Source organism: Ruegeria sp. TM1040 (assembly GCF_000014065.1).
Lineage (GTDB): Bacteria > Pseudomonadota > Alphaproteobacteria > Rhodobacterales > Rhodobacteraceae > Epibacterium.
Genome location: NC_008044.1, coordinates 601781 through 715026 on the forward strand (window position 1 = coordinate 601781; position 113246 = coordinate 715026).

Consider the following 113246-nt stretch of genomic DNA (forward strand, 5'->3'; position numbering starts at 1 on the left):
GTCCCGCGCATCCGCATCATTATGGTCATAGTTCTGCCCGGCGGGGGATTTGGTCACAGCGGTGAAGACCTGCAAGGTGACATTGCCCTCGATCAGCCGGGGGATGTCCACATGGCCGCGCGCGTTGCGCTTGGTCAGGTCACGTTTCCACAGCAGCGGGTCTGCGTGCAGATCGCCGATGATGAGGCTTTGGTGCAGGTCACGTGCTGCGTCGCTGATCGGATAAGAGTCATGCTCTGCAACGGGGTTGCGCTGGCGGTCGAGAGCCGCCGGAGCGAAGATAAAAAACGCCATAATCGCACATATGGCGAGACCCACGAGGCGTTTGATCCATCTTGCAAAGGCTGGCATGGAGGAGATCCTGACATTTGGTTTGTAGGCAGGCTACGGTGCAACAGCACAAACGCAACCCTCTTGTCTCGCGCCTCGCGCCACGGCATCGAGATGTTTGCGGTGGTGACATTCTCTAGCTAGTGTGAGCGCAAACATTCGCGCCGAGGTCAGGGGAGATTGGCACATGACACAACCTATTCGTTGGGGCATTCTGGGAGCCGCGAAATTCGCGCGCGAGCATATGGGGCCAGCCATTCACGCTGCAAACGGTGCTGAACTTGCCGCTCTGGCCACCTCAAGCGCGGACAAAGCTGCGCCATTTCAATCCTTTGCACCCGGAATAGCAGTGCATGAAAGCTATGAGGCGTTGCTCGCCGACCCGTTGATCGATGCGGTTTACATCCCGCTTCCAAACCATCTCCATGTGGAGTGGGCGCTGAAGGCAATGCAGGCGGGCAAACATGTGCTGGTCGAAAAACCCGCGACGCTACGCGAGGAGGAGTTCGACCAGTTGATTGCGGCGCGGGATGCGGCGGGTGTTCTTGCAGCCGAAGCCTATATGATCGTGCACCACCCGCAATGGCAGCGCGCGCGCGAACTTGTGCATACCGGTGCGCTGGGGCAGGTGAAGCATGTCTCGGGGAAGTTCTCTTTTGACAATCGCAGAGACGTCGACAACATCCGCAATCGTCCGGAAACAGGGGGCGGCGCCCTGCGCGACATTGGAGTCTATGTCTTGGGATCGGCACGCTTTGTCACCGGTGAGGAGCCGCAGGACATCAGTGCGCAGATTGAATGGGAAAACGGGGTGGATGTGCTCTCTAATGTGCAGGCGCGGTTCCCGAGCTTTCTTTATACGGCCTATGTCAGCACCCGTTTGCAGCCCTTTCAGGAGATGGTGTTTCACGGCGACAAAGGTGTATTGCGCCTCACAGCGCCCTTTAATCCGCGGGTCTTTGGGGAGGCACGGCTGGAGTTGCACCAGGCCTCCCATGCGGCGGGATCGGGACGCGTCATCGAGGAACGCTTCCCCATTGCCGATCACTATAAGCTGCAGGTTGAGGCCTTCGGAAAGAGTGTGCGCGATGGCACGCCCTATGCCTGCCCGCTAGAGTTCTCGCGCGGGACGCAACGCGCGCTGGATCAGATTTTTGCCTGCGCCACCACGCTCTGAAGGTCGATAGCGGGGGGCAGGGGCATCAGGCCGTGCGCCTTGACGGCATGGGGTCGAAAGCGAGCGCGCTTGCAACCCTGCCCATGGCGGGCGTAGCATCTTCCTTCGAGCTGAGTGTGACAGGAGCAATGCATGGCTGGGGGATGGGCAAAAGACGGCGCGGTAAGCGAACAGATCGAGGCTTCGATCTCGGACGAACTGGCACGTATGAATGCACGCCGTGCGCCAGCGGGTGAAAGCCTGACCCATTGTGCTGATTGCGAAGAGGAAATCCCCGAGGCACGGCGCTTGGCCATCCCCGGTGTGAAACTCTGTATCGACTGCCAAGAGGAGCGCGACGGTGTGCAGCGTCAGCGCGGCGGCATCAATCGTCGCGGCAGCAAAGACAGCCAGCTCAAGTGAGCCTCAGTCAAAGAGCGGCAAGCGCATCACATGTTGCGGCCCAGCGATCCCGCCGTCGTGGATGTCGCCGGTGTCCCTGAAGCCGCAGTTCAGGTAGGTGCGCAGCGCTGCGTGGTTGCGCATGTTCACCGTCAAGACCAGCGCCTGAGCCTTTGGGTAGGTTCGGCGCAACAGCGATGGCAGCACGCGCAAGGCTCCGCTGCCGATGCCACTGCCTTGCACGCGATGATCGATCATAAAGGCCCTGAGACCGAGATCGCCCTGGCGCGCGAAATTGTAGGTTCGGGGGTATTTCACGTCGATCTTGAAAAAGCCGACAAATCGTCCTGCCTGCTGGATGGCATAGAAATCCACGCCAGCCTCATCAGAGGCGAAGGCCATGGCGATTGTGCCACAATAGACCACTTGTTCGGGCGCGACGGCAATATCTCGGACCAGATCATGGTCCGAACGCGAAAGCGGCAGGAGCGATGGTGAAGCCGTGTTTTGCGGACGGGGAGAGGTCATTCAGCCAAATGTCAGGACGTCCCACAGCGCGTCGAGGCTGAGGTCATGTCTCGCGTCATCATTCAGCACGACCCGAAGCGTCTCGACATTCGAGTCTGAGTCGATTGTGTTTATCCGAAAGCCAGAGCGCGTCAGTTTCAGACTATCGGTGTCAAAGGCGTAACTCCCGTCTGTGTCGAGTCGGATGTGATCTCCCTCAGAGATGTCAAAGTCGCGGATCTTGCTTCCAGAGCCGCTGAGATTGAACACGAAGAGGTCCGAACCCGCTCCGCCGATGAGGCGGTCCCGCCCGTCATCTGCGATGAGCGTGTCCTGCCCGGCGCGGCCGACGAGGCGATCCCGCCCTGCGCCACCAACAAGAAGATCTGCGCCCGCGTCCCCGCGCAGAAAGTCGTTGCCTTCGTCGCCATGAAGTCTGTCTTTGCCTCGGCCACCCGTGATCCTGTCATCCCCCCATCCTCCAGAGAGGGTGTCGCGCCCCCCGAACCCGTTGATCTGATCGGCGCGACCAGCTGCTCTGATGTGATCACCGCTGTTGGAACCAATATAGCGATCGACGAAGGGGTTGCCGTCAATGATCTCAAAGCCAGTGATATTCACCGAAGTTGAGTCGGTGATGATCTGGCCTGTCTTTAAGTTCACGACAAACGAGTCGGGCACGCCGAAGTCATCAAGATGGAGCGTGTCCTGACCCGCGCCGCCGTCAATTGTGCGTGTCCCGTCAGTTTTGGGGCGCGCGAGATGGAATTCGTCGTTTCCTCCCTGCAGGTCGATGAAGCTCAAATACTGCAACATGCCTCTGTCAGAGATGTCTTGGTTGCGATTGCCAAATTCAAGAACGTCCAAAGCCTCTGCCAGCAGGGTCTCGAATTGTGTGCTTGACGTATTGTCTCCGGAGATCCGTGCGAAAATGATGTCCGTGAAATCGGATGCATTGATGCTGATCTGCTCAATGCGTGCGATCTCGCCCCGATTAGAAGAGCGAAACTCCATCGCGGTGATCGTGCCTGACGCACGCCCAGACGAGTCGACACTGAGATTGTCCCCAAATATCCGAACAGTTGGGTTTATGTTGTAATAGCCGGTCGAGCCGCGCGTTTGGTCAAGCGTGTAGGAAATGTAGCTGTCAGTCACATCATATCTGTAGACAGGCGTTGGGAAAATGTATCCACCGGAAATGAAGGTGCTTGGAAATAAGATCGCGTCAATTGAGTCGCTTGAAGTTAAAATCGCCATGAGAAAATCGTTCCTGATGTAAAAATGGCTCCCAAATGGGAGCCATTTCAAATTACCGAGAAGCCTAACTCCGGATCAAGCTTCCATTGCCTCAAGCTCGTCAATCAGGCCAGAGATCATCGACAGGCCTTTGTCCCAGAACTTGGGGTCAGAGGCATCAAGACCAAATGGTGCCAAAAGCTCTTTGTGATGTTTGGACCCGCCAGCCTTGAGCATGTCGAAATACTTGTCCTCAAATCCCTCGGCCCCTTCGGCATAGACCGAGTAAAGCGCGTTCACGAGGCCATCGCCAAATGCATAGGCATAGACGTAGAAGGGCGAGTGGACGAAGTGCGGAATATAGGCCCAGAAGGTCTCATACCCTTCCATGAAGTCAAAGGACTCGCCCAGGGACTCCGCTTGCACACTCATCCAGAGGGCGTTGATGTCTTCGGGCGTAAGCTCACCTTCGGCGCGTGCGGCGTGTAGTTTGCACTCAAAGTCATAAAAGGCGATCTGGCGCACGACCGTGTTGATCATGTCCTCGACCTTGCCTGCCAAGAGCACCTTGCGCTCTTCTTTGGTCTGGGCCTTTTCGAGCATCTTGCGGAAAGTGAGCATCTCGCCAAAGACCGATGCGGTTTCCGCAAGGGTCAGGGGTGTCGAAGAGAGCATCTCGCCCTGATCTGCGGCAAGAACCTGATGAACACCGTGGCCAAGTTCATGCGCCAGCGTCATCACGTCACGCGGTTTGCCCAGGTAGTTCAGCATCACATACGGATGGACATTGGTCACTGTTGGATGAGCAAATGCACCGGGGGCTTTGCCGGGTTTGACGCCTGCGTCGATCCAGCCCTTGTCGAAAAACGGCTGCGCCAGCTCGCCCATGCGTGGATCAAAGGCCTCATAGGCCTCCATCACGGTTGCGCGGGCCTCCTCCCAGTCCACCACGCGGGTGGTTTCCATCGGCAGAGGCGCGTTGCGATCCCAGACCTGCATGCGATCGAGACCGAGCCATTTGCGTTTGAGCTCATAGTAGCGGTGCGAAAGCTTGGGGTAGGCGGCCACTACGGCCTCGCGCAGAGCTTCGACCACTTCGGGCTCGACATCGTTCGAGAGGTGCCGGCCCATCTGCGGGCTCGGCATGCCGCGCCAGCGGTCAATGATCTCTTTCTCTTTGGCCTGCGTGTTGTGAACGCGGGCAAAGATCTTGATGTTGTCGGCAAAGACGCGGGCAAGTTCGCGCGCTGCGGCTTCGCGCTTGCTGCGGTCCTGCTCGGTCAGGAAGTTGAGCGTCGCCTCGATGCCGAGCTCTTCGCCCTCGATCTCAAAGGTCAGCCCTGCGATGGTCTCGTCAAAGAGCTTTTCCCAGGCATCGCCCACAATCCCGAGGTCGTGCATAAAACGCTCCAGCTCATCCGAGAGCTGATAGGGCTTCATCGCGCGGATCCGGTCAAAAACGGGTTTGTAGCGCGCCAGATCGGCGTTTGCCTCAAAGAGCGCGTCGAGTTTGGCATCCTCGATGCGGTTGATTTCCAGCGTGAAGAACACCAGCGGCGTGGTGAAGACCGTGACTTTCTCCTGCACGTCAGAGAGGAATTTGGCGCGGTCCGCGTCGGTTGTCAGCTGGTAATAGCGCAGGCCCGCATAGGACATGATGCGCCCGGCGATATTGTTGATTTTTTCGTTGCGATGGACGCAGGTCAGAAGCCCCTCGGCGTCGAGCTCTGCAAGCTTGCCCTCGTAGTCGGCGGCAAAGGCAGCGCATTCACCCTGCAGCCAGTCCAGATCGCGGGAAAGTTCCGCAGCGTCTTCGCCTGCGTAGAGATCGCTCAGATCCCACTCCGGCAATTTGCCAAGATCACCGGCTCCGGAAGAGGCATTGGCATCGCGCACAGGGAAAGGGAGTTGGAACATGTGACCTCCGTCTGATGTCTGAATTTGGGCGCAGGCGCGCAGCAAAAAGCGGCGCGCGCTCCCGTGGATCTGTTCTTCAAACACTTAGGTCGGGCAAGCGCGAGGCACAAGCACAGAGCCAGCGACGAGCGGAGAAACATCGTGCGACCAAGCTGCGGCCAGCCCGCGCGGATCTCTGTGATTGTACCGGGCCTAGACGTGTTTTTTGAAGTGCGCCGTCAGGATGGCGCAGGTCTGCCTGCGTGTCTGAGGGATTTCCATCAGGATTTCGTGCTGGGCGTCCGGGATCATCTCGAGCTTGCCTGATGGCCAGCGTGCCATGCGATCATGAATGGCCTCTGTGGCGACGATCTGTTCGTTTTCCCCCAGAAAGGTCACGCAAGGCACATCGGGTGAGGGGCGCGCGCGCAGATCTGCGCACTCCAGCATGGCCTGAGACAACCATTGTACCGTCGGCCCCCCGAGGGCCAATTCGGGGTGCTGGGTCATCTGCATCTGCAAGAAAGCGTACATTTCCGGGTCATTTGTCAGCGTGTTGCCCTCAAAGGGTGTGACCTGGACGTATTGTTCGATGGTGGTTGTGGGCACCAGCTTCTCGCTCACACCCAGCGCCGTCCCAAACCGCGCCAAAAGCCGGGCAGCCGGTCGCAGCGCAAAGGGAATGCGGATCGCCCACATCGGGGCAGTGAAGGCGCAGGCCGCAACTGGCAGACCCTCGTGGAGAGCCCGCAGGCCGATGGCGCCGCCCATGGAATGTCCCAGCAGATACCACGGGCGTGGCAAGTTGAGGGCCTCGGCATGCGCCACCAGCGCCGCCACGTCGAGCTGGAACGCGCCAAATTCTGCAACATGCCCGAGGCGGCCATCGCTCAGGCTGCGATCCGCAAGCCCCTGTCCGCGCCAGTCCACGGTCAGGACGTCAAAACCCCGATCCGTCAGGTCAATGGCCAGTGGGCCATATTTCTCGATGTATTCTGTGCGACCGGGAAACAGCAGGATTGTGCCCGCAGAAGGACCGTGGCTACGCCAGAGGCCTGCGCGGATACGCTGACCATCCTGAGTGGTCAGCCAATGGGCCTCGACCTGATCCGGGCCGCGCGCAATCTCGCTGAAATAGGGCGCGGGGGCGGTTTCTGCCATTGGCTGATCCTTCATTGTCGTCAGGCCAGTGCCTGCGCCAGCTGCATTGCAACGCCCATATCGCCGTCGATGGTGAGTTTGCCGCCCATGAAAGCTGCGGTCGGGTTCAACTCGCCCGACAGGATTTCTTCAAAGGTTTCGGCGTCGGCGGTCATGGTCACATCTGCGTCCTCGTCGCCCACGCGTGCGCCATTGGCATCCAGAATGATGGCGCCCATGCCGGTGATCTCGAACTTGGCGGAGCTGTCAAAGCCACCATCCATTTTTTCGTTCAGCTTGGCGGCTGCCTGTTCCAGTGTGTCGCTCATTGTCGTCTTTCCTTGGTGGTGTTTCATGCCTTCGCACAAAACTGTGAAGCCGTTTGTTCTGGCACTGGTAATTCCGCCCCGTGCCGCTACCCTTTGGACTATGGGCAAAACGCGGACGAATCTCAAAGCTATCGTGGCGGCAATCTCTCTTGGCGTCATCCCTTGTTTGCCTTCAATTTCGATGGCGCAGGAAGACGCGCATCGCATACCACAAACCGAGGCCGACCTGTTGGAGCGTTTGCGCGCCGCGGACCCGGCAGACGCCGCACGGATAGCCCGCGAGTTGCAGGCCGAGTGGAGCAAGAGCGGCTCGGCGGCGATGGACCTTCTGTTGCGCCGGGGGCGTGAGGCCATGGCGCGGCAGGATTGGCAAGCCGCCATCGAGCATTTCACAGCCCTCACCGACCATGCGCCGGAGTTTGCCGAGGGCTGGTCAGAGCGGGCGCGCGCCTTCTTTAACGCGGAACTCTTTGGTCCCGCTGTTGCTGATCTCGAGCGGGCCTTGGCCTTGAACCCCAATGACTTCAACGCCATCTTCGGCCTCGGGCAGGTGTTTGAGTTCTTTGGCGATCCGGAGCGCGCCTATGCCGCCTATGAGCGAGCCGAGGCTATACATCCGCATCACGAGGAAGTAACCAAGGCTCTGGATCGGCTTTCCACTAAGGTGGAGGGGCAGGCTCTCTAAGACAGCCCGCCATGACAACGATCCCTGAATTTATGTCCGGATCGGTCCCCTGGTGGACAGATCAATGCGCGTGGAGACTGATGCAATGACGACTGCATCCCGGGTTGTGGCCGTCCTCGGCCCAACCAACACAGGCAAGACCCACTACGCGATTGATCGTATGCTCGGCTATCGAACCGGGGTCATGGGGTTTCCGCTGCGTCTGCTTGCGCGTGAGGTCTATGACAAGATCGTCAAGCTGCGCGGCCCGTCGGTGGTTGCGCTGGTCACCGGCGAAGAGCGTATTGTCCCGCCCCGGGCGCAGTATTGGATCTGCACCGTTGAAGCCATGCCAGAAGGTATGGGCTGCGATTTCCTTGCGATCGACGAAATCCAGCTCTGTGCCGACCCGGAACGCGGTCATGTGTTTACGGACCGCCTGTTGCGGTCGCGTGGGATGAAAGAGACGCTGTTTCTGGGGGCTGATACCATGCGCGGGCCAATCGCCGCGCTGGTGCCGGGCGTTGAATTTGTCCGTCGCGAGCGAATGTCAGAACTGGTCTATGCCGGTTCCAAGAAGATCTCCCGCATGCCGCCACGCACCGCCATCGTGGGCTTCAGCGTCGACAGCGTCTATGCCATTGCAGAGCTGATCCGCCGTCAAAAAGGCGGTGCTGCGGTGGTAATGGGAGCCCTGTCGCCAAGAACTCGCAACGCGCAGGTCGCGCTCTACCAAAATGGCGAGGTGGATTATCTCGTGGCCACGGACGCGATTGGCATGGGGCTCAATCTCGACGTCGATCACGTCGCCTTCTCGGCGACCTCCAAATTCGACGGCCGCCGGATGCGCCCGCTAGCCCCCAATGAGCTGGCACAGATCGCCGGACGCGCGGGGCGCGGGATGAGCCATGGCAGCTTTGGTGTCACTGGCGATGCACGCCCGCTCGAGGAGGGCGTGGCGCAGGCGATCATGGACCACCGCTTTACGCCGCTGCAAAAGCTGAACTGGCGCTCTGCCGATCTACGTTTTGGCTCGATCGACGCCCTGATCCATTCGCTTGAGGCCAGCCCGAACCATGAGGTTCTGCTGAAGGCGCGCGAGGCCGATGATCTGATGGTGCTGAAATCGCTGGCCCAGGACGGCGCCATTCGGGATCGCGCCACGGATGCGGCGTCTGTGCGCCTGTTGTGGGATGTCTGCCGAATTCCGGACTTTCGGGGCATCAGCCATGCCGAGCACGCTTCGCTCCTGAGTGGCATATACGGCTACCTGCACCAAGGTGGTGTGGTCCCGGATGATTGGTTTGCGCGGCAAATTCGTCGTATTGATCGAACCGAAGGCGATATTGACACATTGTCGAAACGCTTGGCGTTTATTCGCACATGGACCTATGTTGCGCAGCGAAACGGCTGGTTGCGTGACGAAAGTCATTGGCGGGAAGAGACCCGCACTGTAGAAGACAGGTTGTCCGACGCTTTGCACGCGCGTCTGACGCAACGATTTGTGGACCGGCGCACATCCGTTTTGTTGCGGCGGCTCAAACAGAAGGAGGCCCTTTTGGCCGAAGTAAATGACAAGGGTGAAGTGACCGTCGAAGGCGAATTCGTCGGTAAGCTTGAAGGCTTCCGGTTCTCACCGGACAAAACCGCGCAAGGCGCTGAAGCAAAGGCACTGAAGTCTGCGTCCTTGCAAGCGCTGGCGCCGCAGTACCACCTGCGCGCGGACCGGTTCTACAACGCCCCCGATACTGAAATTGATTTCACCGATCAGGGTGGCCTGATGTGGGGTGAGCATGCGGTTGGCAAACTGGTTGCCGGTGCCGATGCGCTGTCCCCGCAGATCGAGGTTTTTGTCGATGAGACCGCAGGCCCGGATGTGGCCCAGAAGGTCGAGCGCCGCCTGCAGCATTTCATCTCGCGCAAGGTTCAGGCCCTTTTTGAGCCCCTTATCGCCCTGCAAAAGGACGAAGCCCTCACCGGGCTTGCCCGTGGGTTTGCGTTCCGCATGGTCGAAGCGCTGGGCATTCTTCCGCGCGCGGGCGTGGCGCAGGAAGTCAAGGACCTGGATCAGGATGCGCGTGGCGCGCTGCGCAAACATGGCATCCGCTTTGGCCAGTTCACGATCTTTATGCCCGCCCTGCTGAAGCCCGCTCCGACGCGTCTGCGTCTGTTGTTGTGGTCGCTGGCGAACGGCCTGCAGGAATTCCCCGAGGCACCGCCTCCGGGACTGGTGACTGTGCCGTCCATGCCCGAAGCGCCTGAGGGCTATGACACGATGGCCGGCTATCGTGCGGCGGGTCAACGGATGATTCGCATCGATATGCTGGAACGCCTGGCCGATCTGCTGCGAAATGAGGACAGCCGCGGAGGCTTTGAAGCCAAACCCGACATGCTGTCGATCACCGGCATGACGCTTGAGCAGTTCGCCGACCTGATGCAGGGCCTCGGCTATCGTGCAGAGAAAGGCGAACGCGCCAAGGTCAAGGCGGTCGACGCAGTTGTGACCGAAGGCGGAACGCCTGCAGCGGATCAGCCTGTGATGGATGCAGCTGCCGACGCTGAGAACACCCCGGCCGCAGCACCTGCTGAGACCACGCCCGATGAGGCAGCCGCGGATGTGCTCGCAGGCACCTCGGAGATCGTGGACGAGGGTGTCGCGCCAGTGGCAGCCGGGCCCGCCGAGAGCTCTGCGGACGAGCCGATTGCAGAGACTGCTGAGGCGGAGACCGCTGTCGGTGCTGCAGCGGACGCAACCGTTGAAGAGCCCGAGATCGAGGTGTTCTACACCTTCACATGGGGCCGCAACACGCGTCAGGGCAACGCAGGCCGTGGCCAGCGTCGCGGCGAAGGCCGGGGGCCCAAGGCCGATGGTGCCGGACGTGGCAAGCCGCGCGGTGGCAAGCCTCAGGGCAAGCCCGGTGGTAAAAAGGGCGGCCGCCCGGATCGCGGCGGCGACAAGGGGAGCAAGACCTACTCTGCGCGTCCTCCGAAGAAAGAAAAGCAGATCGACCCCGACAATCCCTTTGCCGCAGCTCTCATGGGGCTGAAGCAGGGCGATTGAACCTGACATGAGCGATCACGCGGACAAGATGCGGGTCGACAAATGGCTGTGGCACGCGCGGTTTTTCAAAACCCGCTCTCTCGCGGCCAAGCAAGTCGGCGCAGGTCATGTCCGCGTGAATGGCTCCAAGGCTGCAAAGCCCTCTCAGAACGTCTCCATTGGGGACGTTTTGACCTTTCCGCAGGGGCATCAGGTGCGCGTTGTGCGCATCACCTCCCTTTCGGAGCGGCGTGGACCAGCAACCGAGGCTCAAACGCTGTACTTTGATATGACGGAGAAGCAGGACAAACCGCCTGCCAATCCCAAATACGAAGGAAAAGGTCGCCCGGATAAGAAAGAGCGCAGGGCGCTTGGTCTTACTCGCGTCTGGGACGGGCATTGACGGCTTGAAGCCGCTGCCCATGTAGATTAGCTACTCCCCAGACACTTGAAACGGGATCCAAGCCAAGATGACCTACGTCGTTACGGACAATTGTATTGCCTGCAAGTACACCGATTGCGTCGAGGTGTGCCCGGTTGACTGTTTCTACGAGGGTGAGAACACCTTGGTGATCCATCCCGATGAATGCATCGATTGCGGCGTATGTGAGCCGGAATGCCCTGCCGACGCGATTCGTCCGGACACAGAGCCGGATATGGACCAGTGGGTGGAATTCAACCGTAAGTACGCCGAGCTGTGGCCGGTTATCGTCTCCAAGAAAGACCCGATGCCGGGTCATGAGGAGCGCGATGGCGAAGAGGGCAAGCTCGAGAAATACTTCTCCGAAGCACCCGGAGAAGGTGGTTAAGACGCCGCTGTGAGCGCGAAATTCGCGTGAAACGCGGCCTGTGACGTCAGATTGACGTGCGCTCCGTCTTTCGGAGGGCACGTTTTTGTGCTATATTCTTAGGATGTAATGCAACACGTAGAATACCGCCTGCCGTGATGATCCTGAAAAAACGGGTCTCTTGGTGGGTTTTCTGCGCCAAACCGACAGCCGGCGCGCATACTCCGTATGCCGCATGGGCCCTCTTTGGCGTGGCCTAAACGGCATGATTGCCGTGTCATCGCGAGGAAAGACCTGTATGACCAAATCGAAGAAGCTCGAATTCCGCCCCAATGATTTCATTGTATACCCAGCCCATGGCGTTGGGCAGATCATTTCGATCGAGGAGCAGGAAGTGGCCGGCTACAAGCTGGAGCTTTTCGTAATCACCTTTGAAAAAGACAAGATGACCCTGCGCGTGCCGACGCATAAGGCCATCGACATCGGCATGCGTTCGCTGTCTTCCCCTGATGTGATCAATCAGGCGATGAAGACGCTGAAAGGCAAGGCCAAGGTCAAGCGCGCCATGTGGTCGCGTCGGGCACAGGAATACGAACAGAAGATCAATTCCGGCGATCTGATCTCCATTGCCGAAGTGGTGCGCGACCTGCACCGTACCGATGATCAGCGCGAGCAGAGCTATTCCGAGCGTCAGTTGTATGAAGCCGCGCTCGAGCGTCTGACCCGCGAAGTTGCGGCCGTGTCCGGTGGCGACGAAATCGCGGCGGCCAAGCAGGTTGATGAGGTCCTGACCTCCCGCGCTGCCTGATCTTTCCGGATCCCAATATCAAAGGCCGCCCGATTGGGCGGCCTTTTTTGATGCGAGAGGGGCCTTTCAGAGAAGCGCGAGCAATGTGAGACCAAGTGCGATTTCGCTGAGTTGCTGCGTGGCGCCCAGAACGTCTCCGGTCTGCCCGCCGATTTTTGTCATTGCAAGCTGACGCAAGCCGAGCAGCAAGGGCCCCAGAACCAGTGCCGCCCAGATCACGCTGCCGCCGGTACTGAGGAACCCCACAACCAGCGCGATCAGGAGCCCCACAAGGGTCGCTGGCCAGGCTGGACGGCCAACTGACTGCGACAGGCCTCGCCCGCGCGCGTTGGGCATGCTGGCCATCATCACGGGCATCGCTGCGCGGCTCAGTGATGCAAGCGCCATCAGGCACCAGATGTCCCCCGCCTCAAAGAGTGCGGCCAGAATGCTCCAGCGCAGTCCCAATCCAAAGAGCAGTGCCAACACACCATAGGTGCCAATATGGCTGTCCTTCATGATCTCCAGACGCCGCTTGGGGTCAAAGCCGCCCCAGAACCCATCCGCCATATCTGCGAGACCGTCTTCATGCATGGCGCCGCTCACAAGAACCTGTGTCGCAAGCGCAATTCCGGCGGCCACGAAGGGCGGACACCAGATCAACGCCACGGCGCCTGCAAAAATTGACACCACCCCCACGACGGCCCCAACCAGGGGGAAGGCCCAGACTGCAGCCGCTTGGCGTGCAAAAACCTCTTTGGAGAGATGCGGCAGCGGCAGGCGGGTCAGCAAGACCAGCGCGAGCAGCAAATCAATGGGCTTGAAGTCGTTTTTTCGCATGTCGATGCCTCTGGTGGGGCTTCTCGGCAGGGGGCGAGAGCGGTAAACAGTCCTGACATCGCTTTACCTTTGCGGTGCAGTAGGACGCAACGAGGCTTTTTATGCTGCCAGACCTGACGACGCTTTCTGATTTCCGTAATGCTCTGGCGCAAGCGCCCGGCGCCGATGCTGACGCGCGCGCGGCCTGCGAGGACCGGAACGGGCAATTGACCAAACCGCCTGGGGCGCTGGGGCAGCTTGAAGAGATCGCGATCTGGTACGGCAGTTGGCGTGGAACGGCGCGTCCCGAAGTGCGCGCGCCGCAAGTCATTGTCTTTGCCGGAAACCATGGCGTCACCGCGCGTGGGGTCTCGGCCTTTCCGGCCGAGGTCACGGTGCAGATGGTTGCCAATTTCAAGGCAGGCGGCGCGGCGATCAACCAGTTGGCCCAGCTCGCTGATGCGCGCATGGATGTCCATGCGCTGGAGCTGGATCGCCCGACGGCTGATTTCACGCAGGGCCCCGCGATGAGCGAGGAAGACCTGCTGGCCGCGCTGCGCACTGGCTGGAATGCGGTCGATCCGGCGAGCGATGTGCTCGTGGTGGGCGAAATGGGGATCGGGAACACGACCTCTGCGGCTGCGATCTGCCATGCGCTTTATGGCGGTGAGCCGGGTGATTGGACGGGCAGGGGCACCGGCGTTGACGACGAGGGCCTTGCCCTGAAGACGGCTGTTATCGCCGAGGCGGTCGCGCTGCACGGCAGCCGCGACGGGTTGGAGGTTCTGCGTTGCCTTGGCGGGCGTGAGATCGCAGCAATGGCCGGGGCGATCGCTGCGGCGCGAGTGCTGCGCATTCCGGTTATTCTGGATGGGTTCATCTGCTGTGCCGCTGCGGCCTCTCTGGCGCGCCTGCACGATCAGGCGTTGGATCACGCTGTCGCAGGCCATCAAAGCGCCGAGGGCGGTCATCAGGCATTGCTGGCGAGACTGGGCAAGGCACCGCTGCTGTCGCTGGGGCTGCGCCTTGGAGAGGGCTCTGGGGCGGCACTTGCAATCCAAGTGCTCAAAGGTGCGCTGGCCTGTCATAGTGGCATGGCCACCTTTGCCGAAGCCGGAGTATCGGACGGCTGACCCCGCACAGGGGATCAGCCTCGCGCTCAGGCGCGGTGTTTGATGTGGTCTTCAGCTAGCGACAGCAGCGCCGTTTCCAGGTCTTTTTCCAGCTCTCTCGCGCGTTTGATATAGGCCGGGTTCTCGCTTGCGGGAGTGCCCGGAATCCAATGCCCTGCGAGCTCTCGGATGGTGTGGCGATCATGCGCGTAAAAGGTCTGTTCGGCCTGTGCCGCCTCATACTCGCTTAGTCCGATATTCTCGAGCACATAGCGACCGGCCCGCAGCGAGCTGTCGAACATTTCGCGCACGATATCATTGGCCCCCGCTTTATAAAGCTCAAACACATGGTTGCGATCATAGGCGCGGGCGACAATATGGATGTCTGGATAGTTCCGCCGGGCGTAAGTCACGAGTTTTGTGGCGCTTTCCTGATCGTCGAGCGCGACAACCAGCACTTTTGCCTTGCTGATGCCAGCCGCTTTCAGCAGCTCTGGACGGGTTGGATCCCCGAGGAAACTCTTGACCCCAAAGCGGCGCATCAGCTGTACCGCCTTCATGTCGCTGTCCAAAAGAACGGTCTTGAAGCCACTCGCATTCACAAGGCGATGCACGATCTGACCAAAACGCCCGATCCCGGCGATGATCACTGTGCCTTCTTCGTCAATCTCGTCGGGCGTATGTTCGACTTGGGCGTCCTTCATCCGCTTGGATAGGATTTCGTAGAGGATGAACAAAAGCGGCGTGATCAACATCGTCAGCGCGATGACCAGCAGCAGTTTCTCCGACAGATCGGCCGTAACCACATTCAGCTGAAGCGAGAACGCCAGCAGCACAAAGCCAAATTCACCGGCCTGCGCCAGCCCGAGGGTGAAGAGCCAATGATTGCGCCCTCTCAGTCCGAAGGCCCTGCCGACGAAATACAAAACCGCGCCCTTTGCGAAAATCACGAGCAAGGCGAGACCGATCACATCCCCGGGCTCGGCTAGGAACAAGCGATAGTTGATACCTGCTCCGACGGTGATGAAGAATAGCCCCAACAGGAGCCCTTTGAAGGGTTCGAGGTCGCTCTCCAGCTCGTGGCGGAACTCGCTGTTCGCGAGCACAACACCGGCGAGAAAGGCGCCCAACGCCGGGGACAACCCGACCAAGGTCATCAGGAAGGAAATTCCAACAACGATCAGAAGGGCCAGTGCCGTATACATCTCGCGCAGGTTGGAGGCGTGAATGAAGCGAAACACCGGACGGGTCAGATAGACGCCCGCCAGAATCACGAAGGCGATGGCGCCGATTGTCGTCAGGGTGACGGCCCAGCCAGGCAGCCCTTCTACGAGCGAGAGCGAGTGGTGTCCCGCGCCATGCGCTTCTTCTGCGCGCACGATGGAGCCATCCTCGGACAGGGATAGTGCATGTTGTGTCGCCAACAGCGGCAGCAGAGCCAGGATCGGAATGACTGCAATGTCCTGGGTGAGCAAGACAGAGAAGGTCGCTCTGCCCCCTCCAGTGCGCGTCAGCCCTTTTTCCGAAAGCGTTTGCAGCACGATGGCTGTTGATGACAGCGAGAGCGCCAGCCCGACGGCAAGGCCCACTTGCCAGCTGTGGCCAAAAAAGATCGCAGCCCCCGCAAGGAGTGCGGTTGAAGCGGTGATTTGTAACCCACCGAGTCCGATCAAGTGGTGTCGCATCGCCCAGAGCGCGCGCGGGTCGAGCTCGAGGCCGATCAGAAACAGCATCATCACGACGCCAAACTCGGCAAAATGCTGGAGTTCCTCGGCTTCCGCCCCGACAAGACCCAAGATCGGACCGATGATGATGCCCGCGGCGAGGTATCCGAGCACCGACCCCAAACCCAACCGGGCGGCGATGGGTACGGCGATCACGGCGGCGGCGAGGTAGATTGAGGCCTGAGAGAGAAAACTATCCATAAGAGAATATTGCCAACTTTTTACGAGATGGCAAAGAGATAGGCTGACTCGGGCCCCTCTGTCACGATCAGGTTAAAAAAAGCGGCAGCTCGAGAGAGCCGCCGCATTTGCGGTATCTGTGGGCCTGCGGGGAGCGCTGACCGATTTTGGGCATGAGTTACTCGCCCTCGAGCGAGCGAATTTCCTCTCCGAGTTTTGCGATATGTTCCAACCGTTCCGAAATGCGTTCCTGAAAGGCACCAAGCTGATCGATAATGTCAGAAAGGGTTTCGCCAGAGGAGGGCAGGCGCGCACTCTCGATTTTACAGAGGACGCGTGTGGAGCTCAGGCCCAGAAAGTGACGATGCATGACCTGGCACGCATTGATGATCCGCACGGCTTCGATGTCTACCTCCGCCATGCCTTTCTGGGCGTGTCCGGCCTGTTGTTTGACCAGATCCGCAAGGCGGCGGCGCTCTTCTTCCATGTCGACATCGCCCAGATCACGCCGTTCCTTTTGCAGCTGGGTGTCGCATTCCATCAGGATTCGGGTCATGCCCGCAATAAAGAGGCTGGAGTTCACGGAGTGCTTTACGGTGGCAAAGTTGGTGTTTTCGCCCATCACGTTGCGCTCAAACCAATCCGACATTTCGCGCGACATAGCGCCATAGTTCTGGGACAGCACCGTCACCGGACCGCCCGAAGGCTCAATCCGGGAGGCGATGACACGCAGGTTATGCGGAATCGTGTGCATGGCTTCGAAGTCTTTCACAAGACCATGGGTTTCATCGAGAAGCTTTTCCGCATTGCGCAGCATTTCACGCAGTTCCGAAATCTGCGGATCCACCTTGCGACCCAGGCCCAAATCGCGCGAAATGAGTTCCTCGGCGAGGGCATGCGATGCAAAATGCTGATAGTCGTCAAAGCCCTTTTCGTGAACCCAGTCGAGCATGATCTGAGCGCTTTCCTCGGCGGATAGATCACCCTCTTGTTCGGCTTTGACAATCTTGGCGTAGAGCGTCTGGATCTCGGCAAAAAGCTTGCTGCTTGGCTTTATACGTGCGGACAGATAGCCGTCGCCACAGGGAACAACAGTTGCAAAAACCCAGTAGTGCAGCCCATCCTTGGACTTGTTCTTTACATATGCACCAACGGTTTTTCCGGATTTCAGCATTTCCCAGAAGAGGTAGAATAACCCTTTGGGCGTGTCGGCATGGCGCACCAGTTTGTGGGGCGCTCCGATAATCTCTTCCCATTCGTAATGTGCAACCCGTTGGAAGACGTAGTTGCAGGACAGAATGACTCCACGCTCATCGGTACGCGAGAAAAAGACCTCGTTTAGTTCGAAAGGGGCTGCGCCGCTGCTCGGGCGGGTTTCAATGCGGCGATCGACAAAGGACACGAAAGCGATTCCATCTGATGATTTGTTTCAAGCCAACCTACCTGTCCAGTGGTTCACACATCCTTAAACGGGTAGGGGACTATCACCTTTTAACTGTGCCATTACGATCTGACTGTGGACCCGTCCAACTGCCGGATGCGGAAGAATAATCTCGTGAAGCAGCGTATTTAATTCTTGTAGATCATGACAGTAAACGCGCAGCAGGTAGTCGGCCTCTCCGGTCATCGTCCAGGCGGAAGTGATTTCCGGACGATTTGAAACCAATCGCGCAAAGCTTGCAGCATTATCGGGGCCGTGACTGTGCAGATGCACCTGAACAAAACACTGCACAGCAAGCCCGAGCTTTGAAGGATCAAGGCGCGCGACGTAGTTTTGGATGAAGCCATCTTCTTCCAGGCGTTGGCGCCTGCGTCCGGCCTGGCTGGCAGAGAGATTGAGCACATCTCCGAGCTCCTGTGCGGTGGCCTGAGCGTTCTTCTGAAGTTGTGCGAGCAGTTTGATGTCTGTTGCGTCAAGCATGCGTGAATCCCCCGTCATTTGGGGAAACTATGCGTCAAATATGTATGATTGGAAAGAATGGACGGTGATGTTGCGCAGAATAAGCACATTATGTGCGGTACACTCGGTCAAACGCAGCAAGCAACGCAGGAGATACGCATGGGACCTTTCCCTCATGATGCCCCCAAATCGGTGATCAGCGCTGAGAACCCGGCCGGAACCGATGGATTTGAATTTGTAGAGTTTGCCAGCCCGAACCCCGAAGAACTGCGCGAGCTCTTTGCCAAGATGGGGTACGAGTTGGTCGGACGTCACAAGACCAAGCCGGGTATCGAGCTTTGGCAGCAGGGGGACATCACCTACATCCTCAATGCCGAGAAAGGCTCTTTTGCGGAAAAGTTCGTTGAACTTCACGGCCCCTGTGCCCCCTCGATGGGCTGGCGTGTGGTCGATGCGCAAAAGGCGTTTGAGCACGCGGTGGCCAAGGGGGCGGAGCCCTATGAAGGCGATGACAAAACAATGGATGTGCCTGCAATCAAAGGGATTGGCGGCTCGCTCATCTACTTCATCGACCAGTATTACGACACCTCGCCCTATAACGAGGAATTCGAGTGGCTGAAGCAGTCCAAACCGCGCGGCGTCGGTTTTTATTACCTCGATCACCTCACGCACAATGTCTTCAAAGGCAACATGGACAAGTGGTTCCACTTTTATGGCGACCTGTTCAACTTCAAGGAAATCCGGTTCTTTGACATTCAGGGCAAGTATACCGGCCTCTTCAGCCGTGCCTTGACCTCGCCTTGCGGCCGCATTCGCATTCCGATCAACGAGGACCGTGGCGAGACCGGGCAGATCGTTGCCTATCTCAAGAAGTACAATGGCGAAGGCATCCAGCACATCGCTGTGGGCGCGCGTGACATCTATGATGCCACTGACGAGATCTCCGAACGTGGCATCCAGTTCATGCCGGCCCCGCCTGCAACCTATTACGACATGAGCCACGACCGTGTCCAAGGCCACGAAGAGCCGCTGGATCGTATGAAAAAGCACGGCATCCTCATCGACGGCGAAGGCGTGGTGGACGGGGGCGAGACACGCATCCTGCTGCAGATCTTCTCAAAAACGGTGATCGGGCCGATCTTCTTTGAGTTCATCCAGCGCAAAGGCGATGACGGCTTTGGCGAGGGCAACTTCAAGGCGCTCTTTGAATCGATCGAACAGGAGCAAATCAACAACGGTGAAATCTCCGCTGCCGAGTGATGAGATCTGAGGCGGTGTCGCATGGCGGCGCCGCCCCTTGAATACAAAAGAGAAAGCCGGGCAATTTGCCCGGCTTTTGCGTTCACTTCAGGAACGTTGCGCCCTCAAGTGGTGCGCCGGAATATCAGCCGTTTGGCAGGTTGAGTACCGTGTTCCGACTGCCTTTTTGATACTGCAACTGGCTGTCACCGATCGCGACGATTCGACCGCCGTCGATGCGGTCGCCCACTTTGACTTTCACATAGCGGCCAGACGGCAGGCGCACCAAGGCGCGCCGGTCGGAAGGCTTGCCATAGACGCCAATGAGATTGAGACGCCGCAGGTTGAGCGCCCGCTGGGTGGTCGCCTGGCGGGCAACCGACGCCGAAGACGGGATGGCCGGTGTCACCGCTGCAGACGCAACGGTTGCGCTGGAGCTTTGATCGGGCGCCTGTTGCTGGCGACGCTGGGCGCGGTCCACGATATTTGCAAAATTGGTCGGGCGTGCCCGTGGCTGCGGGGCGCTCGCCACGGCCAAAGCCGTAGCAGGCTGGCTTTCCTGTGCTTCTGTCTTGAGGCTGTCAGGCCGCAGCTTTGGGCGCTTTGACAGAAGTTCAGAGCGCACCACGCCACCCAATTGCGCGCGCTCAGCCTGTTCTACCAGGTCGTTGGGGCGCGTACGGGGGCGGACTTGTTGCAACAACGCGAGGCGCTCTGCTTCTTCTGCAGCGGCCAACACGCGTTCCGTGGGCCTATCTGGCGTGGGTGGCGGCACTTTGACCGGGCGACCGGCATAGATCATGATCCCGTCGGGATTGAGGGTGCCATCCGGGCTCGCCACGACCAATCCCCGGTCATCAAAGTCGAACTGGCGTCCGGCTTCTGTGGGGCTTGAGACCGCACCAAAGGGCGTGTCTGTCTCGAATGCGTCGGGCGCAGGCAGGGCAATTGCATCCTGGGACAATTCGGTATTATCGATGGAGGCCACATAGACGTTGTCGAGGCTGATCAGCGCGGGCACGTCTGCAATGTCGGGAACCTGTTGCCAGATCCCGGTGGCGGCATACTGTGCAGCCTGTTCAAGCTCCGACGGGGCCTCCTGGAGCAAATCTGTTGGTTGATCCTCTGGCACGACCCCATCCGCGAGCGCCTCCGGGTCGATCTCGGCGCTGTCGTCAAAGACCGCTGCCTCATCGTCGATGGGGGCGAGGGCCGTTTCAGAAGTCCCAGACGTGATGTCTTGCGGCGCGGGCAGGGAGGCAATGATCAGATCCTGCCCGTCCAACGGGGCGGCTTCATCGACCACGGGGGCGCCGAGCGCTTCGAGGACAGCAGCGTCGGTCTCGGTCAGCGTGTCAGCAGCCAGCTCGCCGGGCGCTGGACCCGTCTCTGCCCCTGTCGCGACTGTGCGCGCTGGCGCGGAGGGCAGGTTGAGACCCAGACCGCCTTGTGCGGTTGTGGTCAGCTCCTTGTTGGCATCCAGAGCCGCATCAGGGGCGGCCAGAACCGGTGTGGCGACCGGGTCCTCGGTCTCAATCAGGTCGGCGCGCTTGAGGTCTGACCAGAGATTTGGCAACTCCTGAACGACGGCCCAGGCCCCAATGGCCGAAACCGCAGCAAGACCTGCGGCCAAAAGGCCGATCCGACCAGAGCGCGCCCGCATGGGCCGCGCTTGCGGTGTTTGCAGCTGCTCCGGCGCAGGCCCCGAGACCGGTTGCGCGATTGCGCTCGGGCTCGGCTTTGGCGGCGCCGAGGTCGTGTGGGCCAGAACAGGCGTCGGCAAGGCGAGGCTCGGGGCGGCAGGTACCGACGAGGTCGCAAGGGCCACGCCGGTTTTTGCGGTCGTGGCACTTGGCGCTTTGGGTGCAGCGGGTTCTGAAGTGCCTGCTGACTTGGGAGTCACAGAAGGCGCTTTGGGCGCAGTGGTCTTTGTGCTGGTTACTTCAAGCTTCGCACGGCTGCGGCGGGAACTGAAACCAACCGCCGGACCGATGTCCTCGGGCTCTTCCGCGGAAGTGCTCTCGGCGCTCTGCGCAGCGGTCTCGTCCTCGGTGTCAGCGAGTTTGGTGTCGGTGCTATCGTCGGTAGACGGCGCAGCCTCTTCTGGTGAAGCATCAAGGACTGGTGGCGCAGCGGGCAAGATGATCGGGGCATCGCTGCGCGGTGCGAGATCATCATCTGCCGCACTCTCGGGATAGAGATCGGGCTCCTCTGCGGTATCGCCCTTCGCAACTGCGGGATCAGCCGGCGGCGGCACTTCGACGACGGCAATGCCGTCGGGCTCGACCGTGAGATGACGCGCAGAGCGTGCAGTGCCAAAGAAAGGCTCGCCGAGATAGGCGGCATCTTCGGGTGCGGCCACGAAGCTCACCGGCGCAAATCCATGCTCGGTTGCAAAACTCTCGGCCTCGTCCAGAGTGACAAGCGCAACTGCCGCCACATGGGTGATTGCACCATCAACGCTGATGTCAAAGGCGAGTTCATCCACCTTGTAGGGGGTGGCGCCCTCAAGTGCGGCGCGTGCCGCACTGATGCGCGCATCATGGGACAACTCGCCCGTCTCAAGGCTCAGGTAGCGGATTTGGCTGTCCGGCAATACCAGCTTTGCATGGAGCGGCGCTTCGGAGAGGGCCAGCGCCTCTGCGCGCAGCTTTGCAAGCTGCTCTGGCAGATCTTTGGCGTCAGGCGAGACCGACCCCAAACGATACCATCCTCCCGCGCCACGGGTCAGCACGGTTATGCCATCAAACGAAAGAGAGAGCGCGAACTCTGGTTTCATCAGGTCATCAGGGTCTTTTGTCTGCGCGCCTCATCCTGTGGCGCCAAGATCCCTCGGTGAGGGGACATTCGCGAAAACCATTCACGACCTACCCTAAAGCACCGAGGCCTCCCGCGCCGGGACGCCGTTATCACTGTGTAAAGCATAGAGCAGGAACCCGCCGAGTGGAAGCAAAAGCGCAACATCACCCCTTGCGCGCGAGGATTTGCCGCTCCCATCTAGGCGTATAGTCAGACATAGATTGAGGACTTCTGATGTTGAAATCAAAAACCGCTGCATTGATGCTGGCAAGCGCCGTTGCCTTGACCCCTCTGTCCCTTGGCGCAGAAGAATTGCGCCAGATCCATGTCACAGGGGAAGCCACATCGGAGGTCACGCCTGATCGGGCCCATATCACCCTTGGCGTACGCGTCGAGGCCAAGGACGCCGGTGCCGCCATGGAACAGGTCTCCCAGCGTATGCAGGAGGTGACGGCGCGCCTCGGCGACAGTGGCATCGCAGCGCAGGATATGCAGACAGAGCAGGTGTCCTTGCATCCGGTTTGGAACCAGGTGACGCGAGATGGCGATCAGATGCGTGAGGTCACCGGTTTTGAGGCGTCAAACCTTTTGCGTGTTACCTTGCAGGATCTCGACGCGATGGGTGGGGTTCTTGATGATGTGCTCGCGGCGGGGGCCAATGAGTTTCGCGGTTTGACCTTCACCTACAGTGAGCGGGAAGCGGCTGAAAACCTTTTGCGCACAATGGCCTATGAGAACGCCTACCGGAAGGCGCAACAGCTTGCCGAAGCCTCCGGGATGGCCTTGGGGCCGGTGCGGGACATTCGAGATGGGGGCGCCTCGGGGGGGGCGCCTATGATGGCGATGGAGATGGCACGGTCGTCAGATATGCCGATTTCTCCGGGCGCGTTGAGCCTGCGTCACAGCGTGACCGTGACCTTTGATATCTCCGTGCCCGATGGCCCGAACTGATCCGAATTGAAGGGCTGTTGATTTATGGAAAAAGGCCGGGGAATGCCCCGGCCTTTTGCAGTTTTCTAAGTCGTGTTTGACCGCGGTGACGGCTCAGCCGCAGGCCTTGGCCAGAGCTTGATCGAGATCGCGGATCAAATCGTCTGCGTCCTCGATGCCGATGGACACACGCACCACATTGGGGCCAGCGCCCGCTGCTTCTTGCTGTTCGGGCGTAAGCTGGCGGTGAGTCGTGGACGCGGAATGGATGATGAGTGACCGGGTGTCGCCAAGATTGGCCACATGCGAGAAGATCTCGAGGCTGTCGACCAGTTTGACACAAGCGTCATAGCCGCCTTTGATGGCGACTGTGAACAGCCCGCCGGTGCCCTTGGGATAGCAACGCTGGGCGCGCTCGGCATATGGCGAGGAGGGGAGACCCGCATAGGTCACGTAATCCACGCGCGGGTCGTTTTCGAGCCAAGTCGCGACTTTCACAGCATTTTCCACATGGCGCTGCATCCGAAGCGACAGGGTCTCAATGCCCATCAGGGTGTAATGTGCGGCTTGCGGGTTCATGGTCATGCCCAGATCACGCAGCCCGATGGCAATGCCGTGGAAGGTGAAGGCAAGATTGCCGAAGGTCTCGTGGAACTTGAGCCCGTGATAGGCGGGTTCCGGAGCTGAGAGCGAGGGGAACTTGTCGGAGGCGGACCAGTCGAACTTGCCCGAATCCACGATGCAGCCGCCGGTTACGGTACCATTGCCGGTGAGGTATTTGGTTGTGGAATGCACTACCAAGGTCGCGCCCTGGGAAATCGGCTGGCACAGGTAGGGCGTTGCAGAGGTGTTGTCGACGATCAGGGGCAGGCCTGCGGCATCTGCCACATCGGCGACCGCGCGGATGTCGGTGACATAGCCACCGGGGTTGGCAACGGACTCGCAGAAGACGGCCCGCGTGTCATCGTCGATCGCCTCGCGCAGCGCATCGAGATCGTCAAAATCAACAAATTTTGCGGACCAGCCGAAGCGTTTGATGGTCTGGCTGAACTGCGTCACCGTGCCCCCGTAAAGGCGGGTGGAGGCAACCACGTTCTTGCCGGGTCCCATCAGGGGGAACAGGGCCATGATCTGTGCGGCGTGCCCCGACGAGCAGCAGACCGCGCCGACACCACCCTCGAGCGTGGCGAGACGCTCTTGCAGGACCGCAACGGTCGGGTTGGTGAGGCGTGAATAGATGTAGCCTACTTCCTGCAGGTTAAAGAGCGCCGCCGCGTGGTCGGCGTCACGAAACACATAGGCAGTGGATTGATAGATCGGCGTCTGCCGCGCGCCGGTTGCCGGATCAGGGCGGGCGCCAGCGTGAATTTGTAGCGTATCAAAGCCATAGGTCGGGCTGTCGGACATATTGAAACTCTCCCATGTCGCAATCGGTCTGGTTATGGCCACACCACACACCGGGCGCGGCGTCAGTGCAAGCAAAAGCCGGTAGAAGGATTCTCCGAATTTGGCCAGCGACAGAGGACATATGTTCTGACACGGGGTGCAAGTGCGCGTTCAGCGCATCCAGAGACCTGCGGATTTGATCCGGTTGCGGATGGCCTGCTCTTTGCGCGGGAGGTTGTGCTGGTCAAAGAGGGCGCGGACACGCTGACCTCTGCCCTGATAGACCATCCGTTTGATCGGCTCATAACCTTTAAGGACTTTCTTGAGCCAGTTTGGAGCGCAGACCTCCTCAAGCGTGGCGATCACCTTATCACGTTCGCGGGCATAAAGGAGCGGGAAGCTGCGATAGTGGCAGCTTTTGCTGCCATCCAGATGGCCTTGTGGCAGGCTGTCGCGCGCGCCACCAAAGGAGTGGATCACCAGCGGCAGGGCTATCTGATCGAGCCAGGGGTCGAGCGACTGGCCGATGAGGGCCGGCGGGAGATCATCGCGGATCGATAACGCGTATTCCAGAAACCGCGTCCCAAAGCGGTGCGGACAGGCGCCATAGAAATAGCCCGCATTAAAGTAGAGATAGCGTCTCCAATGTTCATCGGGTTGGGATAGATCGAGGCTGCTTTCGAAGTCCAACCCAAAACGCGCGTAGAGGCTGCGCCAGATTTCGGTATAGCCGGGACCGTAGAGCGTGGGCTTGGGCCAGGTGCCCTCGCGGCGTAGGCTTGCAGAGGGGCGGTCAAAGTCAAACGGGACGGCATCGATCTCGCCTGTGAGCAGCGTGTCCGTGTCAAAAAAGACAAAAGGCTCGCCTTCGGGCAGCACCGAGAGTGCTTCGATTTTGTTGCCATATGGATAAGCCTGACCGAAGTGGCGGCTCTCAAATGGGATTACCTCTGCCTCAAGACGCGCCAGTGCCTCGAGGACGCCACCGTTGCGGATCGTGGGGTTCGAGGTCCAAAGAGAGCCCGGCTCAGGCGTCGCGACGATCAGGCGACCTTCGAAGGCTGGGCTCTTCTGGCGCAGGGATGCCGCAAACAACAGTGCTTCGAACATCAGGCGACCGGACTGGCCGACAATGAGGATGTTAAAGACCTGCCGGGGCATGACGCTCGCTTTGCAACCTAGGGAATTTGCCCGTTCTTCCTATCGCCGCACCTCGCGCGGGTAAACACCTTTGGTCGCTGCAACCGGCAGAGGGTCTATCAGGGGCTGAGCAGGGTCACACCTGGGATCGCCTGCAATTGCGCGACATCAGCATCATAGGCTTGATCGATCCGCTCGATGAACTCCGGCGACCAGTCGGGGATATCCAGCTCTTCCTCGAGCTCTTCATCAAGGGCGAATTTGTCAAGGAAAGCGGCAAAGACCTTTCGCTTGTATACTTCGGTCATTTCAGGCCGATCATGGAGGTACTGACGCAGCAGCCGCATGCCCTCGCGGGTCATGATCGATGCCAGAAGATCCATGCCGCCTTTGACCTTGCTGTCGGGTTTGAGATGTCCCATCTCGCGCATGATTTGGGCCCAGAGGAACGGGGAATCTTCGTAACACCAGAGGGTAATTGGGATGTCGGGGACCGCTGTGCGGATGCGAGCCGCCATTGCAGACCAGCGCAAATCCAGTGGATTCGTCTCGTTGAGGACTGCGTGCCGTCGTCCGGCGCCAGCCTTTTCCAGTAGCTTGGACAGAAAACTCACAGGGCTGCGAATGGCCATGTAGAGATGCAATTCGTCCTCTGGAAAAAGTGCCTGCAACGCCAGCAAGCGCTGCTCGGCCTCGGGGTAGAGGCGCTGGCCTTCCAGAGCGTCGCGCTGTGAGCCAAAGAAATGTGGATTGGACAGGATCACTCGCTCTGCGGTCTCTTCTTCGAGGATGGCATCCCACAGAAAGTCACGCGCGCCGGGGGCTGGGTCACCCTGCTGCGCCGCGGACATGCAGTCTTTGAGCAGGGTGCGGTATTTGGCCGGGCCGGGAACAGCGGTGCCGCGCGCAAGGAGGTCCTCCTTGTTGCGCAAGAGGGTCTTCATCAGCCGATCTTCTTCGGTGCCATGCGCGCCGGCATGTATGATGATCTGCATTTCTCTGACCCGTCCGCTCTTTGCCTCCTGCTATAGGTAAAGTGCGTCAAAGTTGCGGTCAAATCGCAACTTATCGGTGACGAGGTCGCTGATCGTCGCAGCGCAGAAGTTAGTCGAACTTGCGCGAGGGCGCCATCACCATGGCTTCTCCGACGAGCACCTTCTTGCCATCGACGATGCAGCGGCAATCCAGCTTTACCCTGCGCTTGTCGATCTGGATGTCGGTGACCTCGACTTCCGCATGCACCAGATCACCCGGTCGTACCGGGGCGAGAAACTTGAGATTCTGGCTCATGTAGATGGTGCCATGGCCCGGCAGTTGCTCGCCGATCACCGCAGAAATCAGGCCGGCGGTCAGCATGCCATGCGCTATACGCCCGTGAAACATGGTGTCTTGCGCGTAGTCTTCGTCCAGGTGCACGGGATTTCTATCGGTGGAGACCTCAGCAAACATTTCAATGTCACGGTCGGTCACCTGTTTGCGCAGATAGCGCGTCATACCCATCTCGATGTCCTCGATGCAGATGGTACCGCGGGGGAAATTGTCGAGCATCTGAGTCTCCTGCCTGCATTGAGAGAGTAATAATAATCACTATTTGCGATCATATGAGAAATTAAATTACTTCGCAGTTGCAGAAAGTCAAGCCCAAATAAGTTCATATGGAGGGGCCTCAACGGGCGCCTTTTGGGCGACAGCAAAAGACCCGCCTTCACCTTGCGGCAAAGACGGGTCAGATACTCCAAAAGTCGCGATTTTAGCGCAGAAAGCCGATGCTGTAGGTGGGCGCGATCTGTTCCTGCGCGAGATACGCCTCCAGTGCAGCAGGCTCGGGCTGATGAGCCGTTTGGGTGTCTTTTGCGGCCAAGCCGCCGGTGATGAACAGCGTGTCCACCCCTTCACCCATGCCGCCTGAGATGTCGGTGTGCGGCCCGTCGCCAATTGCGAGAATGTCGCGGTCCGAAACATCGTGGCCAATTTCCGTCAGGCGACGACGCGCGAGATCGTAGATCGGCGGATGCGGCTTGCCGAAATAGAGGCTCTCGCCCCCCATTTCGGTGTAAAGTTTGGCCAAGGCCCCAGCGCACCATTCGCGTACCTCGCCACGGTCGACGATAATATCCGGATTCGCGCAAAGAAGCTTCATACCCATCTGTTTGGCATAGAGAAAATCGGCGCGGTTCACCTCCGGGTCGGCCAAGGTGTCGAAGGGACCGCAGCAGACGATCCCTTCGGCTTCCTTAAGCGGGACGCGGGTGATCTCAATGGGCTCGTGGATAACCTTCATTGGCTCAAAAAAGCCGGCATCGCGCTCCCATTCGCCCATGAAGTAGACCTTTTCACCGACAGCACCTGTGAACATCGCCGCGCGCGCGGAATCGCCAGAGGTAGCGATGGTGTCATAGGCGTCATCTGGGACGCCGAACTGGCTCAGTTGCTCTGCCACCCCTGCGCGGGGTTTGGGCGAGTTGGTGACCAGTACCACCACTCCGCCGGATTTGCGGTAGGCCTGAAGGGCCGCGACAGCGTCCGGGTAGGCCGTGATCCCGTTGTGAACGCAGCCCCAGAGATCCACGAACAGAGCCTTGTATCGGTCTGAAACCTCGGAAAGGGCGGAGATGATCTGGCTCATGGGGCCTCCTGCACGGTTGGGATTGCTCTTCCTATGGCAGAGCCGTCGGGCTTTGGCTAGGGGCGCACGGGGTGGAGTAAGCAAGGACCAAGCATGAAAAAAGCCAGCGCCCGGATCACAGGCGCTGGCTTTTTATCTGGAACCTCTGAGGTCAGGCTTTGCGGCCCGGCGGTGTGAAGCGTTTGGATGTGTTGCTGGCGTCAGACCGGCGCGCCTTGTTCTTTTTGCTGTTGGGTTTGCCCTTTGGGGGCGGGGGCCCTTTGGGTTTGGACGCGCGGGGCTTGTCGAATTTGGGCTTATCGCCGCGCGGCTTGTCTCCGTGTGGCTTGTCTCTGTGTGGCTTATCCCCCCGGGGCTTATCCCCCCGGGGCTTGTCGCCCCAGGGTTTGTCCCCTCTCGGCTTGTCTGAGCGGGGTTTATCAAACTTGCCCTTTTCCGAGCGATCACCGCGGGGTTTGTCAAAAGCAGGTTTGTCCCCATGGGGGCGCGGCTTGGCCGCACGTGGTTTGACCGTACGGTCAGCGTCGCCGTCACGATCGCGGTAAGGCTTGCGGTCGCCTTTGAAATCGCCGCCGCCTTTGCGCTCGCCCTTGTAGCCGCCGGGCTTGCCGCCGCCAAAGCCACCGCGTCCACCGCCGCCGCCTTTGCGGAAGGGGGGCTTGCTGCGCTCTGGCAGGTTCGGCGCTTCGCTCAGACGCTCCAATGCAGAACCATCATCCAGCGCCATCTCACCGCCAAGGGTTGCCATGAAGCCTTCGACCTTGTCCTCGGCGATCTCGGCATAGCTCTTGTCGCCCACGATGCGAATGGCGCCGATGGCGGTTTTGTCGATCCCACCGGCCTTGCAGAGCATCGGCAGTAGGCGACGCGGGTCGGCACCGGCATCGCGGCCACCGTCGATGGCAAACCAGACAGACGGTCCGAAGGGCGCGCGGTCTTCTTTTTTCTTCCGCGTGTCCATTGCGGCCACGTCCGTGAGTTCTTCGGGCGCGGAGCGGGCAGCGGACCACAGCCGCAGGTACCCTGCAGCCAGTTGTTCCGGGCTGAAACTCTCGACGAGCTTGGCGAGGGTTTCCTGCTGGCTTTCGGGCGCCTCTTCGGTCCAGACCGTATCAGAGAGCATTCGCTCCAGATCGCGGCCGCGAACCTCATCGGCGGAGGGGGCATCGATCCATTCGGCCGAAAGCTTGGCTTCGCGCAGGAGGCGCTCTGCCTTGCGTACCGAGCGCGGCGTGACCATCAGGGCGCTGGCGCCTTTGCGGCCCGCGCGGCCCGTCCGGCCCGAACGGTGCAGAAGGGTCTCATGGCTCGATGGAAGGTCGGCATGCACCACCAGGTCGAGGTTCGGCAGGTCAATCCCGCGCGCGGCCACATCGGTGGCGACGCAGATCCGGGCGCGGCCATCGCGCATGGCCTGCAGGGCACCGGCGCGCTCGGATTGCGACAGCTCGCCCGAGAGTGCGACGACCTGAAAACCACGGTTCGACAAACGGGTCAGCAACCGGTTCACCGCTGCGCGGGTATTGGCAAAGACAATGGCGTTGGGCGCTTCGTGAAAGCGCAGCACGTTGATGATCGCGTTCTCGATGTCATGGGGTGCAACCACATGTGCGAGATAAGAGATGTCGCTGTGCTGTTCGGATTTGTTGATCGTGGAGATCCGCTGCGCATCGTTTTGATAGGTCTGCGCCAACGCGGCGATGGGTTTGGACACCGTCGCCGAGAACAACAGCGTCTGGCGGTCTTCGGGGGTCTCTTCGAGGATGAACTCGAGATCCTCGCGGAAGCCGAGATCCAGCATCTCGTCCGCTTCGTCCAGCACAACAGCGGCCACGCCGCTCAGGTCGATGGAGCCACGGGTAATGTGGTCGCGCAGACGGCCCGGAGTGGCGACAACGATATGCGCCCCCCGCTCCAATGCGCGGCGTTCGTCGCGCATGTCCATGCCGCCAACACAAGAGGCCAGGACAGCCCCCGCGTCACCATAGAGCCAGCTCAACTCGCGTTTCACCTGCAGCGCGAGCTCGCGGGTCGGTGCGATCACCAGAGCCAACGGGCTGGCGGCGCGTTCAAATGTGCCGTCCTCGCCCAGAATGGTGGGCGCAATCGCAAGCCCGAAACCTACGGTTTTGCCAGAGCCGGTCTGAGCAGATACCAAGAGGTCCGCGCCCGCCAATTCGGGGTTCGAGACCGCCTCCTGAACAGGGGTGAGAGACGTGTATCCACGGCGCTCCAGCGCCTGCTGCAAGGTGGGTATCAAGTGGGGGGTCCGTTCGTATCGCAAAGAGGGCACTGTCCTGCGCCCGTTGGGTCAAGCTCGGGCGTATAACCTAAGGCTAGGGCTTTGTATAGCACATCTCACCTGTTGTCGCTGCATGGCTGTGTTGCATTCGCGGTGAAATATCGAAGAGCCCCCATGGCGCGCCTCTGGCTGGGGCAGGATAAGTGGCGATTGCCGACGCGGTAGGATGCGCTTTCAGAGTGTCTTGTGATGGCTGCAGAGGGTGATAACTTGAAATAAAATCCGAGTTTGGGGCTGCGCCCAGTCCAGAGCCAGTCCAGAGGTACAGATATGATGCTACAGTATTTTTCACGCCTATCCCGGCCGCTTTTGATGACAGCGGGGCTATTGACCCTCCTGTCCTGCGGCACAACCTATGAATTGCCCGATACCGGCGGTGTGCATTCGGACGCGGCCGCGCGGCTCTATGCCGAAGCGCGCCAGAGCCCGCCGCCAAAAACCTTGTCGCCCACAGCGGCACAGGCGCGGTTCGCCCGCGTGGAGCCACGCATCATGCGAGCAGGGCGAGAGACCTGCCTCCAACTACAGACCGGTGTGAACTGCAATGTAGACATCGCGATTGATCGTGAGATGAAGGAGCGCAACGCCTATTTCACCTATCAGGATGGTCAGCCGATCATCCGCATTTCACTCCCGCTCATTCAGGATACAGGCAGCGATGACGAGGTCGCCTTTGTCTTGGCCCATGAATATGGTCACCTGATTGGCCGGCATGTGGAGAAGCAGCAGCAACAAGTGCTGGCGGGCGCACTCATCGGCGGTGCGCTCGCGGGCATCGTAGGCGACAGCAGTGATGCCATCGGTCTGGGGATGGGTGTTGGCGCCAGTGCCGGGGGGATTGTCTATTCACAGTCTTATGAGCTGGAGAGCGACACTCTCGGCACCCGGATCGCTTATGCCGCTGGATATGATCCGGTCGAGGGGGCGCGGTTCTTTGCCCGCTCCGAGGCCGCGCGCGGCGCCAGTGGCGGCTATTCCATCTGGGGCACTCACCCGCCTGACCGGCGCCGTGTTGCCACCGTTCTGGCCACCAAGGCCCAGATCGAAGGGCAGGTCGGACTGAAGGCCGCCAATTAGGCGACCGTTTTGGCGACACTGTAACGTGCTCACCGCGCCGAAATGAAAAGGCCCGCCTGAAGCAGCGGGCCTTTCTTTGCTTTTGGTATTGATGTCATCAGGGTCGGGGCCCGAGAGGTCAGACCTTGAGGTTCGGGATGATCTGCTTCTTGCGCGACATCACGCCGGGCAGAACAACGAGATCGCCGTCGACCGAGGCGCCAAAGCTCTTTTCGGCGACGGTTTTGACCAGATCATTGGGGACCAGCAGCGTGGCTTCTTCCTTGAGGATGTCGACCACGAAGAGGAGCACCTGATCGACGCCGTCTTCGGTCTGGACGGTGTTGAAGGTCTCCATCAGGCTGTCCTTGCGACCTAGCGGGATCTCGGGTGCGGTGGTTTCCAGAACGGAGACACGGAACTTGGTGCCGTCGACTTCGTATTCTTTGGAGTCCATGCGGATCAGCTCGGCATCGGAGAAAGCCGACACGTCCGATTTCGCCGCAAACATTTCGGCTGCATAATCGGTGATGTTGAGGCCGAGGTCGGCGGCAAGCTTTTCAGCGACGGCGCGATCGTGGTCGGTAGTCGTCGGGGAGCGGAACTCCAGCGTGTCCGACAGGATGCAGGTCAGGGCTGCGCCCTTGATGTTTTCCGGCATGCGCGCGGCATCTTCACCCATCAGATCGTACATGATGGTGGCGGTGCAGGCGAGCGGACGCACGGTGATGTCGATCGGGCCTTTGGTCTCGAGGCCGCCTACCAGCTTGTGGTGGTCGATGATCGCGCGGATATCGGCAGAGTTGATCGAGGCGGGAAGCTCGGCGGGGTTGTTGGTGTCCACGATCACAACCGGCGCATCGGCTTCGACGTCTGCGATGATGGCGGGCTGCTCGAAACCCCAGCGCTTCAGCATGAAGGCGGCTTCGGTATTGGGTTCGCCCAAGAGGACGGGGGTCGCGGCTTCGCCCTTCACTTCGTTCAGATACCAAGCCCAGACAATTGCGGAGCCGGTGGAGTCGGTGTCGGGAGATTTATGGCCAAAAACTTGAATAGTCATACTTACGATCCTGTCTGACGGGGTCTGTTGCCGCGCCTTATAACAGGGACGCTAGCTTTGTCACCCCGCGTCAAGCGGGCTGCTGGGTTCAGCTCTGTGCATAGCTCTTGGCAGTTGGGGCGCAATAAGGCGCCCCTAGCGGTCGTCTACGGGCGAAAGCGCATAACCCGCGCGGTGCAACAGGTTCAAGACTCCGGTGTCTCCGGCCAGATGCGCAGCCCCGACGGCCACAACCAGACGTGGCTCCTTGCGCGCCAGCAATCGCTTGACCCAGGTGCGGTTGCGGCGTTCCAGAACGACCCTGTCAAAGCTCGCAAGCAGTCGATGGACCTCCTGCCGGGGGACATCAAGGTCTCTGTACATCATCCACAGCAGCAAGATGCGTCCTTCGGTCAGGCGGCCCTCAAAGAAAGAGTCCGACAAGGTGACGTAGAGATCCTGATGCCGTGTCTCGCTGCGCAGATCAAAACGCAACATCCTGACTTGATCGGAGAGCGGCATGGAGGCAAGGGCGGCCAGTCCGGCTTCGGGCGATTCCAGGCCAAACGTCGGGATGCCGGCGGTTCGGGCGACGTGCTCGATGCGGTCGTCCAACCCCCGCCGGCTGCCAAGGCCGCGCTTGCGGCAATCGGTGCCGGTGAGGAAATCCGAAAGATACCAGGGCTGCATGCGCGCGGCCGCGTCGGAACTTATGCCAAATGGGGCAAGGCGCGCCATCAGCAGTCGCCACTCCGCTTCAGGGATCATCTGGTCCAGCCTTTGTCCCGGCGGCAGCAGGAAGTAGCGCGCAAAGCTGTCCTGCGCCGTGTCGGCGGCCCGCATCTGCGGTTCGGTGACTTCAAGGAATATTGCATCTGCCTGCTCGATCACCGGGCGTAGCCTGCGCATGATGGGGAACATGCGGGCATCACCGCTGTGTTGCGTGCCAATCACATCGATGCGCTGATCGCCTTTTATCGCAACCCAATGATTGCCGACCGCGAAGGGGACCTTGGCGAGCGCGTCGTCGAGTTTGTGGCGCGCGCTCTCGGTCAGATGTTGGCGAAGATCAATGCCATCACAGCGTGCTGCAGCCGCTTGGGTCAGCGACGCCATCAGCACTGCGGCGATGAGCACCGTGAAAGCCCGCGCGCGCAACTCCAGCAGCGCCTTCCCGCACCGTTCGATCAGTGTGGCGCGTCCCCTTAAATACTTCACCGGAGCGCCTCTTCAATTTGATAACCCTCTGCTTCGAGAAGGGCCAGCACCCCGGCCTCTCCGGGGAGATGCGCCGCGCCCACCGCGATCACCAGTCGGTTGCCCGCAGTGGCTTCTATGACCGGGATCCAATCACGGTTGCGCTGGTAGAGCAGAGCCTCCAGCAGGTCATCCACCTGCGCCTGACGCTCTGCTACCGAGAGGTCGCTTTCTGATGTGAGAAATTGCTTCAACTGCAAAAGGACGTAGGCCTGAACCTCCCCGTCAAAATAGCTTTCCACCATCGTGTAGAAATCATCCGCGCCCACGCCTGCCATGGCGATGTAGCTTCGCAGTTCCTTGATCTGCTCTTCGATTGGCGTGGCGTCAAACAACTGGAACAAGCCCAGAGGATCTTCGAGCGATAGGGTTTCGACGCCGGCGCGCTCTGCCAGGGTCATCAATTTCATGTCGAGCCCATCAGTGACATCCTCAATTGCGCGCGCACAGAGTGGCACAGACATTGACAATGACAGAAACCAGGGTCGCATCTTGGCCGCCATGAAAGGCGGGATTCCGGCAGCGCCGGCGCGCTCTGCGATCTCGTCCCACTCCTCTGGGGGCAGGCGGTCGATCAAGGTCGGCCCCTCGGTGATAAAGATGAGCGATGGCGTCTCAGCCAGGGTGCGCTCGAGTCTGGCCTTGTCTGCACGATTGACCTCGAGCAAGACCGCATCGGCCGCCTGAATTGCAGGCGCCATATGCGCAACCAGCGCATCGTGGCGCGGATCGTTCAGATGCATGGTGCCAATGATATGTAGGCGACGATCGCCGCGGGTTGCGACCCAGCTGAGCCCGCGCGCAAACGGGGTGAGGGCAATCTCCGCCTCGATCTCTGCCCACATACCTGGCGCGGCGCTCTCCCGCAGGTCTAGGCCGCTGCAGGCGGCCCGAAGAGGCGTGGCCATCCAGACTGCGACCAAGCAGAAACAGATCAACGAGAGAAACGGCCGCAGCGTGGCAGGGACAGCACCAGAGTGGCCAAGCGCATGCCGTCTGTCACCGGAGCGTTGCGCGCGGGAAAGCAATCTGTTCATGGTATTCCGCATAAAAATCAGTCTCGGACACATTGCCATTGAGACCGAGCCGGGGCAAGCATGGCCGGGATGGAACGTGAACAGGATCTCTACGCCCCGGTCAAAGCGCTGCTGGAGGCTCAAGGTTACGCGGTAAAAGGCGAGATCGGGGCCGCAGATGTCGTCGCCCTGCGCGGCGAGGAGCCGCCCGTCATTGTGGAACTCAAGCTTCGTTTTTCGCTGGCCCTGTTTCATCAGGCGATCGAACGGCTGAAAGTCTCGGATACAGTCTATGTTGCAGTGGCGCGTCCAACTGGGAAAACCGCACGTCGGGCCTTGAAGGACAATCTCGCACTGTGTCGCCGCCTCGGTCTCGGGCTGATTACCGTGCGCGCCGATGGGCGCACCGAGGTCCATTGCGATCCGGGCCCCTATGCCCCGCGCAAATCACCCTCGAAAAGCGTCCGCCTCTTGCGCGAGTTTTCGCGCATCAATGGCGATCCCAATGCCGGGGGGGCAATCCGTGGTGGCCTGATGACCGGCTACCGTCAGGACGCGCTCGCCTGTGTCAGCTACCTGCAGGAGCATGGTCCGGCCCGCGGCGCCGACATCGCCAAGGCCAAAGGCGTCAGCCGCGCCACGCATGTGCTCTATACCAACCACTACGGCTGGTTCGAACGCGTGACGAAGGGCGTCTACGGCCTTACCGACAAAGGGCGCGTAGAGCCGCTTGACTGGTTCGCCTCCGCAGCTGTTTCCGCAACGCCCCGACCTAAGTGAGAGGGCCATATGAGAGGGCGTTGACCGCCTTCTTCTAACTTGAAATATCCCGGGGAGCGCGAGGGGCAGCGCCCCTCGTAGTCACAGCCGGTTTTGCGGCTCGGGCATTTGCAAGAAACCTGAAATTTTCTGACAGCCCCGTGTTGACTCACGTTTTCGCTATGCCTAACTATCCCGCAGTTAGCACTCGACTGAGGTGAGTGCTAACGTCTCCGCGGCCCATGATGGGCGTGGGGAAAGGAAAACACTTTGAGCCTTTTGAGGAGCTGCAAAGATGGCATTGAAACCGCTTCATGACCGTGTGCTGGTTCGCCGTACCGAAAGCGAAGAAAAAACCGCAGGTGGTCTGATCATTCCCGACAGCGCCAAGGAAAAACCGTCCGAGGGCGTTGTTGTCGCGTGTGGCGAAGGCGCGCGCAAGGACAGCGGCGAGCTGATCGCGATGGCCGTGAAAGAGGGTGACAACATCCTGTTCGGCAAATGGTCCGGCACCGAAGTCACCGTCGACGGCGAAGAGCTGCTGATGATGAAAGAGAGCGACATCATGGGTGTGATCGTCTGAGCCTCGCTCCGACACATCCCACATCGCGTAACAAGACAGTATTCTCAAGGAGACTGAATAATGGCTGCTAAGGACGTCAAATTCGACACCGATGCCCGCAACCGTATGCTGAAGGGTGTCAACACCCTCGCAGACGCCGTTAAAGTGACCCTCGGCCCCAAAGGCCGCAACGTGGTTCTCGAAAAATCCTTCGGCGCACCGCGCATCACCAAAGACGGTGTGTCTGTTGCCAAGGAAATCGAACTGGAAGACAAGTTCGAGAACATGGGCGCACAGATGGTGAAGGAAGTTGCTTCCCGCACCAACGACGAAGCCGGTGACGGCACCACCACCGCGACCGTTCTGGCTCAGTCCATCGTTCGCGAAGGTCTGAAGCAGGTTGCAGCGGGCCTGAACCCGATGGACCTCAAGCGTGGCATCGATCTGGCAACCGACAAAGTTGTCGAAGCGATCAAAGCCATGGCGCGCGAAGTCAAAGACTCCGACGAAGTTGCTCAGGTCGGCACCATCTCCGCGAACGGCGAAGCTGAAATCGGCCGCCAGATCGCGGACGCGATGCAGAAAGTCGGCAACGACGGCGTCATCACCGTTGAAGAAAACAAAGGTCTGGAAACCGAGACCGATGTTGTCGAAGGCATGCAGTTCGACCGCGGCTACCTGTCGCCCTACTTCGTGACCAACGCCGACAAGATGACCGCAGAGCTCGAAGACTGCCTCATCCTGTTGCACGAGAAGAAACTCTCCTCCCTGCAGCCGATGGTTCCGCTCCTTGAGCAGGTGATCCAATCCCAAAAGCCGCTCCTCATCATCGCTGAGGACGTCGAAGGCGAAGCGCTGGCAACTCTGGTTGTGAACAAACTGCGTGGCGGCCTGAAAATCGCAGCCGTGAAGGCACCTGGCTTCGGCGATCGCCGCAAGGCCATGCTGCAGGACATCGCGATCCTGACCGGCGGTCAAGTGATCTCCGAAGACCTCGGCATGAAGCTCGAGTCCGTGACCATGGACATGCTTGGCACCGCCAAGAAAATCCAGATCACCAAAGACGAGACCACCATCGTTGACGGTGCGGGCGAGAAAGCAGAGATCGAAGCACGTGTTGCTCAGATCCGCGCTCAGATCGAAGAAACCACTTCCGACTACGACCGTGAGAAGCTGCAAGAGCGCGTTGCCAAACTGGCAGGCGGTGTTGCCGTGATCCGCGTCGGCGGCATGACCGAAGTCGAAGTGAAAGAGCGCAAAGACCGTGTGGACGATGCTCTGAACGCAACCCGCGCAGCTGTGCAGGAAGGCGTGATCGTCGGTGGTGGTGTTGCTCTGGTTCAGGCTGGCAAGTCCCTCGAAGGTCTCACCGGTGTCAACGCAGACCAGAACGCAGGCATCGCAATCGTGCGCCGCGCGCTCGAAGCACCGCTGCGTCAGATCGCTGAGAACGCAGGCGTCGACGGCGCCGTGGTTGCAGGCAAGATCCGTGAGTCCGAAGACAAGAACTTCGGCTTCAACGCTCAGACCGAAGAATATGGCGACATGTTCTCCTTTGGTGTGATCGATCCGGCCAAAGTGACCCGCACCGCGCTGGAAGACGCAGCCTCCATCGCCGGTCTGCTGATCACAACCGAAGCCATGGTTGCAGACAAGCCCGCCAAAGAAGGCGCGGCACCTGCAGGTGGCATGCCCGACATGGGCGGCATGGGCGGCATGATGTAAGTCACGCCATCCAGTCTTGGATGATGACCCTTCGGGGTCGAAAGGGTCGCCTTCGGGCGGCCCTTTTTTGCTGCCTGACCTCTGTTCGGTGTTTTTTGGGGGGCGGAGTGCAGCATCCCCCCAAAAAAAGAGGGGGCGCGGTCGTGTTTCAAATGTCACAGCGCATTGTGTCAGGACAATTTCGCGCTTCTGGAAATTTGTAACCCTGTGTTACGACACGCTCCGTGTTCAACCCCAAACTGACGGAGGCACTATGATGAATATTGTAATCAAGCTGCGCTCCGGCGTTGTATGGACCGATCAAGGCCGCGGAAGCCGTGCTTATGGCAGCCCGCAAACGGGCCATATGGCAGGCACCTGCTGGTCGTGACCTGATCCATCTGGCTCTGGTTTGAGCTGAACACTCTTTCACCCTTTGACTGATCTCTGACCCCTTGTCGCAGTTTCGGCTGCGGTTGGTCATGTGTCTTACATGGCCCGCACATGTGCTGGCCAAGGGGACTCGTTTTTTTTCCGCGGGTCAGGAGACGTCATTTCAACAGATAACATATCAAAGGAGCCCCGATTGTGGGGAATACCAAAATGTTAGATCATCCTGCCCTGCCACATATGGCACCCAAACCAATGCTCGCGCGTCTCGTCGTGGAGGACCACTTTCGGGGGCTGAGCTTGATGCGGCGGCTGGCGCTTGCCGTCAGACTAGTCCTGATCGCACGGCCCGCGCGCGCGGGCGTCATCGACATGCCGCTAAGCGCGCATTTGCGTGCTGATGTTGGCCTGCCCGCGAGAACGGATCGCGTCGAGCCGCCTGAGTGGTATCCGCCACCGCTCTATTGACCGCATCTTGCCCCGGAGCCGACAAACGCCTCCGCTCCGGGGCAAGATCTCATAATTGGGGCCCAAACCACAGGATTGTGTCCCGCCATTGCTTGACAAGCAGCGCGATGGTGGGCTGGGTGCGCCCGGGCATTGGAGCCACGAGACATCGTAGGGACGGACCTTGGATATGCGGCTGATCGCCCTGACCACTCTTGTGATGATCGCCTTTGCGGCGAACTCAATTCTCGGGCGCTGGGCCATTGGGCCGGGTCACATGGATGCGACTGGATTTGGCCTGCTGCGGCTGGCATCGGGGGCAGCGATGCTCTGGGCCTTGTGCGCCTTACAGGGGCGGCGCCCGCGTGAAGCCTGGCGCCGGTCGCTGGCAGGGGGCGCCTCGCTCACCCTCTATATGGTAGGATTTTCAATGGCCTACGTTGCGCTGGATGCTGGTTTGGGGGCGCTGATCCTGTTTGGGGTCGTGCAGATCTCGATGTTCGGATGGAGTCTGCTGTCCCGTCAGCCGGTGTCGATGCTGCAGATTGCAGGGGCGTCCATCGCTCTTGCGGGGCTTGCATATGTGGTGTGGCCCAGCGCAGAGATCGAGGCGCCACTCTGGGCCGTGCTGTTGATGGGGGCAGGGGGGCTCGGTTGGGGGATCTACAGCCTGGTTGGCCGTGCGGCGCAGGTGCCGCTGGCGGCCAGTGCAGTGAACTTCTTGTTGGCCACGGGCCTGATCCTGCCCTTTGTCTGGCTCGCGGGGGGCGGCACGGTGATCTCGGTGTTTGGCTGCGTTCTGGCCGTCGTGTCGGGCGCTGTCACCTCGGGACTGGGCTATGCGCTCTGGTATCGCGTCCTGCCGCAGCTGTCCGCCCCGGTTGCGGCCACAGTTCAATTGAGCGTTCCGGTTATTGCGATACTTTTCGGGGCGCTGATCCTTGGTGAACCTGTCGGAGCGCGTTTGATGCTTGGTACATTCGTTGTGCTTGGAGGGATCGGCTTGGTGATCCTTTGCCCCCGCCCGCAACCGAGGCCTCGCAAAGACGCGCAGGGGCTTTCGGGATCCCCGCCGAACGCCTAAGTACAACCTATGATCCGCTACATTCTTGCCGCAGCCCTGTTGTCCTTCGCCTTTGAGGCGGGTGCGCAGGAGGGAGCCTCCAGCCCCGCGTCGCCTGAGGCACCGGTGACGCAACCGACAAAGGGCTGCGTTATCCTGCTGCATGGCTTGGCCCGCACCGAGACCTCCTTTCTGCTGATGGAGGAAGCACTGGTCGCGCGGGATTACGAAGTTGTGCGCCCGGGGTATCCGTCGACCGAACATACGGTGGAGCGTCTGGCGGATGCGGTGCTGCCGCGCGCCTTTGATGCCTGCACCCAGACACCGGTGCATCTGGTGACCCATTCCATGGGCGGCATTCTGGTGCGCTATTGGCTCTCGCACACCCGCCCCGTGACGCTTGGTCGGGTGGTAATGCTGGCGCCGCCAAACCAGGGCAGCGAGCTTGTAGATGAGATGGGCGATTGGGCCGTCTTTGACCTGCTGCATGGGCCTGCGGGGCAGGAACTTGGGACCGGGCCGAACAGCCTCCCCAAACGCCTTCCAGCGGTTGACTATCCGGTTGGAATTGTCGCGGGCAGCCAGTCTCTGAACCCTGTCTTCTCGGCGCTTCTGCCCGGACCGGATGATGGCAAGGTCTCTGTCGCGAGCACCGCTGTCGAGGGGATGAAAACCCAGATCATCCTTCCAGTCACCCATACCTATCTGATGAACAACCCACGCGTCATCGCGCAAGTTGTGCAGTTTCTTGAGACCGAACGTTTTGAGCCTTCGCTTGGCTGGCTTGATGGGGTATTGGGCCGCGACTGGGACGGCGGTCTGAACGGGGTAGACTGAGCTATGAGTGAAGATGGATACGTCACACTGCGTCTGGTGGGAGCAGATGTGCTGCGCGCAGATGGGCTGGAGCGCAGCGGGGCGCTGACCCTCGCCGACGGACTTCTGCAAGACGCATCAGGCGCCAGAGAGGTGGATCTCAACGGCTATCGCCTCCTTCCGGGGATTGTGGACCTGCACGGAGACGGGTTTGAACGCCACGTCGCCCCCCGCCGAGGCGCCATGAAGCAAATGGGCGAAGGGATCCGCGCCACTGAGGCAGAGCTCGCTGCCAACGGCATTACGACCGGAGTGCTGGCGCAATTCCTGTCGTGGGAAGGCGGACTGCGTGGGGCCGAGTTTGCACATCAGGTCTTTGAGGGCATCCGCGAGGTGCGCAGCCAATTGGTTACGGATCTGATCCCTCAGCTTCGATTCGAGATCCACCTGCTTGACCTCTATGACACGCTTCCTGCGCAAATTGCTGATTGGGAGGTGCCCTATGTGGTGTTCAACGATCACCTCCCACACGACAGGCTCGCGCAGGGGAAAAAGCCGCCGCGGTTGACGGGGCAGGCGCTCAAGGCTGGGCGAAATCCTGAAAAGCACTTTGAGATGCTGCTTGAGATGCACGCCCGCAGAGACGAGGTTGGCCCCGCATTGGACAGGCTGTGCAATCTTCTACGCCAAAATGGCATCTGCTTTGGCAGTCATGATGATCATAGCGCGCAGGATCGGGAAATCTGGCGCGCGCGTGGCGCGCATATCTCGGAGTTTCCGGAAACCGCTGAGGCCGCAGAGGCCGCCCGGAGTGCGGGAGATCACATCATTCTCGGTTCCCCGAATGTGGTGCGCGGTGGCAGCCATAAGGGCAATGCTTCGGCGGTGGAACTGATCTCGATGGGACTCTGTGATGCGCTGGCTTCGGATTATCACTATCCCAGCCCGCGCCGTGCGGCGCTTATGCTGGCCAAAACCGGCCTGCTGCCTTTGGAACAGGCCTGGGCGCTGGTCTCATCCGGCCCGGCAAAGATCCTTGGTCTTCACGATCGTGGAGTCCTGACGGATGGGAAACGCGCAGATCTGGTGATCCTTGACGAAAACAATCAGGTCGCGGCGACGCTTTCAGGCGGGCGCGTAAGCTACATGAGCGGGGCTATTGCTGCGCGCTTCTTGAGCTGAGTTGCGCTGCATCTGCATGTCGGGGCGGTAGCGCATTCACTTTTATTGCCTGCGGCGAGCAGAGCCAGGTTCTGCGATAGGCCTTGGCATCAGGCCTGAGGAGACGTCTTCGTGGTGCGGTCCTCTGGCTCCTCCAGTTCGCTCTTCCGGCCGCGGGGGCAGGAGACAAACCAGCGGAGTCGCCAGAGGATGGTGGCGTGTCAGTAGCCCTCGCGCCCTTCGGTGTGGATGACACGGTTTACATGGCCCATCTTGCGGCCAGGCTTTGTTTCGGCCTTGCCATAGAGATGAATGGCGCAATCGGGATCGCGTGCAAGATCGGCGATACGTCCCACGTCCTCGCCAATCAGGTTTTCCATCACAACATCGGCGTAACGGGCGCCATTGCCGATGGTCCAGCCTGTGATGGCCCGGATGTGCTGTTCGAACTGGTCGATGGTGCAGCCTTCCTGCGTCCAGTGACCCGAGTTGTGCACGCGCGGGGCGATTTCATTGACCACTAGGCCATGCGCGGTGACAAAGATCTCGACCGCCAGAACACCAACGTAATCGAGGGCGTTCAGGATCTTACCGGCCATCAGCACCGCATCCATGCTCTGACCCGTCGTGAGGTTTGCGGGCACGGTGGTGGTGCTGAGGATGCCTTCGAGATGCACGTTCTCGCCCGGATCATAGCAGGCGACTTTGCCATTGAGGCTGCGGGCTGCGATGACCGAGACCTCGTGGCTGAAGGGGACAAACCCTTCGAGCACCGCGGGCGCTCCTTGCATGGCGGCCAAGGCCTCCGGAGCTTCTTCGGGATGCATGATGCGCATCTGACCCTTGCCATCATAGCCAAAACGCCGCGTTTTCAGGATCGAAGGCGTGCCGACCTTTTCCAATGCAACTTCAAGGCTGGCGGCATCATCCACCTCTGCAAAGGGCGCTGTTGCCAGCCCAAGCTCTTGCAGAAAGGTCTTTTCCGTCAGGCGGTCCTGCGACACCCGAAGCGCCTCGCGACCGGGGCGGATCGGTTTCAGATCCTCGAGAATGTCGAGCGCTGAGGTGGGGATATTTTCAAACTCATAGGTGATCACATCCACGGTTTGTGCAAAGGCGCGCAAGGCCGCCTCATCCTCATAGGCAGCGGTTGTGACCCGATCCGCAACATGGCCCGCAGGCGGATTCGCGGCCGGCTCGTAGATGTGGGTGGTGAAGCCAAGGCGGGAGGCTGCAACCGACAGCATCCGGCCAAGCTGACCACCGCCCAGAATGCCGATTACGGCACCGGGTTCGAGGATTTGGTCGAGATCAGTCATCGGTAGGCTCCTCGGGAATGGAGGCGGCAAGCGCGTCGCGCCAGGCGTCAAGACGTTCTGCCAGCGCGGCGTCGCTGGTGGCGAGAATGCCGGCGGCCATCAGGCCTGCGTTGGCAGCGCCCGCGGCACCAATCGCCATGGTGGCAACTGGAAATCCTTTGGGCATCTGCACGATCGAATAAAGGCTGTCGACACCGGACAAGGCACGGGTCTGGACGGGCACGCCAACCACGGGCACACGGGTCTTTGACGCCATCATGCCGGGCAAATGCGCCGCGCCGCCCGCGCCTGCGATAATCACATGCAGGCCGCGCTCTGCTGCGGTCTTGCCATAGTCCCACAACCGGTCCGGCGTGCGGTGAGCCGAAACGATCCGCGTTTCATAGGCAACGCCCAGTTCGTCAAGGATGTTGGCTGCTTCCTTCATCGTGGGCCAGTCGGACTGGCTCCCCATGATGATCCCTACTTTGATGTCGGCCATATCTCGCCTCTACAGTGGAAGGAGCGCGCACCTTAGCGAAAATGACCAAAATAGCAATGCGTTGCGGGGGGATTTGCTGCAGTTGCAAAACTCTCTGGTCTTGGCACAGGGCGGAGCATGCCGAACGAGGCTTTGGGCGCCTGCCAGAGCTCTTTGGGACATCGAATTGTATCAGCACAGCGCGCGCGGCTTGAGCTTGATACGGATCAATGGTTGCCTGCAGCCCATCATCTTCTGAGGGCGCGACTGATGCAGGATTTCCAGTTTGATTGGGTGGACGCTTTTACGGATCGTCCCTTTGGCGGCAATGGTTGTGCAGTGGTCCATGGGGGCGCGCATCTGCCCGAGGCGGTGGCCTGCGCCTATGTGCGCGAAACCTCGCTGGTAGAATGCACCTTCACCGGCCCGTCTGAGGTCGCGGACATCAAGGTGCGCTATTTCCTCGCCAGCCGAGAGATCCCCTTTGCCGGTCACCCAACCATCGCGACGGTCGCCGCCATGCGGGATCGCGGGCTGATCTCGGGCCAGCGCATCACGCTCGAGACAGGTGCGGGCATCGTTCCAGTCGATCTCGAAGACGATCTCATCGTAATGCAGCAGGTCGCGCCCCAGTTCGGCGTGACCCCGGATCGAGCACTTGTTGCTGCAGCGATCAGCCTGCCGGAAACAGCAATCCTCGGTCAGCCGCAGCTCGTGTCTACGGGGCTGCCGTTTTGTATTACCGTGCTGAAAGATCTCGACAGTCTGCGTGCTGCGCGCCTCGACGCGGTCGCGATGGAGCCACTTGGGCGCGCCCTTGGTGCCGATGGCAGCGATGTAATGGAGCCTTTCCTCGTGACGCTTGATGGGTTCACCCCAACAGGCGATACGTTTTCGCGACTGCTCATGCTGCCGCCAAGCCCGCCGGAGGATCCGTTTACGGGCTCTGCAACGGGCGCTATGGCGGCTTATCTTTGGCATCATGGCTTGATGGACAAAGCCGTGTTTGTAGCAGAGCAGGGACACCTGATGGATCGCCCGGGCGAAGCTCATGTCGCCCTCGTCGGGGACCGGTCAGCCCCGAAGGGCATTCGCGTCGGGGGGCGCGGTTTTGTTTTGATGCGTGGAGAGGTCGGCCTGCCAACGAGTTTACAGACCTGACCCCGCGCAGTTTTCAGAGCCCCCAGGCGCCGCGCAGGCCGCTGGGCTTCGGGCGTCTTTACAGCTAGTGCTGGGCTCATGTTCATGATATGTTCCTATCCATTGCCGATCTGACCGGCCGATATTGGGAGCAAGAAATGATTGAAGGAAGCTGCTGTTGCGGGAATGTGCAATTCGCGCTGAGCGCGCCCCCCTCCATGATGGGGACATGCCATTGCACGCGCTGTCGAAAGCTGGGGGCAAACGTCATGGTGTTTATTCGCCGCGACACTCTGATCTGGCGGCGAGGGCGCGAGAATGTCGCGGTATATCAGCCCGAGGCCCCCTATAAATATCCGCGCTGTTTCTGCAAAACCTGCGGCACCTCTCTCGGAGAGATCCTGTCAACAGAAGAGAGCTTTCCGATTTCGGCTCAGGTCCTTGATGGTGACCTCGAGATACGCAACCGCTTTCACGAGTTTGTTGCGGAGAAACCGTCCTGGTACGAAATCTGCGACAGCGCGGAGCAGTTTGAGGGTCACCCCGTGACGTCTTGATCCGCGTCGTCATGGGCGAGAGTGCCTGAGTGCTGAACATCCGCGAGGACCCAGACCATGCGATCAAGCATCCACAGTTTGCCAAGACTCGCGATACAAAGCCCAGTCAGCGTAAGACCGGGCCACAACAGGATAAGTCCCACAAGATAGGCCAGCGCCCCGGCCGCACTCAGAAGCGTGATCTGGCGGACGACGGCAAGGTGATGGCTGAGTTCTGGCGCGGTCTTGTGGCGCAGCCAGATCTGCTCTCCCTGAACACCGCGTGACATCCAGTTGTCCGTGCGCTTCGGTCGGGGAAAGATGCGCGGATTGAGCCAGGTCCAGATCAGAACAAGCACAACAGGGACAAGGGCGCCCCAGCCAAGCCAGACGCGGCTCCAGACTGCGAGGGCAAACAGGGGCAGGATTGTTAGCCGTGTCCAGCCACTCCACGGGTTTGCATGGCGCGCCCAGATTTCGGGGGTCATGCCCATCATCGCTTCGGTCCGCTCGAATGTGTCTTTGGTGGCCATGCTTATGTGCTCCTGTTGAATGCGATCATAGGAAGCCTGACCTGAAAAGAAAACGACCCGCCAGTGGGGCGGGCCGCATCAAAATCGATGGGGAAGGGGGGACTTATCCCACCATCCGGTTGATCAGCACGAACAACACCCCAGAGAGCGTCGCGGCAGCGGGGACGGTGATGACCCAGGCCGCGATGATGGTCAGGAAATGTGAGCGTCGCACCAGTTTGCGGCGGCGGCGCTCTTCGGGGCCTACGTTGGGCGCATCTGCCTTGACGGCCTTAGACTTGCGCATGCGGCGCTCTGTGTCCCATTCGCGGAAGAATCCAACGCCAAAGACGCCGCCAATCGCGATATGTGTGGAGCTCACCGGAAGGCCGAGCCAGCTTGCCACGATCACCGTGATGGCCGCAGACAGCGCCACGCAATATGCCCGCATCGGGTTCAGTTTGGTGATCTGGCTGCCCACCATGCGGATCAGTTTGGGGCCAAACAGGAAGAGACCAAAGGAAATCCCGAAGGCCCCGATAATCATCACCCAGAAAGGGATTGAGACTGCATGGGTGAAATCCCCAGAGGTCGACGCCTGCACGATTGCCGCAAGCGGTCCAACCGCGTTTGCCACATCGTTTGCACCATGCGCAAAGCTCAGCAGGGCCGCCGAGACAATCAGTGGGATCGAGAAGAGCACCTTCAGCGATTTGTTTCTGTTCTCCAATCCCTTCGACTGTTTGCGGATCACGGGGATCATGAGCATCCAGACCAGAAGCGCAACCACAAGACCAATCATCAGTGAATGCGAGAGGTCAATTTTGATGAGCTTTTTCAGGCCTTTGACCGCGAGGTAAGAGGCGAATGCTCCCGCCATGATGCCCACCAGAATGGGGACCCAGGTGCGCGCTGCAGAAATCTTGTCTTCGCGGTAGATGATGCGCGACTTGATGAGCCACAGGAACCCGGCCGCGATCAGTCCACCCAAGAGCGGCGAGATCACCCAGCTGGCGGCGATTGCGCTCATTTTACTCCAGTTCACGGCGGCAAAACCGGCGGCCGCGATCCCGGCGCCCATGACGCCCCCTACAACCGCATGCGTGGTGGAAACAGGTGCACCGATCCAGGTTGCAAGGTTGACCCAGAGTGCCGAGGCCAGAAGGGCGGCAAGCATAGCGGCGATGAACATCGAAGAGGTCGCCATGGTATCGGGCGAGATGATCCCTTTGGCGATGGTCGAAACCACATCTCCGCCCGCAATCAGGGCGCCCGCGCTCTCAAAGATGGCCGCAACCACGATGGCAAAGCCCATCGACATGGCGTTTGCCCCAACCGCAGGACCCATGTTGTTGGCCACATCATTGGCCCCAATATTGAGCGCCATATAGGCGCCAAAGGCGGCGGCGATCACGATGATAAACGTGTTGTCGGCACTGCCGAGCATCAATCCGGTCGCTGCAGCGACGATCAGGATGAACATGAAGGCGAGACCAAGCCCGACATTCGACCGCCCCACATAGGCTGTCGCCTGTTCCAGCGAGGACAGGCGATCAAGGTCGCGGTCCAGGGTTTCAAGGTGACGCGGCTCTAGATCGTTTTGGGACACCCGTCCTCTCCATTCGTTTTTGCGCGCCGCGTCTGTAACGGTTTTGTGACACCCGGGCAACGTATATGCCGCCTTGCCCTGAAGGAGTTCCTGTTGATCCGCAGGCGTTGGAACCGCTGCCGCGGCAGTCGGGTCGGGAGATGTCTGGACGGAACCCATTGGCATCGCACAGAATAAAGCCCCCGCACCGTTTTCGGGGGCGGGGGCTGATGCGGCCAGCGAGGGGCTGCGAAAAAAAATGCGTGATAGATCAGTGCACGGCAACCGGCGCGTAGTCATGCTGGCGCGCCAGCACGAAGGCCATCTTGCGATCGGCGACAAGCGCGAGCTGCTCGCCGGCCTCATCGTGAACAGCATAGAGCTGGGTGCGACCGGGTACGGAGGCCTGCACATCCTTGGGCAGATCGGCGACTGCAACAGTCTTGACGTAGACGGTGCGACCGCCAGCCTGAGCCATTTCTACAGGTGTCTGCATGATTTACCCCTTTTTGATATTGATGGTTTGCACAACGGTTTCGGGACGTGAGCGCGTGAGATCCACATGAAGCAGTCCGTTCTCCATCACGGCTTCCCCGACTTCGACGCCATCCGCGAGAACGAACATGCGCTGAAACTGGCGTGCGGCGATCCCACGATGCAGGAAGATGCGCCCGTCCGAGTCGTCACGCTGTCGGCCACGAATCACCAGCTGCCTGTCCTCGACCGTAATCGCCAGATCCTCTTCCGCGAATCCGGCCACAGCGAGGGTGATGCGGTAGGAATGGTCAGATGTCTGTTCGATATTGTAGGGAGGATAGCCCTCATTGCCAGATTTGGCAGAGCGCTCTAGCAGGCGTTCCAGTTGCTCGAAGCCCAGCATGTGAGGGTATGAGCCCAAGGTAAGTTTCGACACTGTATCTTCGTCCTTAATTCGAAAGCGACGGTTTCTTGCGGTCCCAATCTGGCAACCGCTGTGCTATAAGATATGGGATGTTTTTGCCGTTTCACAAGTCCCGGGTTCACCTTTGTGCCGACAGTCGCCCCTAGCGCTGCGATCCAAGGGAGCATAATATGGCGAATGTTTCACTGTCCTTAACAAGAGTCGCAAATGAACAAGCGGTCTGATCTGGCCATGGCCAACGAAGATGTCCTCCGTGTCGAGTTGGAGGTGTTTCGCAGAGAGCATCGCGACCTCGATGAAGCGATTGAGGCTCTGGAGGAAAAAGGCACTGCGGATGCGCTGACGATCCGGCGTCTGAAAAAGCAGAAACTGGTGCTCAAGGACAAGATCGCGCTGATCGAGGATCGGCTGCTCCCCGACATCATCGCCTGAGGGCGCGACATCCCGGTGATACCGGCCAGTCGCTCGGCGGTTGGCGGCGGTCCTGATTATACTTGGGAGCCCCGAACTCGACGTCACAGCCCGCATGTTCAGAGACAAAAAAACGGCCCGCGCAAGACGGGCCGTTGTTCTTTTCTGAATACAAGGATCAGTTGCCGTTGATGAGACCCATGCTCTCAAGCTTCAGCAGCACCTGATGGGCGCAGTTGTCGACTTCGACATTCTCGGTCTCAACGCGAAGTTCAGGGTTCTGCGGCACGTCGTAGGGATCGGAAATCCCGGTGAATTCCTTGATCTTGCCTTCACGTGCGAGCTTGTAGAGCCCCTTGCGGTCACGGCGTTCGCATTCTTCGATCGTGGTTGCGACGTGAACCTCAACGAAGGCGCCGAACTGTTCGATCTCTTCGCGCACGTGACGACGGGTGGCTGCATAAGGCGCGATCGGCGCACAGATGGCGATACCGCCGTTCTTGGTGATCTCGGAGGCGACATAGCCGATGCGCTTGATGTTGAGATCGCGGTGCTCTTTGGAGAAGCCCAGCTCGGAGCTGAGGTTCTTGCGCACGATGTCCCCATCCAGAAGCGTGACCGGACGGCCACCCATTTCCATCAGCTTGACCATCAAGGCGTTTGCAATGGTGGATTTGCCCGAGCCGGAGAACCCGGTGAAGAAGACGGTAAAGCCCTGCTGCGCGCGCGGCGGCTTGGTTTTGCGCAGCTCGGCCACAACCTCGGGGAAGGAGAACCACTCGGGGATTTCCAGACCTTCGGCCAGACGGCGGCGCAATTCGGTGCCGGAGATGTTGAGGATGGTGACGTCATCCTTGTCGGCAATTTCGTCGGCGGGCTCGTACTGGGCCCGCTCCTGCACATAGACCATGTGCTTGAAGTCGACCATTTCGATGCCGATTTCTTCCTGATGGGCGCGGAACAGGTCCTGCGCGTCATAGGGGCCATAGAAATCTTCACCGGCAGAGTTCTTGCCCGGGCCTGCGTGATCGCGGCCCACGATGAAATGTGTGCAGCCGTGGTTCTTGCGGATGATACCATGCCAGACGGCCTCACGCGGGCCAGCCATGCGCATCGCAAGGTTCAAGAGCGACATGGAGGTGGTGGCCGCCGGGTATTTGTCCAGCACCGCCTCGTAGCAGCGCACGCGGGTGAAGTGGTCCACATCGCCTGGTTTGGTCATGCCGACAACAGGATGGATGAGCAGGTTGGCCTGTGCTTCACGCGCGGCGCGGAAGGTCAGCTCCTGGTGGGCGCGGTGCAACGGGTTACGAGTCTGGAAGGCCACAACCTTGCGCCAGCCGAGCTTGCGGAAATAGGCGCGCAGCTCGTTGGGAGTATCGCGACGGGCGCGGAAGTCATAGTGGACGGGTTGCTGGATGCCGGTCACCGGTCCGCCGAGGTAGATTTTGCCTGCAGTGTTGTGCAGGTAATTCACCGCCGGATGCGCCTCGTCATCAGCACCAAAGACCTTTTCAGCCTCGCGGGACTTGTTGGGCTCCCAACGGTCGGTGACGGTCATGGTCGCCAGGATCACGCCTTCCTGATCGCGCAGGGCAATATCCTGACCGATCTCGATGGAGGCGGCAAAATCTTCGGTGACATCAAGGGTGATCGGCATCGGCCAAAGTTGGCCATCCGCAAGGCGCATGTTTTCCACGACGCCGTTGTAGTCCTCTTCGGAGAGGAAGCCCTTGAGCGGGTTGAACCCGCCGTTCATCAACAGTTCCAGGTCGCAGATCTGGCGCGGGGTGAGGTCGTGGCTGGTCAGATCCGCCGCTTCGACCTTGAGTTTCTGCGCGGAATCATATGACACATACAGCTCCGGGATCGGAGCCAAATTACTCGACATTGGCATAATAAATCTCTCTCGTCTTGCGTCGCTCGGGCGATGGCAGCGCTGTGTCGGGCAATACTCCCTCGGGCAAAGGAATGTCTAGGACCGCCAAAGAAAAAGGACGCTGTGTGCCTAATGTGACGTGTTTCAATCACGGGTCATGCAAACGGGCCCGGTTTTGGAACAGAATTCACCGTTGCGCGCTCAGGGTTGGATGGTTCATTCGCGCCGATGTTACCGAAGGGCGTTCTCCGAGGGAGTGTCTGCCAACAAGTCACTCAGCCTTGATGCATGCTCAAGGGGCAGGGCCGCAACCGGGGCATCCACGCCACGCAGCTCGAAGGTTTGAAACCGTGTCTCAGCTTGGGGCAGGGTTGCGGTGTCGAAGACTGCGCGCGAAATGAGGATTTCGACGCCGAGCTCCTTGGTCTTGGCCTCAAGGCGGCTTGCGGCATTGACAGTGGCACCAATGAGCGTACGGGGCGCATGCCCGGCTGCACCGATTTCACCCAGAACGACGGTTCCGGTGTGAACCCCCATGCCGATGCGCAATGGCTGTTCTCCTTCGGCGACCAGCAGGCGATTGAACCGCTCCAGCGCGGAACCAATGTCGGCTGCCGCTGTCAGCGCGGCCTGTGCCGAACTGGTGGCATCCGAGGTTTCAAACAGAGCGAGCAACCCATCCCCCATATATTTGTCGACGGCCCCGCCAGCGCGTGTGATTTGCGGGACAATGGCGTCAAAAAACCGGTTGAGCAGGAACACAACATCATAGGGCAAGAGCCCCTCGGACCGCGCGGTAAAACCACGAATGTCGAGAAACAGCACCGCGATGGTTTTTTCTTCGCCTTGGGTTGCGTGAACCTGATGACGGCCCTTTGCCATATAGAGACGCTTGACCGTCAAAGCCGAGGTGGGCGTGATCTGGCATGCCAGACGCATGTTCTCGGGCGCGTTGATGGCGCGCAAACTGCGGGCCTCAGCCGCTGTCGGTGGGGGGAGATCGTCGCCCCCCGCCAGAATTGCCACGCGGCAGGTCGTGCAGCGCCCTTTGCCGCCACAAAGCGAAGGGTGCGCAATGCCATTCATTTGCGAGATTTCCAGCACGGTCAGCCCGCGGTCGGCCGTCACCTCGGGACCACGCTCGTAGGTGATGCGCACCGATCGACGACGCCGAATGAGGCGCCTCACCCCATAGGTGCCCAGGGCGAGCACGAGACAGCCAAAAAAGATCGAGATGCTATAGTCGGAGACCATCGCCAGATGGGCAAAACCCGCGGCATCCGGCCAGTTGTAATCCTCGATGATTTGTTGCGCGACCTCAGGGTTTGAAAAGAACGCCCACATGCGGCGCCCTTCAGTCACCAAACCGGCTAGGGCCAGCGCGGGGATCAAGACCGCAAGCCCGATCATATAGGGTGTCAGGGTCCCCCACCATCTTGTCAGGCGCAGCCACATGTGAAGGCCGACGCAGCCATGTATCCATACCGCCAGCAGCAGGAGATACTGGTGCAGCGCTTCCGGCCCTGACCATAGCATCACCACGACCGAGGACATTTCGTCCTCATAGCCTTGCACGCGGGCGGCGTAGTTCGTGTGCGCAATATGTTGAAACAATTGCAGCGGGATCAGTACCCCAAGAAGCAATTGCAATCCCTGCACAAAGCTCATCCGCAGTGTGCGCCGCATCGCCACCTGCCAGAGTGCTAGACCGGCATGCACCAAAAGCGACCCGTACAGAAGCACCTGACCGGGGGGGCTTTTGCTGAAAGGTTCGCGCACCTCCTGCATCGCCTCCATCAGCGCGGGCGAGACCAGACCGGCGGCAACATTCAGAAAGTGAAAGAATGCAAAAGTAAAAAGCACAAGGCCGGAGACCAGCCGGCTGCGGTGGATCCAGTTGCCTTGCCAGAGTGCTTGGGCCAAGAGCGAGCTGTCCTTCTTGCATTGGAGGGGCGGCGCGCATGTCGCCTCTGTAACACCTTGCGGGAACATGCCGCCCGCCGACAAGCCCTTCTCATGATACCGGTGGTTGCGACCCTAGAATGGTGCTGCGCAGGGCGCGCTGTCCGCCTGGCTGCGTATTAGTTCGCAAGCTGAAAAACGATCCATGGGAATGACCATGGAAAAGGCGCGCGAAGCGGTCAGTCTTCGCGCGCCTTCCAAGGAAAGGTTGATCCTCACTCTTGCTCGGCGAGGAAACGCTCTGCGTCGAGGGCGGCCATGCAGCCCATGCCCGCCGAGGTGACGGCTTGGCGGTATTTATGGTCTGTCAGGTCGCCCGCCGCAAAAATTCCGGGGATCGACGTTTCGGTGGTGCCGGGTTTCACTTTGACATAGCCGCCGTTGTGGGTTTCCAGCACGTCTTTGACCAGTTCGGTGGCAGGCGCGTGGCCAATGGCGACAAAGACGCCCTTGGCGGGAATCTCTGTGATCTCGCCTGTCTTGGTGTGTTTGACTCGCACGGCTTCAACGCCCAGGGGCGCATCGGTGCCGACCACCTCATCGAGTTCGTGGAACCACAGCGGCTCGATCTTCTCGTTTTTCATCAGCCGGTCGATCAGGATCTTTTCGGCGCGCAGCTCGTCGCGGCGATGGATCAATGTGACCTTGGAGGCAAAATTGGTCAGGAACAGGGCTTCTTCGACTGCGGTGTTGCCGCCGCCGATCACCACGATCTCCTGACCGCGATAGAAGAACCCGTCGCAGGTGGCGCAGGCTGAGACGCCAAAGCCCTTGAACTTTTCTTCCGAGGGCAGGCCAAGCCATTTGGCCCGCGCGCCTGTGGCGAGGATCACTGCATCCGCCGTGTAGGTGGTGCCGCTGTCGCCCTTGGCCACGAAAGGACGGCTCGAGGTGTCAAGCGAGGTGATGATGTCACCGATGATCTCGGTCCCCATCGCGCGGGCGTGGCTTTCCATATTCACCATGAGATCAGGGCCTTGGATCTCGGTGTGACCGGGCCAGTTCTCTACTTCGGTGGTGGTGGTCAGCTGGCCACCCGGCTCGATGCCCTGCACAAGAATCGGCTCGAGCATCGCACGGCTTGCGTAAACGGCGGCCGTATAGCCGGCCGGGCCGGAGCCGATGATCAGAACCTTGGTGTGGCGCGTGTCGCTCATGGTTTTTCCCCAGGTGTTTTGTGCTTGCGGTCTTGCCGCCGTCGAGGACTGCATATAACTGCGACGCGCGCATGCTTAAAGACCTTCGTTTGCACGTCTATGTGTTTGCTCACGGACCAAGATTGCCTGTTCTGGCGGCATGCATCCGAAGATCGCTACAAGAATGTTGCTAGGTTGTGAAATAATGTTGCGTGATTGCCGGCCTCTGCTATAAGAAACGCAATTCTCAGGAGAAAGCCTACCCATGGTCACCACACGTCTGGACCCGATCGACCGCAAGATTCTGTCGGAGCTACAGGCCGATGGCCGGATGACGAATGTCGAACTGGCCAAGCGCGTCGGAATTTCTGCGCCCCCCTGCCTGCGGCGGGTGCGCGCCTTGGAGGAGGCGGGTTTGATCCGGGGCTACCACGCGGAGGTGAACGACCGCGAGTTGGGCTTTGAGGTGCAGGTCTTTGCGATGGTGGGCCTCGAAAGCCAGGCCGAAGCGGAACTCAGTGCCTTTGAAGAAAAATGCCGCAGTTGGCCCTTGGTTCGGGAATGCCACATGCTGAATGGCGAGGTGGATTTCATCCTGAAGTGCGTGGCGCCGGACCTGTCGACGTTCCAGAGCTTTTTGACCAGCGATCTGCTGACCACGCCCAATGTGGCGAGCGTCAAGACGTCGCTGGTTATCCGGGGTGCCAAGGATGAGCCAGGCGTGCCCTTTGACGTGCTTGAAGAGCGGCTCGCGCGCGAAGCCTGAGCACGGCGGAACCCGCGCTCAAGACCTCAGTCAGGCTTGCGTGGTGCGCGCGCGATCAAAGGCGAGCGGGCCAAAATCCGAAATCTTGTCGGCATGTGGAAACATGTTCAAGAACAGCGTCTTGATCGGATAGCTCACCAGTCGAAGCGCCTCTGGGCCTGGATGATAGGTCTCAAACTCCAGGCCGCCCACTTTGATCACCGCATGTTTGGCAAGGCAGAGGTGATACATGTCGATCGGCGTTGGGGGCGTTGTCTCGACGATGTTCATGCCATCGATGAATTCCGTGACCGGGGTCAAGAGCGGGCTGTCGCCCTCCGCATGGCGCAGATGCATGGGCGTGCGCAGCAGGCGCGCTGCCGGGCCGGTCACCACGCAGGACATCGGCTTTTCCATCCCAAAACTATCGGCCATGAAACTGGTCATCGACAAGGGACCACCGGTTGCAGCCTGATGGCCAGGCACCATCGTCGTCATGCCTTTCCAGATCAGTGTCTGATAGCTGCCATCGCGGGTGAGTACCCGGTCACCGGGATAAAGATCTTCGATTGCAACCGGGCCATAGTCGGTCTCGATGAGCGAGCCGCGCGTGAATGCCGTGAAGGCTTGTTCAAACAGGGGCAGGGCCGGCGCAATGTGGCGGGTCTCGGTCGGGTTGCCATTGGGCAAGAGACTGGCCACCTCATAGCGGCGCAACTGCGGCTTTGACCCATCCGGAAGGGCTTTCTGGTGCCGCACCAGCGGCTTGGTCTTCGCAAGATTGGCGGCAGCGCGCTCCAATGACTGAGGTATGGTCAAAATCCAGGTCCTCTTTCCCTTTGGCGCAGCCTCCGGCCCCCACCGGCGTCTGCGCGCATACTGTTGTGGCCCGAGCGTCCGCTTGCTCTCAATCCGCGCAGCTTGTGTCTGACGGGCAGAACATCGGGCGAACACGCGTTGAGTGACGCGGCCAAGGCAGGCAAGACCGGGCTATGAAGCCTGTGCGTCGATGTCACAGGCATGCCGGTTTCACCGACATCGTTTGTCTCAAGAGAGCGAAGAGCCATCAGGCGGATTTGGCGACCGGAGCCTCTGCGTCAGAGGCGTCGTTGCGTCGGGCAATCATCTCTTTGCGCAGCGTTCCGCGGGTCCAGGGCATTTTGACCTCTTGCGATGAGGAGGCCGAGATGATGGATTTCACGAACCGTGATTGCGCGGGCATTCTTCTTCTCCTGTCCACCTCAAAGGGTGGCCGAATTCTTTCTCTGAAATCGTTTTCCACCAACATTGCGGTCTGAATATGACCGATAGATGGAAAGACAGGACGCGCTGTTTGCAGCGCCAAATGCAGAGGCGGCTGTCTCTAGTGGTTTGATTTTTTGCAGAAACGCTACGCTCGTTACGCTGAGTTAACGGCGCGAAACGCAGTCCAAGCTCCAAATGTGGCGCCCGAATGTATCAATTTGGACAAATCGAATGTGGTCTAAGGCGGGCTTGCCGGTTCAGAGCCGGATGCAGGAGATCAGGCGCCCGTAGTCGGCATCCTTCTCATGAGTCGCCCGTCGATAAGAGAAGAAGCGCGCAGGGTCGCCATAGGTGCAGTGGCGCGTCCAGGCACTGTCCTTCACGCCCGCAGCCCGCAGCTTTGCCAGACCAAGGCCCGGCAGATCGAACAGGAACCGGTCGCCTTCGCCCTGCGCAAAGAAACGGGCGTTGCCCTCATCTTCTGTCATGAAGGCCTCAAAAAACTCGGGTCCAACCTCGTAGGCGCGTTGCGAAATCGTGGGGCCGATCACCGCAGAGATGTTTTCGCGCGTTGCGCCCAAAGACACCATTGTCGCGATCGTGGCCTCAAGTACCCCATCCAATGTGCCGCGCCAGCCGGCATGGGCCGCGCCGATCACCGCGGCTTCGGGGTCGGCGAAAAGGACCGGCTGACAATCCGCAGTCAGCACCGAAAGCACCAGACCCGGTGTGGCCGTGACCAGCGCGTCCGCCTTGGGGCGTGGGGCATTCGGGTCCTTGGGCAGTGCATCAATCACGGCGACATCTGCGGAGTGCACCTGATGCATCCCAAGCAATGCCTCTGTCGGAGCCTCCATCGCTTCTGCGACGCGGGCGCGGTTCAGCATCACTGCTTCGCGCTGGTCCGAAGATCCCACGCCGCAGTTCAGTCCCTGAAAAACGCCAGAGGATGCGCCGCCCTTGCGCGTGAAGAACCCATGCACCACGGGGGACAGAAGGTCGGATGTGACAGATTCAAGTGTCATTTTTCCAGTCCTGCGGGGGGAGCAAATTTTGCCGGGTACAGACCCAGCACTTTGAACAGGTTTCCCATTTCCTCTGGGTGCGTCAACCGCCGATGTGCCGCGATGATCTGCGCGAGCGGCTCTCCGGCGGCTCCTGACGCCAACGCATTGGCGCGATCTGTGATGCCAAGCCGTTCGAGGAAGACACCCTGCGGGGTGAGGCGCGTGTGGGCGCAGCCAGTGGCGCTGGCGGCGGTGCAGATTGCCTCAAAATCCACATGCGCCGTCAGATCCGCCTGACCTGGTTCTGCAAGCGGATCCGTTGGGGCATGGGCGCGCAGCGCCTGTAAGGTGTCGCCGAGCGAGCGCCAGTCACCATAGTCTACCAGAAGGGCCACGCCACCATGGTCGCCAATGCGCTGGGCAATCGCCTCGGTGACGACGGCGGCCACTTCGCAGTGCTCCACAAGGTCGCCGTCCTTGGTGTCCTCGAGACGATGTGCCAGTGCGGGCTGTGGGGCTGGGGCTCCGAGACCGAGCGTGAGGCCGCTTGCATCCTCTGCGAGCCCGACGCGGCGTTCGCGCCATTGGTTGCCCTCGCGCTGGAACTGTCGGATCGGCAGCGCGTCAAAGAACTCATTGGCCACCAGAAAGAGGGGATGTTGCGGCAGATCCTCGACCGAGGGGACCCAACGTGGCGCATAAGGGGCGAGGGCCTGGCGCTGCAAATCGCGCAAGCGTGGCGAGGCTTCGATCAACAGAAGTTCCATTGCCTCGTGAAAACCCGGCACCGCACGGGTGGCTCGCAGCATATCGGCCATCAATGTCCCGCGACCGGGGCCGAGCTCTGCGAGAGTAAAGGGCTGTGGCCTGCCCTGATCAAGCCAGCTCTGGACCAGCACCAAACCCAGGAGTTCGCCAAACATCTGGCTGATCTCCGGGGCGGTGATGAAATCGCCCTCCGCTCCGATTGCCGGGGCCGTAGTATAGTAGCCGTAATCGGGGTGGAGCAGACATTCCGACATATAGTCCGCGACGGTCATGGGACCGTCAAGTTCGATCCGGCGACGCAGGCTTTGCATCAGGCTCATGCGCGCACCTCATGGAGGTCAGTTTTTCCGGCGCGCAAGACGAACCACAGCCCAATCAGGATCATCGGGATCGAGAGCGCCTGTCCCTGCGTGAGACCGAAACCGCCGATGTGCCAGGCAAGACCCAGCGGGTTGCCCTCGGAGATGAACTGCGCATCCGGCTGGCGGAAGAACTCGACGATGAAACGTGCAATACCATAGCCCGCAAGGAACACGCCCAGGATACGGCCGGGGGCTTGAAACGCTTGGCGCCGGTAGACCATCCACAGGATGAGGGCGCCAAGGATCAGCCCTTCCATTGCGGCCTCATAAAGTTGGCTGGGATGGCGGGCGCAGATCTCGCCCAGAGCCTGACCACACTTCTGCGCGGCGCTGCCCGGAAAGGCAACGCCCCACGGCAGATCGGTTGCGCGCCCCCAGAGCTCTGCATTTACGAAATTCGCAAGCCGCCCCAGCAAGAGGCCCGGTGCGACCGCATGGGCGACGAGATCCGCGATCTGCAGCTTGTTGATATTGTGCGCTCGCGCATAAAACCAGGACGCGAGCACAACCCCCAGTAGGCCGCCGTGAAAGGCCATGCCGCCCTCCCAGATCCGCAGGATCTGTGCTGGGTTTTGCAGATAGACCGAGGGTTGATAAAAGAGCACATAGCCGATCCGCCCACCCAAGATCACGCCAAGAATGATCCAGGTCATCAGGTCCTCGACCTGGCGCGGGGTCATCGGCGGGGCCTCATTGGCCCAGAGCGCCGGACGTTTCACCGCCCGCACAGCCAGAAACCATGCGATCAGGATGCCAACGATATAGGCCAGCGCATACCAGCGCAGCGCGAACTCGGTTCCAAAGAGCGTGACGGAGAAAATCTCCGGCGACAGGTTCGGGAATTGGATCATCTCTGCGAGCATGGGGTCTTCTGTGCCTCTTTGGGGCAAGTCCTGTCAACGGCTTGCCGTTTGCGCCTCAAGTGCCCATATAGGGGGTAAGCCTCGCAGAGGTAAGACATGAACCGGGAGATGGCCATGCAGACCCGCAACAAGATTATGGACGACATTTCGCAACTGATGACCAACGCTATGGGCGTGGCGCAGGGGGCGAAAGACGAAGCCGAAACCGCGATGAAAAGCATGATTGATCGCTGGCTCGCAGATCGCGATTTCGTGACCCGCGAAGAGTTCGACGCCGTACGCGCCATGGCACAGAAAGCGCGCGAGGAAAACGAAGCGCTGAAGGCGCGTCTGGACGCGCTCGAAACTAAGGCCGACTAAAAAGAACACGCGCCGCGCTTCGGTCGCTGTGTGGTCGCCACAGGTGGTGCTTCCCACGGTGAATGTTCCGAGATCTTTGAATATGGGAAAAGGGATGCACATCGGCATCCCTTTTTCAGTTTGAGCGGTGCCCCACGCCAAATGCGCGAGCCCCCGCCGCCGGTTTGACTGCGCCCGGCGCGCATCCCCGCGATGACCTGTGCGTCGCCTCAGCGCGGTGCTCTGCGGCAAGGGATTCGAAAGGTTAACGCGTTTTGGGCAAGCAAGTGGGCCGATACATCGGTTGAACACGGGGGTGAGGCCCGCCGCTTCCGGTCCCGAACCACCCAGGGCGATGGTTCAGGTAACGCTCCTGAGAGAGTGTACCGCAACATCGATATTTTGCACGTTTTTTCCATCCATCCACAACTTATTGCAGTTGTCCCCAAATAAAGGGTTGCCAGATCTGGGCTGCGCGCTCACCATATCTAGTAGGGGCAAGGAAAAAACTCCCTGCCCTTAGATCAGACAGCTAGCGATAGGGGCGCCTGGCGAGCCTATAAGCTAGAGACCAGAGAGGTGGCATCATGGCACTTTCCGAGCACGAGCTACAGGACGACCTTCACCCCATCGATATTGTCGAAAACCTCGCCTCCCATCACGACTGGGATTTTGACCGCATTGCGGATGATCAGATCGCCATGGCGGTCGAAGGGCAGTGGCGCACCTATTCGCTGACCCTTGCATGGTCCGATTACGATGAAACCCTGCGTCTGGTTTGCAGTTTCGAGATGGAGCCACCAGAGGCCAAGATCCCTCAGCTTTATGAGTTGATCAATCATATGAACGACCAGTGCTGGGCTGGTGCATTCAGCTATTGGCCCGAGCATAAGCTCATGCTGTATCGCTACGGGCTTGTGCTTTCAGGAGGGCAGATGGCCACGCCGGAGCAGGTCGATGCCATCGTGCAAGCGGCCGTAAGCAACTCGGAGCGCTACTATCCGGCCATTCAATTGATGGTCTGGGGCGAGCGACCCGCCAAAGAGGCGATGCAGGTCGCCATTGCAGAGGCCTACGGCCGGGCGTAAGTCTTGTCCCCATCAGCCGCGCAAAAAGCGGCAATGTTCAAACGATAGATGGGGGTAAGCATGGATATGAATGAGATCGCAGCGCGAGGGTTGGTGCTTTTGGGCTGCGGCAAAATGGGATCCGCGATGCTCAAGGGCTGGCTCGAAGGGGGGCTGCCGCGTGAAGCTGTCTATGTAATGGACCCCAACCCCTCCGACTGGCTCAAGGGAACCGGCGTGCATATCAACGCCACGGTGCCTGAGCAGCCCGCAATCGTTCTGGTTGCGGTCAAGCCGCAGGTGATGGGCGCGGCGCTTCCTTCTGCCAAATCCTATGGGGGCGGTGGGACCCTGTTTATCTCCGTTGCGGCAGGCACACCGATTTCGACGTTTGAGACGATGCTCGGTGAGAGCACCCCGATTGTACGCGCCATGCCCAACACACCCGCAGCCGTGGGGCGGGGCATTACGGCCCTCATCGGGAACGCCCATGTGGATGAGGCCAAGATGGCGCAGGCCGACGCCCTGTTGCAGGCTGTGGGCCAGACGGTGCGGCTGGACGACGAAGGTCAGATGGATGCAGTCACCGGGGTGAGCGGATCCGGCCCTGCCTATGTCTTCCACCTCATTGAGACGCTGGCCGCTGCGGGTGTGGCGCAGGGTCTGCCCGAGCCGCTGGCGATGCAACTGGCCAAGGCCACGGTTGCCGGAGCCGGGGCTCTGGCTGAGGCGGCAGAAGAGGATCCCAGCGCGCTTCGGGTCAATGTGACCAGCCCGAATGGGACAACGCAGGCCGCGCTTGAGGTCCTGATGGATGAGGAGACAGGCTTCCCGCCGCTCCTGCAGCGCGCGGTTGCGGCAGCGGCCAAGCGTTCGGAGGAACTGTCCCGTGGCTGACATTTCCTTTGATGACTTCCTGAAGGTCGACGTGCGCGTGGGGACTGTGGTGCGGGCCGAGCCCTATCCTGAAGCACGCCGCCCTGCGATCAAGATGTGGATCGATTTTGGCGATGAGATCGGGGAGCGCAAGTCCTCTGCGCAGGTGACGGCGCATTACGCGCCAGAATCCTTGATCGGCAAGCAGGTGATGGCGGTGGTGAACTTTCCGCCCCGCCAGATCGGCAAATTCATGTCAGAAGTGCTTGTACTCGGCCTGCCGGATGAGAATGGTGAGATTGTTCTGATTGGCCCTGATGGCGATGTGTCCGCGCAGGTCCCGCGCGGGGGGCGGATGCACTGATGGCGGCTTCAGAACGTCGGCGCCTGTTGATCACGCGCCCCATGACCGCAGCGGTTGAGGCGCGCGCGCGCGCAGAACTCGACGTGGAGATCCGTCAAGAGACCACGCCTCTGAGCCCAGAGGAAATGAGACAGAGCCTCGGGGCGTTTGATCTTGTGATGCCCACGCTCGGAGATGCCTATTCGGCGGATGTCTTTGCAGCGGTGCCACAGCCTCGGTGCCGTCTGCTCGCTAATTTTGGGGTTGGCTTCAACCATATTGATGCTGAAGCGGCGCGGGCGGCCGGGGTGGAGGTCACCAATACCCCCGGTGCCGTTACGGATGCCACGGCCGACATTGCATTGACGCTGATGCTGATGACCGCGCGACGGGCTGGCGAGGGCGAGCGGCTGGTGCGCTCGGGGCAGTGGCAGGGCTGGCACCCGACACAGATGCTCGGGCTGCATCTGTCGGGCAAGCGGCTTGGTGTGGTTGGGCTCGGACGGATTGGCGATGCCATCGCGCGACGCGCACATTTCGGCTTTGGCATGGAGATTTCCTATCTCGCGCGCAGCGACAAAGAAACTGGCTATCCTGCCACGCGGGCCTCGAACCTGATCGAGCTCGCCGCGTCGGTCGATATGCTTGTTGTGGCGGTGCCCGGAGGTGCGGAAACCCGGCATCTGATCAATGCGGACGTGCTGGCAGCGCTGCCGTCTCATGCGCATCTGGTCAATATCGCGCGCGGCGAGGTGGTCGATGAGGCCGCTTTGATTACCGCTTTGCAAGCGGGTCAGATCGCGGGCGCAGGGCTTGATGTCTATGAGTTTGAGCCAAAGGTGCCAGCGGAGCTCAGAGCTATGGAGCAGGTGACGCTGCTGCCGCATTTGGGCACGGCCACCGAAGAGGTTCGCAGCGCCATGGGGCATATGGCGCTGGACAACTGCGTGGCATTTCTGACCGGGGCGCCTTTGCCAAACCCTGTGTGATGGATGAACCAGGCGCGAGGGAGATCTCGTGAAGGCAGGGGCACTGCCCCTCTGGGCCCACAAGGGGCCCATTCACCCCGGGATATTTGCGGTTAGAAGAAGATGCTCTATCCCAGTGTTTTAGCGGTGGGGAGATCCCCCATCGCGGCGCGCCAGTGGCGGCGGCACAAGGAGATATAAGATTCGTTGCCGCCAATCTGTACCTGGTCCCCTTCGGTCAGGACCTGGCCTGTCGCGTCCTGACGCACCACCATGGTTGCTTTTTTGCCGCAATGGCAGATGGTGCGCACTTCGCGCATCTCGTCGGCAAGGGCCAGCAGGCTTGCAGAGCCGGGAAACAGATTGCCCTGAAAATCCACACGAAGCCCGAAGGCCAGCACCGGCACACCCAGATCATCGACGACGCGGGCCAGCTGCCAGACCTGCTCGTGCGTCAGAAACTGCGCCTCATCCACAAAGATCGCCGCCACAGGCCCATCCTTGAGGCGGGTTTCGATTTTGCCAAAGAGGTCATCTTCGGGCGCAAACATATCTGCCTCTGCGCTGATGCCAATGCGTGAGGCAATCCGACCCGTTCCGGCGCGGTCGTCGATGCGCGCGGTCAGCAGGTAGGTCTGCATGTTGTTCTCGCGATAGTTATGAGACGCTTGCAGCAGGACCGTGGACTTGCCGGCGTTCATGGTCGAGTAGTTGAAATAGAGCTTGGCCATGCGCTGCGGTCTATCCCGTTTGCTGGCTCTAGAAAAGACGAAAGCGCGGTGGGCGAAGTTGGGTCAGCCAGACCTTGGGTGGGGCAGGCCAAGGGGCATGCCTTGGGGGGCACTTGGGCTGCCTTGCAGGACATGATGCAACGGGGCGGGCTATGCCGAGTGGCTCTGGAATATCGGGCGCACCAGTGTTGAGCCAATGCCAGCTCCTGAGCCAGTGCTGGGCCAGTGTTGGGATGTCCCCCGCCGCACAGAGTGCCGTCCAGAACGCCTAGCGTTCGTCTTTGAACGGTTCTGCCCTTTGGGGGACATCAATCGGGCAGACCAATTGCCCAGAATAGAACCGGATACTCACTCACTGGGACCGGCTCCACAGGCCCTGCGTGACCAATACTCTTACTGTTTCACTCTTTGAAACCAAGGGTCACACCGGGTCTGGCAAAGGTATTGCACTTCGGGTAAGTAAACTTAATGGGAATTTAATCGTGAGGTTCCCCGAGGCGCAGGCTGCAGGGGGCATCCACTTGGGTAAAAGAGCATTATGGCGGATATCGGGACGTATCTGAAAAAGCACACCGAAGCACTTGTGAAGGATGTTGGGATCGAGGCCGCCTGCCAGATCACCGGGAAATCAAAGGCCACATTGGGGCGCTATTACTCCGAGAATGCGGAACATGCGGACCGGTTTATCCCGGTCGATGCGGTTGCAAAGCTCGAGGGGGCGGCGTCCTTTCCGCATGTGACCTCTGCGCTGGCCGATCTGAAGAACATTACCTTGTCCTATTCCTCCGGCACCGAGGCTTCGGTGTCGCGCCCAGGGGGCGTGAACACAGATGTGATCGCCTTGAGCCGCCGTTTTGCCCAGCTCATGAGTGAGTATCAGGACGCGATTGCCGATGGCATCATCACAGTCAACGAGGCCAAGCGACTGCTGAAAGAGACGGTGTTGTTGCAGCAGGTGCTCCTCGACATGAAGCTGCATCTCGAAGAAGAGAGCGGCTGAGGCTGTCGTCTTTGCCTTTTTGCAGGGGCCATGTGTATCGAGGATCTTGAGCCGCGCGCCCCATTCGGGCGCGCGTTTTGGTTTGGCCAGAAGGGCCCGGAGGATGGATCGCCTCAGCCGTGGCGCCGCACGAGCACTGAGCCCACCGAGTAGCCCGCCCCAAAAGAGCAGATCAGGCCCGTGTCGCCCGCCTCGAGATCGTCCGAGAATTTTGAAAACGCAATGATCGAGCCGGCCGAAGAGGTGTTGGCATAGTCTTGCAGGATATTGGGCTGTTCTCCGGCCTCTGGCGTGCGACCCAGAACCTTTTTACCGATGAAATCATTCATCGTCTTGTTGGCCTGATGCAGCCAGAGCCGTTTAAGGTCGGCAGCGCCGACACCTTCAGCGGTCATATGATCGGTGATGTGCTGGCTGACCATTGGCAGCACTTCCTTGAACACCTTGCGACCGTTTTGCATGAACTGCATGTCACGACGGTCCGCAACGCCATCGGGGCGCGAGCGGCGCAGGTAGCCGTTGTTGTTGCGGATGTTGTTGGAGAACTCTGTGGCGCAACGGGTGGAGAGGATCTCGAAATGGGCGCTTGTGGCGTCTTCGCTGCGCTCGATCAAGGTGGCGGTCGCAACATCCCCAAAAATGAAGTGGCAATCGCGGTCGCGCCACTCTAGGTGGCCGGAACAGATTTCGGGATTGACCACAAGAGCTGCACGAATGGAACCCGAGCGGATCATGTCGGCGGCGGTCTGAATGCCAAAGGTGGCCGAGGAACAGGCAACGTTCATGTCAAAGGCAAAGCCCCGGATGCCGAGAAGCTGCTGGATCTCGATGGCCACCGCAGGATAGGCGCGCTCCATATTGGAGGCGGCACAGATTACCAGATCCACATCCTCAGCCGATTTTCCTGCCTGCGCGAGAGCCTGTCTGGCGGCATCAACCGCCATTTCGGCCATGATCCCGGGTTCGTCATCGCTGCGCTGGCGCAGGAGCGGGTGCATCACCTCCGGGTCGAGGACGCCGGATTTGTCCATGACAAAACGGCTCTCAATGCCTGAGGCCTTGAGGATGAACTCCTCGGATGAGTATTGCAGCGGCTCGCGCGCGCCCGAGGCGATCTCGTCGGCGTGTTTCTCATTCTGCAGGTCGACATAGGCGTTAAAGGCCTTGACCAGTTCTGCATTGGTGATGCGTTCGGACGGGGTGTACACCCCGGTGCCGGTAATTGCTGCTGTGTACATTGTAACGTCCCGGGTCGCAGGCCCATCCCTAGGGCCCTGTCTCAAGGTGGCGCATATAGGGCCCGTTTACCTCGCGAAGGTCAAGGGCAGTCGCAAGATCCCGGCTGCATGCCCTTGGGGCAGCGTCGTACTTTTTCACCTCTAGCCGCGGGGAAAGCGGGGGCATGTCTTTAAATACTTCATCAGGTGAACTAGTTTGGGGCGAGGAGTCGGGACATGACAGTCGACCATTCAGACATCTGGAAGCTTTACACGCCAGAAGTGCAGGCCATGATGGGGGTTTTTGCGCTTCACTGGCAGTTGGAGCAACGTCTGAACGATGTTTGTCACGAGGGGCAATTGGGCCGGTCGGAGCATCAATTGTTGCTTATTCTTGCGCAACCCCGTCGCATGGGGGAGCTTGCGCGGCTGACGCACAAGACGCCGTCTGCGATGACGGCTGCTGCGGCTGTCCTGGAACAGTCCAATCTGATCCGCCGGGTAAGGGACCCCGGGGACGGAAGAGCTTGGCTACTGGAGTTGACAGAAGAGGGGCGCAGGCGTCGGGCACAATTGGTCGATGCGGCATCCGGGATATTTTACGAAACGTCGGGCCTCACGCGGGAAGAAGCAGAAATCCTCGCCCGGCTCGCACAAAAAATTCACAATAAGGCCGTTCAGTCGGGCGCTGTGGCACCCTGTGAAGGAGATCAAACATGAAAATGACGTCAATCCGGGCGGTGATGCTTGGGGCGATTTTGGCGACCCCGATGGCGGCTGGCGTAGCCGCACAGGCGCAAGACGCAACGCCGGAACAGGTGCTTTTGAAACCTGTGAAGCTGATGACCGCCAATGGTGGCTCGGCGCCGCTGGAGCGGAGCTTTTTTGGCCAGGTAGCGGCCAAGGAAACCGTTGATCTGGCCTTTCAGGTGGGTGGGCAAGTGTTGAAGCTTCCGATTACCGAAGGCGACGAGATCCCCAAGGGCGGGCTGATCGCGCAGCTGGATCTGGAGACGTTTCAGCTTCAACTCGAGCAAGCGGTGCTGAATAAACAGCAAGCGGATCGCACCAAGGAACGCAACGCGCGCCTCGCGGGTACCGTGAGCCAGGTGGCGATTGAAGATGCCGAAACCGCCGCCGGGCTGGCAGAGGTGGCCTTGCGCACGGCGCAGACGAACCTCGATCATGCAACGCTCTATGCACCGTTTGATGCCCTGGTGGCGCGGCGCGAGGTGGCGCAGTTTTCTACTGTTTCTGCGGGGACGCCAATTGCGCGCCTGCATGATATGTCCGAATTGCACGTCGAAATCGACGTGCCAGAGCTTCTGTTCCAGAAGGCGAACGAGAGCGATGCGTTCGAAATCGTGGCCTCTTTCCCCGGAAGCAGCAAAGAATACCCGCTTCAGATCGTCGAATATGTCGCCGAAGCCTCTGCCGTGGGGCAGACCTACCGCGTGACCCTTTCGATGGAGCCGCCGGAAGATCGTCACATCCTGCCGGGGGCCTCGACCACCGTGAGCGTGCGCGTCTCGACCGGCCTGCATCGTATCGCACTTCCGGTGACCGCCATCGTGACCACGCCAGAAGGCAAGACCGGTGTGATGGTCTTTACCCCCACGGGCGCGGACGCGGGCTCGGTGACATGGACCGAAGTAGAGATCGCGCCCAACCAGTTCGGCACGTTTGATGTGCTCTCCGGTGTGGAGGACGGCGACGAAGTCGTTCTCACCGGGGGCGCCGCGCTCAAGGACGGGCAGGCGGTGCGCCGCTTTGTCGGTTTCAGCAATTGAGGCTCTGAAACATGGACATTGCACGCGGATCAATTCAACGGCCGCTTTATACGTGGCTGATCATGCTGTTTGCCCTCTTTGGGGGCATCTGGGGCTTTCTCTCGCTGGGTCGATTGGAAGACCCTGCCTTCACCATCAAACAGGCGGTGATCCAGACGACTTATGCCGGCGCCAGCGCCGAGCAGGTGGCCCTGGAGGTGTCCGAACCTCTGGAATCCGCCATCCAGAAGATGGAGGAAGTCAAGGAAATCACCTCCATGAACCGCCCCGGCGTATCGATCATCGAAGTGGAGATGCGCGACACCTATGACGGCTCGGAGTTGCCACAGATCTGGACCAAACTGCGCGCAAAGGTGCGTGATGCGGCCCGTGGCCTGCCGGATGGCGTCAGCGAGCCGCTGGTGAACGACAGCTTTGGGGACGTGTTCGGTATCTTCTATGCGGTAACGGCTGAAGGGTTTTCCGACCGCGAGAAATACGAGCTATCGACCTTCCTGCGCCGCGAGTTGTTGACCGTGGACGGTGTGGCGGATGTCGATATCTCGGGGCTGCGCAAAGAGACAATCTATGTCGAACCCGACATGCCGATTGCCACCAACCTTGGGGTTTCGGTCAATGCGATCGCCAACGCCGTTGCCACTTCGAACTCGGTGACACCGGCGGGAGAGATCAAGGCCGGACCGATGAACACCATTCTGCAAACTCCCGAAGGCTCGGATTCCGTTTCGGAGATTGCGGGTCTGACGGTGGGCGTCGGGGGTGAGACCATCAACATCATCGACATCGCAAATGTTTGGCGCGGACGAGAGATCGACCCGTCGCTGATGATCCGCTTTGACGGGGTTGAGGCCTTTACCCTTGGGGTGTCCGGGATCGCCAATGAAAACATTGTGGATGTTGGTCATCGCGTGGACGCCAAGCTGGCGGAGCTGGACAGCGACATTCCCTTTGGCGTGGAACTGCATCCGATCTATCAGCAGCATATCGTTGTGGAGCAGGCGTCCAATGATTTCCTCGTGAACCTTGCCATGTCGGTGGCCATTGTGATCGTGGTGCTGGCGCTCTTCATGGGGTGGCGCGCGGCCATTGTGGTCGGGACAACCCTGCTGCTGACGGTGGTGGGGACGCTCTTCTTCATGGCGCTGTTTTCAATCGAGATGGAACGCATCTCGCTTGGGGCGTTGATCATCGCCATGGGCATGCTCGTCGATAACGCCATCGTGGTGGCGGAGGGGATGCAAATCTCCATGCAAAAAGGCAGATCCTCGCGTGAAGCCGCGCAGGAGGCGGCCTCGAAGACCCAGATCCCTCTGTTGGGCGCGACGGTGATTGGCATCATGGCCTTTGCCGGGATCGGGCTCAGCCCGGACGCCACGGGCGAGTTCATGTTCTCGCTCTTTGCCGTGATCGGAATTTCGCTTCTGCTGAGCTGGATTCTTGCGCTGACGGTCACGCCGCTCTTGGGGCATTACTTCTTTAAACGCGGTTCGGGAGACGATCAGGACAGCTACAACGGGCTGTTGTTTCGCAGCTACGGCGCTCTGCTGCGCGGCGCACTCAAGGCGCGCTGGCTTGTGGTGGTCGGCCTGATTGGCGTGACTGTGATGTGTTTCATGGGGTTTGGCCTCATCAAGCAGCAGTTCTTTCCGAACTCCAACACGCCGTTGTTCTATGTGCACTACAAGTTGCCACAGGGCACCGCGATCGAAGCAACCTCTGCGCATATGGCTGAAATGGAATCCTGGCTGGCTGCGCGCGATGAGGTGGTATCGACCGCAACCTTCGTGGGGCAGGGGGCGACCCGCTTCTTGTTGACCTATGCCGGTCAGAAGGCCAATCCAAGCTACGGGCATCTGATCATCCGCACGGAAAATCTCGAACAGATCCCGGGCTTGCAGGCGGATCTCGAGGCCTGGGGCAAGGCGCATTTTCCCGAAGGTGAGTTCCGCACAGAGCGGCTGGTCTTTGGCCCCGGCGGCGGCGCCCCAGTTGAGGTGCGTTTCTCTGGTCCGGATCCGGCTGTGCTGCGCCGCCTTGCCAATGAAGCCAAGGAACTGCTGGAGACAGAGAGCGATCTGACGCGCGATGTACGTCACAATTGGCGCGAGCAGGAGTTGGTGCTCAAACCCGTCTACGCCACGGACCGGGCGCAAACGGCTGGGGTGACGCGAGAGGCGATCTCGAGCGCGCTGCAGTTCTCGACCAACGGGGTGACAACGGGGGTGTTCCGCGAACGCGAACGCCTGATCCCGATTGTCATGCGCCAGCCGCAGGAAGACCCTTATAACGTGATGAACCAGGTGGTGTTTTCGGAGACCTCTGGCAGCTGGATCCCGCTGGAACAGATGATCGATGGCATCTCCTACGAGGTTCAGAACACGCTCGTGCATCGGCGCGACCGCGTCTACACTATCACCGTGGGGGCGGATGTATTGCCGGATGTGACGGCTGCCACCGCCTTTGGCGAGGTGCAGGCCGCGATCGAGGCCATCGAGGTGCCGGTCGGCTACAAGATGGAATGGGGCGGGGAGCATGAGAACTCCTCGGAGGCCAATGCAAGTCTCGGCAAGCAATTGCCGCTCTCGCTGCTGATCATGGTGCTGATCTCCGTTCTGCTCTTCAATGCGATCCGTCAGCCGATCATTATCTGGCTGCTGGTCCCGATGAGCGTGAACGGGGTTGTGATCGGTCTCTTGGGCACGGGGCTTCCCTTTACGTTCACAGCACTTCTTGGTCTGCTGAGCCTGTCCGGCATGCTGATCAAGAACGGGATCGTTCTGGTGGAAGAAATCGACATTGTCCGCCGCGAAGAGGGGCTGCCGCTGCGCGAGAGCATCGTGAAGGCCTCTGTGTCGCGTTTGCGTCCCGTGATGCTTGCGGCGATTACGACCATCCTCGGTATGGCCCCGCTTATGAGCGATGCCTTCTTCGTGTCGATGGCGGTGACGATCATGGGCGGTCTGGCCTTTGCAACAGTGCTGACGCTTGTTGCGGCGCCGGTGTTCTACCTGATCTTTTTCAAAGGGGTGGAACGGCAGGAGCAGAAGGCAGCCGCCGCCTAGGCTGCGGCCTCACGGCGTGCGAGAGTGCCTGCGACCATTGCAGGCGCTCTTCAACCAGCCCGAGCCAGTCTGACGCAATGTGAGCGTTGGCGTCATGTGAGGGCGAGACACAAAAACAAGAAAAGCCCCGGGGATCTGTCCCGCGGGGCTTTTCCGTTTGGGGGGAGATCAAAGATTGGCCATCTGTGAGGGGTGAGAGAGCGATTGATGGCCGGGAGGGAACATGATCTTCCGCTGCCCTTCTGGGCTGCTCTGTGTAGGGAGACTGTGCCTTTGAGGGTGAGTCGCTGCAATGCTATCTGCGTGAGCGCAGCGCAAATATCAGATCCAATTGTTTGTATATGCCCTCGCCATCCAACAGCGCGTTCAGAGCACTGGTGGTGCGTTTCACCTGTTCTGTCGGGAAGGGGCCTGCGCCGGCCGGATTGCCAATGGCGATCCGGTCTCTCTTGAGAGAGGTAAAGGCACAAAAAAACGCCCCCGAAACCGGAGGCGTTTTGAGGTCTTCTGCTTGCACGGTACTGTGAGACGATCAGCGGAGTTCGCGTCTTCGTCCTTCGCAGTTAGCCTTGCAGGCTTTTCACTTCGACTTCCCCTTCGGCCTGCGCCTGAATGGCGCGCGCGGCGGCATGGGCCCCGGCGGCGGTGGTGAAATAGGGGATCTTGTCATAGAGCGCGACAGAGCGCATCGGCTTGGAATCCTCGACCGCCTGGTTGCCTTCGGTGGTGTTGAGCACCAGCTGGATCTCGCCATCCTTGAGCATGTCCACCACATGCGGACGTCCTTCATAGACCTTGTTCACCACAGCGCACTCTACACCGTGCCCCGCAAGCCACCCCTGCGTGCCGCGGGTGGCCACCAGATCAAAGCCCTGGGCGATCAGGATGCGCGCCGTATCGAGCATGACTTCGGTCTTGTCCTCATCCTTGATCGAAATGAACGCGCGTCCTTTGCTGGGCAGCACCATGCCAGCGCCCATCTGCGCCTTGAGGAAGGCACGCGCAAAGCTGCGATCCCAGCCCATGACTTCACCGGTAGAGCGCATTTCCGGCCCCAGAATGGTGTCGACGCCGGGGAAACGGGCAAAGGGCAGCACCGCTTCTTTGACGGAGAACCACGGCATGTCCGGGTCAGCAAGCGTCATCGGATCAGCCATGGGTGTGTTCACGTCATAGCCTGCGTCGGGCTCGTAGGGTGCGCGCTGCGGGAAGTTCGACAGCGGCTCTCCGGCCATGACGCGCGCGGCGATGGAGGCGATGGCGCTGTCGGTGGCCTTGGCGACAAACGGCACCGTGCGCGAGGCGCGCGGGTTTACCTCAATCAGGTAGATCTCATTGTCCTTGATCGCAAATTGCACGTTCATCAGACCAACAACATTCAGCGCCTTCGCAAGCGCAAAGCTCTGCTCCTTGATACGCTCGATCACCTCTTTGTCGAGCGAGTACGGCGGCAGCGAGCACGCCGAGTCACCAGAGTGAACGCCAGCTTCCTCGATATGCTGCATGATGCCTGCAACATGCACGTCTTTGCCGTCGCAGATCGCGTCCACGTCGAGCTCCACCGCGCCAGAGAGGTAGCTGTCCAAGAGCACCGGGCTGTCGCCCGATACCACCACTGCCTCGTTGATGTAGCGTTTGAGCTGGTCCATGTCGCGCACGATTTCCATCGCGCGACCACCCAGAACGTAGGACGGGCGGATCACCAGCGGGAAGCCGATTTCCTCTGCGATCTTAAGCGCTTGTTCGCCGGTGGAAGCGATGCCGTTCTTGGGCTGTTTCAGGCCAAGCTCATTCACAAGCGCCTGGAAGCGCTCACGGTCTTCGGCAAGGTCAATCGCGTCCGGCGTGGTGCCGAGGATCGGAATGCCTTCGGCCTCTAGCGCATTGGCAAGTTTCAGCGGGGTTTGGCCACCGAACTGAACAATCACACCGTGCAGGGTGCCGTTTTCCTGTTCGACGCGCAGGATCTCCATGACGTGCTCCATGGTGAGGGGCTCGAAATAGAGGCGATCCGAGGTGTCATAGTCGGTCGAAACTGTTTCCGGGTTGCAGTTGACCATGATGGTCTCATACCCCGCATCCGTCAGCGCAAAACAGGCGTGACAGCAGCAGTAGTCGAACTCGATACCCTGACCGATCCGGTTTGGCCCGCCACCAAGAATAACGACCTTTTTGCGATCCGAGGGGCGCGCTTCGCATTCCACTTCACCCATCATCGGGCTTTCATAGGTGGAGTACATATAGGGCGTCTGCGCTTCGAACTCTGCGGCGCAGGTGTCGATGCGTTTGAACACCGCCTTGACGCCGAGGTTGTGGCGCGCGCGGCGCACGTTGTCCTCGTCACGGCCCGTCAGCAGACCCAGACGGGCGTCCGAAAAGCCGAGCATCTTGAGCGCGCGCAGCTTGTCTTCGCGCATCGGTAGGCCATTTTTGCGGATCTCGCGCTCGGCGTCGATGATCTCGCGGATCCGGGCGAGGAACCACGGATCGAATTTCGTGACGCCCTGAATTTCGTCGTCCGACAAGCCATGACGCATCGCCTGTGCGATGGTGCGCAGGCGGTCCGGGGTCTGCTGGCTGATCGCCTTGATCACTGCGGCCTTGTCGTCGGCACCAACGCTTTCCCAAAGGCCAGCTTGCACACCGGGGATCTCCACCTCGTCAAAGCCGGTGAGACCGGATTCCATCGAAGCGAGCGCCTTTTGCATCGATTCGTGGATGGTGCGGCCAATCGCCATGGCTTCGCCCACCGATTTCATCGCTGTCGTGAGGTAAGGCTCGGAACCAGGGAATTTCTCAAACGCGAATTTCGGAATTTTGGTGACGACATAGTCGATGGTCGGCTCAAACGATGCAGGCGTCACCTTGGTGATGTCGTTGTCCAACTCGTCGAGCGTGTAGCCCACAGCAAGCTTTGCCGCGATCTTTGCAATCGGGAAACCTGTCGCTTTGGAGGCCAGCGCCGAAGAGCGGCTCACGCGCGGGTTCATCTCGATGACAACCATCCGCCCGTCTGCGGGGTTCACTGCCCATTGTACGTTGGAGCCGCCGGTTTCCACGCCAATCTCGCGCAGGACCGCAATCGAGGCGGTCCGCATCATCTGATATTCCTTGTCCGTAAGCGTAAGGGCAGGGGCCACGGTGATCGAGTCCCCGGTATGAACGCCCATCGGGTCCACGTTTTCGATCGAGCAGACGATGATGGCATTATCCGCTTTGTCGCGGACCACTTCCATCTCGTATTCTTTCCAGCCCAGCAGGCTCTCATCGACGAGGATCTGGTTCACCGGAGAGGCATCCATGCCGGAGCGGCAATAGTGGATGTAATCCTCGCGATTGTAGGCCACGCCGCCACCGGTGCCACCGAGGGTAAAGGCGGGGCGGATGATTGCGGGCAGGCCGATGTCCTCGAGGGCTTCGAGTGCAAGCGCGACACCCGCCTCAAGGTCGGCGTTGCCGTTGTCTTTTTTCGGCGCTGTAACAATGGTGGCGCGCGGGTTTTCAAGACCGAGGCGATCCATGGCCTCGCGGAAGAGCTTGCGGTCTTCGGCCATCTCGATGGCTTCGCGCTTGGCGCCGATCATCTCGACGTTGAATTTTTCGAGGACGCCCATTTCCTCAAGCGCGAGCGAGGTGTTGAGGCCGGTCTGCCCGCCCATCGTCGGCAGGAGCGCGTCGGGGCGTTCTTTCTCGATGATCTTGGCGACCACTTCCGGGGTGATCGGCTCGATGTAGGTCGCATCAGCAAGACCCGGGTCGGTCATGATCGTCGCTGGGTTGGAGTTCACCAGGATCACCCGGTAGCCTTCTTCGCGCAGCGCCTTGCAGGCCTGAGCGCCAGAATAGTCGAATTCGCAGGCCTGACCGATGACGATGGGCCCGGCGCCAATGATCATGATCGACTTGATATCGGTTCTCTTCGGCATGGCGGGCGTCCTTTTGACAGAAATTTCGGCGTGGCAGTCTGAATCAGGCACGGGCTGCGCCCAAATTGTCCTGCGTTATAGGCAGCGAGACAAAAGGTGCAAGGGGGATCGGCCCTGCAATGCAAATTGCCGTTTTCGACCCTTTCGTGTGGCGTCGAAACCGCTATATGCGGGGCAAGGGAGACACTCACTGCTCACGGAGACCCTGCCGGTGGAAATCCGCTTTGACAATGGCCCATCGAAGGGCGCGGCGCTGTTTGAAGACCCAGTTGACCTGATCCGCGCGCAAGACCCGGATGAGGTGCAGGGGGCGCTTGCGGCCTTGGACCGCGCCCGCGCCGAGGGGCATTGGGTTGCAGGCTATGCGTCTTATGAGTTGGGCTATGCGCTTGAGCCACGTTTGGCGCATCTTCTGAATGGGCGCGGGCACCGGCGTCTTCCGTTGCTGCAGTTCGGTGTGTTCCGCGCGCCGGTGGCGGCGGATGTTCCGCTTTGGGCTGGGGATGCAGGTGTGGGAGAGACGACCGCGCGCTGGGACGCTGCCCGCTACACCGAGGCCTTTGATCGCGTTAAATCCTACATTGGCGCCGGCGACATATATCAGGCCAATCTGACTTTCCCCATCGACGCACAGGTCTGGGGCGGGGCGGAGGCGCTTTATGCGGCCCTTGCCGCGCGTCAGCCTGTGGGCCACGGGGCGCTTGTGCGTCAGGACGGGCTGCCAACGATCCTGTCGCGCAGCCCGGAGCTCTTCTTTCGCACATCCTCGGATGGGGTGATCGAGACGCGTCCCATGAAGGGCACGCAACCGCGCAGCCTTGACCCGCGAGAGGATTCGCGACGACGGGATTTCCTGCGCTCTGACGAAAAGAACCGCGCTGAAAACCTGATGATTGTCGACCTTCTGCGCAATGACATCAGCCGCGTGTCCGAGACCGGCTCGGTCCATGTGCCAGAGCTGTTTGCCGTGGAAAGCTATGCGACGGTGCACCAGATGGTGTCATTGGTGCGGGCACGCCTCAAGGCCGGCTGCGGTCTGGCGGACATCTTTGCGGCACTTTATCCCTGCGGGTCGATCACCGGCGCGCCCAAAATCCGTGCCATGGAGATCCTTGCGGAACTCGAGCCCGGGGCGCGCGACATTTATTGCGGCACCATTGGCTGGGCGGCCCCCGACGGGCGGTCGGAATTCAATGTCTCCATACGTACGATGATGCTGGAGGGCGATGCGGCCACGTTCAACGTCGGCGGTGGGCTGGTCTGGGACAGCACCTCCGCCTCCGAGTATGAGGAAGCGCTGTGGAAAGCCCGTTTTGCACAAGTGACGACCCCGATTTCCGCTTGATCGAGACCTTCGGCTTTGCGCCGGGGCAGGGTGTTGCGCGGCTTGATCTGCACTTGGCGCGTCTGACGCGCTCTGCCGAGGCCTTTGGTATTCCGTTCCGGCGTGCCAAAGCGCTGGCCATGGTTGAGGATCTCGCGGCGACCACGCCGCTGCGCTGCCGTATGACGCTGGCTGCGGATGGTTTTCTTGCGTTGACCACCGCAGAGATGCCGGCAGCGGCAAACCTCTGGCGCGTTGGGATTGCGCAGGAGCGCCTCGCCTCGGATGAGCCTTTGCTGCGTCACAAGACGACCCGCCGAGAGATCTACGATCGCGCGCGGGCGCGCCTGCCCGCAGGGATCGACGAGGTGATATTTTTCAACGAACGCGACGAGATCTGCGAGGGCACAATCACCAATCTTGTTCTGACAAGAGAGGACGGTACGCGGCTGACGCCACCTGTGTCCTCGGGCTGCTTACCGGGCGTCTACCGCCAGAGCCTGCTCGACGCAGGAAGCTTAAAAGAAGCCGTTTTGACAATGGCCGACCTTCAACGGGCCGCTGCACTGCATCTCACGAATGCGCTGCGCGGTGAGATCCCCGCGACACTGTTCGAGATCTGAGCGCCCATCCTGCGCCGATCGCTGCCCGACGCGGCGCTGAAACAGGCGCATTTTGCCCACATTGCTTGACAACGGGGCGGGAACCTTGTGTACGGAAGGTTGAATTTTGCTTGGGCACGGCGCCCCCTCGCGCGCCCCCGCCGCTGACCGAAAGAGACCAGATCCATGCACGCATTTCGCAGCCATACCTGCGCTGAACTGAACAAATCCCACGTGGGCGAAACCGTTCGCCTCTCCGGCTGGGTTCACCGGGTCCGCGATCACGGCGGCCTTTTGTTCATCGACCTGCGCGACCACTATGGCGTCACGCAAGTCATGGCCGACCCCGACAGCCCTGTGTTTGCCGAGATTGAAAAGGTGCGGTCCGAATGGTGTATCCGCATCGATGGTGAAGTGAAGGCACGTGACGAAAGCCTCGTGAACGCCAAGATCCCGACCGGCGAGATTGAGGTTTTCATCCGCGACATCGAAGTTCTGGGCAAATCCGAAGAGCTGCCGCTGATGGTTTTCGGCGAGCAGGAATACCCGGAAGAAACCCGCTTGCGCTATCGCTACCTCGACCTGCGCCGCGAGAAGATGCAGCGCAACATGGTGCTGCGCTCCAACATGATCCGCTCTATCCGCAATCGGATGTGGGATCAGGGTTTCAACGAATACCAGACACCGATCATCACCGCGTCGAGCCCCGAAGGCGCGCGCGACTTCCTCGTGCCGTCCCGTCTGCACCCGGGCAAGTTCTACGCCCTGCCGCAGGCGCCGCAGCAGTTCAAACAGCTGATGATGGTGTCGGGCTTTGACAAGTATTTCCAGATCGCGCCCTGTTTCCGCGACGAGGACCCTCGGGCGGACCGCTCGCCGACCGATTTCTACCAGCTCGATATGGAAATGTCCTTTGTCACCCAGCAGGATGTGTTTGACACCATCGCGCCGGTGATCGCGGGCGTGTTCGAGGAATTCGGTCAGGGCCGCAAGGTCGATGCTCCGAATGAATGGCCGCAAATTTCCTATAAGGACGCGGCCCTCTGGTATGGCTCCGACAAGCCGGACCTGCGCAACCCGATCAAAATGCAGGTGGTGTCCGAGCATTTCCGCGGCTCTGGTTTTGCAATCTTTGCAAAGCTCCTGGAGCAGGAAGGCACCGAAATTCGCGCCATTCCCGCACCGACAGGTGGCTCGCGCAAGTTCTGTGACCGGATGAATGCCTTTGCCCAGAAAGAGGGCCTGCCGGGCATGGGCTATATCTTCTGGCGCGAGGGCGCGGACGGCATGGAAGCCGCTGGACCCTTGGCGAAAAACATCGGCCCCGAACGCACCGAAGCGATCCGCCAGCAGCTTGGTCTGGGTGTGGGCGATGCGGCCTTCTTCCTCGGGGGCAAGCCCAAGACATTCGAGGCGGTTGCAGGCCGCGCGCGCAATGTGATCGGCGAAGAACTGAACCTCACCGACAAGGACCGTTTCGCCTTTGCCTGGATCGTGGACTTCCCGATCTATGAAAAGGACGAAGAGACCGGCAAGATCGACTTTGAGCACAACCCCTTCTCCATGCCGCAGGGCGGAATGGACGCGTTGAACGGCGATCCACTCGATGTGCGCGGCAACCAGTATGATCTGGCTTGTAACGGTTACGAGCTGGTCTCGGGCGCGATCCGGAACCACAAGCCAGAGATCATGTTCAAAGCCTTCGAGATCGCAGGCTACGGCAAGGAAGAGGTCGAAAAGCGCTTTGGCGGTATGGTCAACGCGTTCCAGTATGGCGCCCCGCCGCACGGGGGCTGTGCAGCCGGTATCGATCGCATGGTGATGCTTCTGGCGGATGAGGCCAACATCCGCGAGGTCATCATGTTCCCGATGAATCAGCGCGCCGAAGACCTGATGATGGCCGCACCCTCCGAGCCGATGTCGGAGCAGCTGATGGAACTTGGCCTGCGCGTGATCCCGCAGGACGACTGAGACTGACGCATCGACGGATTATGATGGGGGCTGCCAGTTTGGCGGCCCCTTTTCTTTGGTCCGCGCGCGTTTCTGCCGAGGCCCGTGCTGCGTCTTTCAACACAGACGGCATTGCTTGGCACAGCTGCGCTGAGTGGTTGGATCGGGCGCAGGATGAATATATGCAGGTGCGCGTAGCTTGATGCCCGACGTGTCGCGCCTCCTGGTCGGATTTCTTTGAGCGCCGCGTCGGGGCGCCCTCGCGCAGGCTCAAATTCGTGTCGGGGGATCGGGTGCAGCAACCTGAGATGAGTCAAACTTCTGCACCGGAGGGTGGCGACATCCCGCGCGCAATGATCCTGTCACCCGAAGCCGTATTGCAGGAGGCGCTCAATTCCGGACGCCGTGACAACCGCATTTTTCGCCAGGGGAAGACCCGGAACAGCTGATCGGCCTGTTGGAACAGGCGATGCGCAATACAGGCTAACGCGTTTTTGGGCGTCGACGCTGCATCGAATGACGAGAGGCCTCTGTGTCAGAGGAGCTGAGACGAGACTGCACGGCCAGGACGATGACCAGCGTCAGCGAAGCGATGACAAGGGACTGCAGCATGGTTCAGATCGCAATCTTGCGTTGGAGCCGCTCCTGTACGAGATCGGCAATCATTGCAGTTTCAACGGCCAGCGGCCCACCAGATTTGCGCGTCTCTTGGAGGCGCGTTGCAGCGGTTTCAAGCGGGGCATCCCCGACGCTTCGCGCCACGCCTCCCAGGAATTGCGCCAGGTAGTCGAGCGTCTGCTCGTCCTTGCCTTCATCCAGAACCTCGGCCGCATGTGCCATGTCATCGCGGAACGCGAGCATGTCAGGTTCTACCGATTCATCTGTCATTGGGCGCGGCCCGATGGGTTGACGTTCCGGAGGCATGTTCGAAAGGATCGCGTTCTGGAAGGCGGCGAGCGAGACGATGGGCTTGGGAAGAAAGCCGTCTGCGCCAGCTGCCATGGCGGCTGCCTCGGCATTTTCATCACCAGAAATGCCGAGGATCACGGCAACCCGCGGCGAAGCCGTGGAAAGCGCCTCAATGAGCTCGGCACCGGACCCATCGGGCAAGCCCAGGTCGATGATCACCACAGAGGGGCGATAGACCTGAAGATGCCTGCGGGCGGACTTGAGACTGTCGGCGCGCCGAATCCGAGCCCCGCTGCGCAAACACAAAAGTCGCATTGCTTCACATGCATAACGGCTGTCCTCGACCACAAGGATCGTCAGCCCCAGAAGTGGGCGGCGACCGCTGCCCAGACGGGCTGCAGAAGAAAAAAGATCCGAATCGTCCATGTCCTGACCTCACTAATAACCTGCTAAGACGCTAGGGATTCTGGGCTAACAAGTTCTTAACTCGCGCCTGGGAGCGCTCTCATACCCAATTTTTGCAACCTGAGCGTGCGTAGGTGGGCTTGCAAGAAACGTGCGGTTTTGATCTTTACGGAGACATATCGTTTCAAAGCCTCGGGAGAACCCCCATGATCGGACGTTTGAACCATGTCGCCATTGCCGTGCCAGATCTGGAGGCCGCCATGGCCCAGTATCGCGACACCCTTGGCGCCAATGTCGGTGCACCTCAGGATGAACCTGACCATGGTGTGACAGTGGTCTTCATTGAGTTGCCCAACACCAAGATCGAGCTTCTGTATCCTTTGGGAGAGGGCTCTCCGATCCAGGGTTTTCTCGAGAAGAATCCGGCCGGCGGCATTCATCACATCTGTTATGAGGTCGATGACATCCTCGCTGCCCGAGATCGGCTCAAGGCACAGGGTGCGCGGGTGCTCGGAACCGGAGAGCCAAAGATCGGTGCCCATGGCAAGCCGGTTCTTTTCCTGCATCCCAAAGATTTCAACGGCTGCCTGGTGGAACTCGAAGAGGTTTGAGGCTAGATGCAGGGAAGGGCGCGCGGCGCCGCCCTGCGATCTGTCTTGGCCCTTTGAAAGGAACCTCCCATGGGTATCACTTCCGGTCTCGTGCTCTATGCGGTCATCTGGTTCATGACTTTCCTGGTGGTGATCCCCATTCGACTGGAAACACAGGGCGACACAGGAAAGATTGTACCCGGTACCCATGCCGGGGCGCCGGAACGGCACTATCTCAAGCAGAAGGCCTGGATCACCACGGGCGCGGCTGCCGTGATCTGGGCCATCGTCGCCGGGATCATCCTGTCGGGAATGATTACCGTAAACGACTTTGACTGGTTTGATCGCCTGCCAGATCGGCCCTGATCCCCATTCCATCTGTTGAGCGCCATGCGCTACGACGCTGATTTGTTCGCAAGGTCGGGAGATCGACGGCGTGTGAGAGCGAGCTCGTGTGAGTCTGCCTCTCAGCAAGCACTGTTGATTGAGGCGTAGCCTACTCGAACGAGTGCGCGCGAAGCCCAACGTCATTGGGGTGGTCCTGAGCTTGCTGGGCCAGTGCGGTTTCAATCGTCATCAGCAACCACTGCAACCGCGCAGAATCCGCAAAGCGGCGGTGCCAGACCAGATCGAACTGTAAAGGCGGCAACTCGACCGGAAAGGGCGAGGATGCCAGAGTGCCTGTGGTGTGGCGTGACGAGCGGGAAGGCAAGCTTGCAATCATGTCGGTGCCCTGCATCAGCCGGATGAGGGTCCAAAGGTTGGGCACCCCGAGTGTGACCCGTCGGTGGATCGCCAGTGCTTCGAGCTCGGTCTGCAGCAGGCTCTTGCTGCCCTGGCCGAAGGATACGGTGGCATGGGGTGCCCCACAAAAGTCCTCGACGCTATCGACCGGCCCTCTGACATTTGGGTCGTAGAACACGCGGAAACTGTCTTGCGTCAGAGCCATGTGGCGGAGCGTGTTGGGATAGGACCGTGGGCGCAGCGTGAGAACCACATCCGCCTGGCGCGTCTCCAGAAGGGGCTCGATCTCCGAGAGCTTGCCAAGGTCCCGAAACATGAGGTGCTTCTGCGGCAGGCTGAGGCGCAAGGCGTCATATATGGTCTCAAGTTCGCCATCCAGGATGCTTGAACTCAACGCAATGACAAATGGGTCGGGGTCGGTGATGGGGTCATAGATGCCCTGATCTGCCAGGCCTTCCATCTCGATCAGAATGCGGCGGACCTTTGGTGCCAGGACGTCCGCACGTGCGCTTGGGACGATGCCGCGTCCGGATTGCACAAACAGCGCATCCCCCAGCAATCCGCGCAGTTTTTCAATATTGTGGCTGATGGTGGATTGGCTGCTTTCGAGCACATCCGCGGCCCGGCTTACTGATTTCTCGTCATAGACAGTCAGGAAAACACGCAGCACGCGTCCGCTGATTTGAGAGATGTCAATTCGAGGCATAAGCGCACCAGAATTTAGGACTTGATAACAAAGGTTAACCCGGGCAATTTTGTTAATAAAGCAGTAATAATAGCAGGCATCGGGTGGACGAATATAATGCATGCTTGGGCAGGCGATCCGAGTGAGATCGGATCTTTCGGGACAGATAAGAACCAAGAAAACGAGCGGGCTGCGCTAACGGCTCTCATAAACTATGTTGTTGAAACTACTTGCAATTCTCCGGAGAACCCAACCCTCGACAATGCCGAGGATCTGCGGCGGAGCCTGAGCGAAGTGGTTCTGACAGCCTAGTCTGGGACAAGGATTTGCGCGCATCGTTTTCGAAGTTTTGAAACTCCATCCCGCGGGGTGGCGCGCTGACTATGGCGCATTGAATGCGGCCATTTTTTCGAGAAAATGAAAGCGGCAGCCCCTGTCAGAAAATAAAGTGCAATACTGTTGCAAAAAAGCCGGACCATCCGTGGCCCGGCTTTATCGATTTAAGTGACAAACTCTTGGTGGATATTGGCGATCTGGTTGCCGATCCGCTTTGCCTACAGACGAGCTGCGGCGATAATCAGAGTTGCTCCACCTTCACCGAGGCAAGCGGCATGAAAGCCAGGTGGCCTTTGATCTCCGATACTGCATCAATTGGGTTTTCGTAACTCCAGACTGCGTTTTCATCGGTGGAGGACCTATTCACAATTGAATAATAAGTGGCGTCGCCTTTATGCGGGCAATGGCTTGTTTTGTCGGTTTTGTCGAGAAACGCCATGGCGATGTCCTCGCGCGGGAAATAGATCACTGGGGCCAGATCGCCTTCGATCAATTCCAGTGCATTCTCCGTCTCGCCCAGAATGGCGCCACCAGAACGCACAACCCATCGGCCTGTTGCTTTTTGGATCGTGATCTTGGTCATCGGGTTCCCCCTCCTTCTAGCTTTGGTAAGGCTTCTGCCCGGTCATTGTAACAGTCATGTATCACAGCGGCGCGCAGGCCGCGTTCAACCACTCTGCCGCAGCGGCGCTGACGCGCGGCGCGATAGTGCGGTTTACCTCTGCGTGATAGCTATTGAGCCACTCGCGCTCCCCCGAGCTCAGCATCTCGGGCACCACCAAACGGCGGTCGATGGGCGCAAACGTCAGCGTGCGCCACGCGAGCATCTTGCGGTCTGGGTCGGCGGTGTCAAGGGCTGGGGCCTCTTCTACCACTACGAGGTTTTCAATCCGGATGCCAAAGGCGCCCTCCCGGTAGTAGCCCGGCTCGTTGGACAGGATCATGCCCGGCTCAAGCGGTACCGTATTAATGCGGGAAAGACCCTGCGGTCCTTCATGTACGCTGAGGAAGGCGCCGACGCCATGACCAAGCCCATGGTTGAAATCCTGTCCAGCCATCCAGAGAGGCAGGCGGCCGATAGCCTCAAGTTCGCGCCCGGACCGCCCCTCGGGCCAACGCAACCGGGAGACCGCGATCATGCCCTGCAGGACGCGCGTAAAGGCTTCGGCTTCCTCACGGCCCGGCGATCCAATGGCGATGGTGCGGGTGATGTCGGTGGTGCCATCGAGATATTGCCCGCCGCTGTCGAGCACCAGAAGATGACCCTCTTGGAGCGTCGCATTGGTATCATGTGTCACACGGTAATGCATGATTGCGCCATTGGCGCCTGTCCCTGCGATGGTTTCAAAGCTGATGTCACGCAACGCGGGATCTGCCGCGCGGAACCCTTCGAGTGTCTTGACCACGTCGATTTCGGTAATCGTGCCCGGTTCCTGCGTATCGAGCCAAGCCAGCGTTTCGACAACGGCAGCCCCATCGCGCAGATGTGCGGCCGCGCTGCCTGCGATCTCGGCGGCGTTCTTGCGGGCCTTTGGCAGGGCGCAGGGGTCTCCGACCGCCGCCAGCCTGTCGCCCAAAACCCGTGCAACAGCCTGTGGCAGGCTGCGCGCGTCCACCGCGACCTGACCATTGAGGCCGGCTGTGGCCTCGAGAAAGCGATCAGGCGCGTGTAGGGTCACATGCGCGCCCAATACGAGCTCAGAGAGCTTCTCTGCTGCCATAAACAGGTCCACTCGGGCGTCATCATGCAGGATCGCAAAAGCATGGGCGACCGGATTGCGCGGAATGTCAGAACCACGGATATTCAGGAGCCACATGATGCTGTCTGGAAGAGTGATGACCGCTGCGGACTGTCCGCTTTTACGCAGGCCCTCGGCCAGGCGCTGAGCCTTCTTCTCGGCGCTCTCTCCGGCATAGTCCTCCGAATGCGCCCGAGCCGGTTGCATCGGGGGCGCTGGCTGGTCGGGCCAGATGCGGTCTACTAGATTGTCGCTTTCCACCAGTGAAATATCCGACGAGACGAGCCGCTCGGTCAGGTCGCGGATCTCCTGCAGGGAATGCAGCCAGGGGTCATAGGCGACAATCCCGCCCTCTGGCAGTTGCTCCACCAGCCAATCGCCCAAAGTCACATCCGGCCAAGGAACAGGGGTATAGACATCCGCGACTTGGCCTTTGACCTGTGTGCGATAGCGCCCGTCGATAAACACGCCAGCAATATGCGGCAGCACGGCGCAGAATCCCGCAGAGCCGGTAAAGCCGGTGAGCCACGCCAGACGTTCATCCCGTGGGGCGACGTATTCGCCTTGATGCGCATCGGCGCGCGGGACCAAAAAACCGTCGATCTTGTCTCGCTCCATCTCAGCGCGAAGCGCGGCAAGGCGCGCCGGGCCCTGCTCGGGACGGGCCGTGACATCAAAGTTTTGAAACATTTGTCTCTCCTCAAGATGAGTCACTCTTCGCGAGGACGTCGGTGAAGCGGATCAGGGATTGCCCACGGCGACACTGGCGCGTGGCCGGAAGTGGTTTGTTACAGATCAGAGGTCTGCACACAAGCCCGCCGGGAAGGCGTGTCGCGGCGAAAGGGGAGGAGAGGTGGCACACATGGTGCCTTGCGGGGATACACCAAGCCGCCGCATCCATCCTTTTGCAAATGCCGGGCCTGCAGTCATTGGGGCTGCAGGCCTAGCAGACGCTCGTGAACGCAAAGTCGGATGTACCAACGCAGGCACGTTAATGGTGCGGCAATGAGTGCAGTTGAGGGCGCGCCAAGACGCGCCCTCAGAATGGTCGATTGTGACCGTGCATGAGACCCGCAGGTGCTATCCGGTGCGACGCATCCCCATTACCCGCGCACGCGCCCTTGGATCACTGTCAAAGAGGGCCGCAAGCTGTTCCGTCATCGCGCCCGCAAGCTGTTCGACGTCGGTGATCGTCACCGCGCGGTCGTAATAGCGGGTCACATCATGGCCAATGCCAATGGCGAGAAGCTCCACCTGTTTCTTTTTCTCCACCATGGCGATTACGTCACGCAGGTGTTTTTCAAGGTAATTCGCCGGGTTCACCGAGAGGGTGGAATCGTCAACGGGGGCACCGTCTGAAATCACCATCAGGATCTTGCGCGCCTCGGGCCGGTTCACCATGCGACGATGCGCCCATTCGAGTGCTTCACCATCGATGTTTTCTTTCAGGAGGCCCTCTTTCATCATCAAGCCAAGGTTCGGGCGCACGCGCCGCCAGGGCGCATCGGCCCCCTTGTAGATGATGTGGCGCAGATCATTGAGACGCCCCGGCAACTGCGGACGGCCCTCGTTGAGCCAGGCCTCGCGCGAGAGCCCGCCTTTCCAGGCGCGGGTGGTGAAGCCGAGGATTTCAACCTTCACGTTGCACCGCTCCAGCGTGCGCGCCAGAACATCGGCACAGATCGCCGCGATGGAAATAGGCCGCCCGCGCATGGAGCCGGAATTGTCCAACAGGAGCGTCACCACAGTGTCGCGGAACTCCATGTCCTTTTCGACCTTGAACGACAGGGGCGTGGTGGGGTTCGCGACCACACGCGCCAGGCGGCCAGCATCCAGCACGCCTTCTTCCTTGTCGAATTCCCAAGAGCGGTTCTGCTGCGCCTGCAGGCGACGCTGCAGTTTGTTGGCAAGCCGCGATACCGCGCCCTTCAGAGGCTCCAGCTGCTGATCGAGATAGGCGCGCAGGCGCTCGAGCTCCTGTGGCTCAGCGAGATCTTCGGCGGCGATTTCCTCGTCATGGGCGTCGAGGAACACGCGGTAATCGGGATCAGCGTCAGAGACGGGTTGCGGGGCCGGAGGCTCCAGCGGGGCCTCGCCGTCGGGCATCTCGGTCTCGTCGGTGACCTCTTCTTCGGCCATGTCGTCGGCGGAAACCTGAGCCTGACTCTCGTCCTGCTGCTGTTCCTGTGCCTGCTCGGGAGAGGCGTCCGCCTCTTCCTCGTCGCTGTCGTCCTGGCCAGAGCTGTCGGGCTGTTCCTCTTCTTCGGCGGTCTCCTCGGACTCGTCATTCATCTCGTCATCGAGATCATCCGGGTCGTCGCCAAGCTGGTCGCCATAGCCAAGGTCAGAAATCACCCGGCGGGCAAATTTTGCAAATGCGGCCTGATCCGAGAGGGTTTCATCTAGGTTCTCGAGCGTCTCGCCAGCTTGCGCTTCGATAAAGCCACGCCAGAGTTCCATGACGTTTGCCGCTGCCTCGGGCATCGGGCGGCCGGTGGCGAGATGACGGATCAGATAACCTGCGGACACCGCCAGGGGCGCCTCTGATGCAGATGTGACCTGATCATACCCGCGCCGCAGCGCTTCGTTCTGGATCTTGACGTCAATGTTGGAGGCTGTGCCCGGCATATCGCGCGCGCCCATCGCCTCGCAACGGGCGCTTTCCATTGCATCATACAATTCGCGCGCCATGTCGCCGGAGGGCGCATAACGGCTGGCAACGCTCTCGTCGTGATACCTGCGGCGCAGCGCCAGCGCATCGGCGGTCCCGCGCGCCAGCAGCACTTCCTCTCGTGTCATGCGGCGGGAAACCTGCGGCAAGCGCATCGTGTCGCCGCTCATTCCAGCGGGGTCGACCGAATAGTTGACCGTCAGTTCCGTGTCATCGGCCATGACCTTGGTGGCCTCTGCGAGGGCCTTCTTGAACGGATCTGCCGGGTTGTCATTTGGTTTGCTCATGAGCGCGGGCTCCTGTTGCACCAGCATTGAACCTTTGCGGGGCGCTGTCCAGCCCTTCGGAGGCTGACGGGTCGCGTCCCGCAAGGGGCGGGGGTGCCTGCGCCCCCGTCGAGGGGGCGCAGGCACCGGTCGGACGGCGTAGCCGTCCGAACCCCGCTCTTATCCGAGGCTCACATTTGCAGCGCTTTCAGGCAGTTCCTCGTCAAAACAGCGCTGATAGAACTCAGCCACGGTCTGGCGTTCCAGTTCGTCACATTTATTGAGGAACGACAGACGGAAGGCATAGCCAATGTCGCGGAAGATTTCGGCGTTCTGCGCCCAGTTGATCACGGTCCGCGGCGACATCACGGTCGACAGATCACCGTTCATAAAGGCAGTCCGGGTCAGATCCGCCACCGTAACCATCTGAGCGATCTGCTTGCGGCCCTTTTCGGTGTTGTAATGCGGCGTCTTCGACAGGACGATAGCGGTTTCAGCGTCGTGGCTCAGATAGTTCAATGTCGCCACCAGCGACCAGCGGTCCATCTGTGCCTGGTTGATCTGCTGGGTGCCGTGATAGAGCCCGGTTGTGTCCCCGAGGCCGACTGTGTTGGCGGTGGCAAAGAGGCGGAAGAAGGGGTTCGGGGTGATGATCTCGTTCTGATCAAGCAGCGTCAGCTTGCCGTCATGCTCCAGCACGCGCTGGATCACAAACATCACATCGGCGCGCCCTGCGTCATATTCGTCGAATACGATCGCAACCGGGTTGCGCAGCGCCCAGGGCAGGATGCCCTCGTGGAACTCGGTGACTTGCTTGCCATCGCGCAGCTTGATCGCGTCCTTGCCGATGAGGTCGATCCGGGAGATGTGGCTGTCGAGGTTGACCCGCACCGAGGGCCAGTTCAGACGTGCGGCGACCTGTTCGATATGGGTGGATTTCCCCGTGCCGTGGTAACCCTGGATCATGACGCGCCGGTTGTGGCTGAAGCCGGCAAGGATCGCCATCGTGGTGTCGGGATCGAATTTATAGGTGGGATCCAGCGCCGGAACGCGGTCGGTCCCTTCTGCAAAGCCCTTCACCGTCATGTCGGTGTCGATGCCAAAGACCTCACGTACCGAAATCGTCTCGGTTGGTTTTGCGTTCATATCCAGCAGGCCGTCGGTCATAGGTGTCAGTCCTTGTCTTGTCAGTCACGGGCGCGGGATGGCTGCCTTGTGGCCCGTCGGTCACTCTCGGGGTGCAGTTGCATGTAATCGCGCGATTGGTGCCTGAAGATGCCCGGGAGGGCAAGGGAAACCGTTGTGTCGATACGCCACATGCCCGCTGCAGCGGTGAGTTGGCGCAAAAAACCGCACTGTCAAGACATCCAGCAGAGCCGCGTTGGGGGAGCCGGCTCAGAGTGCCGCGCGAAGGCGCTCGAGGCTGCGTTCGTCCAAAAATCGAGGGGTCGAGCGCATGTAGTCGGCAAAGGCTTTCCCGTATCCCTTTAGGAGCCAGCGCTCCTCGTTCAGAACAAACAGGAAATAGAGCGCAAAGAGCACCAATGCGAGGGCGACGGTGGTCCAGGATCCGGTCGTGATGCCTAGGCCGACAGTCGCCAGCACCGAGGTCACATACTGCGGATTGCGTGAATATTCATACATGCCACCCGTGACCAAGCCGCCCGTGTCGCAATAGGTATTGTCGAGCCCGAGGAACCGGTACCCCCAAAGCGTGATTCCGAAGGCCATCACCATGAGCGGAAGCCCCACCGCATAGCGCAGCCAATGGCCCCACCCATTCACGCCGATCTCCGTCAGTGCAAAGACAACCGTCGCGCCGCAGAACACGCGGAACAGCCCAAAGGCAAGATGATGTCGCCAGCCGTCAGCGGCAGGCCAAAGACCAAGACTGGGGCATTTCAAGCTGAGACTGAGGTGCGTTGCGAGCAGTATGGCGGCAAGAAGCGCCACCATCAGGGCGAGATCGTGAGTGGTCTGGAGATAGTCGAACATGGCGTCTTCGGTTCCTTTTGGGGCAGGTCGTGGACTGTGCAACGGGCTCCGGGCAGGGGCTCGGATGCCGCTTCGACTAACAGCAGATTGTAACAGCCGTGCGCAGCCGCTCGCATCTGCGTGCCATAGCCGCGCCGATAGCAGGGCTCAGGGTCGGAGCAGAATGGCAGGGACAGCAATGCGCCGGATCCATTGTCCAAAAGAAATCGCCCGCCCCTGTGAAGGGACGGGCGACTGCGTTTTTCACCTGCAGACCTTGCTTGTCGCAGATCTTTTCGAGAGGTGGGCCTCATCCAACAAGTGCCCTCAGGAGGGCTCTATTTGAAGCTGCGGCTATCCTTGACCTGATCCCAGGCCCACATGACCTCTTGCAGCTGTTCTTCCTGGCTGCGGTCTCCGCCGTTCATATCCGGGTGGAGCACCTTGATGAGCTTCTTGTAGGCCTTGCGGATCTCGGCCTTGGTCCAATCGTCCTTGGCCTCGAGGATTTCGATGGCGCGGCGCTCAGTGGGCGGCAGACGGCGACCGGCGGTCTGGCCGTTCTTGCCCGGGTTGCGGGTGGCATTGTTTCCGAGGACCTGATGCGGGTCCTCGATGCCGAGACGGGCCCAGGCGCGGGCCTCGGGATCCCCTAGCGGCTTCGTGGTGCGCTCCCAGACCTTGTCTTTGGAGGCTTGCGCGTTCATCTCGGCCTCCGTGGTGCCCTCGAAGAAGTTCCACTTTTGGTTGTATTCACGCACGTGCTGCTGGCAGAACCAGAAGAAATCGTCGAGAACATCCGGGGCCTTGGGCGCGCGGAATTTTCCTGGCTCCCCGCAGCCCTCGTGGTCGCAGACGCGCACTGATGTCTCCGAGGCGCCGGACATGCTCCGCCGCCCGCGCGGATTTTTCTTCTTCGCGGAGCGAATGGACATATCAAAGCCAAAGGGATCGGATTTGGTCATGCGGGAGCACCTTCTAGACGCATCTGTTCGACTCGGAGGCAGCAGTTTAGTCTAACGGTCGAGAGATAAAAGGGGGGCGGACACAGTTTTATGAACAACAGGCGGAGTAGTGCAGCAATGAGCGTCAGAGACGAAATCGAGAACACGTTGAGAGAAGCCTTTGATCCCAGCCGATTGGAAGTTGTGGACGACAGCGACAGCCACGTCGGGCACGCAGGTCACGACGGAAAAGGTGAAAGTCACTTTAACGTGCTGATCCGCGCAGAGGCCTTTCTGGGCATGACGCGCGTGGCCCAACACCGGGCGGTACACAAGGCGCTTGGCGATATCGTGCCACGTATTCACGCACTTGCACTGGACATCGGCAGCTGAGACACAAGATCCGGCCACGCCTAATGTGGCCGGATCCTGCATTCGTTGGACTTAGTCGTCCGTCTTGCCTCGGCTTGCGCGCGCTTTGAGTGCGGCGGTCAGGCCTGAGACGGGGCTCAATTCCTCGACGCCATCATCGGCAACCATGCGGCGAGCGCCGGGGCCAGGGACCGGAATGGCTTCGGGCGGGGCCTCGGGATCACCTGCGATGGCGGTCAGCGGCGCCGGCTCTGGCGCATGCTGTGCGTCGGGGGTGGAAACACGCGGTGCGTCGTCAGGCAGATCGACCTTGCCTGCCTCTTCTGGGGCCGCGACTTCGGGCGCGCTGTCCACGGCAGGCGCAGGCTCTGCCGCGGTCGCTGGCGTCGGTTCTGTGAGGCCGGTGTTGCCAAGTGCGCGTCGAAACACCAGCAGATTGCGCCAGGTTGTCTTGCTGCCCGTGAGGCCCGAGCGCTCTTCGCTGGGCAGCATCTCGGCGCGTTGAAACTCCCAGCCCTGCTGGGCCATTTCGTTCAAAACCCCCTCAATCCCATGTGCAAAGCGGGCTTCGGGTGTTTTCACGCCGCGCGCTTTCTTGCCCTTGTTGGGAGCGGGGACGACCTTGTACTCGTAGTGTTGCATCACTTGTTCCTGTGCGGCCCAGGGCAGGAGCCTAGCAGCTCTGCGGGGCAGAGCGAAAGGCGCGCCATGGTTAGTTTTAGGTCTTGTCGAGCGTTGCGGCGCGCGCCGCGAGGCTCAGACACATCTGCGTTGCCAGCGACATATCCTGAACCGAGATCCACTCCAAGGGGCCATGAATGCATTGCATCCCCGTAAAGATATTGGGCGTCGGCGTGCCGAATTCGGTCAGGCGAGACCCATCGGTGCCCCCGCGGATCGGAACCGATACCGGCTCCAGTCCCACATCGCGGCAGGCGGCATGGGCGAGATCGACAGGGGTCATGTCCTTTTCAAGCCAATACCGCATGTTGCGATATTGCGGGGTAATCTCGCAGGTGATCTCCGCGCGCGGTTCGGTTGCCGCAACCGCCTCGCAGACGCTGCGTAGAAGGGCGCCCTTGGCCTCAAGATCGGCCATTTCAAAATCGCGCAGGATGAAGCGGATCTCCATCTCGGAAGACCCCCCGAACATGTCGGTGGCATGGATGAACCCCTCGCGGTCCGCTGTTGTCTCGGGCGTCATCGTGGCCTGAGGCAGCGTCTGGATGATCTTGGAGGCAAGATGGATGGCATTGACCATCTTTTCCTTGGCGAGGCCCGGGTGAATGGAAACGCCGGTGATTTTGACAACTGCGCGGTCGGCCGAAAAGCTCTCGTACTCCACTTCGCCGAGTTCCCCGCCATCGAGCGTATAGGCAAAATCCGCCCCGAGGTCGCGCTCCAGCTGGGGTTGCACGCCGCGACCGATCTCTTCGTCCGGAGTGAAGGCAATCCGGATTGTTGGACGGGCGGCATCCGGGTTTTGCAGCAGGTGCTCTGCCATCGTCATTATGATCGCAACCCCCGCCTTGTCGTCCGCCCCAAGCAATGTGGTGCCAGACGCAGTGATCAGATCATGGCCGATTTTCTCGGCCAGATAGGGGTGCGCCTCGGGAGAGAGCACCAGCTCCGGATCATCGGGAAAGCTGATCTCGCCGCCATTGTACCCTTTGATCACACGAGGTTTCACACCGGTGGCATTGAACTGCGGGGCAGTGTCGACATGGGCGAGGAAGCCCACTGTGGGGGCCTCCGACCTGCCGGGGATAGTCGCCAGAACAACGCCGTAATCGGTCAGCTGCACGTCTTGCGCTCCGATCTCGGTCAACTCGTCGCGCACCAAGTGCAACATATCAAACTGGATCTTGGTGCTGGGTGCCGTGGGGGAATTCTCATCGCTCTGGCTGTCGATGGCAGCATAGCGCACGAGACGGGATTGAAGGGTGTTGTCAAAGCTGTCGGTCATCAAAAACTCCTGCTGTCGACTGCAAGATTGAGGGCGGAGAGGAGCAGGTCAAGGTGAACTCTCAAACCTGCTCCGTCCTGAATGTGGCCGGATTGGGTGTGCCGCCTTAGCGCAGCGCCCCCCAAAGGTCATACTCGCCGGCTTCATCCACTTCGACCGTGACCAGATCCCCGACGCTCAGATTTGCGGTGCCTTCGTCGATAAAGAGGTTGCCGTCGATTTCCGGAGCATCCGCCTTGGTGCGGCAGGTGGCGATCCCGTCCTCGTCGATCTCGTCCACGATCACCTGCAGGGTCTGGCCCACTTTGGATGCGAGTTTGGCCTCGGAAATGGCCTGTGCTTTTTCCATGAAGCGCTCCCAGCGGTTTTGCTTGACCTCCTCCGCGACGTGGTCGGGCAAGTCATTGGAGCGGGCGCCGTCGACGTTTTCATATTTGAAGCAGCCCACGCGATCCAGTTGAGCCTCATCCATCCAGTCGAGCAAGTGCTGGAATTCGGCCTCTGTTTCGCCTGGATAGCCGACGATGAAGGTCGACCGCAGGGTGATGTCAGGACAGATGGCGCGCCAGGCGCGGATTTCGTCCAGCGTCTTTGCTGCCGCTGCCGGGCGGGCCATGCGACGGAGCACATCCGGGTGGGCGTGCTGGAACGGAATGTCGAGATAGGGCAGCACAGCATTTTCAGGGTCGGCCATCAGCGGGATCAACTCGCGTACATGCGGGTAGGGGTAGACGTAATGGAGCCGCACCCAGAGCTGATCGGCGGGGGCCAGCTCCCCCAATGCGCGGCTCAGATCGGTGATATGGCTTCGAACCTCGCCGTCTTTCCACGGGTTCACGTCATATTTTCGATCGAGCCCATAGGCCGAGGTATCCTGCGAGATGACCAGAAGCTCTCGGACGCCAGCGGTGACCAGTTTCTCGGCCTCGCGTAAAACCGCATGGGCCGGGCGCGACGCAAGTTTGCCGCGCATGTCGGGGATAATGCAGAACTTGCACTTGTGGTTGCAGCCCTCAGAGATCTTCAGATAGCTGAAATGCCGGGGCGTGAGGCTCACACCCGTGGCGGGCAGAAGGTCCACAAAGGGGTCGGGGCTGGGCGGCACCGCCGCATGGACCGCATCCAGCACCTGCTCGTATTGATGCGGGCCCGTGACGGCGAGGATGCGCGGATGGTGCTCGCGGATATAGTCCGGCTCTGCACCAAGGCACCCTGTGACGATCACCTTGCCGTTTTCCTTCAGCGCTTCGCCAATCGCCTCGAGGCTCTCGGCCTTGGCGCTGTCGAGAAAGCCGCAGGTGTTGACGATCACCGCATCCGCGCCGGCATAATCCGCCGAGATCCCATATCCTTCGGCGCGCAAGCGGGTGAGGATACGTTCGCTGTCCACCAGGGCCTTTGGGCAGCCCAAGGAGACCATGCCGAGGGTCGGCTGGTCGGGACGGGGCGCCGTGCCAAAGGTGGGTTTGGGGGCGAGGTCGGGGCGGAGATCTGGCGGGTTGCTGGTCATTGCCGTCCTATAAACCGCAGCGCGGCGCTTGGGAATGGAGGATTTCCGGGATCCGCTCACAGGCGCGGGCTTGCGCGAGCGGTTTTTGGCCGCGGCGTTGCGCAAAACACCCTTGGCCCGTGCCCCGCGTGCTGGTTAGGCTGGCTGCACTGCGATTTTGATGACGAAAGCCGATTGATGACCGATGCGCCCGAGATCCCAGAGGGCCTGCGCCCCGCCAATGAAAACCCCTGGTACATCCTGATGACGCTCTATGGCGAGCAGGAGGGAGAGGAGATTGATGTCGAATTGCACAAGAAGAACCGCCGCGCGTGGAATGCTTGGGTCGGGCAAGCGCTGAGCGCGGAGGAGCGAGTTGCGGCGGCGAAAAGCTCGCAAATCAAGGTAACGGAGCTGGAGGCTTGGGATGAACTTGGAGAGAAGATCAAAGCACGTTTTTTTGAGGAGAGCAATCGTCGCAATGTCGATACTGAGGGGATGCTGGTATTTCCCGAACCCGCGAAGCCAATATGGATGGGAAACACCGTATTCTCCGAGAATCTTGTATTTGAGAATATGGTGATTGCATCAAAGGTGAATTTTGGTTCAGCCAATTTCATGCGAAATGCACGGTTTGGTTTTGTAACCTTTGCTGGCGTTGCTGTGTTTGGGTCAGCCAAGTTCGAGCAGGAGGCTTGGTTCCACTTTGCGAATTTTCAAAAAGCAGCCTTGTTTGGTAGAGCCAGGTTCAAGGATTTTGTCTACTTTTTTCGCGCGCGTTTTGGCGGGTGCTCTGGCGTACGGTGCCTTCCAAGCTTCGCCTACTGTCAATTTGAAAGGCCGACGATCTTCTCTCGTGCGCTTTTCTGTGATGGCTATCCCGATTTCTCGGGCGCGGTGCTGCATGACAAGACCAGCTTTACCGCGCGAATGGACCCGACCTCGGATGAAGTTGCCCAAGACAAAGACCTCGAGGGGCGGACCTTCTGGCCCCAGAGAACCAAACAGGATCCGGTTAGTGCGCGTGAAAGCTGTGCCACCATACGGCATTTGCTGACCCAACAAGGGCTACCGGAAGAGGCGCATTTCTTCTTTCGCCGGGAAATGCGCTTTGCCAGCCAGATAGGCTCATTCTGGCAGCGGCTGCCTTATCGGTCGTTTGGCTGGCTGTCTGACTTTGGGTATTCGATCCAGCGGCCCCTGTGGTGGCTGGCGGGGATCTGCTTTCTCGGGATGGCGGCGTTTTGGACGGTGTTCTCCTTTCCCGGTGGCCCCCCGGTCCTTTCAGAGAGCGATCTTGGCACGGCGGCAGCGCTGAGCTTTTCCAATCTCTTTCCGCTCTTTGGCTTTGGCCGGGTGTTTCTGAGCGAGGTGCTCGCGAGTTTGCCACGCTGGGCGCAGGTGCTGTCCGGGGCGCAGACCGTGTTGTCGCTGCCGCTGTTGTTTTTCCTCGGTCTGGCGCTGCGGCAACGGTTTCGATTGCGCTGAGGGCGCGCTGGGCGGCTGCGGTGGATTGATCCCGCGCGCGAGCGGTGTAATCTGCGCTAAAGCCCTGATGTCACGGGCGAAGATTTCCGCATTCCCAGAAGGGGCCACGAGTTATGCGCCTGATCCTCCGTATTCTTTCCGCCATCGTGATCACCATTGCCGTTGGCGTCGCGATTTTGACCTTTCTGCCCGGCCAAAAGATCGCTGAATTGGCCGCGCAGCAAATCGAGAAGCAGACCGGGCGTCAGGTGGTGTTTGGCGGTGACGTGCGATTCTCCTTCTGGCCGACGCTGGGTATTCAGGCCGATGACGTCGCCCTTGCCAACGCGGATTGGGCCGGGCCAGAGCCGCTTTTGACGGCGGGGCGGCTCACGATTGGCGTGGATGCCGCAGATTTGATCCGCGGCGACATCCGGATCACGGAGCTGACGGCGATTGTGCCCCATCTCAATCTTGAGACCCGCGAAGATGGCATTGGCAACTGGGTCTTTGATGCGCCCGCCGTGGGCGAAACGCCCGCCCAGGTTGAGACCGACGCAGAAGGTGAAGGGACGTCCGTCGCGATCGAGGCCATCACGCTGCGTGGGGCGTCGCTGCGCTATGCGGCCCATGGGCAGGATGTTGTCGAAACCAACCAAGTGGACCTGCAACTCGCGTGGCCCGATCCCAACGGTACGGCAAACGTTGATCTGACCCTGCGCCCTGCCGGAAAGCCGCTCCGGATTGCAGGGGAGGTAGGCAGTTTCAGGCGGTTCTTGCTTGGTGAGGTCGCTTCCCTCGGGGTGACGGTCACGGCCGAGGCAAGCAAGCTGCGCTTTGATGGGCAGGCGGATCTGAGCGGGGCGTTTGATGGGCGCATCACCGGGGCAAGCGACGACACCAGTGCGCTCCTGGTGGCCTTGGGGCAGGCGGCGGTTGATCTTCCCAAAGGTCTTGGGCGCGCAATGACTTTTGCTGCTGACACGACCTATACACCGGACGGGCGGGTGTCGCTGCGCGATCTGAGCCTAGCCCTGGATCACAACGCGCTGCGCGGGGATGCGGATCTGAACCTTGCGGCGTCTCCGCTCAAGGTGACGGCCGCCTTGGAGGGAGATATGCTGGACCTCAGCGCGCTCGGAGCGCCGACGACAGGCGCCGGGGGCAACACCGCGGAGCCTGCGACGCAAGGATGGTCGACCACGCCGATCGATGCGTCCATGCTTGCGCTTATCGAGGGGGATATCTCGCTGGATGTGAAGGGGCTTCAGACGTCCTCGGTGATATTTGGTCCCAGCCGGATGACGCTGAGCATCGAGCGGGCGCGGGCGGTTCTATCTTTCCTGCCGGTACAGGCTTTTGGCGGAACGCTTCAGGGGGAGTTGATTGCGAACAATCGAAATGGGCTCTCGGTGGCGGGCAACCTCCAGTTTGCCAATGTCGAGATGCGCGAGGCGCTGGGGCAATTGGCAGGGTATGACAAGCTCAACGGGGAGGCGCTCGGTAATCTGGAGTTCCTCGGCGTCGGCAATTCCATGGACCAGATCATGCGCTCGCTTGATGGCAAGGGGCGCGTTGAGCTGGGCAAAGGGTTTTTCACCGGGTTTGACTTGCAATCGGTCATGGACCCGAACGGCGGCAATGGTGGGACAACCATCTTTGAAGGTCTGACCGCAAGCTTTGACATGATTGATGGGACCTTGCGCAATGACGATCTGAATGCGGCGCTCAAGGTCCTGAAGGCCGCAGGCGCGGGGCGCGTCGGGCTTGGATCGCAGGATCTGGATTATACGTTTACCCCCACGGCCTTTGCGAGCGAGACCTCTGCAGGCGTGTCGGTACCGGTGCGGATACAGGGATCGTGGTTCGACCCCGAGATCAAACCCGATCTGAGCAAGCTAGTGCAGCCAAAATTGGATGAGGCCGAAGAAAAGGCAAAACAGGCTGTGCGTGACAAGCTGAGCGACGAGCTCGGGGTGCCGGTGGAAACTGAGGAAGACCTGAACGATGCGCTAAAACGCCGGGTCGAAGAAGAGGCGCGCAAGCAACTGCTGAAGTTTCTCGGCAGCGATTGAGGTGGCGTCTTTTGTATCCACACCGGGCTATGCAGTGCATTAGGGGAGGCCGGGGCGCTGCCCCGGACCCCTAGGTATTTGCAAATAGATGATGCATAGATACACGGCCGCGCCCCTCGTATGAGGGCGCGGTCGTGTTTTTGCCTGGATCAGATGGTCTGATCGTAATCGCCAACAGCGGGTTCGGTGCGGATAACCGCATCGATGTCGGCAAAGATAGCGCGCATTTCGTCTTCGCTTTCAGAGCTTTCGCAGACCACCACGAGGTTGGGGGTGTTGGAGGACGCGCGCACCAGCCCCCAGGAGCCATTGTCGAGGATCACGCGGGCGCCATTCACGGTCACGACCTCTTTGATGGTGCGGCCTGCCATGAGCTCACCTGCGTCGTGTTTGGCGACAAGTTTGTCGACCAGCCGGGCGAGGATGTCGTATTTCTCGGTGTCTGCGGCATAGGGCGACATGGTGGGCGTTGCCCAGGTGCGGGGCAGCGCCTTGCGCAGGTCGGACATCTTCATGTCTGGGTTTCGGTCGAGCATCTTGCAGACCTCGACCGCGACGCGCATGCCACAGTCGTAGCCGCGTCCCACTGGTTCGGCGAGGAAATAATGGCCGGATTTCTCAAAACCAGCCAGGGCGCCAATTTCCTTGACCCGCCGCTTCATGTGGCTGTGACCGGTTTTCCAGTAGTCGGCTTTGACGCCGTTTTTCTGCAGTTCCGGGTCAGAGGCAAAGAGGCCCGTGGATTTGACATCCGCAACAAAGGTGGAGCCCGGATGCAGTTTGGAGAGGTCACGGGCCATGATCACGCCAACCTTGTCCGCAAAGATCTCTTCGCCCTCGTCATCCACCACGCCGCAGCGGTCGCCGTCGCCGTCAAATCCAAGCGCCAGATCAGCACCCGAGGCTTTGACGCTCGCGGACATGTCGTGCAACATCTCCAGCGCTTCGGGGTTGGGGTTGTAATGGGGGAACGTGTAATCAAGGGCGTTGTGGCTGGGCACAACCTCGACGCCGATGCGCTCAAAGACTTCGGGTGCGAAGGCCGAGGCGGTGCCATTGCCGGTTGCGCAGACCACCTTGAGCGGACGCGACATTTTGAAATCGCCCACAAGGTCGTCGATATAGGCTTCCTTGACGCCTTCGACAAATTCGTAAGAGCCCCCCTCGCGGCGTTCGCCTTCGCCGTTCAGCACGATGTCGCGCAGCTCACTCATTTCATCCGGGCCATGGGTGAGGGGGCGGTCAAAGCCCATCTTTACGCCGGTCCAGCCATTTGGGTTGTGCGAGGCGGTGACCATGGCAACGGCCGGGACGTCCAGATGGAACTGGGCAAAATAGGCCATGGGCGAAAGCGCAGGTCCGATGTCCTTCACTTTGATCCCGGCCTGCATCAGGCCAAGGATCAGCGCGTTTTTGATCGCCAGCGAGTAGTCGCGATAATCATTGCCCACTGCGATGACAGGCGCGATGCCACGGCGGATCATCTGCGTTCCAAGACCAAGACCGAGCGCGGTCATCCCCGGGAGGTTGATCTCTTCGGGGTATTTCCAGCGCGCGTCATATTCACGAAAGCCGGTGGGCTTGATCATGGCGTCGCGCAGGAAACTCCAGCTGTTGGGGGTCACCTCTGGCAGCGGCTTGGTCATGGGAGATCCTCGTTCTTTCAAAATCAGATGCGGATGGGGTTGGCTTTGGCAAGTGCGTCAAAGCCCATCAAAGTCTCAATCAATTGCGGCATATCTTTGAGGTAAATCATATTCGGCCCGTCCGAGGGCGCGTTGTCCGGATCTTCGTGTGTTTCGATGAAAACGGAAGCAATGCCCAAAGAAACGGCTGCGCGGGCCATCACCGGAGCGAACTCTCGCTGACCACCTGTCGAGCCCCCCTGACCGCCCGGCTGTTGAACCGAATGGGTGGCGTCCATGACCACCGGGTAGCCGGTTTGTGCCATGCGGGGCAGACCACGCATATCTGCGACCAAGGCGTTGTAGCCAAAGGAGGTGCCGCGTTCGGTCAGCAGGATCTTGTCGTTGCCGGTGCTTTCGACCTTGGCCACAACATTGTCCATGTCCCAGGGTGCGAGAAACTGGCCCTTTTTGATGTTCACGGCCTTGCCGGTGTTACCGGCGGCCAGCAACATGTCAGTCTGGCGGCACAAAAAGGCGGGGATCTGCAGGACATCAACCACGTCCCCCGCAACGATGCACTGCGCCTCGGTGTGAACATCAGTCAGTACCGGCACGCCAAAGGTGTCGCGCACGCCCGCGAGCACTTCGAGGCCCTTGTCGATGCCAAGGCCGCGCTTGCCCGACAGTGAGGTGCGGTTGGCCTTGTCGTAGGAGGCCTTGAAGATGAATTGCGCGCCCGCAGCGTCGCAGGCCTCCTTGAGCTTGCCCGCGATCATTTGCGCGTGGTCGGCGCTTTCCAGCTGGCAGGGACCGGCAATGACCGTCAGCGGACAGTCATTGCCAATGGTGAGACCATTGATGTCGATTTTTTTCATGAGCTTACGAAGAGACCTGTTCCCGAAGAATGGATGCCGTGAGGGCACACATCAGGTAGATACCGGAAAAGATCAGGAAAGCCAAAATCGTATTTTCGAACTTGCGCGGCGAGGAGGGTGTGTCGGCGGGAACCGGCTCGACCGCAGTTGTCAGATAGCGCACCTGGCGGTTTGCCTCCATACGGGTTTGTTCGACCTGTTGCAGGGCGGATTGCAGCATCATGTCGCGCGTCGCGAGGTCCGCTTGTGCCATCTGGATCTTGACGCTCAGCGAGGCAAGCGAGTTCTCGCCCTGAGACGCATCGGTCATGCGTTCGTTGAGATTTGCAATCAGCGCCTCAAGGCGTTTGATGTCTGCGGCAGTGCCTTCGACCTTGGCGGCGTTGGGGCGCAGGTTGTCCTGCAACGCCGCGAGCTCCAGGCGCTTTTGCTGCAGTTGAAGCTCAAACGTGTTGATCTGGGAGCGCAGCGAGGCAATGACCCCTTCGGGATCGAGGACCGACCCTTGCTGCTGCAGGCGCACAAGTTCTGCCTGGGCGTCGCGGCGTTGCTGCTCTGCAAGGGCAAGCGCCTCCTCGGCGTCGCCCACCTGATCGGCGCGCTTTTGCTCGGAAAGGTGGTTCACGTTTTCCTGTGCATAGGAAATCAGGCGGCGTGAAAACTCTGCCGCAACCGCTGGTTCTGCCGCAGAGACATCCATGCGAATGACGCCCTCGGTGGGATCATAGCCGATTTTTACATTGCGCTGATAGGTTTTGTAGGCGTCGTCATTGCTGGCGTCTGGTTCCAGTCGCTGAATTGGGTCGATCCAGTCCTGCGAGAAATGCGCGCGAAATCCGGCCTCTTCGTCGAGGCGGCGCATCGCGACCTTGGATTGCAGATAGGCCTGTACCGCAATGGAATCCTGGCTGGTGGCAAATTGCGTGCCGCTCAGAAGGCCGCCGAACCCCGAAGACCCGGTGCTGTCGGCTTTGAGAACAAGGAACTCCGAATGCGACGCATACATCGGTGTTGCGACCTTGTAATAATAGTACCCTGCCAGAAGCGTAGGGATCAGAACAAAGGCCCCGAGCCGCGCCCCCAAGAGCGCCATTTTACGGCGGCGGCGTCGCGCGATGTCACGCTGGATGGAGCGAATTTCGCGGTTGCGTCGCTCGGTCGGGCTCAGATGATCGGCGGGCGGTGCGCTGGGTTTGCTTTTCTCTACCGTCTGCGGAAGCGTCTGTGGCTTGGGCGCGCCCTGTGGGGCTTGGGTCGCGGGCACGCTTGCGTTTTGGCTTTGCGGCACCACCAGCTCTAGCATGTTGGCGCGTTTGAATGGATCAATGCCGCGCAGCCGCAGCAAACGCACAGCGTCGTAATCCGATGTCGCAGGCAGATCGTGCTTTTGTGCAACGCGACGGGCGAGGCGCAATTGACGCCCCGTGAGGCCCTCACGCTTGATGTCTTCAATATCGGTCGAGCCCACATCCTCGGATGCATCCTGCGGTGGCGTTGTGGCGCCGCTCTGGGATGGCGTCATCTGTGGCGAGGACGCGCGCGCTGGTGTGTCGGACGCGGCAGGCGCAAAATCGCCCGCGGAAGAAGCCTTTGCAGCCTGTTCCACCTGAGACTGCATCTCAAGCGGCTGGTCGCGTCCGGTCTCCTGTGCGGGCGGCGGAGGCACCGGGCGAGCGGTCGCCGCCGCAGCGGCCTGCGGCTGTTCAGCTCCCGAGCTCGGGCGGCGGATACGGAATTTTTTAGCCTTGGGTTTCGTAGTCATAGAGCTGTTTCGCTTCTTCCAAGGTTTCAAACATATGGAGTTGTCCATTCATCAACACAGCAGCGGTGTTGGCGAATTTCTCCAGCGTACGGGGCTGGTGGGATACAATAACGATTGTCGTCGTCTCGAGACGTTCTTGCAAGATGATGCCCGCCTTGCGGTTGAACTCCACATCTGTGGAACTGGGCATGCCTTCGTCGATCAAATAGATGTCGAAGTCCAGCGCCAGCATGAGCGCAAACGAAAACCGCGATTTCATGCCAGCAGAATAGGTGCCAAGCGGTTGGTCGAAATACTCGTTCAAGCCACAGAGCCAGCGACAGTAGCTTTCGACATAATCCGGGTCGAGACCATAGAGACGCGCGATATAGCGGCAGTTTTCCATGGCCGAGAGACGGTTGATAACGCCGCCCATGAACCCGAGCGGAAAGGAAATCTTGCAGCCGCGATAGATCTCGCCCTCATCGGGTTTCTCAAGGCCGGCCATCATGTTGATCAGCGTCGTCTTGCCGGTCCCGTTTGGGGCCAGAATGCCAAGCGAGGTCCCAAGCTCCACCGTGAAGGAGACTTTGTCCAGGATAATCTTGCGCTGAGTCCCGGTCCAAAAGGATTTGCTGACATTCACGAATTCCAACATGGTCTGCTCAGTATATCGCCTCTTGACCTCGGGTGTTGGCGGCGTTGGTCACACTGTTGTGACCGGTCCCGCGCGGTATGTTATACATTGACCTTCGCCCGGCGAAGGTGGGGTGTAAACGCAGAAAAACCAACCGATTTCCCGTCATTGGTGTCTCTGCAGATGCCTGTTGTGCCAGCCCTAGCACAAGTTAGTTAACGGACTACGCGTTGATTTAGGCGCAAATATGTCGAATTTGAGCGATGCAGGGATGCTGGCTGGAAACTGTTGTGGCAAATCGACAGTTTATGCGCGCAGGCAACGGCGCACGAGAGCCTGCCAACAGGGGAGAGCGATGCAGAGCAATACGGATGAGCTCAAGAAAGAGATCTCCGCCTGCCGGTTGTGCGCGGCCCGGTTTGCCTCGACGCGGACCGCGCATGAGCCGCGCCCGGTGGTGTGGTTTGAGCCAAGCGCCCGGATATTGATCGCAGGGCAGGCGCCGGGGATGCGGGTTCACCAAAGTGGACGCCCGTTCACGGATTCCTCGGGCGACCGGCTGCGAGAGTGGCTTGGCCTGAGCGAGGATTGCTTTTACGACACCAGCCGCGTGGCCATTGTGCCCATGGCCTTTTGTTTTCCCGGCTATGACGCCAAAACAGCCGATCTGCCGCCGCCCAGGATCTGTGGCGAGACTTGGCATGATCGGGTGATGTCGGCGCTGGGGAAGCTGCGGCTGCGGATCCTCGTTGGCGGGCATGCGCACCGCTATCATCTCGGAACCCGCCTTGGGGTCACCGAACTTGTGAAGGGCTGGCGCAGCTTGCCGGAGGGGGTCTTTGCCTTGCCTCATCCCTCTTGGCGCAATACGGCTTGGTTGAAACGAAATCCCTGGTTCGAAGCGGAGCTTCTTCCGGTTCTGCGCGCAAGGGTGAAGGAGCAGATGCAACATGACTGAAATGACCCCGCTTGATCTGGCCCATGCGGCAATGGAAGCGGCGCCTGCCGATGATGCTGCGCGGCTGCGGTTCTTTGAACGCCTTGCGGACAGCGAACTCTTCTTGCTGCTGGACAAAGAGCCGGAAGGCGATCGGATCAGCCCCGAGATCTTTGAAACAGGCGAGGGGCGTTTTGTTCTGGTGTTTGATCGTGAAGAGCGACTGGCGCAGTTTGCCGAGCGCATCGTGCCTTATGCAGCGCTCTCCGGGCGGGTGATTGCGTCGATGTTGGCGGGGCAAGGGATCGGTCTTGGCGTCAATCTGGAAGTTGCGCCGTCATCCATCCTCATCCCGGATGCGGCGATGGGCTGGCTTGCGGAGACGCTCGCGCATGCGCCGGGCGAGGTGGAGGCTGCGATCTCGGAGGTGCACCCTCCCCGTGGGTTGCCAGAGACCCTTCTGGCGGCGCTCGACACAAAGCTTGCCACAGCGACGGGGCTGGCGCGCATGGCCTATCTTGCAGCCGTGAACTATGAGAGCGGCGGCAGCGGCCACCTTCTGGCCTTTATCGGAGCGGAACCCGGCGCGGAGCCTGCATTGGCGAAGGCCGCAGGAGAGGCACTGACGTTTTCCGGGATCGAAGCCGGGGCTTTGGACGTGGGCTTTTTTGCGGCAAGCGAAGAGATTTCCGCAAGGCTAGCGCGTGTCGGGCTGCGATTTGATCTTCCTGAGGTGGAAACCGGGCAGATCTACCAGCCGCAAAGACCCGGCAGTGATCCAGAAAAGCCTCCTCGCCTGAAGTGATCGCTGAACGCGCCCTGGAGGGATGCGGGCCGGCGCGGGGGGATCGCGCCCACTGCCAATGTTCTGCCTGTCCGCAGTCCCCGAAAACGGAACTGGCCGCACGCCCGGTAGAGCATGCGACCAGATCGCGACTGCAAACAGCGGGTTACTCTGCCGCTTCGAGCTTGTCTTGGGTCTTGGTTTCAAAGTCCTCGGCCGAGTGACGTTCTCGCAGCTGCGTCGACAACTCGCCAAAGGCACGGTTGACCATGCGGCCACGCTGGACGGCAGGGCGGGCATCAATCGCCTTGGCCCAACGCATCACATGTTCGTAGCTTTCGACGTCCAGGAACTCTGCCGCGTCATAAAGGCGGCCCAGTACCAGCTGGCCATACCATGGCCAGATCGCCATATCGGCGATGCTATAGTCTTCGCCCGCGATATAGGTTTTGGTCGCCAGCTCACGGTTCAGCACATCCAGCTGACGCTTGGACTCCATCGTAAAGCGGTTGATCGGGTACTCGAATTTTTCGGGCGCATAGGCGTAGAAATGACCAAAGCCACCGCCGAGATATGGCGCAGAGCCCATCTGCCAGAAGAGCCAGTTCAACACTTCGGTGCGGGCTGCGCCCTCCTTGGGCAAGAAGTGACCGAATTTCTCGGCCAGATGCATCAGGATCGATGCGCTCTCGAATACGCGTACGGGGGCATCGCCGGAACGGTCATGCAGCGCCGGGATCTTGGAGTTCGGGTTGATCTCCACAAAGCCAGAGCCAAACTGATCGCCCTCGCCGATATTGATAAGCCAGGCATCATACTCGGCGTCTTTGACGCCCGCCGCCAGAAGCTCCTCGAGCATCACGGTGACCTTCACGCCATTCGGGGTCGCCAGTGAATAGAGCTGGAAGGGGTGCTCCCCGACCGGAAGCTCCTTGTCGTGGGTCGCGCCCGCGATCGGACGGTTGATCGAAGCGAACTGGCCGCCGCTTTCCTGTTCCCAAGTCCAGACCTTCGGAGGGGTGTAAGTCGTATCGCTCATGGAGGGCCTCTTTGTTCCCGTGTCAGACAATTGTCGTCGAGCCGCCCGTGAGGCGACGTCGTTCCTCAGATGGGGACGATAATGAAAATTCCAATGACTGGAAGGTCTGTAGCTGTAAAAAATCGCACAGGCTCTGTGCACAGGGGAGATTGCATTTCACCCATCGCCACTGTGCCAGCCATGCGCGCTCAGCGCTTTTCATTTGTGCACATCCGCGTATGAAGGAGAGAGACTTCCTCACATGATACAGGACATCCAATGGCCAACACCGAAAAACCCCCGCTTCTGGCGGTCCTGATTGACGCGGACAACATATCGGCGAAATTCGCCGGGGCCATGTTTGAGGAGATTGCTTCACTCGGAGAGGCGAGCATCCGCCGCATCTATGGTGATTTCTCGGGCGGCGGACCGCAGGGCTGGAGCAAAGACAAGCTGGCGGCGTTTGCAATCGTGCCGCACCAGCAGTTTGCCAATACTACCGGGAAGAACGCCAGCGACATCGCTCTGGTCATCGACGCGATGGACATTCTGCACTCAGGCCGCTTTGATGGCTTTGTGCTGATCTCCTCGGATAGCGATTTCACCCGACTGGCGAGCCGCATTCGCGAACAAGGGTTGGACGTCTACGGTATGGGTATGCGCAAGACACCTGCAGCCTTCGTACGCGCCTGCAAGCGCTTCATCTATGTCGAGAACCTTTTGACCGAGGTCCCGAAAGACGTGCCCAAGCCGCAGAAATCAAAGCCAAAACCCTCGACGCAATCCTCGGGCGCCACTCTCGAACAGACTGCCGCGCCGCAAGACGACGAAGCCCCGGCGGAACTTGAAGATCCGCAAAAGCTGGTCCTGCGTGCGATGGATGCGATCAGCCAAGAGGACGAGTGGTTCTCTCTTGGGCAGATCGGTCAGTACATTACGGCGGCAAGTCCCGATTTTGACACCCGCAGTTATGGCAAGCGCAAACTGTCAGATCTGATCGCAACCATGAAAATATTGGAAACGCGCCGTGGAGAAGGCAATCAGATCCTCGTACGGAGGCTCGACTGATGTCTGTACCGCAGGCAGCGGACGCGCCTGCGCGCATCTGGCAACGAATCGAGGGTGGCCTGATCTGTGCTGCGGGGCTTTGGCTTTATGCGGGGGCGGAGGCGGTGCTGCCGATCTGGGGCGCGATGCTTCTGTTCTTTGCCCCTGACCTCAGCTGCGTGGGTTATCTGTTTGGCCGACGCGCCGGGGCGTTTTGTTACAATCTGGTCCATCTCTACGCTGCTGGGGTCGTAACATTGGCCTTGGCGCATCTGTGGCAGTCCCCTCTGTTGTGGGAGATCGCCGCGCTTTGGCTGGCGCATTGCGGATTTGATCGGCTGCTCGGCTATGGGTTGAAATCCACGCAAGGGTTTGAATTCACTCACCTTGGGCGCATCGGTCGGGCGCGTGAACCACGCTCTGATGCCTAAGGCGCCGGGGCGAGCTCTCCTCACAGGGTCTCTTCTTGCAACACAGCCGCGTGAGAGTGGCTTCGCGCGCGTCAGAACTTGCGTATCGTTGTGGCACGGGCCGATTGATGCGGCTCGATTGGAGCGTGCAGCGCCCGTGGGCGCAAGAAGAGGACTTTGTGATGAAACGTTTTGCTTTGGCTGCGGTGGCGGCTCTGTCTTTTGGTCTGCCTGCCTTTGCGGGCGAGCAGTTTGTGGATGACACCGGATTTGCGGTTTCGGGCTATGATGTTGTGGCCTACCGCAGCCTTGAGCAAGCTCCGGTGGGGCAGGCCCAGCCTGCGGCGGTCCCGGGCAAAGCCGACATTACCGCCGACTACAACGGCGCCACATTTGCTTTTGCGACGGAGGAAAACCGCGCGACGTTTTTGGAGAATCCTGCCTATTACGCACCGGCTTATGATGGTCACTGCGCCTATGGGGTCTCAAAGGGGGGCAAGGTGCCCGGTAACCCAAACCTGTGGCGCATCGTGGATGACAAACTCTATCTCAATATCACCAAGAATGTCGTGAGCTTCTGGGAAGAAGACATTCCCGGAAACATCACGCTGGCCGAAGGCAACTGGCCCGCGATCGACCCCAACCCTGCCTCTGGCAACCCGATCCCGAATTTCACCTCGAGCGCGCCAGTTCAGGACTGACGCCTGCTTCCAGCGGATACCGAGACTCAGAAAGCCCCGCAGCGATGCGGGGCTTTTTGTCGAGCAGGCGCATGAAGAAACGAAACCCCGGCGTGCCAGTGGCAGCCGGGGTTGAAATCTGTGTCGGCGCTGATTCAGCCATGATGGGCTGATGAGCGCAACGGCTGGTTAGCTGGTTAGCGTTTGCGGTCGCGGCGCGAGCTCATCGGCTGGAAGGCAACGCCCACATGAGCCTCGCAATAGGGTTTGCCCTGTTGCACGGGCAGGCCGCAGAACCAGAAATCTTCGGTTGCGGGATCGCCCACGGGCCATTTGCAGGTTCGCTCGGTCAGTTCCATCAAAGAGAGCTTCTTGGCTTTCTTCTCGATCTCATTGACCTTGGCCAGTGCCTCTGCCGGGATTTCATTGGCAGAAGGCTGCGGAGGCAGGGGCTGACCGGCGGGAATGATCTGCTTGCGCGCCGGGGTCGAGGGCTTCGGCTCTGCAGCGGGGGCCTCGGCCACTGGCTCCGGCGTCACCGGGCGCGCCGGTTCTGTCTTTGGCTGAGCCTTGGGCTTTGCGGCCGCCTTGGGCGCGGGCTTTTCTTTTGGCTCGGCTGCAGCCTTGCTGCCGCCGCCGGTGGTGCGGTTGGACAGACCGAGGCGGTGTACCTTGCCGATCACCGCATTCCGGGTCACGCCACCAAGTTCTTTAGCGATCTGACTGGCCGACTGGCCTTCGCCCCACATTTTCTTGAGCAGTTCGACGCGCTCGTCAGTCCAGGACATAAGGTGCCTTTCAAAGCTAATAGCGGCCTCAAGAAACCTGTGGCCGCCATCGAATTCCAGAGTTCCGCCCTACAATAGTCACTGACGGGCGAGATACAAGTCATGAACCGACGTCTCGGCCGACAGAAGCGCGGCTTGCATCCGCGTGATGAGACTTTATGCAAGGGGCAGCACGAAGATGAGGGTGGCATGTCAGACAACAACGCACAGTCGAGCTTTCGGATCGAAGTGGGAGAACGCCGCTTTGGCAGAGTGAATTGGCTGGGTCTTCAGACGCTTGCCGGGCGCGAGATCAAACGCTTTATGGTGGTCTATACCCAGACCTTGCTGGCGCCGATGGTGACGGCGGCGCTGTTCCTGTTGATCTTCTCGATCGCAATTGGCCCACGACGCGGCGATGTCATGGGCGTGCCTTTCATTTCCTTTATCGCACCGGGCATCATGATGATGACCGTGATCCAGAACGCCTTTGCCAACACGTCCTCGTCGCTGGTGATCTCCAAAGTGCAGGGCAACATCGTCGACACGCTGATGCCACCGCTTTCCGGTTTCGAGATCCTCCTTGGGTATCTTGCGGGGGCGATCACACGCGGGCTGTTCGTCTCTGTCGGGATTGGTCTCGGGCTGGCTCTGGTGCTGGGCATGGTGCCGGCGCATCCGCTCGTGGCGCTGGGCTTTGTGGTTCTGGGGGCAGCGTTTCTCGGGGGGCTTGGCATCGTCGCTGGCGTATTTGCCGACAAATTCGACCAGATGGCGGCCATCACCAATTTTGTGGTGACGCCATTGGCGTTTCTGTCCGGCACGTTCTACTCAGTCGAAGCCCTACCACCGGTGCTCTACGCGATCTCCCATGTGAACCCGGTTTTCTACCTGATCGACGGGGTGCGATATGGCATGATCGGCGTCTCCGACAGCGACCCGGCCTTTGGCGCGCTAGTGTGCCTTGGGGCGACGGCTGTCATATTGCTGCTGGCCTGGCAGATGCTTCGGACAGGCTACCGGCTGAAGAACTAGAGCACGGTGTCGCTGCGGGGCAGGGGCTCTGTCACCAGGGGACGCTTGCCGTTGACGCTCTCGCGCCAGGCAAGCAACCCCGCTCCAGAGAGGATGATGCCAGCCCCCAAGACCGTGACCCAGTCAGGCAAAACTCCAAAGATCAGCGCATCATAGAGTGCGGCAAACACCAATGTGGCATAGGCGAAGGGAGCCACAAACGAGGCGTCCGCCCGCGCCATCGCATTGACAAAACACGCCTGCGCGCAGGCCATCAACGCCCCAAGCGCCACAAGGGCCGCCCATTGAGCGGGCGTTGGCATCTGCCAAACGGCCAATGCTGCCGTTGAGGCAATGACCATACCGATCAAGTTATTCACCCACAGGATCTGCAATGGTGGCTCGCGCCTTGCGAGGGTCTTGATAAAAATCAGTTCTGCGCCCATCGCAAGCGCCGCCCCAAATGCAAGCAGCGCCGCTGGCTGGAAACTCGCAGGTGTCGGTCGCAAAAGAACCATAGCCCCCAGAAGCGCGATCGCTGCCGCCAGCCAACGCCAGGGCCCGACCTTTTCACCCAGGAAAGGGATTGCGAGGATCATGCCGATCACAGGGTTGAGAAAAGAGATCGCTGTCGCATCCGCCAGAGGAATAAAGGCCACAGAGGCAAACATCAGCGTGACGCCGCCCCATCCAAAAGACGACCGCCCGATATGCAGTCCCCAATGCGGCGTGTGGATCTTCTGGCGCAGAACCACCACGGCGGCGGAGATCCCGATAAAGGCAAAAACAAACCGTCCCTGACTGATCTGCAAGGCGTGCAAAGGGGGGGCAAGCACCTCTGTGCCAAGTGATTTTGCCAGCAACGTGGTGCCGGCGATGAACACGGTGGCCAGCAGGATCAGCGCCGCGGCAAGGGGTGGGTTCTGTGGGGTCTCATGGGTCATGGCGTCATCGGTGCGCTCTGGCTCGCCCAAAGGCAAGCGCAAAAGCCGCGGTCGCAACGTGCCCATTGGCTATGAATCGGTGCGCTTCTGCCGTTTTGTTGCAACTTGGGTGCCAAAGGGGGTTTTCAGTCGCGCTGCCTTCCGTTATGGAGCCGAACTATGATCAAACACGCAGTCCTCCTGTCGACCCGACGTCGACGCCAATGTGCCTGATACGCTGCCCTCGCAGCGCCTTTGATCCCATGCGCCGCCTTGATCTTTCCAAATGGCGCTCCCTTCAAAACCTACCGGACCTCTTATTGACCGTCGCCCCGTAGTGGGGCACTGATTTGGTCCTGATCCCCGTTCGAACTCTCCATAAAGGATGTTTCAGATGATCCCCTCCGTTCTTCCGACCTATAACCGGGCGCCCTTGAACTTCGTCAAAGGCGAAGGGTCTTGGCTGATCGAGGCGGATGGACGACGTTTTCTGGATCTGGGCTCTGGCATCGCGGTGAACGCGCTGGGCCATGCGCATCCTGCACTGGTGGAGGCGCTGACCGCGCAGGCGCAGAACCTTTGGCATGTCTCCAACCTCTATGAAATCCCGCAGCAGCAGGCTCTGGCCGACAAGCTGGTGGCGGAGAGTTTTGCGGATACGGTGTTCTTCACCAACTCCGGCACCGAATCCTGCGAGCTGGCCGTCAAGATGGCGCGCAAGTACCACTATGAAAAAGGCCACCCGGAAAAAGTCGAGATCATTACCTTCGAGGGTTCTTTTCATGGCCGCTCCTCGGCGGGGATCGCCGCCGCGGGATCTGAGAAAATGACCAAGGGGTTTGGTCCCCTGTTGCCGGGATTCGTACATCTCCCCTGGGGCGATGCGCAGGCGGTTGCGGCCGCCATCGACGACAAGACCGCAGCCATTCTGGTTGAGCCGGTGCAGGGCGAGGGCGGCATTCGCCCGATGCCCGATCAGGACCTCAAGGATCTCAGGGCGCTTTGTGACGAACATGGCCTCCTTCTCATTCTCGATGAGGTGCAATGCGGCGTGGGACGCACCGGTAAACTCTTTGCCCATGAATGGGCCGGTATCGCGCCCGACATCATGATGGTCGCCAAAGGCATCGGAGGCGGTTTTCCTCTCGGCGCCGTCCTCGCGTCCGAAGAGGCCGCCTCGGGTATGACCGCCGGCACCCATGGCTCCACCTATGGAGGCAACCCTTTGGGCTGTGCTGTGGGTTGCGCGGTGATGGATCACGTTGCCGCACCGGATTTTCTGTCTGAGGTCAATCGCAAGGCGGGCCTCCTGCGCCAGAAACTCGAAGGTCTCGTGGCCTCTCACCCGGATGTTTTCGAGGAGGTGCGCGGCTCGGGCCTGATGCTTGGCCTCAAATGTAGGGCTGTCAACGCAGAGGTTGTCAAAGCAGGCTACGATGCCGAAGTCATTACCGTGCCCGCCGCCGACAATGTGATCCGCCTCTTGCCCGCACTTACCATCACCGACGCCGACATCGAAGAAGCGATCACCCGTCTTGATGCCGCGGCCACTGCGGTCGAAGCCGCCTGACCTTCATCTTTTTACAAATAGCTCGGGGGTGCGGGGGCTGGCCCCCGCATGTCCCTCTCCAGAAAGCGACGACAACATGAACCATTTCCTCGATATCCATAAAACCGCACCCGAAGATCTGCGTCAGATCATTGATCAGGCCGGGCAAATGAAAACCGCACGTCTTGGCCGCCCCAAAGGCACGCCAGATGACGAGCAGCCGCTTGCAGGGCATATGGTTGCGCTGATCTTTGAAAAGCCCTCGACCCGGACGCGGGTTTCTTTTGATGTCGGGGTGCGCCAGATGGGCGGCGAAACCATGGTGCTCTCCGGCAAGGACATGCAGCTTGGTCACGGCGAGACCATCGCTGACACCGCGCGGGTGCTGTCGCGCTATGTGGACATGATCATGATCCGGACTTTCGACGAAACCGTGCTTACCGAGATGGCAGAATATGCCGATGTGCCGGTGATCAACGGTCTTACCGACCGCACCCACCCCTGTCAGATCATGGCCGATATCCTCACCTATGAAGAACACCGCGGCCCCATCAAGGGCAAGAAGGTGGTCTGGACCGGGGACGGAAACAATGTTTGCGCGTCTTTTCTCCACGCGGCGGGTCAGTTCGGCTTCGACCTTACCTTTACTGGTCCGGCGCAGCTTGACCCGGAAGATGAATTCATCGGGTTTGCGCGCAACGCGGGCTCCAAGATCACTATCGAGCGGGATGCGGCGAAGGCCGTTGAGGGCGCGGATCTGGTGGTGGCCGACACTTGGGTGTCGATGCATGACAGCCAATCCTCGAAGGAGCGGCGCCACAACATGCTGCGTCCCTATCAGGTCAACGACGCGTTGATGGCGCATGCCAAGCCGGACGCGCTCTTTATGCATTGCCTGCCAGCGCACCGCGAGGAAGAGGTGACCTCGGCAGTGATGGATGGCCCCCAGTCGGTGATTTTTGACGAAGCCGAAAATCGCCTGCACGCGCAAAAGGCGGTCATGCGCTGGTGTCTGGGCGTCTGACGCTACACCACGGGCGCACTCCCGCCCGTCGGATGCAGTATTGAAATACTACCCCTCCCGTTGGGGATTGCGCCGGGCCTTTGGCCCGGCGCTCGGCGTCTCAACAGGCTGCTTCAGCGCTGACATGACAAACAAAAGAGCATGAGCATCGGGCACGCCGTGGAGGCCGGATGCCCCGCTTGCACTCTCTCGTTAGCCAGAAAACAGATGCAAGATCCCGTAGATGCCCGCTGACAGCAAACCAGAAAGCGGCACGGTAATGAGCCAGGCTGCCAAGATTGTCAGAACATGGCTGCGGCGCACCAGTCGACGGCGGCTGCGATCTTCGTGAGGCAGGCCGGGTCGGGTCTCCTTCTGGCCTGCGCGGCGCGCCTGTGCTGCGGCGTGCTCGCGGTAGAATCCAACCCCAAAGACGGCGCCGACGGCCACATGGGTCGACGATACCGGCAGACCCAACCAACTGGCCATGATGACCGTGAGCGCGGCAGACGTGGACACGCAATAGGCCCGGATCGGGTTCAGCTTGGTGATCTGGTTGCCCACCATGTTCACCAATCTGGGACCAAACAGAACCACACCCATTGCCATGCCAAACGCTCCGATGATCAGAACCCAGACAGGCACATCAAGAGTGGTGAACGCATTGATTTCGGCTGGGTGTGAGCCGGTGTTTTCCAGATCCATTGCCTGCACGATGCTGGCAAGCGGGCCGATGGCATTTGCCACATCATTGGCCCCATGCGCAAAGGACATCAGGATCGCGGCGATCACAAGGGGCAGGCGGAACAGGGCCTTTATCGCGCCCTTTTGGTTCTCAAGCTCTGCGGCGCGGCGCAGAATGAGCGGCCGAGCAATCACAAAGGACAACAGCCCGAGGCAACCGCCCGCCAGCAGGGCTTGGGCAGAGGTTGCGGCGGCAACGGTTTCAGGCAGCTTGAGCACGAAGAACGTCCCAAATGCGCCCCCCATACCGGCCAGCAGGATCGGCACCCACCGGCGCGCGGCTTCGAGCTTTTCATCCTGCTCGGTGATCACCTGTCGGATCAGGGCGAGGAGCGCCATCGCAAGCACGGCCCCGATCAGCGGAGAAAGCATCCAGCTTGTGGCGATGCTGCCAAAGGTCAGCCAATCCACCGCGCCAAAACCGGCCGCCGCTGTTGTCGCACCTAGAATGGCACCAATGATGCTCTGTGTTGTGGAAACCGGCGCCCCCATCCATGTGGCCAGATTGACCCAGAGAGCGGATGCAATCATGGCCGACATCATCGCCTGAATGAGCATATGCGGCGCGCTCATGGCGTCCGGCTCGATCAGGCGGGTAGAGACGGTTGCCACCACCTCGCTGCCTCCCAGAAGCGCGCCTGTAACCTCGGCCAAGGCGGCAGCAATCAAGGCTGCGGTCATCGGTAGCGCCTTAGCGCCGACAGCGGGACCCATGTTGTTGGCCACATCATTGGCCCCGATGTTGAGTGCGAGATACGCGCCGAACATGGCTGCGACCATTGCCATCATCGTGGTTTGGGATGTCCCCAGTACAAAGGCCGCTTCAACACCAGCCAAAGCCATGAAGGTCAGCGCCAGGCCAAACCCGAGGAGCGGGCGCACCACATAGCCTGTGGTCCGCTCCGTCTGGTTAAGGCGCACTAGGTCCTTGTCCAGTGATCTCCAGTCCGGCTGTGTCATCGCGCGCCCCCGTCAATCACTGCGAGTTCCTGCCTTGCGCACTGCTTTGCGCGCTGGCGTGGGAGAGGCCCGCGCGCGATGCAAAAGGATACAGTCTCGGGGGAGTTCAGGGGCGACAGGATCAAGATGGGCTGAAACCGCGCAAAAGGTCCTGGAGTTGAGGCTC

General features: G+C 60.2%; 104 protein-coding genes (2 of these 104 running past the window's edge). 47 read left to right on the top strand and 57 right to left on the bottom strand.

What is annotated here, in order from left to right; genetic code table 11:
• Window positions 1-351, bottom strand: partial view of a dipeptidase gene (locus tag TM1040_RS07130; protein ID WP_011537911.1) — the start only. 822 nt of this gene lie to the left of the window's left edge; only the first 351 of its 1173 coding nucleotides appear in the window; the start codon lies at window positions 349-351; the stop codon falls past the left edge of the window.
• 166 nt (window positions 352-517) lie between these two features.
• Between TM1040_RS07130 and TM1040_RS07135 the strand changes: the two genes are divergently transcribed.
• Both TM1040_RS07135 and TM1040_RS07140 read left to right on the top strand, forming a co-directional pair.
• Window positions 518-1507, top strand: coding sequence for a Gfo/Idh/MocA family protein (locus TM1040_RS07135; protein WP_011537912.1), 990 nt, complete (start codon window positions 518-520; stop codon window positions 1505-1507).
• 132 nt (window positions 1508-1639) lie between these two features.
• A complete protein-coding gene (locus TM1040_RS07140) occupies window positions 1640-1909 on the top strand; it encodes a DksA/TraR family C4-type zinc finger protein (protein WP_011537913.1) in 270 nt (89 codons plus the stop codon).
• A gap of 3 nt (window positions 1910-1912) precedes the next feature.
• Here the strand turns inward: TM1040_RS07140 and TM1040_RS07145 are convergent, their stop codons facing one another.
• From TM1040_RS07145 to TM1040_RS07165, 5 genes are all read right to left on the bottom strand, one after another.
• On the bottom strand, window positions 1913-2416 hold the full coding sequence (locus TM1040_RS07145; protein ID WP_011537914.1) for a GNAT family N-acetyltransferase: 504 nt from the start codon (window positions 2414-2416) through the stop codon (window positions 1913-1915).
• Window positions 2417-3550 (bottom strand): calcium-binding protein, encoded by a 1134-nt coding sequence (locus TM1040_RS19725; RefSeq protein WP_166485527.1) that lies wholly within the window; start codon window positions 3548-3550, stop codon window positions 2417-2419.
• A gap of 177 nt (window positions 3551-3727) precedes the next feature.
• Window positions 3728-5548 (bottom strand): M3 family oligoendopeptidase, encoded by a 1821-nt coding sequence (locus TM1040_RS07155; RefSeq protein ID WP_011537916.1) that lies wholly within the window; start codon window positions 5546-5548, stop codon window positions 3728-3730.
• A gap of 192 nt (window positions 5549-5740) precedes the next feature.
• A complete protein-coding gene (locus TM1040_RS07160; RefSeq protein WP_011537917.1) occupies window positions 5741-6688 on the bottom strand; it encodes an alpha/beta hydrolase in 948 nt (315 codons plus the stop codon).
• 20 nt (window positions 6689-6708) lie between these two features.
• Window positions 6709-6996, bottom strand: a complete 288-nt coding sequence (locus TM1040_RS07165) for an SCP2 sterol-binding domain-containing protein (RefSeq protein ID WP_044026672.1) — start codon at window positions 6994-6996, stop codon at window positions 6709-6711.
• 100 nt (window positions 6997-7096) lie between these two features.
• Here TM1040_RS07165 and TM1040_RS07170 point away from each other — a divergent pair, with 100 nt between their 5' ends.
• From TM1040_RS07170 to TM1040_RS07190, 5 genes are all read left to right on the top strand, one after another.
• Window positions 7097-7681, top strand: a complete 585-nt coding sequence (locus TM1040_RS07170; protein ID WP_011537919.1) for a tetratricopeptide repeat protein — start codon at window positions 7097-7099, stop codon at window positions 7679-7681.
• 85 nt (window positions 7682-7766) lie between these two features.
• Window positions 7767-10721 carry a helicase-related protein gene (locus tag TM1040_RS07175; RefSeq protein ID WP_011537920.1) on the top strand — a complete coding sequence of 985 codons (2955 nt, stop codon included), beginning with the start codon at window positions 7767-7769 and terminating at the stop codon, window positions 10719-10721.
• A gap of 7 nt (window positions 10722-10728) precedes the next feature.
• Window positions 10729-11103 (top strand): RNA-binding S4 domain-containing protein, encoded by a 375-nt coding sequence (locus tag TM1040_RS07180; RefSeq protein WP_011537921.1) that lies wholly within the window; start codon window positions 10729-10731, stop codon window positions 11101-11103.
• A 67-nt stretch (window positions 11104-11170) separates the two neighbouring features.
• On the top strand, window positions 11171-11509 hold the full coding sequence (gene fdxA, locus TM1040_RS07185) for a ferredoxin FdxA (protein WP_011537922.1): 339 nt from the start codon (window positions 11171-11173) through the stop codon (window positions 11507-11509).
• A 277-nt stretch (window positions 11510-11786) separates the two neighbouring features.
• Window positions 11787-12296 carry a CarD family transcriptional regulator gene (locus TM1040_RS07190; RefSeq protein ID WP_011537923.1) on the top strand — a complete coding sequence of 170 codons (510 nt, stop codon included), beginning with the start codon at window positions 11787-11789 and terminating at the stop codon, window positions 12294-12296.
• 66 nt (window positions 12297-12362) lie between these two features.
• Here TM1040_RS07190 and cobS (TM1040_RS07195) read toward each other — a convergent pair whose 3' ends face one another.
• The gene (gene cobS, locus TM1040_RS07195; protein ID WP_011537924.1) at window positions 12363-13115 is read right to left on the bottom strand and encodes an adenosylcobinamide-GDP ribazoletransferase; all 753 of its coding nucleotides are present in this window, start codon (window positions 13113-13115) and stop codon (window positions 12363-12365) included.
• A gap of 101 nt (window positions 13116-13216) precedes the next feature.
• Between cobS (TM1040_RS07195) and cobT (TM1040_RS07200) the strand changes: the two genes are divergently transcribed.
• Window positions 13217-14227 carry a nicotinate-nucleotide--dimethylbenzimidazole phosphoribosyltransferase gene (gene cobT, locus TM1040_RS07200; protein ID WP_011537925.1) on the top strand — a complete coding sequence of 337 codons (1011 nt, stop codon included), beginning with the start codon at window positions 13217-13219 and terminating at the stop codon, window positions 14225-14227.
• A 26-nt stretch (window positions 14228-14253) separates the two neighbouring features.
• Here the strand turns inward: cobT (TM1040_RS07200) and TM1040_RS07205 are convergent, their stop codons facing one another.
• The 3 genes from TM1040_RS07205 to TM1040_RS07215 all read right to left on the bottom strand — a co-directional run bounded on the left by TM1040_RS07205 (window position 14254) and on the right by TM1040_RS07215 (window position 18031).
• Window positions 14254-16131: a monovalent cation:proton antiporter-2 (CPA2) family protein gene (locus tag TM1040_RS07205; RefSeq protein WP_011537926.1), complete on the bottom strand. Its 1878-nt coding sequence runs from the start codon at window positions 16129-16131 to the stop codon at window positions 14254-14256.
• Between the two features lie 157 nt (window positions 16132-16288).
• A complete protein-coding gene (locus TM1040_RS07210; protein ID WP_011537927.1) occupies window positions 16289-17512 on the bottom strand; it encodes a PAS domain-containing protein in 1224 nt (407 codons plus the stop codon).
• A 63-nt stretch (window positions 17513-17575) separates the two neighbouring features.
• Window positions 17576-18031: an Lrp/AsnC family transcriptional regulator gene (locus TM1040_RS07215; protein ID WP_011537928.1), complete on the bottom strand. Its 456-nt coding sequence runs from the start codon at window positions 18029-18031 to the stop codon at window positions 17576-17578.
• Between the two features lie 138 nt (window positions 18032-18169).
• On the opposite strand from TM1040_RS07215, the gene hppD reads away from it, so the two are divergent.
• On the top strand, window positions 18170-19270 hold the full coding sequence (gene hppD, locus TM1040_RS07220) for a 4-hydroxyphenylpyruvate dioxygenase (protein ID WP_011537929.1): 1101 nt from the start codon (window positions 18170-18172) through the stop codon (window positions 19268-19270).
• A 124-nt stretch (window positions 19271-19394) separates the two neighbouring features.
• Here the strand turns inward: hppD and TM1040_RS07225 are convergent, their stop codons facing one another.
• Window positions 19395-22028 (bottom strand): hypothetical protein, encoded by a 2634-nt coding sequence (locus TM1040_RS07225; protein WP_011537930.1) that lies wholly within the window; start codon window positions 22026-22028, stop codon window positions 19395-19397.
• Between the two features lie 254 nt (window positions 22029-22282).
• Between TM1040_RS07225 and TM1040_RS07230 the strand changes: the two genes are divergently transcribed.
• Complete coding sequence (locus tag TM1040_RS07230) at window positions 22283-22999, top strand: SIMPL domain-containing protein (RefSeq protein ID WP_011537931.1); 717 nt, start codon at window positions 22283-22285, stop codon at window positions 22997-22999.
• 93 nt (window positions 23000-23092) lie between these two features.
• Here the strand turns inward: TM1040_RS07230 and TM1040_RS07235 are convergent, their stop codons facing one another.
• From TM1040_RS07235 to TM1040_RS07260, 6 genes are all read right to left on the bottom strand, one after another.
• The gene (locus TM1040_RS07235) at window positions 23093-24385 is read right to left on the bottom strand and encodes an O-acetylhomoserine aminocarboxypropyltransferase/cysteine synthase family protein (RefSeq protein WP_011537932.1); all 1293 of its coding nucleotides are present in this window, start codon (window positions 24383-24385) and stop codon (window positions 23093-23095) included.
• Between the two features lie 150 nt (window positions 24386-24535).
• The gene (locus tag TM1040_RS07240; protein WP_011537933.1) at window positions 24536-25525 is read right to left on the bottom strand and encodes a hypothetical protein; all 990 of its coding nucleotides are present in this window, start codon (window positions 25523-25525) and stop codon (window positions 24536-24538) included.
• A 98-nt stretch (window positions 25526-25623) separates the two neighbouring features.
• Window positions 25624-26499 carry a hypothetical protein gene (locus TM1040_RS07245; protein ID WP_011537934.1) on the bottom strand — a complete coding sequence of 292 codons (876 nt, stop codon included), beginning with the start codon at window positions 26497-26499 and terminating at the stop codon, window positions 25624-25626.
• Window positions 26500-26608: 109 nt separating this feature from the next.
• Window positions 26609-27052: a MaoC family dehydratase gene (locus TM1040_RS07250; protein ID WP_011537935.1), complete on the bottom strand. Its 444-nt coding sequence runs from the start codon at window positions 27050-27052 to the stop codon at window positions 26609-26611.
• 202 nt (window positions 27053-27254) lie between these two features.
• On the bottom strand, window positions 27255-28130 hold the full coding sequence (locus tag TM1040_RS07255) for a TIGR01459 family HAD-type hydrolase (RefSeq protein ID WP_011537936.1): 876 nt from the start codon (window positions 28128-28130) through the stop codon (window positions 27255-27257).
• Window positions 28131-28281: 151 nt separating this feature from the next.
• On the bottom strand, window positions 28282-30390 hold the full coding sequence (locus TM1040_RS07260) for a DEAD/DEAH box helicase (protein ID WP_044026673.1): 2109 nt from the start codon (window positions 30388-30390) through the stop codon (window positions 28282-28284).
• Between the two features lie 354 nt (window positions 30391-30744).
• Here TM1040_RS07260 and TM1040_RS07265 point away from each other — a divergent pair, with 354 nt between their 5' ends.
• Window positions 30745-31509: a M48 family metalloprotease gene (locus tag TM1040_RS07265; RefSeq protein ID WP_166485528.1), complete on the top strand. Its 765-nt coding sequence runs from the start codon at window positions 30745-30747 to the stop codon at window positions 31507-31509.
• Window positions 31510-31627: 118 nt separating this feature from the next.
• Here TM1040_RS07265 and TM1040_RS07270 read toward each other — a convergent pair whose 3' ends face one another.
• From TM1040_RS07270 to TM1040_RS07280, 3 genes are all read right to left on the bottom strand, one after another.
• A complete protein-coding gene (locus TM1040_RS07270) occupies window positions 31628-32548 on the bottom strand; it encodes a manganese-dependent inorganic pyrophosphatase (RefSeq protein WP_011537939.1) in 921 nt (306 codons plus the stop codon).
• Between the two features lie 135 nt (window positions 32549-32683).
• Window positions 32684-33745 (bottom strand): TraB/GumN family protein, encoded by a 1062-nt coding sequence (locus tag TM1040_RS07275; RefSeq protein WP_011537940.1) that lies wholly within the window; start codon window positions 33743-33745, stop codon window positions 32684-32686.
• Window positions 33742-34692, bottom strand: coding sequence for a TraB/GumN family protein (locus tag TM1040_RS07280; protein WP_049763260.1), 951 nt, complete (start codon window positions 34690-34692; stop codon window positions 33742-33744). The genes TM1040_RS07275 and TM1040_RS07280 overlap by 4 nt, the downstream gene beginning before the upstream one ends.
• A gap of 198 nt (window positions 34693-34890) precedes the next feature.
• On the opposite strand from TM1040_RS07280, the gene TM1040_RS07285 reads away from it, so the two are divergent.
• From TM1040_RS07285 to TM1040_RS07315, 7 genes are all read left to right on the top strand, one after another.
• Entirely contained in the window at window positions 34891-35580 is a 690-nt protein-coding gene (locus TM1040_RS07285) for a DUF2161 domain-containing phosphodiesterase (RefSeq protein ID WP_193339804.1), read from the top strand.
• A 274-nt stretch (window positions 35581-35854) separates the two neighbouring features.
• Window positions 35855-36142, top strand: a complete 288-nt coding sequence (locus TM1040_RS07290; RefSeq protein ID WP_011537943.1) for a co-chaperone GroES — start codon at window positions 35855-35857, stop codon at window positions 36140-36142.
• 60 nt (window positions 36143-36202) lie between these two features.
• Window positions 36203-37846, top strand: coding sequence for a chaperonin GroEL (gene groL, locus TM1040_RS07295; RefSeq protein WP_005616555.1), 1644 nt, complete (start codon window positions 36203-36205; stop codon window positions 37844-37846).
• A gap of 582 nt (window positions 37847-38428) precedes the next feature.
• Entirely contained in the window at window positions 38429-38683 is a 255-nt protein-coding gene (locus TM1040_RS07300; protein ID WP_044026674.1) for a hypothetical protein, read from the top strand.
• Window positions 38684-38852: 169 nt separating this feature from the next.
• Window positions 38853-39746 (top strand): DMT family transporter, encoded by an 894-nt coding sequence (locus TM1040_RS07305; protein WP_011537946.1) that lies wholly within the window; start codon window positions 38853-38855, stop codon window positions 39744-39746.
• 9 nt (window positions 39747-39755) lie between these two features.
• Window positions 39756-40562 (top strand): esterase/lipase family protein, encoded by an 807-nt coding sequence (locus TM1040_RS07310; RefSeq protein WP_011537947.1) that lies wholly within the window; start codon window positions 39756-39758, stop codon window positions 40560-40562.
• Between the two features lie 3 nt (window positions 40563-40565).
• A complete protein-coding gene (locus tag TM1040_RS07315; RefSeq protein WP_011537948.1) occupies window positions 40566-41723 on the top strand; it encodes an alpha-D-ribose 1-methylphosphonate 5-triphosphate diphosphatase in 1158 nt (385 codons plus the stop codon).
• Between the two features lie 200 nt (window positions 41724-41923).
• Here TM1040_RS07315 and TM1040_RS07320 read toward each other — a convergent pair whose 3' ends face one another.
• The gene (locus tag TM1040_RS07320; protein ID WP_011537949.1) at window positions 41924-43021 is read right to left on the bottom strand and encodes a 5-(carboxyamino)imidazole ribonucleotide synthase; all 1098 of its coding nucleotides are present in this window, start codon (window positions 43019-43021) and stop codon (window positions 41924-41926) included.
• The gene (purE, locus tag TM1040_RS07325; protein WP_011537950.1) at window positions 43014-43502 is read right to left on the bottom strand and encodes a 5-(carboxyamino)imidazole ribonucleotide mutase; all 489 of its coding nucleotides are present in this window, start codon (window positions 43500-43502) and stop codon (window positions 43014-43016) included. Before purE ends, TM1040_RS07320 begins: the two co-directional genes overlap by 8 nt.
• A 249-nt stretch (window positions 43503-43751) precedes the next feature.
• Here purE and TM1040_RS07330 point away from each other — a divergent pair, with 249 nt between their 5' ends.
• Window positions 43752-44642, top strand: a complete 891-nt coding sequence (locus TM1040_RS07330; RefSeq protein WP_011537951.1) for a PhzF family phenazine biosynthesis protein — start codon at window positions 43752-43754, stop codon at window positions 44640-44642.
• 248 nt (window positions 44643-44890) lie between these two features.
• Window positions 44891-45178 (top strand): GFA family protein, encoded by a 288-nt coding sequence (locus TM1040_RS07335; protein ID WP_254658858.1) that lies wholly within the window; start codon window positions 44891-44893, stop codon window positions 45176-45178.
• Here TM1040_RS07335 and TM1040_RS07340 read toward each other — a convergent pair.
• The 4 genes from TM1040_RS07340 to TM1040_RS07355 all read right to left on the bottom strand — a co-directional run bounded on the left by TM1040_RS07340 (window position 45160) and on the right by TM1040_RS07355 (window position 48170).
• Window positions 45160-45690: a DUF6653 family protein gene (locus TM1040_RS07340; protein WP_011537953.1), complete on the bottom strand. Its 531-nt coding sequence runs from the start codon at window positions 45688-45690 to the stop codon at window positions 45160-45162. The genes TM1040_RS07335 and TM1040_RS07340 overlap by 19 nt on opposite strands.
• A 103-nt stretch (window positions 45691-45793) precedes the next feature.
• Window positions 45794-47278: an inorganic phosphate transporter gene (locus tag TM1040_RS07345; RefSeq protein WP_011537954.1), complete on the bottom strand. Its 1485-nt coding sequence runs from the start codon at window positions 47276-47278 to the stop codon at window positions 45794-45796.
• A gap of 250 nt (window positions 47279-47528) precedes the next feature.
• The gene (locus TM1040_RS07350; protein WP_011537955.1) at window positions 47529-47753 is read right to left on the bottom strand and encodes a DUF1150 family protein; all 225 of its coding nucleotides are present in this window, start codon (window positions 47751-47753) and stop codon (window positions 47529-47531) included.
• A 3-nt stretch (window positions 47754-47756) separates the two neighbouring features.
• Complete coding sequence (locus TM1040_RS07355) at window positions 47757-48170, bottom strand: Hsp20 family protein (protein ID WP_005616528.1); 414 nt, start codon at window positions 48168-48170, stop codon at window positions 47757-47759.
• A gap of 195 nt (window positions 48171-48365) precedes the next feature.
• On the opposite strand from TM1040_RS07355, the gene TM1040_RS07360 reads away from it, so the two are divergent.
• On the top strand, window positions 48366-48590 hold the full coding sequence (locus TM1040_RS07360) for a YdcH family protein (RefSeq protein ID WP_011537956.1): 225 nt from the start codon (window positions 48366-48368) through the stop codon (window positions 48588-48590).
• Window positions 48591-48747: 157 nt separating this feature from the next.
• Here the strand turns inward: TM1040_RS07360 and TM1040_RS07365 are convergent, their stop codons facing one another.
• From TM1040_RS07365 to trxB, 3 genes are all read right to left on the bottom strand, one after another.
• Window positions 48748-50466 carry a bifunctional sulfate adenylyltransferase/adenylylsulfate kinase gene (locus TM1040_RS07365; protein ID WP_011537957.1) on the bottom strand — a complete coding sequence of 573 codons (1719 nt, stop codon included), beginning with the start codon at window positions 50464-50466 and terminating at the stop codon, window positions 48748-48750.
• Window positions 50467-50679: 213 nt separating this feature from the next.
• Window positions 50680-52371: an adenylate/guanylate cyclase domain-containing protein gene (locus TM1040_RS07370; protein ID WP_044027023.1), complete on the bottom strand. Its 1692-nt coding sequence runs from the start codon at window positions 52369-52371 to the stop codon at window positions 50680-50682.
• A 254-nt stretch (window positions 52372-52625) separates the two neighbouring features.
• Window positions 52626-53567, bottom strand: a complete 942-nt coding sequence (gene trxB / locus TM1040_RS07375) for a thioredoxin-disulfide reductase (RefSeq protein ID WP_011537959.1) — start codon at window positions 53565-53567, stop codon at window positions 52626-52628.
• Window positions 53568-53811: 244 nt separating this feature from the next.
• On the opposite strand from trxB, the gene TM1040_RS07380 reads away from it, so the two are divergent.
• On the top strand, window positions 53812-54312 hold the full coding sequence (locus TM1040_RS07380; protein WP_011537960.1) for an Lrp/AsnC family transcriptional regulator: 501 nt from the start codon (window positions 53812-53814) through the stop codon (window positions 54310-54312).
• Between the two features lie 30 nt (window positions 54313-54342).
• Here the strand turns inward: TM1040_RS07380 and TM1040_RS07385 are convergent, their stop codons facing one another.
• The 5 genes from TM1040_RS07385 to lgt form a co-directional block, all read right to left on the bottom strand.
• Complete coding sequence (locus TM1040_RS07385; RefSeq protein WP_011537961.1) at window positions 54343-55110, bottom strand: Hint domain-containing protein; 768 nt, start codon at window positions 55108-55110, stop codon at window positions 54343-54345.
• 247 nt (window positions 55111-55357) lie between these two features.
• Window positions 55358-55513 carry a hypothetical protein gene (locus TM1040_RS20230; RefSeq protein ID WP_166485529.1) on the bottom strand — a complete coding sequence of 52 codons (156 nt, stop codon included), beginning with the start codon at window positions 55511-55513 and terminating at the stop codon, window positions 55358-55360.
• Window positions 55514-55793: 280 nt separating this feature from the next.
• A complete protein-coding gene (gene pgeF / locus TM1040_RS07390) occupies window positions 55794-56561 on the bottom strand; it encodes a peptidoglycan editing factor PgeF (protein ID WP_011537963.1) in 768 nt (255 codons plus the stop codon).
• Complete coding sequence (locus tag TM1040_RS07395; RefSeq protein ID WP_011537964.1) at window positions 56558-57631, bottom strand: class I SAM-dependent methyltransferase; 1074 nt, start codon at window positions 57629-57631, stop codon at window positions 56558-56560. The genes pgeF and TM1040_RS07395 overlap by 4 nt, the downstream gene beginning before the upstream one ends.
• Window positions 57628-58536 carry a prolipoprotein diacylglyceryl transferase gene (lgt, locus tag TM1040_RS07400; RefSeq protein ID WP_011537965.1) on the bottom strand — a complete coding sequence of 303 codons (909 nt, stop codon included), beginning with the start codon at window positions 58534-58536 and terminating at the stop codon, window positions 57628-57630. The genes TM1040_RS07395 and lgt overlap by 4 nt, the downstream gene beginning before the upstream one ends.
• Before the next feature lie 114 nt (window positions 58537-58650).
• Here lgt and TM1040_RS07405 point away from each other — a divergent pair, with 114 nt between their 5' ends.
• The 5 genes from TM1040_RS07405 to TM1040_RS07425 all read left to right on the top strand — a co-directional run bounded on the left by TM1040_RS07405 (window position 58651) and on the right by TM1040_RS07425 (window position 62150).
• Entirely contained in the window at window positions 58651-58896 is a 246-nt protein-coding gene (locus TM1040_RS07405; protein WP_044027024.1) for an accessory factor UbiK family protein, read from the top strand.
• A gap of 566 nt (window positions 58897-59462) precedes the next feature.
• Window positions 59463-59963: a YbjN domain-containing protein gene (locus tag TM1040_RS07410; protein ID WP_011537967.1), complete on the top strand. Its 501-nt coding sequence runs from the start codon at window positions 59463-59465 to the stop codon at window positions 59961-59963.
• Window positions 59964-60023: 60 nt separating this feature from the next.
• A complete protein-coding gene (gene proC, locus TM1040_RS07415) occupies window positions 60024-60839 on the top strand; it encodes a pyrroline-5-carboxylate reductase (protein ID WP_011537968.1) in 816 nt (271 codons plus the stop codon).
• On the top strand, window positions 60832-61182 hold the full coding sequence (locus tag TM1040_RS07420) for a tRNA-binding protein (RefSeq protein ID WP_011537969.1): 351 nt from the start codon (window positions 60832-60834) through the stop codon (window positions 61180-61182). Before proC ends, TM1040_RS07420 begins: the two co-directional genes overlap by 8 nt.
• Window positions 61182-62150 (top strand): 2-hydroxyacid dehydrogenase, encoded by a 969-nt coding sequence (locus TM1040_RS07425; RefSeq protein WP_011537970.1) that lies wholly within the window; start codon window positions 61182-61184, stop codon window positions 62148-62150. The genes TM1040_RS07420 and TM1040_RS07425 overlap by 1 nt, the downstream gene beginning before the upstream one ends.
• Before the next feature lie 107 nt (window positions 62151-62257).
• Here the strand turns inward: TM1040_RS07425 and TM1040_RS07430 are convergent, their stop codons facing one another.
• Entirely contained in the window at window positions 62258-62860 is a 603-nt protein-coding gene (locus TM1040_RS07430; protein ID WP_011537971.1) for a thymidine kinase, read from the bottom strand.
• A gap of 538 nt (window positions 62861-63398) precedes the next feature.
• Here TM1040_RS07430 and TM1040_RS07435 point away from each other — a divergent pair.
• On the top strand, window positions 63399-63860 hold the full coding sequence (locus TM1040_RS07435; protein WP_011537972.1) for a hypothetical protein: 462 nt from the start codon (window positions 63399-63401) through the stop codon (window positions 63858-63860).
• Between the two features lie 113 nt (window positions 63861-63973).
• Here the strand turns inward: TM1040_RS07435 and TM1040_RS07440 are convergent, their stop codons facing one another.
• Window positions 63974-65098: a beta-ketoacyl-ACP synthase III gene (locus TM1040_RS07440; RefSeq protein WP_011537973.1), complete on the bottom strand. Its 1125-nt coding sequence runs from the start codon at window positions 65096-65098 to the stop codon at window positions 63974-63976.
• 216 nt (window positions 65099-65314) lie between these two features.
• On the opposite strand from TM1040_RS07440, the gene TM1040_RS07445 reads away from it, so the two are divergent.
• From TM1040_RS07445 to TM1040_RS07455, 3 genes are read left to right on the top strand one after another with little or no spacing between them, the layout of a single operon-like run.
• Window positions 65315-65797, top strand: coding sequence for a MarR family winged helix-turn-helix transcriptional regulator (locus tag TM1040_RS07445; RefSeq protein ID WP_011537974.1), 483 nt, complete (start codon window positions 65315-65317; stop codon window positions 65795-65797).
• The gene (locus TM1040_RS07450; RefSeq protein ID WP_011537975.1) at window positions 65794-66867 is read left to right on the top strand and encodes an efflux RND transporter periplasmic adaptor subunit; all 1074 of its coding nucleotides are present in this window, start codon (window positions 65794-65796) and stop codon (window positions 66865-66867) included. Before TM1040_RS07445 ends, TM1040_RS07450 begins: the two co-directional genes overlap by 4 nt.
• Before the next feature lie 11 nt (window positions 66868-66878).
• Entirely contained in the window at window positions 66879-69929 is a 3051-nt protein-coding gene (locus TM1040_RS07455) for an efflux RND transporter permease subunit (protein WP_011537976.1), read from the top strand.
• 563 nt (window positions 69930-70492) lie between these two features.
• Here the strand turns inward: TM1040_RS07455 and carB are convergent.
• A complete protein-coding gene (gene carB / locus TM1040_RS07465) occupies window positions 70493-73855 on the bottom strand; it encodes a carbamoyl-phosphate synthase large subunit (RefSeq protein ID WP_011537977.1) in 3363 nt (1120 codons plus the stop codon).
• 211 nt (window positions 73856-74066) lie between these two features.
• Here carB and TM1040_RS07470 point away from each other — a divergent pair, with 211 nt between their 5' ends.
• The 3 genes from TM1040_RS07470 to aspS all read left to right on the top strand — a co-directional run bounded on the left by TM1040_RS07470 (window position 74067) and on the right by aspS (window position 77752).
• Window positions 74067-75200, top strand: a complete 1134-nt coding sequence (locus tag TM1040_RS07470) for an aminodeoxychorismate synthase component I (RefSeq protein WP_044026676.1) — start codon at window positions 74067-74069, stop codon at window positions 75198-75200.
• Window positions 75155-75802: an aminotransferase class IV family protein gene (locus TM1040_RS07475; RefSeq protein WP_044027025.1), complete on the top strand. Its 648-nt coding sequence runs from the start codon at window positions 75155-75157 to the stop codon at window positions 75800-75802. Before TM1040_RS07470 ends, TM1040_RS07475 begins: the two co-directional genes overlap by 46 nt.
• 165 nt (window positions 75803-75967) lie before the next feature.
• The gene (gene aspS, locus TM1040_RS07480; RefSeq protein ID WP_011537980.1) at window positions 75968-77752 is read left to right on the top strand and encodes an aspartate--tRNA ligase; all 1785 of its coding nucleotides are present in this window, start codon (window positions 75968-75970) and stop codon (window positions 77750-77752) included.
• Window positions 77753-78346: 594 nt separating this feature from the next.
• On the opposite strand, the gene TM1040_RS07485 is transcribed toward aspS, so the two are convergent.
• Window positions 78347-79066 (bottom strand): response regulator, encoded by a 720-nt coding sequence (locus TM1040_RS07485; RefSeq protein WP_011537981.1) that lies wholly within the window; start codon window positions 79064-79066, stop codon window positions 78347-78349.
• A 185-nt stretch (window positions 79067-79251) separates the two neighbouring features.
• On the opposite strand from TM1040_RS07485, the gene mce reads away from it, so the two are divergent.
• Entirely contained in the window at window positions 79252-79656 is a 405-nt protein-coding gene (mce, locus tag TM1040_RS07490; protein ID WP_011537982.1) for a methylmalonyl-CoA epimerase, read from the top strand.
• Window positions 79657-79725: 69 nt separating this feature from the next.
• Window positions 79726-80001, top strand: a complete 276-nt coding sequence (locus tag TM1040_RS07495) for a DUF1467 family protein (protein WP_011537983.1) — start codon at window positions 79726-79728, stop codon at window positions 79999-80001.
• 130 nt (window positions 80002-80131) lie between these two features.
• Here the strand turns inward: TM1040_RS07495 and TM1040_RS07500 are convergent, their stop codons facing one another.
• From TM1040_RS07500 to TM1040_RS07530, 7 genes are all read right to left on the bottom strand, one after another.
• On the bottom strand, window positions 80132-81085 hold the full coding sequence (locus tag TM1040_RS07500; protein WP_011537984.1) for a LysR family transcriptional regulator: 954 nt from the start codon (window positions 81083-81085) through the stop codon (window positions 80132-80134).
• 556 nt (window positions 81086-81641) lie between these two features.
• Window positions 81642-81983, bottom strand: a complete 342-nt coding sequence (locus TM1040_RS07505; protein ID WP_011537985.1) for a DUF427 domain-containing protein — start codon at window positions 81981-81983, stop codon at window positions 81642-81644.
• Between the two features lie 61 nt (window positions 81984-82044).
• A complete protein-coding gene (locus TM1040_RS07510; RefSeq protein ID WP_011537986.1) occupies window positions 82045-83829 on the bottom strand; it encodes an aminopeptidase P family protein in 1785 nt (594 codons plus the stop codon).
• A 390-nt stretch (window positions 83830-84219) separates the two neighbouring features.
• Window positions 84220-86097: a cobaltochelatase subunit CobT gene (gene cobT / locus TM1040_RS07515; RefSeq protein WP_011537987.1), complete on the bottom strand. Its 1878-nt coding sequence runs from the start codon at window positions 86095-86097 to the stop codon at window positions 84220-84222.
• A gap of 159 nt (window positions 86098-86256) precedes the next feature.
• Entirely contained in the window at window positions 86257-87243 is a 987-nt protein-coding gene (gene cobS, locus TM1040_RS07520; protein ID WP_011537988.1) for a cobaltochelatase subunit CobS, read from the bottom strand.
• A gap of 228 nt (window positions 87244-87471) precedes the next feature.
• Window positions 87472-88071: a methyltransferase family protein gene (locus tag TM1040_RS07525; protein ID WP_011537989.1), complete on the bottom strand. Its 600-nt coding sequence runs from the start codon at window positions 88069-88071 to the stop codon at window positions 87472-87474.
• A 317-nt stretch (window positions 88072-88388) separates the two neighbouring features.
• Complete coding sequence (locus TM1040_RS07530) at window positions 88389-89015, bottom strand: DnaJ domain-containing protein (protein WP_011537990.1); 627 nt, start codon at window positions 89013-89015, stop codon at window positions 88389-88391.
• Between the two features lie 117 nt (window positions 89016-89132).
• Here TM1040_RS07530 and TM1040_RS07535 point away from each other — a divergent pair, with 117 nt between their 5' ends.
• A complete protein-coding gene (locus TM1040_RS07535) occupies window positions 89133-89387 on the top strand; it encodes a BolA family protein (protein WP_011537991.1) in 255 nt (84 codons plus the stop codon).
• Between the two features lie 51 nt (window positions 89388-89438).
• Here TM1040_RS07535 and TM1040_RS07540 read toward each other — a convergent pair whose 3' ends face one another.
• From TM1040_RS07540 to rimO, 3 genes are all read right to left on the bottom strand, one after another.
• Window positions 89439-90008: a DUF4177 domain-containing protein gene (locus tag TM1040_RS07540; protein ID WP_011537992.1), complete on the bottom strand. Its 570-nt coding sequence runs from the start codon at window positions 90006-90008 to the stop codon at window positions 89439-89441.
• A gap of 76 nt (window positions 90009-90084) precedes the next feature.
• Window positions 90085-91332 (bottom strand): peptidase T, encoded by a 1248-nt coding sequence (gene pepT / locus TM1040_RS07545; protein WP_011537993.1) that lies wholly within the window; start codon window positions 91330-91332, stop codon window positions 90085-90087.
• Window positions 91333-91438: 106 nt separating this feature from the next.
• Window positions 91439-92842, bottom strand: coding sequence for a 30S ribosomal protein S12 methylthiotransferase RimO (gene rimO / locus TM1040_RS07550; RefSeq protein ID WP_011537994.1), 1404 nt, complete (start codon window positions 92840-92842; stop codon window positions 91439-91441).
• Between the two features lie 177 nt (window positions 92843-93019).
• On the opposite strand from rimO, the gene TM1040_RS20490 reads away from it, so the two are divergent.
• Both TM1040_RS20490 and TM1040_RS07560 read left to right on the top strand, forming a co-directional pair.
• The gene (locus TM1040_RS20490) at window positions 93020-94309 is read left to right on the top strand and encodes a pentapeptide repeat-containing protein (RefSeq protein WP_011537995.1); all 1290 of its coding nucleotides are present in this window, start codon (window positions 93020-93022) and stop codon (window positions 94307-94309) included.
• Between the two features lie 113 nt (window positions 94310-94422).
• A complete protein-coding gene (locus TM1040_RS07560) occupies window positions 94423-96363 on the top strand; it encodes an AsmA family protein (RefSeq protein ID WP_011537996.1) in 1941 nt (646 codons plus the stop codon).
• Between the two features lie 149 nt (window positions 96364-96512).
• Here TM1040_RS07560 and TM1040_RS07565 read toward each other — a convergent pair whose 3' ends face one another.
• Genes TM1040_RS07565 through TM1040_RS07580 form a run of 4 tightly spaced genes read right to left on the bottom strand, consistent with a single transcriptional unit; the run spans window position 96513 to window position 101265 of the window.
• Window positions 96513-98009 (bottom strand): phosphomannomutase/phosphoglucomutase, encoded by a 1497-nt coding sequence (locus TM1040_RS07565; protein ID WP_011537997.1) that lies wholly within the window; start codon window positions 98007-98009, stop codon window positions 96513-96515.
• Between the two features lie 23 nt (window positions 98010-98032).
• Entirely contained in the window at window positions 98033-98866 is an 834-nt protein-coding gene (kdsA, locus tag TM1040_RS07570; protein WP_011537998.1) for a 3-deoxy-8-phosphooctulonate synthase, read from the bottom strand.
• A gap of 4 nt (window positions 98867-98870) precedes the next feature.
• Window positions 98871-100628, bottom strand: a complete 1758-nt coding sequence (locus TM1040_RS07575) for a capsule polysaccharide transporter (RefSeq protein WP_011537999.1) — start codon at window positions 100626-100628, stop codon at window positions 98871-98873.
• Entirely contained in the window at window positions 100606-101265 is a 660-nt protein-coding gene (locus TM1040_RS07580) for an ABC transporter ATP-binding protein (protein ID WP_011538000.1), read from the bottom strand. Before TM1040_RS07580 ends, TM1040_RS07575 begins: the two co-directional genes overlap by 23 nt.
• 334 nt (window positions 101266-101599) lie before the next feature.
• Between TM1040_RS07580 and TM1040_RS07585 the strand changes: the two genes are divergently transcribed.
• Complete coding sequence (locus tag TM1040_RS07585; protein WP_011538001.1) at window positions 101600-102202, top strand: uracil-DNA glycosylase family protein; 603 nt, start codon at window positions 101600-101602, stop codon at window positions 102200-102202.
• The gene (locus TM1040_RS07590; protein WP_011538002.1) at window positions 102195-102986 is read left to right on the top strand and encodes an SseB family protein; all 792 of its coding nucleotides are present in this window, start codon (window positions 102195-102197) and stop codon (window positions 102984-102986) included. The genes TM1040_RS07585 and TM1040_RS07590 overlap by 8 nt, the downstream gene beginning before the upstream one ends.
• 145 nt (window positions 102987-103131) lie before the next feature.
• On the opposite strand, the gene yghU is transcribed toward TM1040_RS07590, so the two are convergent.
• Window positions 103132-104004, bottom strand: a complete 873-nt coding sequence (gene yghU, locus TM1040_RS07595; RefSeq protein WP_011538003.1) for a glutathione-dependent disulfide-bond oxidoreductase — start codon at window positions 104002-104004, stop codon at window positions 103132-103134.
• A 258-nt stretch (window positions 104005-104262) separates the two neighbouring features.
• Here yghU and TM1040_RS07600 point away from each other — a divergent pair, with 258 nt between their 5' ends.
• The 3 genes from TM1040_RS07600 to TM1040_RS07610 all read left to right on the top strand — a co-directional run bounded on the left by TM1040_RS07600 (window position 104263) and on the right by TM1040_RS07610 (window position 106141).
• Window positions 104263-105051: an NYN domain-containing protein gene (locus TM1040_RS07600; protein WP_011538004.1), complete on the top strand. Its 789-nt coding sequence runs from the start codon at window positions 104263-104265 to the stop codon at window positions 105049-105051.
• Window positions 105051-105461 carry a DUF4260 domain-containing protein gene (locus TM1040_RS07605; protein WP_011538005.1) on the top strand — a complete coding sequence of 137 codons (411 nt, stop codon included), beginning with the start codon at window positions 105051-105053 and terminating at the stop codon, window positions 105459-105461. The genes TM1040_RS07600 and TM1040_RS07605 overlap by 1 nt, the downstream gene beginning before the upstream one ends.
• A gap of 161 nt (window positions 105462-105622) precedes the next feature.
• Complete coding sequence (locus tag TM1040_RS07610; RefSeq protein ID WP_044027027.1) at window positions 105623-106141, top strand: YHS domain-containing (seleno)protein; 519 nt, start codon at window positions 105623-105625, stop codon at window positions 106139-106141.
• A gap of 176 nt (window positions 106142-106317) precedes the next feature.
• On the opposite strand, the gene TM1040_RS07615 is transcribed toward TM1040_RS07610, so the two are convergent.
• Window positions 106318-106908 carry a GcrA family cell cycle regulator gene (locus TM1040_RS07615; protein ID WP_011538007.1) on the bottom strand — a complete coding sequence of 197 codons (591 nt, stop codon included), beginning with the start codon at window positions 106906-106908 and terminating at the stop codon, window positions 106318-106320.
• A 189-nt stretch (window positions 106909-107097) separates the two neighbouring features.
• On the opposite strand from TM1040_RS07615, the gene TM1040_RS07620 reads away from it, so the two are divergent.
• Window positions 107098-107922 carry an ABC transporter permease gene (locus tag TM1040_RS07620; protein ID WP_011538008.1) on the top strand — a complete coding sequence of 275 codons (825 nt, stop codon included), beginning with the start codon at window positions 107098-107100 and terminating at the stop codon, window positions 107920-107922.
• Here the strand turns inward: TM1040_RS07620 and TM1040_RS07625 are convergent.
• On the bottom strand, window positions 107919-108845 hold the full coding sequence (locus tag TM1040_RS07625) for a DMT family transporter (protein WP_044027028.1): 927 nt from the start codon (window positions 108843-108845) through the stop codon (window positions 107919-107921). The two genes, TM1040_RS07620 and TM1040_RS07625, sit on opposite strands and share 4 nt — an antisense overlap.
• A gap of 373 nt (window positions 108846-109218) precedes the next feature.
• Between TM1040_RS07625 and TM1040_RS07630 the strand changes: the two genes are divergently transcribed.
• Together TM1040_RS07630 and argF are read left to right on the top strand one after the other, a co-directional pair.
• Window positions 109219-110394 carry an aspartate aminotransferase family protein gene (locus TM1040_RS07630; protein WP_011538010.1) on the top strand — a complete coding sequence of 392 codons (1176 nt, stop codon included), beginning with the start codon at window positions 109219-109221 and terminating at the stop codon, window positions 110392-110394.
• Between the two features lie 76 nt (window positions 110395-110470).
• On the top strand, window positions 110471-111397 hold the full coding sequence (gene argF, locus TM1040_RS07635) for an ornithine carbamoyltransferase (RefSeq protein WP_011538011.1): 927 nt from the start codon (window positions 110471-110473) through the stop codon (window positions 111395-111397).
• Between the two features lie 192 nt (window positions 111398-111589).
• Here the strand turns inward: argF and TM1040_RS07640 are convergent, their stop codons facing one another.
• Both TM1040_RS07640 and TM1040_RS07645 read right to left on the bottom strand, forming a co-directional pair.
• Entirely contained in the window at window positions 111590-113080 is a 1491-nt protein-coding gene (locus tag TM1040_RS07640) for an inorganic phosphate transporter (RefSeq protein WP_011538012.1), read from the bottom strand.
• 121 nt (window positions 113081-113201) lie between these two features.
• Window positions 113202-113246, bottom strand: partial view of an NUDIX hydrolase gene (locus TM1040_RS07645; protein ID WP_011538013.1) — the final stretch only. 423 nt of this gene lie beyond the right edge of the window; 45 of the gene's 468 nt are visible here — the last part of the coding sequence; the start codon falls outside the window, past its right edge — the gene reads right to left on this strand; the stop codon is at window positions 113202-113204.

Bases quoted from the DNA above. Each gene is read 5' to 3' on its own strand.
- TM1040_RS07135 (WP_011537912.1), top strand. From the start codon at position 518: ATGACACAACCTATTCGTTGGGGCATTCTGGGAGCCGCGAAATTCGCG.
- TM1040_RS07140 (WP_011537913.1), top strand. From the start codon at position 1,640: ATGGCTGGGGGATGGGCAAAAGACGGCGCGGTAAGCGAACAGATCGAG.
- TM1040_RS07145 (WP_011537914.1), bottom strand. From the start codon at position 2,416: ATGACCTCTCCCCGTCCGCAAAACACGGCTTCACCATCGCTCCTGCCG.
- TM1040_RS07155 (WP_011537916.1), bottom strand. From the start codon at position 5,548: ATGTTCCAACTCCCTTTCCCTGTGCGCGATGCCAATGCCTCTTCCGGA.
- TM1040_RS07160 (WP_011537917.1), bottom strand. From the start codon at position 6,688: ATGGCAGAAACCGCCCCCGCGCCCTATTTCAGCGAGATTGCGCGCGGC.
- TM1040_RS07165 (WP_044026672.1), bottom strand. From the start codon at position 6,996: ATGAGCGACACACTGGAACAGGCAGCCGCCAAGCTGAACGAAAAAATG.
- TM1040_RS07170 (WP_011537919.1), top strand. From the start codon at position 7,097: ATGGGCAAAACGCGGACGAATCTCAAAGCTATCGTGGCGGCAATCTCT.
- TM1040_RS07175 (WP_011537920.1), top strand. From the start codon at position 7,767: ATGACGACTGCATCCCGGGTTGTGGCCGTCCTCGGCCCAACCAACACA.
- TM1040_RS07180 (WP_011537921.1), top strand. From the start codon at position 10,729: ATGAGCGATCACGCGGACAAGATGCGGGTCGACAAATGGCTGTGGCAC.
- fdxA (WP_011537922.1), top strand. From the start codon at position 11,171: ATGACCTACGTCGTTACGGACAATTGTATTGCCTGCAAGTACACCGAT.
- TM1040_RS07190 (WP_011537923.1), top strand. From the start codon at position 11,787: ATGACCAAATCGAAGAAGCTCGAATTCCGCCCCAATGATTTCATTGTA.
- cobS (WP_011537924.1), bottom strand. From the start codon at position 13,115: ATGCGAAAAAACGACTTCAAGCCCATTGATTTGCTGCTCGCGCTGGTC.
- cobT (WP_011537925.1), top strand. From the start codon at position 13,217: ATGCTGCCAGACCTGACGACGCTTTCTGATTTCCGTAATGCTCTGGCG.
- TM1040_RS07205 (WP_011537926.1), bottom strand. From the start codon at position 16,131: ATGGATAGTTTTCTCTCTCAGGCCTCAATCTACCTCGCCGCCGCCGTG.
- TM1040_RS07215 (WP_011537928.1), bottom strand. From the start codon at position 18,031: ATGCTTGACGCAACAGACATCAAACTGCTCGCACAACTTCAGAAGAAC.
- hppD (WP_011537929.1), top strand. From the start codon at position 18,170: ATGGGACCTTTCCCTCATGATGCCCCCAAATCGGTGATCAGCGCTGAG.
- TM1040_RS07225 (WP_011537930.1), bottom strand. From the start codon at position 22,028: ATGAAACCAGAGTTCGCGCTCTCTCTTTCGTTTGATGGCATAACCGTG.
- TM1040_RS07230 (WP_011537931.1), top strand. From the start codon at position 22,283: ATGTTGAAATCAAAAACCGCTGCATTGATGCTGGCAAGCGCCGTTGCC.
- TM1040_RS07235 (WP_011537932.1), bottom strand. From the start codon at position 24,385: ATGTCCGACAGCCCGACCTATGGCTTTGATACGCTACAAATTCACGCT.
- TM1040_RS07240 (WP_011537933.1), bottom strand. From the start codon at position 25,525: ATGCCCCGGCAGGTCTTTAACATCCTCATTGTCGGCCAGTCCGGTCGC.
- TM1040_RS07245 (WP_011537934.1), bottom strand. From the start codon at position 26,499: ATGCAGATCATCATACATGCCGGCGCGCATGGCACCGAAGAAGATCGG.
- TM1040_RS07250 (WP_011537935.1), bottom strand. From the start codon at position 27,052: ATGCTCGACAATTTCCCCCGCGGTACCATCTGCATCGAGGACATCGAG.
- TM1040_RS07255 (WP_011537936.1), bottom strand. From the start codon at position 28,130: ATGAGCCAGATCATCTCCGCCCTTTCCGAGGTTTCAGACCGATACAAG.
- TM1040_RS07265 (WP_166485528.1), top strand. From the start codon at position 30,745: ATGACAGCGGGGCTATTGACCCTCCTGTCCTGCGGCACAACCTATGAA.
- TM1040_RS07270 (WP_011537939.1), bottom strand. From the start codon at position 32,548: ATGACTATTCAAGTTTTTGGCCATAAATCTCCCGACACCGACTCCACC.
- TM1040_RS07280 (WP_049763260.1), bottom strand. From the start codon at position 34,692: ATGGCCACGCCTCTTCGGGCCGCCTGCAGCGGCCTAGACCTGCGGGAG.
- TM1040_RS07285 (WP_193339804.1), top strand. From the start codon at position 34,891: ATGGAACGTGAACAGGATCTCTACGCCCCGGTCAAAGCGCTGCTGGAG.
- TM1040_RS07290 (WP_011537943.1), top strand. From the start codon at position 35,855: ATGGCATTGAAACCGCTTCATGACCGTGTGCTGGTTCGCCGTACCGAA.
- groL (WP_005616555.1), top strand. From the start codon at position 36,203: ATGGCTGCTAAGGACGTCAAATTCGACACCGATGCCCGCAACCGTATG.
- TM1040_RS07300 (WP_044026674.1), top strand. From the start codon at position 38,429: ATGTTAGATCATCCTGCCCTGCCACATATGGCACCCAAACCAATGCTC.
- TM1040_RS07305 (WP_011537946.1), top strand. From the start codon at position 38,853: ATGCGGCTGATCGCCCTGACCACTCTTGTGATGATCGCCTTTGCGGCG.
- TM1040_RS07310 (WP_011537947.1), top strand. From the start codon at position 39,756: ATGATCCGCTACATTCTTGCCGCAGCCCTGTTGTCCTTCGCCTTTGAG.
- TM1040_RS07315 (WP_011537948.1), top strand. From the start codon at position 40,566: ATGAGTGAAGATGGATACGTCACACTGCGTCTGGTGGGAGCAGATGTG.
- TM1040_RS07320 (WP_011537949.1), bottom strand. From the start codon at position 43,021: ATGACTGATCTCGACCAAATCCTCGAACCCGGTGCCGTAATCGGCATT.
- purE (WP_011537950.1), bottom strand. From the start codon at position 43,502: ATGGCCGACATCAAAGTAGGGATCATCATGGGGAGCCAGTCCGACTGG.
- TM1040_RS07330 (WP_011537951.1), top strand. From the start codon at position 43,752: ATGCAGGATTTCCAGTTTGATTGGGTGGACGCTTTTACGGATCGTCCC.
- TM1040_RS07335 (WP_254658858.1), top strand. From the start codon at position 44,891: ATGGTGTTTATTCGCCGCGACACTCTGATCTGGCGGCGAGGGCGCGAG.
- TM1040_RS07340 (WP_011537953.1), bottom strand. From the start codon at position 45,690: ATGGCCACCAAAGACACATTCGAGCGGACCGAAGCGATGATGGGCATG.
- TM1040_RS07350 (WP_011537955.1), bottom strand. From the start codon at position 47,753: ATGCAGACACCTGTAGAAATGGCTCAGGCTGGCGGTCGCACCGTCTAC.
- TM1040_RS07360 (WP_011537956.1), top strand. From the start codon at position 48,366: ATGAACAAGCGGTCTGATCTGGCCATGGCCAACGAAGATGTCCTCCGT.
- TM1040_RS07365 (WP_011537957.1), bottom strand. From the start codon at position 50,466: ATGCCAATGTCGAGTAATTTGGCTCCGATCCCGGAGCTGTATGTGTCA.
- trxB (WP_011537959.1), bottom strand. From the start codon at position 53,567: ATGAGCGACACGCGCCACACCAAGGTTCTGATCATCGGCTCCGGCCCG.
- TM1040_RS07380 (WP_011537960.1), top strand. From the start codon at position 53,812: ATGGTCACCACACGTCTGGACCCGATCGACCGCAAGATTCTGTCGGAG.
- TM1040_RS20230 (WP_166485529.1), bottom strand. From the start codon at position 55,513: ATGCCCGCGCAATCACGGTTCGTGAAATCCATCATCTCGGCCTCCTCA.
- pgeF (WP_011537963.1), bottom strand. From the start codon at position 56,561: ATGACACTTGAATCTGTCACATCCGACCTTCTGTCCCCCGTGGTGCAT.
- TM1040_RS07395 (WP_011537964.1), bottom strand. From the start codon at position 57,631: ATGAGCCTGATGCAAAGCCTGCGTCGCCGGATCGAACTTGACGGTCCC.
- lgt (WP_011537965.1), bottom strand. From the start codon at position 58,536: ATGCTCGCAGAGATGATCCAATTCCCGAACCTGTCGCCGGAGATTTTC.
- TM1040_RS07405 (WP_044027024.1), top strand. From the start codon at position 58,651: ATGCAGACCCGCAACAAGATTATGGACGACATTTCGCAACTGATGACC.
- TM1040_RS07410 (WP_011537967.1), top strand. From the start codon at position 59,463: ATGGCACTTTCCGAGCACGAGCTACAGGACGACCTTCACCCCATCGAT.
- proC (WP_011537968.1), top strand. From the start codon at position 60,024: ATGGATATGAATGAGATCGCAGCGCGAGGGTTGGTGCTTTTGGGCTGC.
- TM1040_RS07425 (WP_011537970.1), top strand. From the start codon at position 61,182: ATGGCGGCTTCAGAACGTCGGCGCCTGTTGATCACGCGCCCCATGACC.
- TM1040_RS07430 (WP_011537971.1), bottom strand. From the start codon at position 62,860: ATGGCCAAGCTCTATTTCAACTACTCGACCATGAACGCCGGCAAGTCC.
- TM1040_RS07435 (WP_011537972.1), top strand. From the start codon at position 63,399: ATGGCGGATATCGGGACGTATCTGAAAAAGCACACCGAAGCACTTGTG.
- TM1040_RS07440 (WP_011537973.1), bottom strand. From the start codon at position 65,098: ATGTACACAGCAGCAATTACCGGCACCGGGGTGTACACCCCGTCCGAA.
- TM1040_RS07445 (WP_011537974.1), top strand. From the start codon at position 65,315: ATGACAGTCGACCATTCAGACATCTGGAAGCTTTACACGCCAGAAGTG.
- TM1040_RS07450 (WP_011537975.1), top strand. From the start codon at position 65,794: ATGAAAATGACGTCAATCCGGGCGGTGATGCTTGGGGCGATTTTGGCG.
- TM1040_RS07455 (WP_011537976.1), top strand. From the start codon at position 66,879: ATGGACATTGCACGCGGATCAATTCAACGGCCGCTTTATACGTGGCTG.
- carB (WP_011537977.1), bottom strand. From the start codon at position 73,855: ATGCCGAAGAGAACCGATATCAAGTCGATCATGATCATTGGCGCCGGG.
- aspS (WP_011537980.1), top strand. From the start codon at position 75,968: ATGCACGCATTTCGCAGCCATACCTGCGCTGAACTGAACAAATCCCAC.
- TM1040_RS07485 (WP_011537981.1), bottom strand. From the start codon at position 79,066: ATGGACGATTCGGATCTTTTTTCTTCTGCAGCCCGTCTGGGCAGCGGT.
- mce (WP_011537982.1), top strand. From the start codon at position 79,252: ATGATCGGACGTTTGAACCATGTCGCCATTGCCGTGCCAGATCTGGAG.
- TM1040_RS07495 (WP_011537983.1), top strand. From the start codon at position 79,726: ATGGGTATCACTTCCGGTCTCGTGCTCTATGCGGTCATCTGGTTCATG.
- TM1040_RS07500 (WP_011537984.1), bottom strand. From the start codon at position 81,085: ATGCCTCGAATTGACATCTCTCAAATCAGCGGACGCGTGCTGCGTGTT.
- TM1040_RS07505 (WP_011537985.1), bottom strand. From the start codon at position 81,983: ATGACCAAGATCACGATCCAAAAAGCAACAGGCCGATGGGTTGTGCGT.
- TM1040_RS07510 (WP_011537986.1), bottom strand. From the start codon at position 83,829: ATGTTTCAAAACTTTGATGTCACGGCCCGTCCCGAGCAGGGCCCGGCG.
- cobT (WP_011537987.1), bottom strand. From the start codon at position 86,097: ATGAGCAAACCAAATGACAACCCGGCAGATCCGTTCAAGAAGGCCCTC.
- cobS (WP_011537988.1), bottom strand. From the start codon at position 87,243: ATGACCGACGGCCTGCTGGATATGAACGCAAAACCAACCGAGACGATT.
- TM1040_RS07525 (WP_011537989.1), bottom strand. From the start codon at position 88,071: ATGTTCGACTATCTCCAGACCACTCACGATCTCGCCCTGATGGTGGCG.
- TM1040_RS07530 (WP_011537990.1), bottom strand. From the start codon at position 89,015: ATGACCAAATCCGATCCCTTTGGCTTTGATATGTCCATTCGCTCCGCG.
- TM1040_RS07535 (WP_011537991.1), top strand. From the start codon at position 89,133: ATGAGCGTCAGAGACGAAATCGAGAACACGTTGAGAGAAGCCTTTGAT.
- TM1040_RS07540 (WP_011537992.1), bottom strand. From the start codon at position 90,008: ATGCAACACTACGAGTACAAGGTCGTCCCCGCTCCCAACAAGGGCAAG.
- pepT (WP_011537993.1), bottom strand. From the start codon at position 91,332: ATGACCGACAGCTTTGACAACACCCTTCAATCCCGTCTCGTGCGCTAT.
- rimO (WP_011537994.1), bottom strand. From the start codon at position 92,842: ATGACCAGCAACCCGCCAGATCTCCGCCCCGACCTCGCCCCCAAACCC.
- TM1040_RS20490 (WP_011537995.1), top strand. From the start codon at position 93,020: ATGACCGATGCGCCCGAGATCCCAGAGGGCCTGCGCCCCGCCAATGAA.
- TM1040_RS07560 (WP_011537996.1), top strand. From the start codon at position 94,423: ATGCGCCTGATCCTCCGTATTCTTTCCGCCATCGTGATCACCATTGCC.
- TM1040_RS07565 (WP_011537997.1), bottom strand. From the start codon at position 98,009: ATGACCAAGCCGCTGCCAGAGGTGACCCCCAACAGCTGGAGTTTCCTG.
- kdsA (WP_011537998.1), bottom strand. From the start codon at position 98,866: ATGAAAAAAATCGACATCAATGGTCTCACCATTGGCAATGACTGTCCG.
- TM1040_RS07575 (WP_011537999.1), bottom strand. From the start codon at position 100,628: ATGACTACGAAACCCAAGGCTAAAAAATTCCGTATCCGCCGCCCGAGC.
- TM1040_RS07580 (WP_011538000.1), bottom strand. From the start codon at position 101,265: ATGTTGGAATTCGTGAATGTCAGCAAATCCTTTTGGACCGGGACTCAG.
- TM1040_RS07585 (WP_011538001.1), top strand. From the start codon at position 101,600: ATGCAGAGCAATACGGATGAGCTCAAGAAAGAGATCTCCGCCTGCCGG.
- TM1040_RS07590 (WP_011538002.1), top strand. From the start codon at position 102,195: ATGACTGAAATGACCCCGCTTGATCTGGCCCATGCGGCAATGGAAGCG.
- yghU (WP_011538003.1), bottom strand. From the start codon at position 104,004: ATGAGCGATACGACTTACACCCCTCCGAAGGTCTGGACTTGGGAACAG.
- TM1040_RS07600 (WP_011538004.1), top strand. From the start codon at position 104,263: ATGGCCAACACCGAAAAACCCCCGCTTCTGGCGGTCCTGATTGACGCG.
- TM1040_RS07605 (WP_011538005.1), top strand. From the start codon at position 105,051: ATGTCTGTACCGCAGGCAGCGGACGCGCCTGCGCGCATCTGGCAACGA.
- TM1040_RS07610 (WP_044027027.1), top strand. From the start codon at position 105,623: ATGAAACGTTTTGCTTTGGCTGCGGTGGCGGCTCTGTCTTTTGGTCTG.
- TM1040_RS07615 (WP_011538007.1), bottom strand. From the start codon at position 106,908: ATGTCCTGGACTGACGAGCGCGTCGAACTGCTCAAGAAAATGTGGGGC.
- TM1040_RS07620 (WP_011538008.1), top strand. From the start codon at position 107,098: ATGTCAGACAACAACGCACAGTCGAGCTTTCGGATCGAAGTGGGAGAA.
- TM1040_RS07625 (WP_044027028.1), bottom strand. From the start codon at position 108,845: ATGACCCATGAGACCCCACAGAACCCACCCCTTGCCGCGGCGCTGATC.
- TM1040_RS07630 (WP_011538010.1), top strand. From the start codon at position 109,219: ATGATCCCCTCCGTTCTTCCGACCTATAACCGGGCGCCCTTGAACTTC.
- argF (WP_011538011.1), top strand. From the start codon at position 110,471: ATGAACCATTTCCTCGATATCCATAAAACCGCACCCGAAGATCTGCGT.
- TM1040_RS07640 (WP_011538012.1), bottom strand. From the start codon at position 113,080: ATGACACAGCCGGACTGGAGATCACTGGACAAGGACCTAGTGCGCCTT.